Origin of the sequence: Actinomadura sp. NBRC 104412 (genome assembly GCF_030269515.1) — a bacterium.
In the GTDB taxonomy this organism is placed as follows: domain Bacteria; phylum Actinomycetota; class Actinomycetes; order Streptosporangiales; family Streptosporangiaceae; genus Spirillospora.
On sequence record NZ_BSTM01000028.1, the window covers coordinates 1 to 95,756 of the forward strand.

General features: G+C 69.6%; 82 protein-coding genes, 3 tRNA genes, 1 other RNA gene and 4 pseudogenes. 49 read left to right on the top strand and 41 right to left on the bottom strand.

All coding sequences use genetic code 11. From position 1 onward, the window contains the following. Positions 1–138: 138 nt before the first annotated feature. Positions 139–255, top strand: a pseudogene (locus tag QSK21_RS28005) (UBP-type zinc finger domain-containing protein); the annotation flags it as partial. 164 nt (positions 256–419) lie between these two features. Here QSK21_RS28005 and QSK21_RS28010 read toward each other — a convergent pair. Beyond that, on the bottom strand, positions 420–1,739 hold the full coding sequence (locus QSK21_RS28010; RefSeq protein WP_285700253.1) for a TIGR02679 family protein: 1,320 nt from the start codon (positions 1,737–1,739) through the stop codon (positions 420–422). Further along, a complete protein-coding gene (locus tag QSK21_RS28015) occupies positions 1,736–5,776 on the bottom strand; it encodes a TIGR02680 family protein (RefSeq protein WP_285700255.1) in 4,041 nt (1,346 codons plus the stop codon). Before QSK21_RS28015 ends, QSK21_RS28010 begins: the two co-directional genes overlap by 4 nt. A 212-nt stretch (positions 5,777–5,988) precedes the next feature. Here QSK21_RS28015 and QSK21_RS28020 point away from each other — a divergent pair. Further along, positions 5,989–7,176 (top strand): annotated as a pseudogene (locus tag QSK21_RS28020) (IS110 family RNA-guided transposase). A gap of 5 nt (positions 7,177–7,181) precedes the next feature. Here the strand turns inward: QSK21_RS28020 and QSK21_RS28025 are convergent. The 7 genes from QSK21_RS28025 to QSK21_RS28055 form a co-directional block, all read right to left on the bottom strand. After that, positions 7,182–8,402 carry a TIGR02678 family protein gene (locus QSK21_RS28025; protein ID WP_285700257.1) on the bottom strand — a complete coding sequence of 407 codons (1,221 nt, stop codon included), beginning with the start codon at positions 8,400–8,402 and terminating at the stop codon, positions 7,182–7,184. Positions 8,403–8,496: 94 nt separating this feature from the next. Continuing rightward, entirely contained in the window at positions 8,497–10,038 is a 1,542-nt protein-coding gene (locus tag QSK21_RS28030) for a TIGR02677 family protein (protein WP_285700259.1), read from the bottom strand. Positions 10,039–10,382: 344 nt separating this feature from the next. After that, positions 10,383–10,467, bottom strand: a tRNA-Ser gene (locus QSK21_RS28035). 10 nt (positions 10,468–10,477) lie between these two features. Then, complete coding sequence (gene tadA / locus QSK21_RS28040; RefSeq protein ID WP_285700371.1) at positions 10,478–10,915, bottom strand: tRNA adenosine(34) deaminase TadA; 438 nt, start codon at positions 10,913–10,915, stop codon at positions 10,478–10,480. Between the two features lie 67 nt (positions 10,916–10,982). Next, positions 10,983–11,420, bottom strand: coding sequence for a tRNA adenosine deaminase-associated protein (locus tag QSK21_RS28045; protein WP_285700261.1), 438 nt, complete (start codon positions 11,418–11,420; stop codon positions 10,983–10,985). A 160-nt stretch (positions 11,421–11,580) separates the two neighbouring features. Next, positions 11,581–12,066, bottom strand: coding sequence for a tRNA adenosine deaminase-associated protein (locus QSK21_RS28050; protein WP_285700264.1), 486 nt, complete (start codon positions 12,064–12,066; stop codon positions 11,581–11,583). Between the two features lie 145 nt (positions 12,067–12,211). Continuing rightward, positions 12,212–12,694: a hypothetical protein gene (locus QSK21_RS28055; RefSeq protein ID WP_285700266.1), complete on the bottom strand. Its 483-nt coding sequence runs from the start codon at positions 12,692–12,694 to the stop codon at positions 12,212–12,214. A 187-nt stretch (positions 12,695–12,881) separates the two neighbouring features. On the opposite strand from QSK21_RS28055, the gene upp reads away from it, so the two are divergent. The 7 genes from upp (at position 12,882) to QSK21_RS28090 (ending at position 19,469) form a co-directional block, all read left to right on the top strand. Continuing rightward, the gene (upp, locus tag QSK21_RS28060) at positions 12,882–13,520 is read left to right on the top strand and encodes a uracil phosphoribosyltransferase (RefSeq protein WP_285700268.1); all 639 of its coding nucleotides are present in this window, start codon (positions 12,882–12,884) and stop codon (positions 13,518–13,520) included. Between the two features lie 436 nt (positions 13,521–13,956). Next, entirely contained in the window at positions 13,957–14,217 is a 261-nt protein-coding gene (locus QSK21_RS28065; RefSeq protein WP_285700271.1) for a hypothetical protein, read from the top strand. A 242-nt stretch (positions 14,218–14,459) separates the two neighbouring features. Beyond that, positions 14,460–14,618 carry a hypothetical protein gene (locus tag QSK21_RS28070; protein ID WP_285700272.1) on the top strand — a complete coding sequence of 53 codons (159 nt, stop codon included), beginning with the start codon at positions 14,460–14,462 and terminating at the stop codon, positions 14,616–14,618. Between the two features lie 9 nt (positions 14,619–14,627). Next, positions 14,628–15,140: a PH domain-containing protein gene (locus tag QSK21_RS28075; RefSeq protein WP_285700275.1), complete on the top strand. Its 513-nt coding sequence runs from the start codon at positions 14,628–14,630 to the stop codon at positions 15,138–15,140. Between the two features lie 373 nt (positions 15,141–15,513). Then, the gene (locus QSK21_RS28080) at positions 15,514–17,136 is read left to right on the top strand and encodes a helix-turn-helix domain-containing protein (RefSeq protein ID WP_285700276.1); all 1,623 of its coding nucleotides are present in this window, start codon (positions 15,514–15,516) and stop codon (positions 17,134–17,136) included. Between the two features lie 146 nt (positions 17,137–17,282). Then, complete coding sequence (locus QSK21_RS28085; protein ID WP_285700278.1) at positions 17,283–18,008, top strand: FadR/GntR family transcriptional regulator; 726 nt, start codon at positions 17,283–17,285, stop codon at positions 18,006–18,008. Positions 18,009–18,140: 132 nt separating this feature from the next. Next, positions 18,141–19,469, top strand: coding sequence for a CynX/NimT family MFS transporter (locus tag QSK21_RS28090; RefSeq protein WP_285700279.1), 1,329 nt, complete (start codon positions 18,141–18,143; stop codon positions 19,467–19,469). Here the strand turns inward: QSK21_RS28090 and QSK21_RS28095 are convergent. The 3 genes from QSK21_RS28095 to QSK21_RS28105 form a co-directional block, all read right to left on the bottom strand. Further along, on the bottom strand, positions 19,466–19,771 hold the full coding sequence (locus QSK21_RS28095; RefSeq protein ID WP_285700280.1) for a type II toxin-antitoxin system VapB family antitoxin: 306 nt from the start codon (positions 19,769–19,771) through the stop codon (positions 19,466–19,468). The genes QSK21_RS28090 and QSK21_RS28095 overlap by 4 nt on opposite strands. A gap of 328 nt (positions 19,772–20,099) precedes the next feature. Next, the gene (locus QSK21_RS28100) at positions 20,100–20,288 is read right to left on the bottom strand and encodes a DUF397 domain-containing protein (protein ID WP_285700282.1); all 189 of its coding nucleotides are present in this window, start codon (positions 20,286–20,288) and stop codon (positions 20,100–20,102) included. Beyond that, positions 20,285–21,100 (bottom strand): DUF5753 domain-containing protein, encoded by an 816-nt coding sequence (locus tag QSK21_RS28105; RefSeq protein WP_285700283.1) that lies wholly within the window; start codon positions 21,098–21,100, stop codon positions 20,285–20,287. The genes QSK21_RS28100 and QSK21_RS28105 overlap by 4 nt, the downstream gene beginning before the upstream one ends. 402 nt (positions 21,101–21,502) lie before the next feature. Here QSK21_RS28105 and QSK21_RS28110 point away from each other — a divergent pair, with 402 nt between their 5' ends. Continuing rightward, positions 21,503–21,952: an ATP-binding protein gene (locus tag QSK21_RS28110; protein ID WP_285700284.1), complete on the top strand. Its 450-nt coding sequence runs from the start codon at positions 21,503–21,505 to the stop codon at positions 21,950–21,952. Positions 21,953–22,209: 257 nt separating this feature from the next. Here the strand turns inward: QSK21_RS28110 and QSK21_RS28115 are convergent. Both QSK21_RS28115 and QSK21_RS28120 read right to left on the bottom strand, forming a co-directional pair. Further along, positions 22,210–22,297: transfer RNA gene (locus tag QSK21_RS28115), tRNA-Ser, on the bottom strand. A 10-nt stretch (positions 22,298–22,307) separates the two neighbouring features. After that, on the bottom strand, positions 22,308–22,673 hold the full coding sequence (locus QSK21_RS28120) for a DUF952 domain-containing protein (RefSeq protein ID WP_285700285.1): 366 nt from the start codon (positions 22,671–22,673) through the stop codon (positions 22,308–22,310). Positions 22,674–22,741: 68 nt separating this feature from the next. Between QSK21_RS28120 and ffs the strand changes: the two genes are divergently transcribed. From ffs to QSK21_RS28160, 8 genes and pseudogenes are all read left to right on the top strand, one after another. After that, an RNA gene (gene ffs / locus QSK21_RS28125) (signal recognition particle sRNA small type) lies at positions 22,742–22,837 on the top strand. A gap of 36 nt (positions 22,838–22,873) precedes the next feature. Further along, positions 22,874–25,429: a DNA polymerase III subunit gamma and tau gene (locus tag QSK21_RS28130; RefSeq protein WP_285700286.1), complete on the top strand. Its 2,556-nt coding sequence runs from the start codon at positions 22,874–22,876 to the stop codon at positions 25,427–25,429. Positions 25,430–25,493: 64 nt separating this feature from the next. Then, on the top strand, positions 25,494–26,006 hold the full coding sequence (locus QSK21_RS28135; protein ID WP_285700289.1) for a hypothetical protein: 513 nt from the start codon (positions 25,494–25,496) through the stop codon (positions 26,004–26,006). A gap of 213 nt (positions 26,007–26,219) precedes the next feature. After that, positions 26,220–26,597, top strand: a pseudogene (locus QSK21_RS28140) (YbaB/EbfC family nucleoid-associated protein); the annotation flags it as partial. A gap of 421 nt (positions 26,598–27,018) precedes the next feature. Beyond that, positions 27,019–27,618, top strand: a complete 600-nt coding sequence (gene recR, locus QSK21_RS28145; RefSeq protein ID WP_285700291.1) for a recombination mediator RecR — start codon at positions 27,019–27,021, stop codon at positions 27,616–27,618. Next, entirely contained in the window at positions 27,611–28,165 is a 555-nt protein-coding gene (locus QSK21_RS28150; protein ID WP_285700293.1) for a DUF5063 domain-containing protein, read from the top strand. The genes recR and QSK21_RS28150 overlap by 8 nt, the downstream gene beginning before the upstream one ends. Before the next feature lie 717 nt (positions 28,166–28,882). Continuing rightward, entirely contained in the window at positions 28,883–30,166 is a 1,284-nt protein-coding gene (locus tag QSK21_RS28155; RefSeq protein ID WP_285700295.1) for an aspartate kinase, read from the top strand. A 176-nt stretch (positions 30,167–30,342) separates the two neighbouring features. Next, positions 30,343–31,011, top strand: coding sequence for a TetR/AcrR family transcriptional regulator (locus QSK21_RS28160; RefSeq protein ID WP_285700296.1), 669 nt, complete (start codon positions 30,343–30,345; stop codon positions 31,009–31,011). Here the strand turns inward: QSK21_RS28160 and QSK21_RS28165 are convergent. Beyond that, on the bottom strand, positions 30,989–31,249 hold the full coding sequence (locus QSK21_RS28165; protein WP_285700382.1) for a hypothetical protein: 261 nt from the start codon (positions 31,247–31,249) through the stop codon (positions 30,989–30,991). The genes QSK21_RS28160 and QSK21_RS28165 overlap by 23 nt on opposite strands. A gap of 258 nt (positions 31,250–31,507) precedes the next feature. Between QSK21_RS28165 and QSK21_RS28170 the strand changes: the two genes are divergently transcribed. After that, entirely contained in the window at positions 31,508–31,909 is a 402-nt protein-coding gene (locus QSK21_RS28170) for a PP2C family protein-serine/threonine phosphatase (protein WP_285700373.1), read from the top strand. Positions 31,910–31,915: 6 nt separating this feature from the next. Here the strand turns inward: QSK21_RS28170 and QSK21_RS28175 are convergent, their stop codons facing one another. Beyond that, positions 31,916–33,742, bottom strand: a complete 1,827-nt coding sequence (locus QSK21_RS28175; protein WP_285700298.1) for a S9 family peptidase — start codon at positions 33,740–33,742, stop codon at positions 31,916–31,918. A 168-nt stretch (positions 33,743–33,910) separates the two neighbouring features. On the opposite strand from QSK21_RS28175, the gene QSK21_RS28180 reads away from it, so the two are divergent. Next, a complete protein-coding gene (locus tag QSK21_RS28180) occupies positions 33,911–34,102 on the top strand; it encodes a hypothetical protein (RefSeq protein WP_285700299.1) in 192 nt (63 codons plus the stop codon). 36 nt (positions 34,103–34,138) lie between these two features. Here the strand turns inward: QSK21_RS28180 and QSK21_RS28185 are convergent, their stop codons facing one another. Beyond that, entirely contained in the window at positions 34,139–34,282 is a 144-nt protein-coding gene (locus QSK21_RS28185; protein ID WP_285700300.1) for a hypothetical protein, read from the bottom strand. Between the two features lie 128 nt (positions 34,283–34,410). Next, positions 34,411–34,683, bottom strand: coding sequence for a hypothetical protein (locus QSK21_RS28190; protein WP_285700301.1), 273 nt, complete (start codon positions 34,681–34,683; stop codon positions 34,411–34,413). Between the two features lie 281 nt (positions 34,684–34,964). Here QSK21_RS28190 and QSK21_RS28195 point away from each other — a divergent pair, with 281 nt between their 5' ends. Next, positions 34,965–35,495 carry a GNAT family N-acetyltransferase gene (locus QSK21_RS28195; RefSeq protein WP_285700302.1) on the top strand — a complete coding sequence of 177 codons (531 nt, stop codon included), beginning with the start codon at positions 34,965–34,967 and terminating at the stop codon, positions 35,493–35,495. Between the two features lie 17 nt (positions 35,496–35,512). Here the strand turns inward: QSK21_RS28195 and QSK21_RS28200 are convergent, their stop codons facing one another. After that, a complete protein-coding gene (locus QSK21_RS28200) occupies positions 35,513–36,595 on the bottom strand; it encodes an alpha/beta hydrolase (RefSeq protein ID WP_285700303.1) in 1,083 nt (360 codons plus the stop codon). Here QSK21_RS28200 and QSK21_RS28205 point away from each other — a divergent pair. The 3 genes from QSK21_RS28205 (at position 36,543) to QSK21_RS28215 (ending at position 42,400) form a co-directional block, all read left to right on the top strand. Further along, the gene (locus QSK21_RS28205; RefSeq protein WP_285700384.1) at positions 36,543–36,734 is read left to right on the top strand and encodes a hypothetical protein; all 192 of its coding nucleotides are present in this window, start codon (positions 36,543–36,545) and stop codon (positions 36,732–36,734) included. The two genes, QSK21_RS28200 and QSK21_RS28205, sit on opposite strands and share 53 nt — an antisense overlap. A 150-nt stretch (positions 36,735–36,884) precedes the next feature. Then, positions 36,885–38,996 (top strand): ATP-binding protein, encoded by a 2,112-nt coding sequence (locus QSK21_RS28210; protein ID WP_285700305.1) that lies wholly within the window; start codon positions 36,885–36,887, stop codon positions 38,994–38,996. 20 nt (positions 38,997–39,016) lie between these two features. After that, entirely contained in the window at positions 39,017–42,400 is a 3,384-nt protein-coding gene (locus QSK21_RS28215; RefSeq protein WP_285700306.1) for a SpoIIE family protein phosphatase, read from the top strand. 1,357 nt (positions 42,401–43,757) lie between these two features. Here the strand turns inward: QSK21_RS28215 and QSK21_RS28220 are convergent. From QSK21_RS28220 to QSK21_RS28235, 4 genes are all read right to left on the bottom strand, one after another. After that, the gene (locus QSK21_RS28220; RefSeq protein WP_285700374.1) at positions 43,758–43,952 is read right to left on the bottom strand and encodes a DUF397 domain-containing protein; all 195 of its coding nucleotides are present in this window, start codon (positions 43,950–43,952) and stop codon (positions 43,758–43,760) included. A gap of 203 nt (positions 43,953–44,155) precedes the next feature. Further along, positions 44,156–44,407 carry a DUF397 domain-containing protein gene (locus QSK21_RS28225; protein WP_352231335.1) on the bottom strand — a complete coding sequence of 84 codons (252 nt, stop codon included), beginning with the start codon at positions 44,405–44,407 and terminating at the stop codon, positions 44,156–44,158. Between the two features lie 198 nt (positions 44,408–44,605). After that, positions 44,606–44,794 carry a DUF397 domain-containing protein gene (locus QSK21_RS28230; RefSeq protein ID WP_285700307.1) on the bottom strand — a complete coding sequence of 63 codons (189 nt, stop codon included), beginning with the start codon at positions 44,792–44,794 and terminating at the stop codon, positions 44,606–44,608. Continuing rightward, the gene (locus QSK21_RS28235; RefSeq protein ID WP_285700310.1) at positions 44,785–45,597 is read right to left on the bottom strand and encodes a helix-turn-helix domain-containing protein; all 813 of its coding nucleotides are present in this window, start codon (positions 45,595–45,597) and stop codon (positions 44,785–44,787) included. Before QSK21_RS28235 ends, QSK21_RS28230 begins: the two co-directional genes overlap by 10 nt. A 135-nt stretch (positions 45,598–45,732) precedes the next feature. Between QSK21_RS28235 and QSK21_RS28240 the strand changes: the two genes are divergently transcribed. Then, positions 45,733–46,125 carry an ATP-binding protein gene (locus tag QSK21_RS28240; protein WP_285700312.1) on the top strand — a complete coding sequence of 131 codons (393 nt, stop codon included), beginning with the start codon at positions 45,733–45,735 and terminating at the stop codon, positions 46,123–46,125. Between the two features lie 215 nt (positions 46,126–46,340). Here QSK21_RS28240 and QSK21_RS28245 read toward each other — a convergent pair whose 3' ends face one another. From QSK21_RS28245 to QSK21_RS28265, 5 genes are all read right to left on the bottom strand, one after another. After that, on the bottom strand, positions 46,341–47,912 hold the full coding sequence (locus QSK21_RS28245; RefSeq protein WP_285700313.1) for a serine/threonine-protein kinase: 1,572 nt from the start codon (positions 47,910–47,912) through the stop codon (positions 46,341–46,343). Between the two features lie 112 nt (positions 47,913–48,024). Next, positions 48,025–51,180 (bottom strand): type I restriction endonuclease subunit R, encoded by a 3,156-nt coding sequence (locus tag QSK21_RS28250; protein WP_285700315.1) that lies wholly within the window; start codon positions 51,178–51,180, stop codon positions 48,025–48,027. A gap of 3 nt (positions 51,181–51,183) precedes the next feature. Then, positions 51,184–52,506 (bottom strand): restriction endonuclease subunit S, encoded by a 1,323-nt coding sequence (locus QSK21_RS28255; protein WP_285700317.1) that lies wholly within the window; start codon positions 52,504–52,506, stop codon positions 51,184–51,186. Beyond that, on the bottom strand, positions 52,503–54,506 hold the full coding sequence (locus QSK21_RS28260; RefSeq protein WP_285700318.1) for a type I restriction-modification system subunit M: 2,004 nt from the start codon (positions 54,504–54,506) through the stop codon (positions 52,503–52,505). Before QSK21_RS28260 ends, QSK21_RS28255 begins: the two co-directional genes overlap by 4 nt. Positions 54,507–54,586: 80 nt before the next feature. Then, positions 54,587–56,752 (bottom strand): N-6 DNA methylase, encoded by a 2,166-nt coding sequence (locus tag QSK21_RS28265; RefSeq protein WP_285700319.1) that lies wholly within the window; start codon positions 56,750–56,752, stop codon positions 54,587–54,589. Positions 56,753–56,882: 130 nt separating this feature from the next. Here QSK21_RS28265 and QSK21_RS28270 point away from each other — a divergent pair, with 130 nt between their 5' ends. The 4 genes from QSK21_RS28270 (at position 56,883) to QSK21_RS28285 (ending at position 61,672) form a co-directional block, all read left to right on the top strand. Next, positions 56,883–57,815: an exonuclease domain-containing protein gene (locus QSK21_RS28270; protein WP_285700320.1), complete on the top strand. Its 933-nt coding sequence runs from the start codon at positions 56,883–56,885 to the stop codon at positions 57,813–57,815. A 139-nt stretch (positions 57,816–57,954) separates the two neighbouring features. Continuing rightward, positions 57,955–58,431 (top strand): DUF4352 domain-containing protein, encoded by a 477-nt coding sequence (locus QSK21_RS28275; protein WP_285700322.1) that lies wholly within the window; start codon positions 57,955–57,957, stop codon positions 58,429–58,431. A 301-nt stretch (positions 58,432–58,732) separates the two neighbouring features. After that, positions 58,733–60,058, top strand: coding sequence for an EcsC family protein (locus tag QSK21_RS28280; protein ID WP_285700323.1), 1,326 nt, complete (start codon positions 58,733–58,735; stop codon positions 60,056–60,058). Between the two features lie 207 nt (positions 60,059–60,265). Next, entirely contained in the window at positions 60,266–61,672 is a 1,407-nt protein-coding gene (locus tag QSK21_RS28285; protein WP_285700326.1) for a HEAT repeat domain-containing protein, read from the top strand. Between the two features lie 175 nt (positions 61,673–61,847). On the opposite strand, the pseudogene QSK21_RS28290 reads toward QSK21_RS28285, so the two are convergent. Both QSK21_RS28290 and QSK21_RS28295 read right to left on the bottom strand, forming a co-directional pair. After that, a pseudogene (locus QSK21_RS28290) lies at positions 61,848–62,039 on the bottom strand (IS701 family transposase); the annotation flags it as partial. Between the two features lie 421 nt (positions 62,040–62,460). Beyond that, the gene (locus tag QSK21_RS28295; protein WP_285700327.1) at positions 62,461–62,781 is read right to left on the bottom strand and encodes a hypothetical protein; all 321 of its coding nucleotides are present in this window, start codon (positions 62,779–62,781) and stop codon (positions 62,461–62,463) included. 509 nt (positions 62,782–63,290) lie between these two features. Between QSK21_RS28295 and QSK21_RS28300 the strand changes: the two genes are divergently transcribed. Genes QSK21_RS28300 through QSK21_RS28310 form a run of 3 tightly spaced genes read left to right on the top strand, consistent with a single transcriptional unit; the run spans position 63,291 to position 64,762 of the window. Further along, a complete protein-coding gene (locus QSK21_RS28300) occupies positions 63,291–63,530 on the top strand; it encodes a hypothetical protein (protein ID WP_285700328.1) in 240 nt (79 codons plus the stop codon). Further along, positions 63,527–64,123, top strand: a complete 597-nt coding sequence (locus tag QSK21_RS28305; RefSeq protein ID WP_285700330.1) for a DUF6879 family protein — start codon at positions 63,527–63,529, stop codon at positions 64,121–64,123. The genes QSK21_RS28300 and QSK21_RS28305 overlap by 4 nt, the downstream gene beginning before the upstream one ends. Before the next feature lie 42 nt (positions 64,124–64,165). Further along, positions 64,166–64,762 carry a DUF6082 family protein gene (locus QSK21_RS28310; protein WP_285700332.1) on the top strand — a complete coding sequence of 199 codons (597 nt, stop codon included), beginning with the start codon at positions 64,166–64,168 and terminating at the stop codon, positions 64,760–64,762. A gap of 324 nt (positions 64,763–65,086) precedes the next feature. Here QSK21_RS28310 and QSK21_RS28315 read toward each other — a convergent pair. Continuing rightward, positions 65,087–65,160, bottom strand: a tRNA-Pro gene (locus QSK21_RS28315). A 79-nt stretch (positions 65,161–65,239) separates the two neighbouring features. Beyond that, complete coding sequence (locus QSK21_RS28320; protein ID WP_285700334.1) at positions 65,240–66,136, bottom strand: metallophosphoesterase; 897 nt, start codon at positions 66,134–66,136, stop codon at positions 65,240–65,242. 180 nt (positions 66,137–66,316) lie between these two features. On the opposite strand from QSK21_RS28320, the gene QSK21_RS28325 reads away from it, so the two are divergent. Further along, positions 66,317–66,781, top strand: coding sequence for a GatB/YqeY domain-containing protein (locus tag QSK21_RS28325; protein ID WP_285700336.1), 465 nt, complete (start codon positions 66,317–66,319; stop codon positions 66,779–66,781). 7 nt (positions 66,782–66,788) lie between these two features. Here the strand turns inward: QSK21_RS28325 and QSK21_RS28330 are convergent, their stop codons facing one another. Next, positions 66,789–69,122, bottom strand: a complete 2,334-nt coding sequence (locus tag QSK21_RS28330; protein ID WP_285700338.1) for a transglycosylase domain-containing protein — start codon at positions 69,120–69,122, stop codon at positions 66,789–66,791. Between the two features lie 548 nt (positions 69,123–69,670). On the opposite strand from QSK21_RS28330, the gene QSK21_RS28335 reads away from it, so the two are divergent. Continuing rightward, complete coding sequence (locus tag QSK21_RS28335; protein WP_285700339.1) at positions 69,671–69,982, top strand: WhiB family transcriptional regulator; 312 nt, start codon at positions 69,671–69,673, stop codon at positions 69,980–69,982. 418 nt (positions 69,983–70,400) lie between these two features. Here the strand turns inward: QSK21_RS28335 and bagB are convergent, their stop codons facing one another. Together bagB and bagA are read right to left on the bottom strand one after the other, a co-directional pair. Beyond that, positions 70,401–71,537, bottom strand: a complete 1,137-nt coding sequence (bagB, locus tag QSK21_RS28340; RefSeq protein WP_285700342.1) for an ATPase BagB — start codon at positions 71,535–71,537, stop codon at positions 70,401–70,403. A 144-nt stretch (positions 71,538–71,681) separates the two neighbouring features. After that, on the bottom strand, positions 71,682–72,677 hold the full coding sequence (gene bagA / locus QSK21_RS28345; RefSeq protein WP_285700344.1) for an ATPase BagA: 996 nt from the start codon (positions 72,675–72,677) through the stop codon (positions 71,682–71,684). Positions 72,678–72,998: 321 nt separating this feature from the next. On the opposite strand from bagA, the gene QSK21_RS28350 reads away from it, so the two are divergent. Then, complete coding sequence (locus QSK21_RS28350; RefSeq protein WP_285700345.1) at positions 72,999–74,117, top strand: slipin family protein; 1,119 nt, start codon at positions 72,999–73,001, stop codon at positions 74,115–74,117. An 89-nt stretch (positions 74,118–74,206) separates the two neighbouring features. Here the strand turns inward: QSK21_RS28350 and QSK21_RS28355 are convergent, their stop codons facing one another. Further along, on the bottom strand, positions 74,207–75,160 hold the full coding sequence (locus tag QSK21_RS28355; RefSeq protein WP_285700346.1) for an NADP-dependent oxidoreductase: 954 nt from the start codon (positions 75,158–75,160) through the stop codon (positions 74,207–74,209). A gap of 146 nt (positions 75,161–75,306) precedes the next feature. Between QSK21_RS28355 and QSK21_RS28360 the strand changes: the two genes are divergently transcribed. The 6 genes from QSK21_RS28360 (at position 75,307) to QSK21_RS28385 (ending at position 79,913) form a co-directional block, all read left to right on the top strand. After that, positions 75,307–75,699, top strand: coding sequence for a winged helix-turn-helix transcriptional regulator (locus QSK21_RS28360; RefSeq protein ID WP_285700347.1), 393 nt, complete (start codon positions 75,307–75,309; stop codon positions 75,697–75,699). 98 nt (positions 75,700–75,797) lie between these two features. Continuing rightward, positions 75,798–77,270, top strand: coding sequence for a tetratricopeptide repeat protein (locus QSK21_RS28365; RefSeq protein ID WP_285700349.1), 1,473 nt, complete (start codon positions 75,798–75,800; stop codon positions 77,268–77,270). A 78-nt stretch (positions 77,271–77,348) separates the two neighbouring features. Next, positions 77,349–77,507: a Sp36 family protein gene (sp36, locus tag QSK21_RS28370; RefSeq protein ID WP_285700350.1), complete on the top strand. Its 159-nt coding sequence runs from the start codon at positions 77,349–77,351 to the stop codon at positions 77,505–77,507. A 1-nt stretch (position 77,508) separates the two neighbouring features. Beyond that, a complete protein-coding gene (locus QSK21_RS28375; protein ID WP_285700352.1) occupies positions 77,509–77,970 on the top strand; it encodes a RidA family protein in 462 nt (153 codons plus the stop codon). Between the two features lie 103 nt (positions 77,971–78,073). Further along, complete coding sequence (locus QSK21_RS28380) at positions 78,074–78,922, top strand: NUDIX hydrolase (protein WP_285700377.1); 849 nt, start codon at positions 78,074–78,076, stop codon at positions 78,920–78,922. 25 nt (positions 78,923–78,947) lie between these two features. Continuing rightward, a complete protein-coding gene (locus QSK21_RS28385; protein WP_285700354.1) occupies positions 78,948–79,913 on the top strand; it encodes an MBL fold metallo-hydrolase in 966 nt (321 codons plus the stop codon). A 25-nt stretch (positions 79,914–79,938) separates the two neighbouring features. Here QSK21_RS28385 and QSK21_RS28390 read toward each other — a convergent pair whose 3' ends face one another. Further along, entirely contained in the window at positions 79,939–80,625 is a 687-nt protein-coding gene (locus tag QSK21_RS28390) for a Crp/Fnr family transcriptional regulator (protein ID WP_285700355.1), read from the bottom strand. A 114-nt stretch (positions 80,626–80,739) separates the two neighbouring features. On the opposite strand from QSK21_RS28390, the gene nth reads away from it, so the two are divergent. From nth to QSK21_RS28405, 3 genes are all read left to right on the top strand, one after another. Next, positions 80,740–81,492 carry an endonuclease III gene (nth, locus tag QSK21_RS28395; protein WP_352231336.1) on the top strand — a complete coding sequence of 251 codons (753 nt, stop codon included), beginning with the start codon at positions 80,740–80,742 and terminating at the stop codon, positions 81,490–81,492. Between the two features lie 136 nt (positions 81,493–81,628). Continuing rightward, positions 81,629–82,225, top strand: coding sequence for an NUDIX hydrolase (locus tag QSK21_RS28400; protein WP_285700379.1), 597 nt, complete (start codon positions 81,629–81,631; stop codon positions 82,223–82,225). 271 nt (positions 82,226–82,496) lie between these two features. Next, entirely contained in the window at positions 82,497–83,693 is a 1,197-nt protein-coding gene (locus tag QSK21_RS28405) for a MarP family serine protease (RefSeq protein ID WP_285700357.1), read from the top strand. A gap of 72 nt (positions 83,694–83,765) precedes the next feature. Here QSK21_RS28405 and QSK21_RS28410 read toward each other — a convergent pair whose 3' ends face one another. The 4 genes from QSK21_RS28410 to acs form a co-directional block, all read right to left on the bottom strand. After that, entirely contained in the window at positions 83,766–84,149 is a 384-nt protein-coding gene (locus QSK21_RS28410) for a DUF309 domain-containing protein (RefSeq protein ID WP_285700358.1), read from the bottom strand. Between the two features lie 142 nt (positions 84,150–84,291). Continuing rightward, positions 84,292–85,215 carry an alpha/beta fold hydrolase gene (locus tag QSK21_RS28415; RefSeq protein ID WP_285700361.1) on the bottom strand — a complete coding sequence of 308 codons (924 nt, stop codon included), beginning with the start codon at positions 85,213–85,215 and terminating at the stop codon, positions 84,292–84,294. A gap of 7 nt (positions 85,216–85,222) precedes the next feature. Further along, on the bottom strand, positions 85,223–85,654 hold the full coding sequence (locus QSK21_RS28420) for a phage holin family protein (RefSeq protein ID WP_285700362.1): 432 nt from the start codon (positions 85,652–85,654) through the stop codon (positions 85,223–85,225). Positions 85,655–86,108: 454 nt separating this feature from the next. Beyond that, positions 86,109–88,076, bottom strand: coding sequence for an acetate--CoA ligase (gene acs / locus QSK21_RS28425; protein WP_285700364.1), 1,968 nt, complete (start codon positions 88,074–88,076; stop codon positions 86,109–86,111). A 309-nt stretch (positions 88,077–88,385) separates the two neighbouring features. On the opposite strand from acs, the gene QSK21_RS28430 reads away from it, so the two are divergent. The 5 genes from QSK21_RS28430 (at position 88,386) to QSK21_RS28450 (ending at position 95,485) form a co-directional block, all read left to right on the top strand. After that, positions 88,386–89,183 (top strand): Fic family protein, encoded by a 798-nt coding sequence (locus QSK21_RS28430; protein ID WP_285700367.1) that lies wholly within the window; start codon positions 88,386–88,388, stop codon positions 89,181–89,183. Positions 89,184–90,341: 1,158 nt separating this feature from the next. Continuing rightward, a complete protein-coding gene (ssd, locus tag QSK21_RS28435) occupies positions 90,342–91,424 on the top strand; it encodes a septum site-determining protein Ssd (RefSeq protein ID WP_285700368.1) in 1,083 nt (360 codons plus the stop codon). Between the two features lie 846 nt (positions 91,425–92,270). Beyond that, a complete protein-coding gene (locus tag QSK21_RS28440; protein WP_285700369.1) occupies positions 92,271–93,455 on the top strand; it encodes a TadA family conjugal transfer-associated ATPase in 1,185 nt (394 codons plus the stop codon). A 243-nt stretch (positions 93,456–93,698) separates the two neighbouring features. Beyond that, entirely contained in the window at positions 93,699–94,622 is a 924-nt protein-coding gene (locus QSK21_RS28445; RefSeq protein ID WP_285700370.1) for a type II secretion system F family protein, read from the top strand. A gap of 350 nt (positions 94,623–94,972) precedes the next feature. Further along, on the top strand, positions 94,973–95,485 hold the full coding sequence (locus QSK21_RS28450) for a type II secretion system F family protein (protein WP_285700380.1): 513 nt from the start codon (positions 94,973–94,975) through the stop codon (positions 95,483–95,485). Positions 95,486–95,756: the final 271 nt, after the last annotated feature.

Here is a 95,756-nt window from a genome sequence, read left to right on the forward strand (position 1 = left end):
TCACTGGTCTTGGTCGACTCGAAGGATCACGAGGTGGCCGTCTCACGTCACGGGGACTCGCCCATCACGACACGAACCGGTCATAGATCACACAGACCCCATACACCACTCCAGTGGACGTGAACGGCCTGTTCCGACGGCTCACCCAACCAGCATGCCCGAGCGCACTACCAGGAGACCGACCACCCGGTGGCCGCCGGCGTGGAACCCGGATCGCGTTGGAGATGGTGCTATGTCCACCAGCGCCTCGTCTGACCAGGTCTGACCAAGCAGAGCTGGCGGACGTCCACTGCACGGCCGGCCCACGCGCTCGGGCGCATTGTCCGATGATTCGAACGGGGTCTGGACGGCCGTTCAGGAGCGTGCCGTGCTCGGCGACCCGCATGCGTGAGTGCATGATGGCGAGGTCGGCGTTCAGATCAACCGCGGTGGTCACCAGCACCAGGCTGCCCGGGGCAGGGTTCATGCCAACGGTGCGACTCGGCGCGCCGGTGACACCTCACGGGGTATTCGGCAGCTTGTTGTTCCAGATCCAGGAGTAGGAGGGGCAGCAGCCGTTCTTCCATGACGGCTCGGCCGGTCCTGCGCATGTGTGCGGCCAGGTCCTCGTCCCAGGGACTGGGGGACGGGGTGCCGCGGAGCGGTTCCGAATCACCGGTGGCCAGCGCTTCTTCGTAGTCAGGTGTCCCCATGCGCCACGGTTCAGCGGCGTAGCGGGTCATTGCTGTCGCGGTGGTGCGCAGGCCCGTCCAGTCGAAGTCGCCGCGCCACCGGATCGTCGCGCCCGCCTCGGCCAGCGCACGCAGCAGGCGATGGCACGCTGCCGAGGGAATGCCCTCCGTGCAGATGAGCGGGCTCGTGGCCGCGGTGACTGCGGCGCGCAGGATCGACGGGTTCTCGCAGACGTGCACCACGGTGGCCTGCGGCGTCACGGGCATGGTGACGAGCTGGTGCAGGGTGATCCGGAACGGAGTGTGGCGCTGTGCGGCGTCCGTCAGCCAACCGGCCAGCGGGTGGTCACCGTGCGCGGGCAGGCCCAGGACGAGGACCTGGCTGGACAGGTCGTCGACGATCACACCGGCGGATTCCCAGAGGGCGCGCTCCGCCTCGCCGTCACGGGGGCGGGCCGTTCCCGCGCGGAGCGCGAGTGCCCGCAGGATCAGGCCCGGCAAGGGCGTTCCCGACAGTGCCTTGGTGTCGCCCGTGACGCGTTCGGCGAGCACCGGCAGCGGGATGCCGGGCGCCGGGAGCAGGTCCAGGACGGCCACGGCCGCCTCCACGAGCCCGATCTCCGCGCGGCGGATGAGCCTGGTGAGCGTTCCGTCAGCGGTGAGTTCGGCGACCCAGGCGCGGTACCAGCCGGTGCCGGCGTGCCGTCCGTTGGCCAGGGTTTCCTCTGCGGTGCGGCGGGCGGCGTCCTCGGCTGCGGACAGCACGAAGCGGGGAGTGATCTGCCCGCACAGCGCCTGCACGGCGGTACCCAGGTCGGGTGCGATTCCCGCGGCCGCGAGGGCCTCGGCGAGCTGGCCGAGCGGGACGCCCGCGGAGGTGCGGCCGCCGATCCGGTTCGAGCCCAGCAGGCCGCGCAGCGCGCGCAGTTCCGCGTCGGACGGGTCCGGCAGCGTGAGCGTGCCCGTCAGCGGACGCCCCAGCTCGACCCTGCGGGCCAGCGCCGCGACCAGCCTGGACAGCGCCGGGTCGCCCAGCGTCCGGCGCAACCGGGCCTCGTCGACGGTCACCGGCGCTCGACGCGGACCGGCTCCCGGCCGTCCCACTCCCAGGTGGAGACGTGCACGGCGTCGATCCCGTCCCGGCGCACAAGGTGGTGCGCCGCCAGGCCCGGGACGGTCGGGTAGAAGCCCCACTCGCGTTCGGAGGTCATCACCACGTCCAGGTCGAAGGTGCTGAGCAGGCCGAGGCATTTGGCGCGGGCGTCATCGTCCACCCCGGCGAAAGCCTCGTCCAGCGCGACCATGCGAGGCGCGTACCGGTGCGCGGACCGGTAGTGGGCGGACGCGGCGGCGAACAGCGGCAGCGACACCGTCAGGACCCGCTCCCCGCCGGACGCGGGCCCGGTCGCGCCGCGCCACCGGCCGTCCTGGAAGCGCTCGATGACGAACCGGTGCCAGGACCGGTAGTCCAGCGCGCGGCGCAGGTGGTCCTGCCAGGTGCCGTGCTCGTCCTCGGCACGGACCCGCTCGATCTCGCGCTGCAGGAAGCCGCCCACGGCGGTGCGGTCGGCGGGCGACCACAGATCGGCGTTCTGCCGCAGCAGCCGGGACCGGGCCTCGGCCAGCCCGGCGGGGCCGTCGGGATCGGGCTCCCAGCGCAGCCGCAGCCGCATCCCGGTGGACGTGGGACGCTCCTCCAGTTCGGCGTTCATGAACCGGACCTGCTCCTCGGCACCTGCGATCAGTTCCTGCAGATGCCCGGCGACATCGCTGATCAGATGCTCTTCCAGCAGGTCCCGCTCTTTGGCGGTGAGCATCCGCTCCCGGTAGCCGATCTCCCCGTCCAGCAGTTCGGTCAGCTCGGCCGGCGGGCGCTCGCGGCCCTGGAAGGAGATCGCGACGACGAACCAGTCGTCCAGCCCGGCCACGGCATGGTGACCGTGCCGCGACAGTGCCTCCGACAGCTCGGAGTAGTGGCGGGTGATCTCGTCCTGAACGCGGCGCCATGCGTCGTCGCCGTCGTCCACGTCGTGCAACAGTTCCTCGGCGCGGCGGGCCAGCCGGACGGCGGGGTCGGCCGCCCACGGGCCCGCCGCGCCGGGGATCTCCACCTCGCAGGCCAGCGCGAGCAGTCCGGTCTCGGCGAAGCGCCACAGGTCGGTGACGGCTTCGGTTCTGCTCTCGCTGGTCGCGGTGAGCCGCTCCTTGAGCTCCTCCTCGCGCCCCTGCTCGCGGGCACGCCGCTCACCGGCGTCGCGGTGCCCGGCGTCGAGGCGGCGGATGAGGGCGTCGAGTTCGGTGACGCGTCGCCTGGTGTCCTGTAGCCGGGTACGCAGTTCCTCGACGGACGTGCCGATCGATTCGCGCAGCGCCTCCAGGCGTCCGCGTTCCTGCACGGCGCGGCTGTGCGCGTCCTGGGCGCGGGCCCGGGCGTCCCGTGCCGCTTCACCCGCGGTCGCGAGTTCGTCCGTCCAGGTGATGAGGTCGCGGAGCCGGTCGGCGTAGCGGCTCGCCGCGGCCAGCCACGCGGTGGCCTCCCGCCGGTAGTCCTCCAGGGCGGAGCGGACGGCGGCGAGGCCTCCGGTGTCCGCGGGCAGGCCGACGTCCGCGGCGGCCGTGGCGAGCTCCGTGACGGCGGCGGCGTGGTCGCGTTCGGCCCAGCCGACGTCTTCGGCGGCGCGCTCGACCCGCTCGCGGGCCTTGGCGAGGGCCCCGGCGGCGCCGGAGACGCCGCTGTGCGCGTCCCGCAGCCCCTGGTCGGACGGCTCGCGCCGCAGCTCGGCGTCGAGCGCGGCGCGGCGGCCGTCGATGTGATCGACGGTGGCGCGGGCCCGCGTGACGGACGGCCGCGCCTCGTCGATGAGGACGGCGAGCTCGGCCAGCCGACGCCGCCGCGCCTCCTCCCTGGCTCCCGCGCCGACATAGGCCGCCGCGCCCTTGGACCAGGCGCCGGTCAGCGGTCCCACCCTCCACCGGCCGGAGGCGTCCATCCAGGTGGTGCAGTCCTGCTCGCCCAGCCCGATGCCCGCGAGGACGGCGGTCACCGTCCGCGGCGACAGCGCGGCCGCCTGGGCGTCGTCCGGGTCGATCGCGACGGTCAGCGCCTCGGTCAGCGGGCGCGCGACCGGCGGGTCGGGACGCAGCAGCACATCGTGGGTTCCGGGGTCGAGCAGCACGCCCTCGGGGGTGAGCCATGCGTCCAGCAGACCGGACGCCTCCAGCGCGGCCTCCAGACCGGCCCGCCGCTCCGGCTCCAGGCCGTCGGCGAAGTCGACGACCTGCCAGAACGCCGCTCCGGGACCGGTGCGGGTGCCCGGGCCGCGGGTATGCGGGGCGTCGGGACGATCGATCACGCCCGATCGCAGCCGGCGGCGCTCGGCCTCCAGCTCGTCCAGTTCGGTCTCGGCCGCCGCCAGGCGTGCCGCGGCCTCGGCGCGAGTGGTCGCGAGCGAGGCGTGGGCGCCCGCGGCGGCGGTGCGCAGCGCGGCCACCAGCGGATGCGGGCCCTCCAGCGTCTCTGCCCAGCGCTCCAGGTCCAGGTCGGACGGGTCGGGCAGTGAGAGTTCGGTGAGCGAGCGCCCGTACTCCCGCCATGCCTCGACATGCCGCGCGGCCTGCGCGGCGAGCGCGTCCTGGGCCTCGGTGAGGGCCTCGGCCGCGCCGTCCCGGTCGGCCTCCCGTTCGCCGAGGACGCGGCGGGTACGGGCCAGCTCCTCCGCCACCCGGTCGGCGGTCTCGGCGAGACCGGTCACGTACCGGACGGCCTCGGCGCGGGCGTCGGCGAGCCGCCGCGCCTCCCGGCCCGCGCTGTCCAGGGCCGCCTCGGTGGGCGGGTCCAGGATGATCGCGGCGTGCCGCTCGGCGATCCCGGCACGTTCCGCCGCCCCGGCGACCGCCTCACCGGCCTCGGCCACGGCCCGGGCGGCGGTGTCGGCGGACTGGGCTGCCTCGTCCCGCTGCTGCTCCCGCCGCATCCGGGTCCGCTCGGCGTCCTCCGCGACCAGGCGGGCCTGAGCGGCGGCGCGATCGGCCTCTTCGGCATGGCGTTCCGCGTCCGCCAGGTTCTTCAAGCGCGGATCGGTGGCGAGCTCCTCCCGGATCGCCACCTGCTCGGCATGCTCGACCCGGGTCTCCTCCAGGCGCCGCCCGGCCTCGACCTCCTCCCTGGCGGCGCTCTCGATCCGCTCGCGCACCCCGGTCAGATCGCGCTGCACCTGCTCGTAGGCGCTGTTGGCGGTGCGCACCCGGCGGGCCTGGCGGCGCGCCGCGACCGACGCGTACCGGCGGTACCGGCTCAGGAACCGGACCACATGGCGGCGGGTGTCGCGCAGCGCGGTGAGCTCGTCGCGCTGCTGCTCCAGGTCGTGGAAGGCCGCCGCGATGTCGCTCACCACCGCCTGGTCGAGCGGCGTCAGCGCGTCCGACAGCGCCTTCGACAGCCGCGCCGCGTCCGGACGTTTGGACAACTGCGGCTGACGCAGCTGGATCAGCAGGTTGATCAGCGCGTCGTAGCGCTCCTCCCCGAGCTGGAAGAGGTGCTCGTCCAGCATCCGCCGGTACCGCTCCGAGCTCCGCACCACCTGGCCGTGCAACCCGACCGCCTCCTCCAGGCGGTCGCGGGTGAGGGCGGCGCCGGTCGGCCCGACCAGGGACAGGTCGTCCCCGATGCGCTGCGCGGTGACGAAGAACCACCGGTCGGCGATACCCCGCCCGGCGACGGCCTTCAGCCCCGCGCCGACCGTGAGGTAGGCGCGCTCGCCGTCCTCGGTGACCCGGCCGAACTCCATCCACGTGTACCCGAGCCGCTCGTCGTAGCGGCCGCCGAGCAGCAGGTTCCACTCCATCCGCTTGCCGCGGTCGCCGTCCGGCTCGACCCGGCTGGGCGTCAGGTCGCCGTCCAGCAGGAACGGCAGCGTCAGCGCCAGCACCTTCGACTTGCCGGTCCCGTTGTTCCCGCGGAACAGCACGCGGCCGTCGCGGAACCAGAACTCCTGCTGGTCGTAGTAGAAGAGGTCCACCAGCCCGGTGCGCAGCGGCTGCCAGCGAGCGGTGCCCGCCACCGGCAGCCGCCCGTCCGGTCGCGTCTCGGTGGGACCTGCGGTCATGGGGTGTCCCTAAGAATTGAGGCGGTCCCGGAGGACCGGGTGTGGCTGATGGGTTGGTTGCCGTTGGCATGGCTTCGAAGGAATGGCCGCCCGGTCCTCCAGGACGCTCCGACCGCTGATTGAGAGCTGCGGACATCGCTGGTTAGGGACCTGGTGGCGGAGTGCTCCGTGGACCACGACACTGCTGGTCACGGCGGAACGGAGCAGGACGCTTGAGCGAGCCGGGAACACGGATCTGGGTCGGTGTCGACGTCGGCGAGGGCCACCACTGGGCGGTCGCCCTCGACGACGAGGGCGCCAAGGTGCTCTCCCGCAAGGTCGTCAACGACGAGGCCGCGATCCTGGAGACGATCGCCGCCGTCGCCGAGCTGGCCGAACAGGCGGTGTGGGCGGTCGACATCTCCGGCAAGGCCGCCACGCTGCTGCTGGCGCTGCTGGTCGCCCACGGCCAGGAGGTCGTCTACGTGCCCGGCCGCACCGTCAACCGGATGGCCGGGGCCTACCGCGGCGAGGGCAAGACCGACTGTGAGGATCATGGTCGTGGCGTCCTCTTGCCGGTCTGACTCAAAGACCGATCGGCTTCGTGCCTGCTTGGCGACACGTCGACCGGTGAGGGGGCGCCGCCTGGTGCCGTCGGCCGGGTCCGCCTGATCAACCGGCTGCGCGACCTGCTGCTGGGCATCTGCCCCGCTCTGGAGCGGGCCTTCGACTACTCGGCCGCCAAGGGCCCGGTGGTCATGCTGACCGAGTACCAGACCCCGGCCGCGCTGCGCCGCATCGGCGCCCGGCGGCTGACGACCTGGCTGGAGCGCCGCAAGGTGCGCGGCGCCGACCAGGTCGCCGCCAAGGCCATCGCGGCCGCCGAGTCCCAGCACACCACCCTGCCCGGCGAGAAACGAGCCGCAGCGCTGGTGCGGGACCTGGCGCACCGGCTGCTGGAGCTGGACGCCCAGATCAAGGACGTCGACGGCCAGATCCGCGACACCTTCCGCGCCGGCCCGCGCGCCGCCATCATCGAGTCCATGCCGGGCATGGGCCCGATCTTGGGCGCCGAGTTCATCGCGATCATCGGTGACCTGTCCGGCTACGTCGGCGCCGGGCGCCCGGCCGCGCACGCCGGGCTGGCGCCGGTCCCGCGCGACTCGGGCCGCCGCACCGACAACCTGCATCGCCCGAAGAACTACAACCGCAGGCTGCGGCACATCTTCTACATGGCCGCCCAGACCGCGATGATGCGCCCCGGGCCATCGCGCGACTACTACCTGCGCAAACGCTCCGAAGGACTGAGACACACCCAGGCGATCATGGCGCTGGCCCGCCGCCGCGTCGATGTGCTGTGGGCGATGCTGCGTGACAACCGGACGTTCACCCCCGCCCAGCCGATCACGCAGGCGGCTTGACTTGATCATTGAGATTCCTTCTCTTCACCGACGATGGTGGGCGCGGCGTACCCGAACCTGGCCAGCGCAGGGAGCGCCGTGACGTGGCCGTTCTCCATCCGGACGAGGCCGAGCGAGGCCAGCCGCTCCAGGGCGTGCGCGGTCAGGGCGCGCTCGGCACCGGGGTCGCGGGCGCTCTTGCGCCAGTGCGCGGAATGCTCGGCGATCAAGGTGGCCATGTGCTGCTCGGCCGCCGTGACCGGGACCGTTCCCGTCCGGTCGCGCAGGTGCCCGGACAGGTACTCCGCCAGCAGCAGCGTGGCATGGCCCTCCGTGCCCTCCTCTGGCATCCCGAAGTCGGTGGCCTCCCGCGTCGGGTCGATCAGCGCGATGCCCTCGGCACGGACCTCCGCCAGGAACCCGGTGCCCTCCACCAGCCGCTTCAGCAGCGGCCCGCGCTGCGTGTCGAGGTACGCGCGCTGCTCGGCGGTCAGATCGGCGTAGTACAGGACAGGGTCGTCCAGCAGCCGCCGGGCGATGGCATGGCGGATCTCCCGGTTGCGGCCGTCCTGGGTGTCGGGCACCAGATCCTCGGCGACCGCGGCGAGCCGGGCGTCATGCCCGTCCGCGTCCACCAGCGAAGGCCCGCGCCGAGCCGACAGCAGCACCGCCAGGACGCGCCGGTCCACGTCGTACAGCGCGTCGCCCCTGCGGTTGACGAACGCCTGCTCGTCCCCGGCCACCTTGACCAGCACCCCCAAGGACAGCAGCAGCTGCGCGACCGCCACCAGGTCTCCGCGCTCGTCCCGGTCCTGCATGGTGAAGGCGATCCCGGCGCGGACGATCTCCTCGTCCGCGGCGAACGCGACCACCCGGTCCACCAGCCAGCCGAGCGTAACCTGGGATTCGGCGCGGTCGAGCGCGGCCATCGCCAGGCACGCCAGTACGTAGCGGCGGCGGCTGAACGGCTCCCGAGCCCGCGCCCCGCCGTCCCGGACGCGCGCGGGACGGCTCCCGTCCGACAGGTCGCCCGGCACCTTGCGCAGCCGCGCGACACCCGCGTCGGCGTGCAGGGACCAGCCGGCTTCCCGTGCGAACCACTGCGCGAGATGCGCGGCGTGCCGGCGGACCAGCGCGTACCCGGCGTCGCGCGGGGTGAGCAGCGGCCGGTGCAGCAGCGCCCGGACGGCGCGCCGCCGCTCCTCATCCCGCTGCTCCTCCAGGACGTCCCGCAGGTCACCGCTCATTGTGTGTTCCACGCTCGCTTCCGGGGCGCCTCTCGGCACCGCGTGTGAGCCCCGGCCAACCGACCCCGCAGACCGCCTCGGCCCTCCAGCTCCCTCATGCCACCCGGTCCGGTGCGGTCAGATCGACGATCGTGATCTCGTGGTCGGGGCCGCGCAGCACGCCGTCCTCGGTCGCCACCTCCGCCAGCCCGCCGACCGGTTCCAGCGTGACGGCCAGCGCGCCGTCGGACGTGCGGGTGCGGATCACGCCATCCGGGCCGGGGGGTCCGGCCGCGAGCGCGTCCCCGAGCAGCCGCAGGAACAGCGCGAACTCCTGCCGGTCCAGGACGTGCAGGTCGCTGAGCCGGGTGGGCCTCCCGGTGGCGAGCCGGGCGCGGGCCGCCTCGGTCTGCGCCCGCTCCGCGGCCACCTCCGCCTCCAGCGCCTCGCGTTCGGCCGTCCGGTCGCGGACCTTGCGCGGCGCGCCGCGCTTGGCGTAGTGGCCGGACGCGCGCAGCCGCGCCGACACCTCCACCTGCGGGGACTCCCTCCAGCTCGTCGCCGCGGGCACGTCGGCGGGTTCCGTCCCGTGGTCGGCGGTGAGGTGCCGCGCGGTGGCCAGCCCGAACGCCGCCCGCCACAGCCGGTGCGCGTCCCGCTCGGTGGGTGCCTGCGCGAACCAGCGGGCCAGCGCGCGGAAGTCGGCGGACCGGTCGCTGCGTCCCGCGCGGCGTTCCTGCAGCACGCTGATGGTGGCCAGCAGGTCGGGGATGGCCTTGCGGGCGCGGGTGCGCAGCAGGTCGGCCTGGCAGGGGTGGCCGCGGTCGCCGACGAACCACGACCACAACCCCGACCAGCGCCCCTCCCACATCGCGAGCTTCTCCGCCGTCGCGGTGTCCAGCACGTCGGCCCCGTCACCGGACGGGGGCCCGTCCGGGACCGTGTCGGCGGCCTCCCGGCGCGCGGCGGTGGCCAGCAGTTCCGCTACGCGGCCATCCGGCAGCGCCCGCAGCGTGGTCGCGATGTCGTGGTGCTTGATGACCAGCTCGGACACGAAGCGCTCGAGGTAGGCGATGAGCCGGTCCTTGTAGGCCAGGAACGCGTCCTCCTCGACGTCCTGCAGGTCGATGGTGCGCTGCAACCCGCTCATGAACGCGCTCGCGTTCGCCGCCAGGCTGTCCAGCCGGCTCACCAGCTCAAGCAGCAGGTTGTGGACGACCGCCGGATCGGGTCGGGCGGGCAGGTCCAGCAGGGCACGCAGCCGCACCCGGATGTCCTCTAGCGCCACCGACTGCAGCTCACCGCGCCGCCCGATCTCTTCCTCGTAGACCTCCAGGGCGCGTTCGGCCGCCTCGCCCGCCCGGCTGAGCTGGTAGAGGTACCGGGCCCTGTAGAAGTCCTCGACGGTGGTGACACGGCTGGTATCGGGATCGGCGCGCAGGTTCCCCCAGTCGGCCAGGCTGCTCAGCGCGTTGTCGACGGCCTCCTGCGTGAGCGCCTCGCCGCCGTCCCGGCGCAGTGCCTCGGCGACGTCCTCAGGACGCAGATGCACCACGAACCGGCGCTTGCTCGCCACGAAGACCCGCATCACCCGGCGGTACACGCCGGCCAGCGGCGCGTCGAGATGCGCGAACGGCCTCGGAGTCTGCTGCTCCATTGTCCCCCTGGGAGCATGGCAACCCACTGTGGGTGGTCACAGCGTAACGCCGGAGGAAACGTCCCGAGCCGGAAAAGGGGTAATCCCGCCCCGGAACCGTGCCTGGATCGAGGCGTCGCTACGCCGTTGGCCCGGCGCCTGAGATGAAGGCCACGCTCTACCACGGCCGCCGGAGACCGTGATCGTGTCGGGTTGCTGGCTGATCGAACATCCTGTCGATCTATTGTGGCCGATCTTCGGGCGGCCCCACGGACATGTGGGCTCTCCCAGGTGCCGGGACCCCCTGGGACGACAGAACCGCCCATGACTTTGCGTTCCAGGACGTCAGAGGCGATTTTTGTGAGCGGTGGTGGTGGGATTCGAACCCACGGAAGGTTGCCCTTCACACGCTTTCGAGGCGTGCGCCCTCGTCCACTAGGCGACACCACCGCGGGGAAGCCTACCCGACTCGGCGGCGCGCGAAGAACTCGGCGAGGAGGGAGCCGCACTCGTCCGGCAGGACTTCGGCGATGACCTCGGGACGGTGGTTGAGGCGGCGGTCGCGGACGACGTCCCAGAGGGAGCCGACGGCACCGGCCTTCGGGTCGGCGGCCCCGTACACGACGCGTTCCACGCGTGCCTGGACGGCCGCGCCCGCGCACATGGTGCACGGCTCCAGGGTGACCACCAGGGTGCAGCCGGTCAGCCGCCAGGTGCCGAGGGACGACGACGCGGCGCGCAGCGCGACGATCTCCGCGTGACCGGTCGGGTCGGCGGTTCGCTCGCGGTCGTTGTGGCCGCAGCCGATCACCGTGCCGGACGCGTCCAGGACGACGGCGCCGACCGGCACGTCCCCTGCGTCGCCGGCGCGGCGCGCCTCGGCCAGCGCCAGCCGCATCGGCGCCGCGTACTCGGCCTCGGGCCCGGGTGCCGGCGGGGCGTCCGGGCTTCCGGGCGTCCGGGGTTCAGTCACGGAGGCGGTCGAACTCCTCGCCGAACCCGGCGAGCTCGGCGACCGTGAGCAGGGCGTCCCCGGGCAGGGCGCGCTCGCCCAGCTCGGTGAGCCGCTTGGCGTCGACACCGAGGTCTTCGAGCAGCGCCGGGTCACCGCCCGGCTCGCCGTCCGGGACCTCGCCCACGAGCTGGTGGAAGAGGGAGCCCAGGCCGTCCTCGCGCACGGTGGAGATGAAGGCCAGCGGCTCGCTCTCCCCGTCCAGGCGCAGCACCGCGAACCAGTCGTCGTCCTGCTCGATCAGCAGCACGACGGGGTCGCCGTAGGACTCCACGGCCGCCTCGCGCATCAGGTTGGCGATGTCGTCGACGCCCTCGGCCTCGGTGAGCACGGCCTCGGTCCCCACCCAGCCCTGCTGGGTCTGCGCGAAGACTGCGGCGAAAGTGGACACCCACTCATTGTGGCGCACAAGAATGCGCCGGTCACACCCCTTCCACCGGCCTGTCCGCCGCCACCGCCCCGCACGGAACGGGATCAGGGCGGCACGGGGGACGAGCCGGTCGCCGGCGCGGCGCCCCCCGGACGCCGGGAGCCGGGGTGGGACGGACGGGTCAGGTGATGGCGTCCAGGGCACGCTCGAAGGCGGGGGCGAAGCCGATGCGGCCGGCGATGCTCAGGAGCATCTCGTCCGGGTAGAGCTCCAGGTCACCGGAGATCGCGCCCAGCTCCATCTCGTCCAGGCCCAGGTCGGCGAAGATCGACATGTCGCCCACCGGGAGGACCTGGTCCAGTTCCTCATCCTCAGGGATCGGGATGTCCAGGCGTTCCAGCACCTGCCCGGCCAGCGGCCAGTCCACCGAGGCGGTGACGTCGGAGAGGAAGATCATCACCTCGTCGCCGAGCAGCCTGATCGCCACGAAGAAGTCGTCGCCCACCGACACCAGCCCGATCGTCCCACCCAGGCTCGGCTGCTGCCGCAGGGCATGGATGAGCCCGTCCAGATCCTCGGTCAGCGCGACCGGAAGGACCTCGGCCTCCCAGCGTTCGTCCTCCCGGTACACCACGACCGCGAAGTCCGTCGCGTCCACATCCGTCATTTCCACCCCACCGGCGCCGTTCCTGCCAGGGCATGGTCGCAGATGCGGCACGCCCTCGTGTCCCCCACCGCCAAACTGGGAGCCCTGACCCTCCGTGAGGGGACGAGACAGCGTCGGCGGCGCCCAGCAATCTACGCGATCGTGTTCAATGCAGGCGGAACGTCCGGCGGCGCAGTGCCGCGTGGATCCGTGCGCGGCGCGAACGGTGAGGGGTCACCCGCTGCCGCAGTTCCCGTGCCTCCGCCAGTTCGCGCAAGAAGATGGCGCGGCGGCGCAGGCGGTCGCGGACCTCCTCGGGCGTCACGGCGTCCAGGCGCGTCCCGGTGTCCTGGTCGTGCCGGTCGTCCCTGTCGTTCGGAACGGCGAGGCCGTAAGGGGTGCCGGCCGGGACCTCCGGGCATCCGGCGGTCTCGGCGCCCGCGCCGGACGTGGCCTGTGCGTCCGCGGTCGCGGGACGGGGCGTCGTGGCGTCCGGGAGACCCGCCCCGCCGGGCGTCGCCTTCGACGTCCCTCTGGGCGGCGTCTTCGTCCGAGGCGCGGTGGCCTTCGCGCGCGCTCCGGTGACCTCCAGGAAGGCGTCATCGGCCGACGCGGCGCGTCTCGGCTGCTGGTCGCGATCTCGGGTCATAACGGCATCGTGCCCCGCTCGAGGTGCTCCTATCCTTCCCCCTCGACTGTACGAGGAGTAGGCAAACCCCTCACAACCGGTCATCTTCCATCACCGGGCGGAACCGAAACCGCGGCTTCCTCCCGGTCGCCCCGGACCGTGCCATGTGGGACGTCCGGCTCCCATGGCACGCAGGTACGGTGTGCGCATGCAGACCCTCGCTGTCGACCACCCGCTCGTCGCGCACAAGCTCACCACGCTGCGGGACGTGAACACCGACTCCCCCACGTTCCGCCGCCTGGCCGACGAACTGGTCACGCTGCTGGCCTACGAGGCCACCCGCGATGTCCGGGTCGCGGAGGCCACCGTCCAGACGCCGCTGTCCCCCGCCAAGGGCGTGCAACTGGCCAGCCCCAAGCCGCTCGTCGTGCCGATCCTGCGCGCCGGGCTCGGAATGCTCGACGGGATGGCCCGGCTGCTGCCCATGGCCGAGGTCGGGTTCCTCGGGATGATCAGGGACGAGGGCACGCTCCAGGCCCAGACGTACGCCACGCGGCTGCCGGAGGACCTGTCCGGGCGGCAGTGCTACGTCCTGGACCCGATGCTCGCCACCGGCGGCACCCTCGCCGCCGCGATCAGGCTGCTGTTCGAGCGCGGCGCGGACGACGTCACGGCGATCTGCCTGCTGGCCGCCCCGGAAGGGCTGACCTACCTGGAGAAGGCGTTCGAGGGCACGCGGGCGCCGATCAGGGTGGTCACGGCCGCGATCGACGATCGCCTCAACGACCAGGGCTTCATCATGCCGGGCCTCGGCGACGCGGGGGACCGCCTCTACGGCGTCGTCTGACCCGGCGGCCACCGGCTTCGCTATCTCCGGAATCCCGTGGATCGGCCGCTCCCGTGGATCTCTTCGTATCCCTCCTGTTTCCCTCCGGTATCTCCGACCTGTGACCGGCGTCGGTGTGGGCGGTACTTCTTTGACTCGGCCAAAGCTCGGTCACGGCCCGTCGCCTCCATATGCGCGCTTTGCTTTGCTCTGCGTCACTCCCGCCCTGGGATGAAAAGCCGGATCCGTTGCGCACACCAAGGGGCGGTACGCGCGTTCCCACAGAAATGCCTAGACGAGGTGCAGCCACCGTAAGGCCACCCAGAGGGCGCGATGTTCGCTGATGGGTCACCGTGGGTAATAGACAGCTACGGAACGTCAGCGATCGTTACCTCCGCCGTCCCGGCACAGGGGACCGCACGGGACCGGACGGCGTGAGCGAGCTCGAGGATGCGTGATGGCTCACCAAGGGGACAGCGAGTTGCCCGGGTACGAGGCGGTCGGCGACCGCCTCACCGAGGAATTCGCCGCGGTGCACGCCGCCGAGACCGTGGCGCGTTGCGTCGCCGCGGCACGCCACGGGGCGCAGGAGGTCACCGGGGGCGCGCCACCCGATCTGGTGGAACGGATCGCCCGCAAGCATCTGCAGGTCCTGGCGATCGTGGCGGCGGAGAAGCGGCGCCACGCGTCCCGTCCGTCCCGGGGAACCCCGCAGTAGCACGCGCGGGGGTACGGGAAGCGAGGCGGGAACGGAGCGCGGCGCGACGCGGGAGTGGCGGCGCGCCCAGGCAGGCGGGCCACAACCTCGGATAGGCAGGCGGCGCACGCCTAGGAACAGCCGGAGCACGCCTGGGGCAGGCGGCGCACGCCTTACTCGTGCACAGTCTTACTTTGCGGCCATTCGGGGCTGTGCGAAACTGATCTGGGGTCTGTGGGTCATCGTGCTCCGGGAGGCGAATCTTGCCCGCCAAGAAATACCTCACGTGGGCTGCCGCGGCCTTCGTGGCGTTCTACGTGGTCACCCAGCCCGACGGGGCGGCACGCTCGGTGCAGGGCGCGGCCGACGGGCTCGCCTCGGTCGCCGGTTCCCTCGCCACCTTCGTCAACGCGCTGGCTTGAGGTGCTGCCATGAGGCTCGTGACCCCCGGAGACTCCGCCCCCGCGTCGGTGAACAAGTACCTCCTCCCGCACGAGACCCAGGTGATCACCGTGCGGCGGCACCCGGCCGTGCTGATGATGCCGGTGGGCCTGGTGCTGGCCGGCCTGATCGTCGCCGGGGTCGTGAGCAACACCGTGACCTCCGTCACCTGGATCTGGTGGGGCTGGCTGATCCTGCTCGCCTGGTTCGTGTGGCGGGTGGCCGAGTGGTCGGTCGACTACTTCGTGATCACCAACCAGCGGATGCTGCTGACCACGGGACTGATCACCCGCAAGGTCGCGATGATGCCGCTGGCGAAGGTCACCGACATGAGCTTCCGCCGCACCATCGCGGGACGGATGCTCGGCTACGGCGACTTCGTCCTTGAGTCGGCCGGTCAGGACCAGGCCCTCGACACGGTCGACTTCCTCCCGTACCCCGAGCAGCTCTACCTCGAGGTCTGCGAGATGATCTTCCCCAACAAGAACCCGTCGGACGACTGAGCACCCGCGTGACCTCCGTACCGGAAGCCGGGCGGAGCACCCGGGGGACCGGGATGCCGGCGGGGCGGTGAGGCCCCGCCTACCGGAGTGGTGACCGGCAATGGGAGCGGAACGCCGAATCAAGGGAGAATCCGGGGCATCGCCGACCGAACGGCATATGACCGGCTACGGTAAGAACAGATCTCCCGGGCGCGTGGCGTCCCTCCGCAACGCGCGGCCCCCCGCGCGGGACGGGTCACCACCGAGCGACATGGGACGAAGCCGCCCGGTGATCTATGTTGTTCCGCTTCATTACTTGCGATGTGTGTTAACCCGCAATGTGCAATCATGTCGGCACCCCAGTCGCCTGATTACTTCCGCTAAGTGAGTCCACATGCCGGGTCCAGGCAACGTCGGCGAACGTGTCCGCAACCTGCGGCTGACCAGACGCTTGTCGCAGGCACAGCTCGCCGGCCATGACCTCTCCGACAGCTATATCTCCCTGATCGAGTCCGGGAAGCGGACGCCCACGCCGACCGTGCTGCGCATGCTGGCCGAACGGCTCGGCTGCACGCCCGAATACCTGGCCGAGGGCGTCGAACCGGAGCAGCGCGCCCATCTGGAGGTCAGGGAGCGGCACGCGCACCTGGCCCTGCTCGCCGGTGACCCGGCCGCGGCCGACAGCGGCTTCGCGGACGTCATCGCGCGCAGCGACGACCAGGAGCTGACGTCCAGGGCCCGATGGGGGCGTGCCCGCGCCCTTGAGGAGCTCGGCCGTACCGAGGCGGCCATCGCGCTGTTCGAGGAACTGCGCGAGCAGGCCGAACGTGACCCGGGACGGGCGAGCTGGCTGCCCGCGGTCATCGCGCTGGCCCGCTGCTACCACGCCGTCGGCGACCTGGGCCAGGCGGTCGCCCTGGGCGAGCGCGCGCTGGCCCGCCTGCGCCATCTCGGGCTCACCGTGGGCCAGGAGTACATCGAGGTGGGGCGGATTCTCCTCCTCGCCTATGTGGACCGCTCCGAACCCGTCCGGGCGCATGAGATCGGCAGGCGGCTGCTCGCCTCCCCGCCCTCGGAGGACTCGCCGGAGACGACCGGTGGGGTCGGCACGGAGGAGGCGCAGGAGAGCGGGGCGGTTCCTGACGACTTCGAGGAGACCGACGAGACCACGGCCGGTTACCAGAGGGCCAGCTCGAAGGCGTTGTCGGAAGGCGCGGTCGGGGACGCCCTGTATTTCGCCGAACAGGCATTGGCGGCGTATGCGGGTGTGACGGCCGCGCTTGCACGCGCGCGCCTCAACCTGGCGGGGGCCAAGGCCCTGCTGCGCGGCGTGGCGCCGTTCTCGAATGAACTGGACGTCACCAAGGCGGCGGTGCCCGATGTGCTGCCCGCGACCGCTCCAGGCATCGGGACAGGTCTGTTCGAGGGCGGCGAGGTCGGCTCTGCCGTTCCGGGACGTCCCTCCGGGCCGCCCGGGTGGCAGCAGGACGCGGCGGCACGCAGGCAGGCGGCGGAGGAAGCGCTCGAACTGTTGGAGGACACGTCCCTCCTGGAGGGCGCCGAGGCCACGGAACGCACCATCGAGAAGGCACGTGCCCTGGTGCTCATCGGCCGTCCCGAACAGGCCATCGCCATACTGGAGGACTTCCTCGACACGGGGCTCGTCCTGGCCGCGCCGTCGTTGGCCGAGGCGACCCTCCCCTCGCATACGGGTGGCGATCTCAGCCCCAGGTTGCGGAAGTCCACTCAGGCACGGATGGTTCTCGCGCGCGCCCGGCTCGTGCAGCGGGACCGTACGGCGGCCCTCGTCGTGCTGCGTACTGCCGCCGAGCAGTTGGACGGGCTGCGCGCGGGACGTCAGATCGCGCAGTTGTTCAGGGAACTCGGCGAACTGTTCGAGCTGGCGGGAGACACGAAGGGCGCCACCAGCGCGTACCGGCGCTCGCTGGAGGCGGCGGGGCTGCGCCCGGCACGCTCGCGCGCCGGGGACCGTGACCTGGGACGCGTCCACCCCTGACCCGCGGCCCTGGCCGTAGGCGGTGATCTGCCGGGGCATCGCGGTAGATGTCCTAACATGGAGACATGGGATGATTGGCTGAATCCGTCCTTGCGCGGGCGGCCGATGGTCCTTGGTCAGGGGACAGTGCCGATCGAGGGGGAATCGTGACGCTGCGCACGGCCCGGCGTTCCTCGCTGGTGGACCAGGTGATCGACCAGCTCAGGGAGGAGATCGCGACCGGGGTGTGGCCGGTCGGGGCAAAGATCCCTCCCGAGCCGGCGCTGACCCGGAGCCTGGGGGTGGGGCGGAACACCGTCCGCGAGGCGATCCGCGCGCTGACCCATGCCGGGCTGCTCGAATGCCGTCAAGGCGACGGCACGTACGTGCGGGCGACCAGCGAACTGTCCGGAGCGGTCCGGCGGCGGCTCGCGACCGCGGAACTGATCGAGATCCTTGAGGTGCGGCGCGGGCTGGAGGTCGAGGCCGCCCGGCTCGCCGCCGCCCGGCGTACCGACAACGACATCGAGGCGATCGACGCGGCGCTGAAGCGCCGGGAGGTCGCCCACGCGGCCGCGGACCACGGTGAGTACGTCGAGGCCGACCTGGCGTTCCACACCGCTGTCGTGGAGGCCACGCACAATCGGGTGCTCACCGACCTCTACCACGACTTCGGCTCGGCGCTGCGCGCGAGCATCGGAACCGCCGGGATCCTGCTCCGCCATGCCGACATCCCCCACGGGCCCATCGCCGCGGCGATCAAGGCCGGTGACGCGGAGGCCGCGGCCGAGGCCACCCATGCCTGCCTGGGCGAGATCCTGCGTTCGACCGAGGAACACGCCCTGGACCGTTCCGATGGCGCCGGGGCCGCCGAGATCTCGGCTCCCGCATGACCCGTTCCGACAACCGATCTCCCGCCTGAGAGCGTCCCGCTCCGGCATGCCCGGTGAGGCGTGCCTCTGGGCCTCCTGCCTTCTGGGCGGCCCGGTCGTCTCCGGCTTCCGTTCACAAGGTGCTCAGCGCATATGACTTCCTCCCCGACGCCCACGACGCCCACGACGGCTCCGGCGCTCTCCCGGACCGGCGCCCTCTGGATGCTGGCCGGTCTGCTGCTGCTCACGATCAACCTGCGGGCCGCCATCACCGGTGTCACACCGATGCTCGGCGATCTCCAGGAGACGTTCGGGCTCACCGGTGTGGAGGTGAGCGTCCTCACCACCCTTCCGGTGCTGTGCCTGGGCGCGTTCGCCTCGCTCGCGCCCGTGCTGGCGCGGCGGTACGCCACCGAGCCGATCGTCGCCGCCGCACTGGTGATGATCACTGTGGGGGTCGTGCTGCGGATCGTCCCGTCGCCGCCGGCGCTGTTCGGCGGCACCGTCCTGGCGGGCGCGGGCATCGCGATGGGCAACGTGCTGCTGCCCGCCGTGATCAAGCGTTTCTTCCCCCGGCGCGTCGGCTCGCTCAACGGGGCGGCGATGATGCTGATGGCGACCAGCGGCGCGGTCGCCGCCGGGCTCGCCGTCCCGCTGGACGACGCCGCCGGATGGCGGGTCGCCCTGGCCATCTGGGCGGTCCCGTCGGCGTTCGCGGCGCTGCTGTGGGGGCCGCCGGCCCTGCGCGCCATGCGTGGTGACGGCTGGGCGGCTCCCGGGCCCCGCGAGCGGGACGCGGCCGTCCACGACCACGGATCGCTGCTGCGCTCACCGCTGGCCTGGTACGTGACCGCCTTCATGGGCCTGGCCTCGCTGATGTTCTACGTGCTGATGTCCTGGCTGCCCGAGATCATGCGTGACCACGGGCAACCGCCGGCCGTCGCCGGGTCCATGGTGTCCTTCATGATGATCATCGGTATTCCGCTGGGCTACGTGGCGCCGGTCGTCGCCGCCCGCATGCGCGACCAGCGTCCCCTGGTCATCGCCATCGGTGCCGTCATGGTGGTGGGACTGACCGGCCTGCTGCTCGCCCCCGGCCCCGACTGGGTGTGGGTGACGATCCTCGGGCTGGGCACCGGCTCGGCGTTCCCCCTCGGCTTCACCCTGCTGAGCCTGCGGTCACCGAGCCCGTCGGTCGCGGCACGGCTGTCCGGGATGTCCCAGACGGGGGGTTACATCTTCGCGAGTTTCGGGCCGCTGGCCTTCGGCGTCCTGCACAGCGCCACCGGAGGCTGGGACCTCTCGCTGATCCTGCTGCTCATCCTGGTCGTCCCGGAAGTGGTGATAGGTCTCCTCGCGGCACGGCCCGGGTTCGTGCGGACGCTCCCGTCCCGTCCTGAACGGCTGCTGGAACGCGATGAGAAGGACCAGGACGCCCGCGCGGCCGTCCCCTCAGGAGGTTCACCCGCTCCGCCCCGTTAGGGGTTCAGCGCGTCCATGTCCAGGACCCGGGCATGAAGGACGAGCCGCTGGTGCAAGGCCGCACGGAGAGCCCGGTGCAGGCCGTCCTCAAGGTAGAGCTCACCCCGCCACTGCACGACGTGCGGGAACAGATCCCCGTAGAAGGTGGAGTCCTTGGACAGCAGGGAGCCCAGGTCAAGCTCCCGTTTCGTGCTCACGAGCTGGTCCAGCCGGACCTGCCGCGGCGGGATCTTGGCCCAGTCGCGAGACGACAGACCATGCTCGGGATAGGGACGCCCCTCACCCACCGCCTTAAAGATCACCCCCTGAGTCTACGGCGTCGGATGAGGGCAGAGAAGGACACGTAACAGATCGTGTCATCCAACCGCCCCTATGTAGTCAAAACCCAGACCCCGACCAAGGCCCGCGGCCGACCGGAGCGGTCGCGCGGACCCGGTCTCACGCTGTGGGTAGCCGGGAGCGAGCAATCCTCGGAAGGCCCAGATGACACCCTTTACAGCCGGGGCTGTAGACGGTGCGGTTACCGGCCTAGCGCCTCGTCCGTCCACGTCCCTCTGAGGCAAGCGGCTCATCACAGAACAGGACCCCCGTGTGTGTGCGGGGGTCCTGTTGGTCCGGCTTGGGCACCCTTTACAGATCCAGTTCTCCGGACCTGATCTGGGAGATGAGATCCGCGAAGGACGCGAGGGGTAGGGACACGTGTCCTGCGTCCGGTGCCTTGCTGTCTCGGATGCCGATGTTGCATGCAAGCTTCGCAACTTCAACGCAAGCCGTGTTGTCTGATGTAGCGCTACGGCTCGACTTCCGCCACTCCGTCATTGGTACATCTCCAGAGCTCGTTTGATCATCGCACGTGATGCTGCGGTGGTCGAGGCGACATGACCGATACGGTCGTACCTTACTTCGAAGGCTTGGACGTCCGCAGGATCGATCACGAGGCCGCCCCCTTGCGGAGCATCGGTGTATGCAAGGTCCCTGGCGTCCACCGTGAGTAGCTCAAGCATGCCGTCATACCCGACATGAACCCCGGCATCCTTCTCCACTACACGCACGTTGACGTGCGGAAGTTCTCCCATTTCCAGCAGGTAGGCCAGTTGATCGCGCATGATCTCAGGTGAGCCGACGGGTTGCTCCAAGGCGACCCAGTTGAGGATGGCGGAGACCTCCGGTGGGCGCTGTCTGTTGAACACCGCTGCCTGTCGAGCGAGGCGCGTCTCAACGCCTGCATCGAGATCGCCAACGAGTCCGACCGAGAACACGGCGCGGGCATAGGCCGGAGTTTGGAGAAGTCCGGGAACGAGACCGATCTCCCATAGTCGTAGACGTGTTGCACGTGCCTCCTGCTCTGCCAGGTCACCTAGTCGCCACTCGTCGCTTTTGCGCTCTTTCGCGAACTTAACTAGCCGAGTGAACAGGTGGTCTAGGTCCCATTCGCGGTCGATGATCTCGGCATGGTCCCGCTGCATCGGGATCGTGCCGGACTCGATGCGTGAAACAATTGAACGATCACGGTCGATGAGCCTCGCGAGCTGGGCACCCGACATCCTCCGCGCACGGCGGTGTCTGCGCAGTTGAAGCGCTATGAAGTCCCACATCGACCTGTCAGGATCCAGTGACTCTTGGCCGTTCACGCATCACGCTCCGTCCGTTGCATTTGGTGCATGAACGTAGCGAAGGTACTGCACTCAGGGCCAGTCTGTGGGATAGACAACCGACAAGGGGAGGAACTTATGACCCCAAGGAACGAGCCTTCGCGATGGGGCTACGGCCAAATAAGAATGATCACTTTGCGTCTGCTGCGGCGACCGGTGATCCGGTACCTGGATTTGGCTAGCGAAGAGGCGTACGACCGGGCCAAGACATGGCCACGTGGCCACCCCTTCGGGGAAACCTTGCGCGCTGACGCCTGCAAGTACGACGACGCGATCTCCTCGTTGGTGATCACGCCGCCGTCGCGGTGGTAAGTCCATTGGCCGCTTGCCCTCTCGCCTCGTGCGTGCTCGCGGCCCGGAACCTTGAGGGAAGAGGAGACAGTGAAGGCAACCATGGTCCCCGCACTGGATTGCACGGCGTGGCCGGTGCGCACGCTTCCCTCCTCGTGGCGCATGCTCATGGGCTCATGGCTGACGAAGACGCACGTCCCCGGCCCGGTAGTGGAGGACGTGCAGTTGGCAGCAAGCGAGTTGATCACGAACGCGTGTCAGCACGCCCCCGCCGGCACGAAGGTCAGGCTTCGGATCCGGGCCGGTGCCGGGTGGGTGGGGTTGGGGGTGTGGGACGCGTCCCCTCAAGTCCCCAAGGCAAAGCCTGACCCGCTCGTGGCACTGGCGGACGGCGACAACCTGGACGCCGTACTTGCCGTACTCTCCGCCGACGACGTGGAGCACGGACGCGGCCTTGCCATCGTCAACCAGGTGGCCCGGGACTTCACAGTCGTTCGTACGACCCCGGGCAAGTGGGTGCGCGTTCTGGTCACCTTTTGATCTCCCCACGTGGTCTGACGCGCAGCCTGGCGGCCATCGCCTGGGACGGGTTCGGTTCGCACGCCGACCGTGTCGTGCGAAGCGACGTTGAGGGCAAGGGTGCAGGAGTCCCGCCGGGGATGGCCGACCCTGGCGCTGGGTGGCGCAGGAGGGCACGGGCCTCGGAAAGGGCAACTGAGATCAAGACCGAGACCAAAGCTGTGAGGTCGGCACCCGCAGGTGGGTGCCGACCTCTACGTGTTCGGCCTGGTGAGGCGTGGCGGAGGATGCGAGATTCGAACTCGCGAGGGGTTGCCCCCAACACGCTTTCCAAGCGTGCGCCCTAGGCCACTAGGCGAATCCTCCACAGGAGAGCCTACCGGTTCGCGGGCACTGAACGGACATCAATAACGGCGTCCAGCGGGATCGGCCCGTAGATGTGCGGGAACAGCTCGCCTTCGGCGTCGGCCGCCCGTTCGTACCGTACAGGGGTGCCCAGCTTGGCGGTGTCGATGACCAGCAGGACGAGGTCGGCCGGGTCGATGCCGCCGTAGAAGCGGGACAGGACGCCCCTCACCTGGGCGAGGTCCTTCGAGCAGTGAATGAAGCCCTCTTCGTCCAGCGTCCGGCCTAAGGTTGACATGGTGTACGACACACCAAGGTCGCGAGCCGATTCCCAGCGGTGGCGTTCGGCGATGTGGAGCAAGGTCTCCTGCGGTGCCGGGGCTCGGGAGACGGTCATGGCGCCGGAGCCTAGCGGGAGGCGGTTCGTACCGTGCTAACGGGTGGGTTGGATGCCATAGACTCGGGGCAGACCCCTCGCACGGCGTCACCCTGTGAACCTCCCCAGGGCCGGAAGGCAGCAAGGATAAGCAGGCTCTGGCGGGTGTGCGGGGGGTCCTTTCGCTTGACGCTCTGCTTCTCGAGGAGGGCGGACCCCCGATGAGTCTGGCTCTGTACCGCAAGTACCGGCCAGCGACGTTCGCCGAGCTCAAGGGGCAGGAACACGTCGCCGAACCCCTGCAGCAGGCGTTGCGGAACGGCCGGATCAACCACGCCTACCTCTTCAGCGGCCCCCGCGGATGCGGGAAGACCTCCAGCGCGCGGATTCTGGCCCGTTCCCTCAACTGCGAGAAGGGTCCGACTCCCGACCCTTGCGGGGTCTGTGACTCCTGCGTCGCCCTTGGCCCCACCGGCAACGGCCACATCGACGTCATCGAGATCGACGCCGCGTCCCATGGCGGTGTGGACGACGCTCGTGACCTGCGTGAACGGGCGTTCTTCGCGCCCGTGTCGGCGCGCTTCAAGGTGTACATCATCGACGAGGCGCACATGGTCACCAGGGAGGGCTTCAACGCGCTGCTGAAGCTGGTCGAAGAACCCCCACCGCATCTGAAGTTCGTCTTCGCGACCACCGAGCCCGAGAAGGTCATCGGGACGATCCGGTCGCGTACCCACCATTACCCGTTCCGGCTGATCCCGCCGGGGACGCTGCAGGAGCTGGTCGAGGAGATCCTGCGGGCCGAGGACGTACCGTACGAGGCCGCGGCGCTGCCCCTGGCGGTGCGGGCGGGCGCCGGATCGGCCCGGGACACTCTGTCGATCCTGGACCAGTTGCTGGCCGGATCGGACGAGAAGGGGATCACCTACGCGCGTGCGGTGTCGCTGCTCGGCTATACCGACTCGACCTTGCTGGACGAGGTGATCCGGGCGTTCGCCGCACGGGACGGCGGCGCGGTGTTCGCCGCGATCGACCGGGTGATCGAGAGCGGCCAGGATCCTCGCAGGTTCACCGCCGACCTGCTCGAACGAGTCCGCGATCTGGTGATCCTGTCGAACGTTCCGGAGGCCGGGACCACGGGGCTGCTGAACGTGCCGCCGGACGAACTGGAGCACATGCGCCGGCAGGCGTCCTCCATGGGCCCCGGGGAACTGACCCGCGCCGCCGACCTGCTGCACACCGGACTGACCGAGATGCGCGGAGCCACGTCACCCCGGCTGCTGCTGGAGCTGATCTGCGCCCGCATCCTGCTGCCTGCTGCGTACGAGGACGAAGCGTCCCTGTACGCCCGCCTGGACCGTCTGGAGCGTCAGGCCGCACAGGGTGGCTTCTCGGGGTTGCCTGCTGGGCAGGCCGGATTCCAGGACGAGCCGGGGGGATTCCAGGGCCAGCGGGATGCCTTCCAGGAGCAGCGGAACGCCTTCCAGGAGCAGCGGGGCGGATTCCAAGGCGCCCAGGGGAGAGGCCCTTCCGTACAGGGGGGAGCCTCTTCGGCGCAGGGGGGAGCCGCTGGCGCGTGGGCGCGTACCGACGTGGGTCAAGCGGAGTCGCGCTCTGCCGCAGGGGAACGAGCCGCCGCAGGGGAACGAGCCGCCGCAGGGGGACAAGCTGCGACAGGAGGACAACCCGCAGCCGGGGGACAAGCTTCGGTAGGGGGACAAGCCGCAGTAGGGGACCGCGGCGCCGCGCAAGCGGCGCTAAGTGGGCAGGTCTCCAGCGGCACCTCCGCAGAGGCGGCGCAAGCCTCTGGGCGCGCCTCTACGCAGGGTGGAGCAACATCTCCTCAGACTTCTGGGGAAGCAGCGCCTGCGCCCGCTGGGGGGATGGTCGGGCGTGGCTCGCAGGGGGGCGACCCCCCGCCCGCCCAGGGGGGCGACCCCAGTTTCATTGTCAAACGCCAAGCTAGGCCCGGGGAAGCCGGATCGACGTTTGTGGATAACCCTTCAGGGCAGCCCGGCCAGCCTGGGCGGTCCGGACACGCTGGGCAGCAGGGGGCTCGGGGAGGTATGGACGTCTCGGCCGTGCAGCGGCTCTGGCCGGACATCGTCGAGGCGGTCAAGCACAAGAGCAAGGTCGCCTGGATGGCGATCATGTCGGGGGTCCAGCCGGTCTCGCTCGACCACAACCTCCTCACCCTGTCGTTCGAGGCCGAGGGCGCCCGCACCAACTTCACCAACGGCGGTCGTGACGTCGTCCTCCGTGAAGTGCTCAGGGAACGCATGGGCGTTGACTGGCGGATCGAGACCGTCCTCGGCGGTGCGGCTTCCTCCGGACGCGCCGGCAGGGGCAGGCAAGGCGGCCGTCCTGGTCCGGGAGGCGGCGGGATGTCCGGCCACTCGCCCAGCGGCGGGATGCTCGGTCACTCGCCCACCGGTCATTCGCCCGGCGGCTTCGGGAGTGCATCCACACCCGCGGGCCCGCCCCCGTCGCGTCCAGAACCGTCGGCTCCCACACCTCCGGTCCCGGGACCCCCTGCCCCCTCCCCGGAGAACAGCCCCTCCGGGTTCGGCGGTGGACGATCGCACGAGCCCGACCCCGGCCCTCCCCCACCAGACGAGCCGCCACCGCCGCCCGAACCGCCACCCGCGGACGAGAGCGACGAGGTCGACCCGGAGGGGGACGCCGACGCGGACGGTTCGGAGGTCGAGGCCAGCGGCATGGCCCTCATCGAGCGCGAGCTGGGCGGCCGGATCATCCGCGAGATCGACAACTCCTGACCCGGCGCCGCTGCCCCCAAGCCCCAAGCCCGTCCCCCTTATGGAGCCCGGAGCCCGTCCCCCCTTGTGGGTCGTGCTCCGGTTCTTATGGGTCGCGCTCTGGTTCGCCGCCGGCTTCTACGGGACGTCGGTACGCGGGCGGCGCGTGTTGCCCGACCCTGCCTGGGCACTCTGGCAGTCGGCGAGCACGCACGGACGATGTCCAGCCGTCTCAGCTCGGCCACGCCCTCGCCCGCCACCCGCCGCATCGCGTTGCGCTCGCGCACGTCCGCAGCCTTGGCGACGATGCGCCGTCGCCAACGTCGGCATCTGCCCGCTCGGCCCCACACCGCCCGGCACCTTCCTGGACGCGCTGGACGCGCTGGACGCGCTGGACGCGCTGGACGCGCTGGACGCGCTGGACGCGCTGGACGTCGACCTCGTCGGAATAAGCAACGCCGACAACGTCGCCCACCCGCACCTGCCGGACGGCGCCTCCATGATCGCCACCGGGTCGGTCGCGTGGCTGGTGCAGGGCGCCGTGAACAACCCGGCGACCGGACCAAGACCACCCACGCCGGAGTCCCCTACCACGTGAGCACGCGCGAAGGCGGGCGCAACTGCTCCTCTCCCCTCAGGACGGTGCGTACGAAGTTCAAGGGGCGTTGCGTACCGGATCGGTGGGGGAACCCGTAGTCTCGGAGGACGGATGTCCGATGCCGGGCGCAACGTCGGAGACGTGGTCCTGCTGAGGGCAAGGCCCTTCGGGGGCGGGACAGAAACGGAGCACACCGTGGAACCCGGTGGTCAGTTGAACTTCCAGGACCTGATGCGCCAGGCGCAGGAGCTTCTCACCGCTCAGCAGGAGCTCGCGGAGGCCGAGGTGACCGGCACGTCCGGCGGGGGACTCGTCACCGCGACGGTCAACGGCCAGGGCGAGGTGACGGGTCTGTCGATCGATCCAAAGGCCATCGATGCCGACGACCCGGCCGAGACCGCCGAAACGCTGGCCGACCTGGTTCTGGCCGCGATCCGCGATGCCGGACGCTCCGCCGAGGAACTTCAGCGGTCCCGGATGGGCCCGCTGGCCGCGGGGCTGGGCGGTGGGCTCCCCGGAATGCCCGGCCTCGGCGACATGCTGGGCGGAGGCGGTCCAGGTGGCGGAGGCGGCTTCCCGGGCCTTCCCGGGTTCCCCGGCCTCCAAGGAATGCCCGGAGCGCCCGCGGCCGGCGCCGGCTCAGATAAGGGCGATGAGGGCAAGTCCGACGACTCGGACGATTCCGATAACGGCGGCGGACGGGCAGGGAAGCCGGGTGGTTGAGTTCATAATGGCTTGATCGCCTCAGCGTCGACCTCGCCCTCGCGGCCCCGCACGCGGGACCCGGCTCCCACCAGGCGGCTCCCATCGGGAGACGCACGGCCACGAGACGCCGCCGGAAGACGCCGGTCGGGGACGGGTAGAGGCGGAATGGTGTTGCGGCGTGGATCTAGCCTGGTGCCGTCCCGGTGTGAACGCCGTACGGCCCGGTCCTGGCCTGAGGCACGGTGCGGGATCTAGCGTGAGACTTGGCCTCGGGCCCCGGTGTGAGAGCTCGTGAAAGGACGAACCGTTGTACGAAGGGGTCGTTCAGAACCTGATCGACGAACTGGGCAGGTTGCCCGGCGTCGGCCCCAAGAGCGCGCAGCGGATCGCCTTCCATCTCCTCGCCGCGGACCCGGCCGACGTCGAGCGTCTCGGGAAGGCGCTCAAGGAGGTCAAGGACAAGGTCCGCTTCTGCAAGACCTGCGGCAACGTCGCCGAGGAGGAGGAGTGCCGGATCTGCCGGGACGCCCGCCGCGACCCCCAGGTGATCTGTGTGGTCGAGGAGCCCAAGGACGTCGTCGCGATCGAGAAGACCCGCGAGTTCCGCGGGCGCTACCACGTGCTCGGCGGGGCGATCAGCCCCATTGAGGGCGTGGGGCCCGAGGATCTGCGCATCCGCGAGCTGATGCAGCGGCTCGCCGACGGGACGGTGACGGAGCTGATCCTCGCCACCGATCCCAATCTGGAGGGCGAGGCCACCGCGACCTATCTCGCCCGCCTCGTGAAATCCATGGGGCTCACCGTCACCCGCCTGGCCAGTGGTCTGCCGGTGGGTGGCGACCTGGAGTACGCCGACGAGGTGACGCTGGGCCGCGCATTCGAAGGACGGAGGCTGCTCGATGTCTGACTCCAACGCCAACAGCCCACAGGACTGGAACATCCTCGCCGAGCGCGTGGCCCGCCATGTGGAGAACTATCTGAGCGGACTGGAGGCGGTCGCGCGCGGCGAGGGCGGCCGGCACACCGTGCCGCTGCTGCTCCTGGAGGTGTCCCAGGTCATCTTGGCCGGGGCGCAGCTGGGCGCCAGCGCGGACGTGATCCTTCCCGACAACTGGGAGCCCGAGGTCGGCGAGGACCCCGACCTGGACGAGATCAGGCAGGGCTTGTCCGAACGGCTGGTGGCCGTGGACGAGTACACCGAGGTCTTCGACCCGTACAAGGACGGCGAGCCGACCCCGTACCGGCTTTCCGACGACCTGGTCGACGTCGCCAGCGACCTGGTGCACGGCCTGCGCCACTACCAGCACGGCCGTCCCTTGGAGGCGCTCTGGTGGTGGCAGTACTCCTACTTCAACCACTGGGGCAACCACGCGGGTGCCGCCCTCCGCGCCCTGCACGCGGTCATCGCCGGGGCACGGTTGGACGTCGCCGAGGAAGTCGCCGCCGTCCCGTAACACGATGAGGACGGGTCGTCTGGGCCTATGCCGTGGGCAGGTGGATCCAGGCGCCGGTCAGGCACGGGCGGATGGAGCGGGCCGATGACCGGGCCGATGACGCAGCCGTGGGCGTCCGTCTCCCGTCTCGGCGACCAAGCTGTCCGCCGAGTGAACGGGTCCACCTCAGCCTCCGTGGCCACTCCCAAGCCGTGCCACCCCCCAAGCCGTGCCAACCCCGAGCCCTTCCAATCCTGAGCCCTTCCAACACCGAGCCGTTCCAACCCCAAGCCGTTCCAACACCGGCACCACAGCCGACAGGATGTTGGCCCAGCCCCAGGCAGGCGTGTCCGGTCCACCTCCTGCGTACGCCTCGATCAGCAGCGTGGCTGCGGCAGCTCCACAGCGGGTTGTCGTTGCCCTACAGGGCAGTCCGCTATGCCTCCTGCGCCAGCCCACAAGTACTCGGCGGACGGCATCCCGCACACCGTGTGGAACGGCGCTCGCACGGGAGAAACCCCATCGGGCCGCGATCGCCACTAGCGGCGGCGGCCGATTCAGCCAGGTCACGGCGGCAACGAGCCCTCCGCCCGCTGCCGTAGTCCAGGCCGCCACCGTCAGGCCCTCGCCATGGACGAAGCGCACGGCGTAGGGAGTTACCTAGTCGTAACCCATACGGACCGGCTCGGTAGACTCAAGCGCGGTACGCCCGACCCCTAGTCTGAGGAGCGCCCACCCGTGGCCCTTGTCGTACAGAAGTACGGTGGCTCCTCCGTCGCCGATGCCGAGCGCATCAAGGCGGTCGCCCAGCGCATCGTCGCGAACAAGAAGGCGGGCCACGACGTGGTGGTCGTGGTCTCGGCCATGGGCGACACGACGGACGACCTGATCGATAAGGCCGAGCAGGTCAGCCCCCTTCCACCGGCCCGCGAGCTGGACATGCTGCTTACCGCCGGTGAGCGGATCTCGATGGCGCTGCTGGCCATGGCCATCGCGAACCTGGGCCACGAGGCCCGGTCGTTCACCGGCTCGCAGGCCGGAGTGATCACCGACGGGGCGCACGGCAAAGCCAAGATCATCGACGTGACGCCCGGCCGGATCCGCACCGCGCTGGACGAGGGCTCGATCTGCATCGTGGCCGGGTTCCAAGGCGTCTCCCAGGGCACCAAGGACATCACCACGCTGGGCCGCGGCGGTTCCGACACCACCGCGGTCGCGCTGGCCGCCGCGTTGGACGCCGACGTGTGCGAGATCTACACCGATGTGGACGGCGTGTTCACCGCCGACCCGCGGATCGTGCCGGCCGCGCGCCGCATCCCGCTGATCTCCTACGAGGAGATGCTGGAGATGGCGGCCAGCGGCGCCAAGATCCTGCATCTGCGCTGCGTCGAGTACGCGCGCCGCTACAACATTCCCATCCATGTGCGCTCGTCCTTCAGCCAGAAGGAGGGCACCTGGGTGGTCGACAGCAGCGACATCGAGGCCCGGAAGGACGGGGACATGGAACAGGCGATCATCTCCGGGGTCGCGCACGACCGCAGCGAGGCCAAGATCACGGTGGTCGGCGTGCCGGACAAGGTCGGCGAGGCCGCCTCGATCTTCACGGTGCTGTCCGAGGCCGAGATCAACATCGACATGATCGTCCAGAATGTCTCGGCGGCCTCGACCGGGCGCACCGACATCTCCTTCACGCTGCCCGCCAGCGACGGCCAGCGGGCGCTGACCGCGCTGAACAAGGTGAAGGACCGGGTCGGGTTCGAGTCGCTGCGCTACGACGACCGGATCGGTAAGGTCTCCCTCATCGGCGCCGGGATGCGGTCGCACCCGGGTGTCACCGCCACGTTCTTCTCGGCGATCGCCGACGCCGGTGTCAACATCGAGATGATCTCCACCTCGGAGATCCGGATCTCGGTGGTGGTGGCCCAGGACGACATCGACACCGCGGTCGCCGCGGCCCACCACGCGTTCGACCTCGACTCCGAGCAGGTCGAGGCCGTCGTCTACGGAGGCACCGGCCGCTGACCCCGCGTCCCCCGCGTCCCCCGCGTCCCCCCGTCCCTCAGGTCCCTCGCGCCCCTAACATCCCCCGCGTCCCTGGCCGACCCGGCCGACGACCGGCCACCGGCCAGGGATGCGTGGCCCCGCGGCGGCTCTGAACCGGCGCGCTTGACTCCGGCTGACCGCTTAAAGTGGCGTACGTGACCGAGACCAGGGCGGCCAAGTCGGAGCAGACGCGCGCGCTGATCGTGGAGACCGCGCTGCGGCTGTTCCGGGAGCGCGGGTACGAGGCGACGACCATGCGCGCCATCGCCAAGGAGGCAGGGGTCTCGGTCGGCAACGCCTACTACTACTTCGGCTCCAAGGAGGAGCTGATCCAGGCGTACTACGACGAGCTCCAGGAGGAGCACACCAAGGCTTGCCGGGCGGTCCTCGACTCCGAGCGCGACTTCGCGCCGCGGCTGCTCGGGGTGCTCAAAGCCCGTGTCGACACGATGGTGCCGTACCACGAGTTCGCCGGGAAGTTCTTCAAGTTCGCGGCGGAGCCGACCAGCCCGCTCAACCCGTTCAGCGCCGAGTCCGGCCCGGCCCGCGCCTCCGCCGTGGACATCTACCGGCAGGTCGTGAACGGCTCGACCCTGAAGATCGACCCGGACTTCCGCGAGGAGCTGCCCGAGCTGCTGTGGCTGTACTCGATGGGGATCGTCCTGTACTGGGTGCACGACAGCTCTCCGGGCTGCCGTAAGACCTACCTTCTGGTGGAACGCACGGTTCCGCTGGTCAACCGCATGGTGTCCATGTCCCGCCTGCCGGGCTTCAAGTCCGTCACCCGCGAACTGGTCTCCATCATCCGGGAGGTCCGCGCCTGACCATGGCGGGCGAGGCGGCGGGTTGCGTCTCGTGCGGTGGGACGGTCGCCCCGGACGGCCACTGCTGGGACTGCGGCGCGGACCAGCCCGCGTTCGGATCGCACCTGGAAGTCACCGTGGACGGCGGCGCCGCGGGCGTCACCGACTGCGGCAGGCACCGCAGGCTCAACGCCGACGCGATGGCGCTGGCCACGTCCGGCGCCTGGACGATCGGTGTCGTCTGCGACGGCGTCTCCATGTCACCCCGTGCCGAACGCGCGGCCCGGATCGCCGCCGACACCGGCGTGGCGGCACTGGCGGCGCTGCTCCGACCCGCCGCGAACGCGAACGCGAACGCAGCGAACGCGAACGCGGACGCAGACGCAGGAGCGCTCCCCGAAGCCGCGCTCAGCGCGAGGCCGCCCTCCGCGCCGGACGGGTCGTACAGGCGCTGGCCGGACCCGTTGGCCCCGCCCCCGCCTGCACCTATGTCTCCGCGATCGCCGGGCCCGAAGGCATCTGGGCCTGCTGGGTCGGCGACAGCCGCGCCTACTGGCTGCCGGACGTTCTCGACGAAGGACCCGGTTTCGCCCTCACCGACGACGACACGGGCGATCACGATGCCCTCACCGCATGGCTCGGAGCCGACGCTGACGACCCCGAACCGCACGTCCGCAGCTACCGTCCACCGTGGCCTGGACGGCTGCTGCTCTGCACGGACGGACTGTCGCGCTACCTTCCCGACGCCGGATCCCTCCAGACCGCGCTCAGCGAGGCCCGCCCGCCAGACGGCGACGACGACGCCCCCGGCCTCCTACGGGACGCCCGGACGCTGGTCGGCCGTGCCCTGGACGCGGGCGGACGGGACAACGTCACCGCGCTCCTCATCCCCGTCCGCCAAGCCGCACCCCGGCCGTGAACGGCGTCAGGCAAGGCCGAGGTGCTTGCGGGCGAAGGAGATCTCGGCCTCCATCTGCTTGATGCGTTCCTCCACGACCAGCGATCCGTGGCCGGCGTCGTACCGGTAGACGTCGTGGGGACGGCCCAGCTCGGCCAGCCGCTCCAGATAGTTGTCGATCTGCCGGATGGGGCAGCGCGGGTCGTTCTCCCCGGCCAGGATCAGCACGGGCGCCTTCACCCGTTCGACATAGGTGATCGGGGACGACTCCTTGTACCGCTCCGGCACGTCGTCGGGTGAGCCGCCGAACAGGGACCGGTCGAACGCCTGGAGCCCCTCCATCTCGTCCTCGTACGCGGCGACGTAGTCCGCGACGGGCACGGCGGCGACGGCGACCGTCCAGTCGTCGGGCTGCGTGCCGATGCCGAGCAGCGTGAGGAACCCTCCCCAGGACCCGCCTGTGAGGACCAGCCTGGCCGGGTCCGCCAGGCCGGAGGAGACGGCCCAGTCGCGGACGGCCTTGATGTCCTCCAGCTCGGTCAGCCCTACGCGTCCCTCGATCGCGTCGCGCCACTCCGAGCCGTAGCCGGTGGACCCCCGGTAGTTCACCCGGACGACGGCGAAGCCGTGGTCGACCCAGGCGGCCGTCGACGGGACGAACGAGTCCTGGTCCTGGGCGGTCGGCCCGCCGTGGATGTCGAACACCGTGGGGAACGGCGCGTCCCCCTCGGCCGGCCTGCTGATCAGCGCGTGGATACGGCCGCCCGGACCGTCCACCCAGGCGTCCTCCACCGGGACGGACGGCGGCGCGGCTGGCCCCGGCGGCGTCAGCACGACCTCGCCGGACGTGGACCGGATCACGGGCGGTTCGGCGGACGACGACCAGAAGAACTCGACCGTCCCGTCCGGGCGGGCCCCGGCCCCGCCGATCACTCCGCGGGGCGTGTCGATGCGGGACAGCTCGGCGCTGTCCAGGTCGTACCGGTAGAGCTCGTCGCGGGCCTCGTGGGAGTGCGACACCAGCAGCGCCGACCCGTCCGGGTACCAGTCGGCGCCGATCTCACCGGGCAGATCGAGCACGATCTCCTGCTCGGTGTTCTCGACCGGGTCCCAGATCAGCAGTTCCTCCTTGCCCCGGCGCTCGTGGTTGACCAGCAGCCGCGAGTCGCCGGAGACGGGTGAGAACCCGGCGCCGTACACGCCCTTGCCCGGCCCGTCCCACAGGTCGGCGACCGTCGTCCCGTCGGGACGGACGACGCGCAGGGCCATGTGGCGGCTGTCGCCGTGCTCGCTGTGCCCGATGGCGATGAGCGTCTCGTCCCGGGAGAGCGCCGCGACATGCGCGTCCTCCTCGTGCTCGTACAGCACCTCCGGCTCGGCGCCCGGACGGCACAGGTGGATGGACGTGCCGCCCTCGGTCGTGCGCCCGACGACCGCGAGCCCGCTGGAACCGACGGCCAGCCCGGACGGATAGGACGGCTCCAGCCCCGGCACCGCCGGAACGCTGCCGTCCTCGGCCGCCGCGTCCCCGTCCGAGGAGCGGCCTTCCTCGGAGTCCTCAGTGGTGGCGGGAAGGTCGAACGGGGTGCGGCGCCAGATGCCGAACTCGTCGCCGTCGGTGTCGGCGAACCACCAGATCCACTCGCCGGTCGGGTCGACGCCGCCCATCCAGGTGCCGTTCGGACGGTCGGTGACCTGCCGCCGCATGCCGGTCGTCCGGTCCCACGCGTAGATCTCCCAGGTGCCCGTGACGTTCGACCGGTACGTGCTGCGGTGCGGTGCGTCGTGGGCCCAGCCGGGCAGGCTCATCCGCGCGGCCCGGAACCGCGCCTTCCAGCGCTCGTCGTCGACCATGCCCTCAGTATGACCGGATCATGGTCACCCGGGTGCCCACATGCGATCCCCGAAACCCACGGGCACTCTTCCCGGGCGGGGATTCTGATCAGCCCCGTGGTGGGCTAATCTCAGCCGGTCGCTTCAACGCCCGCACGGGCTGGAAAGGTCGATCGTCCGATGCCCAAGATGCCGCGCCTTTTGCTGGCCGCGACCGTCCTGTTCTCCGCCGCGGGACTGACCGCGTGCTCCTCCGACCGCTGGTGCGAGCACGACGCCACCGACACCAGGGTCAGCGACAGCTACTGCGAGAGGAACACCCCCGGCTACGAGTGGGAGTCGGACGGCGGCTCGTCCAAGAAGCGCAAGAAGCGCAAGTAGCGCAGGGCGTCCAGGGGCCTCGTCCAGGGTCCTCGTCTAGGGGGACCTCCGCAAGGTCAGGGTCTTGCGTGGTCTGCGTCGGCGCGCGTTCTCCTTGGAACGTGGATCGTCCTCGGCGATCAGGTGCTTGAGCGAGCGCGGCACGATCACTTCCGGCCTGTCGGCGAAGGGGGAACGCATGTGCTGTCTCCTCTGCTGTCACATGCCCTGAATCGGATGATCCGGCGGACGGCCCGGATCGCCGGATCGCCGGACCCCTGGATCGGCGGATGGCGGGATCATCGAGGTCGCCGGGTCGCTGGAGCGGGTCAGGCGGCGGTGGCGTACTCCTGGAAGGCGCGGCTGACGGTGCGCAGCGCCCACCGCATGCGGATCGCGTACGCCTCGGGGTGGTCGCCGGCCTCCTGCGCGACGTAGGCGGCGCACCGGGTGCTGTCGCCGCCGCAGGCGCACAGGCTCTCGTCGATCGCCTTGCGGACCCGCTCGGGCGACGGCTCGTCCGACGGCTGCAACGGGGACGCGAAGAGGATCTGGGCCAGGTCGGAGGTGGTCATCGAGGTGAGGCTCAGCGTCGTCGCCATCGTGTGCCTTCTTCCATCGGAAGGGGGTCTCCCTTACCCCTGCTGCTAGTACTGACTCTGACGACCGGGCGAACTCATCGCTATCGGGGAAGTCCCCCATAATGCGCGGAGAAGCCCCCGAGTCCGGGTAGGGGTAACCCCACCTGCCCACCCCCCAACGGGCACCAGGCCCCGGCCCCGGATCCTCTGCGTACTGGCACATCCGCCTACCGCCCGACGCCATTCCCCATCGCCGCACGCGCAGGGATCATGAGTGTCAACGGCATGAGAGGCGGCCCCGAATGCCCCAGTTGATCCAGCTCACCGACTGTTCGGACGTCACCCCGGCACTACGCGACGGACTGGTCAAATGCTGGACGGAGGTGACGAACGGGAACGGCGCCAACGGCTTCGCGTTCCCTCCGGTCCACAAGAACGATGTCGCCCCCGTCCTGGACGCGCTCATCTCCCGGCTGCACCCCGACCGTGAACGCCTGCTGCTCGCCCTCTCCGGCGCCGCGCTCGTCGGTTGGGTGACCCTCAGCCGCGACCCCAACCCCCTGATCGCCCACTGGGGCAGCGTCAACCACCTCCAGACGTTGCCCTCCCATCGCAAGCGCGGTGTGGCCACGGCGTTGATGAACGACCTGCACCGCATAGCCCGGGACGAGATGCACCTGGAGCAACTTCACCTGGCGGCCCGTGGCGGGCTCGGCTTAGAGAACTTCTACAGTCGTCTGGGGTGGCGGGAGGTGGGCCGCTGGCCCAAGGCTCTCCGCCTCGCCCCAGGGGATACCGAGGACGAAGTCCTCATGGTCCTGTCTCCGCTCTGACCCCGGCATCGCCCGCCTCAGTGGGTGTTGATCCAACGGTTGATGCGGGCGAACGAGAGGTCGGCGGACGGATGCAGCGCCAGCGAGTGCCCGGTGTCGGGGACGGTGGCCCCCGTGAGGCTCGCGGCGGAGGTGTAGTAGGGCGCTTCGTTGGCGCGCACGTTCTCGTCCCGGCCGCAGTCGAGCAGCAGGCCGCACACGGCCGTGTCATGCTCGCCGACGATCGCTAGGACGTGCGCGCGGACCCTGTTGGTGTCGTTGAGCCCCGGCGGGACGGCCACCCTGGCGGCCGAGTCGCCGAGTTCGACCCCCGACAGGATGTCCTTGTGCGCCTCGTCGTAGGCGATGACGGCGGGGTCGGCGGCCGAGACGCGGTAGAACGAGGCCGACCGCGTGCCCGGACGGGTGGTCAGATAGCCGGTATCGATGGACCTGCGGCCGGCGAAGGACGGGTCGAGCATCGCGGGGTGGAACCTCGCGATGGTCAGCGGCGCGCCCGCGGCGATGGCCGGTGGGTGCAGCGCGCCGGTCAGCACGACACGGTCGACATCGCGGTGATCGGCGGCCTCCGAAATCGCGATCATTGAGCCGACGGAATGGCCGATCACCGTCGTCTGGGAGAAGTCCCGGCGGCGCAGCCATTGGACGATCTGGTGGAGGACATGGGCGTCGGCGGCCACGGTGAGCGCCGTGCTGGGCGGCCGGGAGCTGTCGCCGCTGCCCGGCCGATCATAGGCGAAGGCGGCGCGGCCCGCGCCGGTGGTCTTCCTCACGTAGGAATAGCGCCGTGGATTCTGGGGCCATTGCCAATAGGAGGAATCATATGTGCCGCCGTGAACGAGGACATCCACTCTCCGTACGCCACCGGCATAGGAGCGGGGGACGCATAGGGAGCCGGAGACGATGTGTTCCCGCGGCAGGCCCGGCCCAAGCCTCACCGGGAGCCGTACCCTCGAACACGAGCCCGCGGACGACGAGCCCCCGGACGACGAGGGGGCGGGTGTCGCGGGGGCGGGCACGGCGCAGAGGCTCAGCGAGGCCGCCGCCGTGGCCGCGATTCCGCGGGTGATCCTTTTCCCGGGAATGATCGTTTTTCGCATGGCGGCCTCCCGTCCGGAGAAAACCGGAACCCTAACACCACCGCCGATGATCTTTATGACGTCCGGCGAAGTCCGCGCACCTGCCCGGAATTCTCCTTCTCAGGCCAATCAGGTGGACCACACGTATTTTGTCGGCTGAGCCGACCCATGTGATAATCGATCATATCTTTGTCGTCATGAGCCGTTCCCGGTGCCGGCAAATCCCGATGGGCGATATCATTCGGGGGCGCCGGGGGCTGGAGAAGCGTGGCGACCGCGGCCACGCCGGGGGAAAGGGCGCGGAGGGGGCATGGCCGAAATCACCGGGCTGCGCTCGGGCGAGCACCTCGGCAACCTGCCGGCCGAAATATCCAGTTTTATCGGGCGCCGCGCAGAACTGGCGGAGATCGACAGGCTGCTGTCGGGCTCGCGGCTGGTGACCCTCACCGGTGTCGCCGGCGTCGGCAAGACCAGGACGGCGCTGCGGGCCGCGTCCGAGCTGCGGGCGGCGTTCCCGGACGGGGTGTGGCTCGCGGAACTGTCCGGCCTGGAGGACCCCGGGCTGCTCGCCTACGCGGTCGCCCACGCGCTGGGCCTGCGCGACCAGACGATGCGCCCGCCCCTCGACGTGCTGACCGGCTTCCTGTCCGGCCGGAGGGCGCTGCTGGTGCTGGACACCTGCGAGCACCTCCTCGACGCGTGCGCCCTGCTGGCCGAGGCGCTGCTGGCCGCCTGCCCGTGGCTGCGGATCCTGGCGACCAGCAGGCGGCCGCTGAACGTCGAGGGCGAGGCCCTGCTCACCATCCCTCCGCTGCCCGTGCCCGGGGCCGGCGCCGAGCCGGAGGACGACCTCGGCCAGGACTCGGTGGTCCTGTTCGTCGAACGCGCCGCCGCCGTCGACCACCGGTTCGCCCTCACGCCGTCCAACCGGGCGGCCGTCGCGCGGCTGTGCCGCCGCCTGGAGGGCATCCCGCTGGCGCTGGAGCTCGCCGCGGTCTGGGTCTCGGCGCTGCCGGTCGAGCGGATCGTGGACCGGCTGGACCGGCGGCTCCAACTCCTCGCCGCCGCCGACGGCGGCACGGCGCGGCGGCACGGCGCCCTGCGCACCGCGATCGGGTGGAGCCACGAGCTGTGCGCGCCCCTTGAACGGCTGCTCTGGGCACGGGTGTCGGTGTTCGCCGGCGCCTTCGACGAGGCCGCCGCGGCGGCGGTGTGCGCCGACGACCGGCTGCCGGCCCGTTCCGTCCCCGATCTTCTGGCCGCGCTGGCCGACAGGTCGATCCTGTCGCGCGAGGAGCGCGACACCGGGATCGCCTACCGGATGCTGGACACGCTCCGGGAGTACGGCACCGAGTGGTTGGAGTCCGCGGGCGAGCGGCGCCTCCTGCAACGCCGGCATCGCGACCACCACCTGGCGCTGGTCCGGCGGTACGAGGCCGAGTGGTGCGGGCCCCGCCAGCTTGAGTGGCACACGACGATGACGCGTGCGCACGCCGACCTGCGCGCCGCGCTGGAGTTCAGCCTGGGAGACCCGGACGAGCAGCAGGCCGGGCTCGACCTGGCGGGCGGCCTCCACCTGTTCTGGGCGTCGGGCGGCATGATTCGGGAAGGCAGGCACTATCTCGACCGGGCGCTCGCCCTGGACCTGCCTCCCGGCCCCGCGACGGCCAAGGCGCTGTGGACGTGCGCCAGGCTCGCCTGCACCCAGGGCGACCTCGCCGCCGCCGAAGAGCTCATCGAACGCTGCCGCCCGTACGCGGAACGAGGCGACCGGGTCGCCGCCGGGTACCTGGCCTACCTCACCGGCGGCATCGCCATGTTCCGCGGCGAGCACGACCGGGCGGCGGAGCTGCTGAGAGACGCCGTCGGCTTCCACCGCGACGGCGGCGACGCCGGCACCGGGCTGCTCCTCAGCCTGGCGGTGCAGGGCATGGTCCAGGTCATGCGGGGCGACTTCGACCAGGCGACCGCCCTGCTGGAGGAGAGCCGCGAGCTGTGCGACCGGTACGGGGACCGCTGGGCGCGCGCCTTCGCCGACTACATGCGCGGCCTCGCCGAGCTGGCCCGCGGCGACGTCGCCGCCGCGACCTGGTACGGGCGCGAGTCACTGCGGTTCCGGCCGCTGCTGCGCGACACCCTGGGCACCGCCCTGGCGCTGGACCTGCTCGCGTCCGCCGCCGTCGCGGACGAGCACGCCGGACCCGCACGCGCCGCCGTGCTGCTCGGTTTCGCCGATCGCGTGTGGCACACCTTCGGCCTGCCGCAGTTCGGCTCCGGAGACCTGGCCCGGCAACGGCGACGGTGCGAACGGCAGGCGCGCCTGGCCCTGGGCGACACCGGCTACGAGGCGGCCTTCCGCCAGGGACGCGCGATGGACCTGCTCGACGGGATCGCCTACGCGCTCGGGGAGGCCCCCTGTTGACCGGCGGTCCGCCCCGCACCGTGACCGGTGCAGTCCCCGTGCCCGGCTCGTCCACCGATCGGCTCGACCTCCTCCCCACACCCGCCGTTCAGCCGGAGTACGCGATGACCCGAAAGTACCTCCGTGACGTCCGGCGGCCCCCCGTGACCGGGCCGCCGGACGCGCCGGCTCCGGCGAGTCCAGGGGAGATCTTCCGGCGGTTCGCCGAGGCGGTCGTGCCCCGGCTCGCCGACTACGTCGCCGTGCACCTGTTCGACGACCCCGCCCGGGGGGCGGAAGCGTCCGAGCGGGGCGGCCGGTCGCTGTGGCGGGTCATCTCGCTGGACGCCACCGAGTCCCGGAGGTTCGGCCGCCTGCTGCCCGCTGGCCGTGGCGCAGGGGGCCGGTACGAACCGGCCGGCGGCGGCACCGTGCACATCCCCCGGGTGGACGGTCCGGCCGCCGACCGGCTCGCGGCCCAGTTCGACGCGCCCAGGCTGGCGCGTGCCCTGCTCGGACGGGCCCTGCTCGCGCTCCCGCTGGCCGCTCCTGACCGGGTGCTGGGCCACGCGCTGATCGTGTCCGAGCCGGAACGCCCGGCGTACCGCGACCGCGAGATCACGTTGCTGGAGGAGCTCGCCCACTGGGCCGCGGCGGAGGCGGACGGCGCGCTCCCGCACCGGGAAGGCGGCGGGTCGCTGGAGCACCGGCTGTGGCTGGAGTCGGGACCGGAGGTCCCGGCCCGCACGGCGGGGCTCGACCTGGCGTTCCGGTACGTCCCCGCGCAGACGCCCCCGAGCCTGCTCGGCGGCGACTGGCTCGACGTCATCCCCCTGCCCCGCGGCCGGACCGCGCTCGTGGTCGGGGACGTCGCCGGGCACGGCGTGGAGGCGGGCCTGCGGATGAGCCGGTGCAAGACCATGGTGCGCACGCTCGCGTCCCTCGACCTGTCACCGGACGACCTGCTGGGCCGTCTCGACCGGCTCGTGTGCGAGCTGGGCGAGCAGTACGACCGGGACGAGGAGTTCCTGGCCACGTGCGTGTACGCGGTCTACGATCCCGCCGCCCGCGAGTGCCGCGTCGCCAGCGCCGGCCATCCGCCGCCGGTGCTGATCAACCCGGACGGGCGGGGCGAGGCGCTCGCCGTGAGCCCGGGGCCGCCCATCGGATGCGGAGACGGCGGTTTCGTCACGTCCTCCTTCGCCACGGCCGACGGCAGCCTCCTGGTGCTCTACTCCGACGGCCTCCTGGAGAACCGGCACCGTGACTTCGACGAGGGCGTCCGTGCCCTGACCACCCGGCTCCTCGGCCCCCCTAAGGACCTGGAGCAGACGTGCGACGAGCTCATGGCCAGGTTCGCCGCCGCCGGGCACCAGGACGACGTCACCCTCTTCCTCACCCGCCTGACGGGCGTCCCGTCCGACATCCCCGCGTACACCGTGCGGCAGGCCGAGGAAGGCCCCTTCATCGGCCGTTCCGAAGAGCTGGACGAGGTCGCCGAACTGCTGGGAAGGTCCAGGCTGGTCAGCGTCACCGGAGCCCCCGGCATCGGCAAGACCCGGCTGGCCCTGCGCGCGGCGCACCTGCTGCGCGACGACTTCCCCGACGGGACGTGCCTGGTACGGCTGTCCGGCGTCCACGACCCCCGCCTGCTCGCCCGCGCCGTCGCCGAAGCGCTCGGCGTCGACGCCGAACGTGGCCGTTCCTGGGACGACACCGTTATCGCGCGCCTCTCCGGGCGGCGGATGCTCCTCATCGTCGACGGCTGCGAACACCTCGTCACGCCCTGCGCCGACCTTCTCAGGAGAGTCCTGGAAGCCGCGCCCGGCGTCCGCGTCCTGGCGACCGGCCGCCATCCGCTGCGCGTCCCAGGCGAACACCTCCTCGCACTGGCTCCGCTGGAACCGGACGAGGCCCTCGACCTGCTCCTCTCACGAAGCCCGCAGTCCGACCTCGACCGGGCCCGCGCCCTCTGCTCGCGCCTGGACCGCGTCCCCCTGGCGATCGTCCTGGCGGCCGAGCGGCTGCGCGACCTCTCCGTCGACGACCTGCTCGAACGCCTGCGCCGCCCGTTCGACGCCCTCGCCGGAGACCTGCGCGCCGCGATCGACCGGAGCCACGAGCTGTGCACGTCCACCGAACGGCTCCTGTGGGCGCGCCTGTCGGTGTTCGCCGGCGGCTTCGACCTGGCCGAAGCCGAGGAGATCTGCTCCGACGACGAGCTGCCCCGAGACGAGATCCTCAACGCCCTCGCCGGGCTGGTCCACAACTCGATCGTCATCCCGGACGGTGACTCCCGTGCCCAGCGCTTCCGCATGCTCGGCCTGCTCGCGGAGTACGGGCGCGAGCGACTCGACCGGCTTGGAGAAGGCACGTCCCTCCGCCGCCGGCATCGCGACGCGTACCGGCGGATCGTCCGGGCGGGCACGGACGGTTGGCTGGGGCCGGGCCAGGTAGAGCACTGCGCACTGCTGCGGCGCGAACACCCCAACCTCCGCGAGGCCCTGGAGTTCTCCTTCACCCACCCCGGCGAAGCGGAGGCCGGCCTGGACATCGCCACCGCCCTGTGGCCGCTGTGGATCGTCGGCGGATCCGTGACCGAGGGAAGAACCTGGCTCGGACGCGGCCTCTCCCTCGCCCCCGCCTCCAGCCCCCGACGCGCCGCGGCCCTGTGGCTGCACGCCTGGCTGGCCGCCGTCCAAGGCGACCGCGTGGCCGCACTGACCTCCGTCGAGGAATGCTGCGTCCTGTCCAGCCGAACCGGCGACACCCGCCAGATCACCACGTCCATCCAGATCTCCGCCGAAGCGGCCCTCCGCAGAGGAGACAGCGCGGTCGCCTTCCCCCTCTACCGCGAGGCCCTGGCACGCTTCCACGCCGACGCCGATTACCTCGGCGTCTGCACCAGCCTCTTCCAGTTCGCCCTCTGCCACGCCCTCCACGACACCCCCGACTACCTCCACCGAGCGGTCGACCTCTGCGACGAGGGAATCTGGACCTGCGAAGCCTTCGACGAACTCTGGTGCCGTTCGTGGTGCGAGTACACCTTGGCCCTCAGCTTCTGGAGACTGGACCAGCCCCACTCCGCCCAAGAAGCCGCCCTACGCAGCCTCGCCCTGAAACGACGACTCCAAGACCGCCCAGGCATCGCCCTGTGCCTGGAACTCCTCGCCTGGATAGCCGCCACCGAAGGCCGCCACGAACAAGCCGCCCGCTGGCTGGGCGCTGCCCACCCCATCACCCAGGAAACCGGCACCCACCTGGCCGGCTACCCCCAACTGGCCACCTTCCACGACCAAGCCAAAACCACCATCCAAACCGCCCTAGGCCCCGACCGCACAAGACACCTCATCCGAAGCCGCAACCGTCCCCCTGGACCAGCACCTGGATCCCCTACTCACCTTCCGAAAGCCCCCGCCCGGTAACCCCTCGGCCTGACCTCTACCGATGGCATCGCAAGCAGGCGTGGCAAACCCTGACGCGGCCCGCACGGCTTGGCCGGGTGAAGCTTCATGCGGCTCGGTGCGGCATCACCGTCTTGAGCGCCAGCTCGGCCCCGATCGGAAGCGCCCGCCTTGATCTGACGCCGGAGCTTCTGCCGCCCGGTGTGTCTGCTCAACGGCGGATCTGATGATCAAGGAGATGCGTTTGACGACGGAGACCGCCGACGGCACACGGCTCAAACGAACCCAGAGGTGTCGCGGGCGGGCGGAAGCGCTGACCGATGTTGCCGGGCGAGGCTTCCGGCGCAGTCGGCGTGGACGAGGAACAGCGACGGTCTTGGACGCCCGAGGGCGTGGGCGTCGGCGAGCAGGCTGGTCGGCGGCCGGTCCAAGTCGACGGCGTGCTGGTGGATGGTGATGCCGGTGCGCCGGACACGGTGGGCGGCGTGCGGGTTTTCGCGTAAATGAGGTGGCCGTCCGGGAGACGAAGGGCGGCGCGATAGGCGAGCATCTGGTACAGGTCGGCGTTCGGGGGAGCCCTCGCATCTTCCGGCTTTGTACTTGGCGTCGGCCACGGCGTGCGGCGGGCCGTCATCGGTGTAGTGGACGAGGTCGGGCACTATCCGGATCGCGTGGCCTTCGTCCAGGCGGTGGAGGCTGCGCGTAAGGCGACGGTAACGAAGTCCCCGAAGACGTTGCGCCATATCGAGCAGGAAGCCGCTGAACGGAGGTGTCTCCGGGCCCGTGCTCGACGGAGGCGCCGCGCGGGACGAGCTCGGCGAGACGCACCGCTGGCTGATACCGGACGTTCAACCGTGTAGGCCGCCACACCGGAGGCTCGCGGCCTCGTCCGATCGGGGTGACGTCGGCCAGCCGGACACGCAGCCTCAACAGGCTGCCACGCAGGTCCCGTGGCGGTCCGCAAGAGCCGGTTGTCGGCGACGTCCGTCGTGTACTCGTCGTGGACGATCTTGACGGCGGGGAATGCGCCGTGATTGCCGCCGAATCTGGTCGGCCTCTCGCAGCCGCCCGCGCATGACCAGGGACGTCTCCTTGGTGGTGCGATACCCCTGAAGAAGCCCTTGGCGGAGGAGCCGGCCCCGGTCGTGGTGCAGGTCTTCCCCGAGGATCTGATCGACCGGGACGGGGTCAGCGACGCTCCGCCCTCGACCGGAGGCGCCGCGCACTCACCCTCCAGGGCCTCGGGACGAGGACGTGGGAGCCGAAGCGCCAGGCTGTCATGGCCCCGTACGGGGCGGCGGATCGTCCGGGCGGGAACGTGACGACGCGCCGCTATCAGACGGCGGTCGGAGGTCGCCGGGTAGTTTATGCGAGGTGGTCAGCGCCTGCTGATGGCAGACTGGACGGCGGTGCGCAGGGCCGCGCGGGTCAGCAGGAGGACGGGGCCGTCTGGGTCCTTGCTGTCTCGCACGGCCACCACCGACGCACCGGCCACGTCCGCCAGCTCGACGCAGTTGCCACCGCTGGAGGTGCTGCGGCTGCTCTTATGCCACTTGGCCTGTGTCAGGTTTATTTTTCTTCGATGACCTTCTTAATCAGGTCGCGCGACATGTTCTCGGTGAGCGCCCGCGAGCGAAGTGTTATCAGGGTTCGCGTGGGGGCGTGGTGTCTTGACTGTGGGTTCGTACGGGGGGCGGTTCTTCTGGGCGCGGACGTGACGACGCGCCGCTACTCGGCGACGGTCGGAGGCCGCCGGGTTGGTTGGTGCCGGGGTGGTCAGCGCGTGTCGATGGCGGCCTGAACGGCGGTGCGCAGGGCCCCGCGGGTCAGGAGGAGGACGAAGCCGTCGGGGTTCTTGCTGTCCCGCACCGCCACCGCGCCAACCGAGTCCGCCAGCTCGACGCAGTCGCCGCCATTGGAAGTACTGCGTGCGCTCTTGCGCCACGAGAGTCCTGTCAGCTCAACGCAGTTCCCACCGTTGGGGCCGCTGTGGATGCTTTTGTGCCATTTCGCGTTCGTCAGGTCCATCTCTCCTTCATTCCCTTCCTGATCAGGTCGCGCGACATGTCTTCGGTGAGCGCCCGCGAGCCAAGTGCTATCAGGGTTCGCGTGAGGGCATGAGGTTTCGCCTGTGGGCTCGGTGGGGTGCGGCGGGTCGTCCGGGTCCGGGGACGGGACGACTTGCCGCTGATCGGTGGTCGGGGGCGGCGCGGGGGTGCCGGGTGGTCAGCGCTCGCTGATGGCCGACTGGACGGCCGTTCGCAGGGCCGCGCGGGTCAGCAGGAGAACGGGGCCGTTCGGGTGCTTGCTGTCCCGCACCGCCACCACGCCGGTCACGTCCGCTAGCTCGACGCACTCAGCACCGTTGGAACCGCTGTGGCTGCTCTTGCGCCACTTGGCGTTCGTCAGGTCCATCTTTCTTCGGCCACCTTTCTAATCAACTCGCACGACATTTCTTGCGTGAGTGCCTGTGAACGTAGCTGGAGTAGCGTCCGCGCCAGGACGGAGAGGTCGGCGGGGTCATCCGTCGTGATCGAGCGTATGGCGGTTTCGACATACGCGATCTCGTTCCGATCTTCCATGGTTGCTAGTACGAAAGCTCCCATGTTGCCGTCGTGGTCGCCGCGACTCAACACTACTTGAACCGTGACGTTGGGCATCCTGCTGATCTCGATCAGGTGCTCCAACTGCTTCCTCATCGTCTCGTGGGTTCCGACCTGGTGGTAGAGCACCTGCTCCTCGATCAAGAACAGGACGATTGCCGGACCGCGCTCGTCGTCCCTGGTCAGGATGGTTTGTCGGTTGATCCTGACGTCAGCGGTCTCCTGATTGCCGTGCACGATCGCGAGAGCGTATTCGGGAGTCTGGGCGAGACCTGGGATCACGGAGTGCTGCCAGCAGATCAGCATCACTGCGTCGGCCTCGATCTGCGGCCAGTCGAACCAGATCGGAACGGGGTGTCCGTTTTTGTTGAGGTCCTCCCAGAGGTTGATGAGCGCGCCGTCTCCCTCCAAGTGATCGTCCACGATCTCCACGAACGATCGGGTAGCGCGCTTCTTGCCGTTCTCAATCTTGCTCACCTGCGGGCCACTGACCTGCGTGATGTGAGCGATGGTCTCCTGCTTCACACCCTTGGCCTCGCGCATTCGGCGCATCTGGCGACCGAAGGCGATCAGGGCGGGGGATTCGCTGGGGCGGCGCTGGCGGCGTGGGGGCATGTCACCTGCCTCTCGTAGGCATCTGCCCGCACTGCGAATGATCTTCTTTTGTCTGCCACCTGACGGCGGCAACCACATTTTAAGCAGAAGATACCTCACTGTGTTGTGCACATCACAGAAAGTGAGGAGATCATTATGGGCGAGGCAGCCCAGAACGAAATGGTGGTGAAGCAGGACCTCACGGTCGTCTCGGAGGTGCGCCGGTTCGTGCGGCTGGTCGCCGGCCAGTGGGACATGGACGACTACGTGCCATGCCTGGTCGCGAGCGAGCTGGTCACCAACGCACTCCACTACGCCTCCGCGTCCGACGACGATGTGACGTTCCGGATCGGACGAACCGACGACGGCGCGCTGTGGATGGAGGTCCAGGACGCGACCTGCGACCTGCCCTGCATGCAGCGCGCCGACACCATCAGCGAGGCCGGACGGGGCCTGTTCATCGTCGACCGGCTCTGCCGCTGCTGGGGCGTCCGCCCGCTGGCAGGCAACAGCGGCAAAGTCGTCTTCGCGGTCCTCAACGCATCATGAAGACCACGCGGAGGGACGTCCCCCCAGTCCATCCCTCCCCTACCGACCGAGCCCCGGGCCTGTTGGATCGCTCCCTGTGCAGGCGGCTCCGGCGAGGCCTGTGAATTCCTTGACCCTTGGGTGTCGCGCAAGATGACGCCTGTGACCGCTTCTCCGCATGGAGGTCGGTGGCTCGCCGGACGTGGAAACCCGGGATCCCGTACACCTGCGATCGGCTACGGGGACGTGGGGATGCGGATGCGGGTGAGGATGTCGGCGATCTCGCGGGTGCGTTCGTCGTCGGGGCCGTTGATGACGAGGTGGTCTTGGTAGAGGGCCTCGAACATGTCTTCAGCGGCGGCCTTGTCGCCGGTGGACAGCAGGAGCATGCCAATGCTGTGCCGGATGTCGAGGGCGAGTTCACTGGCGTGGCTGTCGGCGGCGGCGACGTCGTCGAGGAGGCGGCGGAACTGGTCGAGCGCGACGGTGTTCTGGCCGAGGTTGGCCCGGCAGTGGGCGGCGTAGCGGCGGGATTCCAGGGCGCGTCCGCTCGACGGCCCGGCGGTACGGGCATAGGCGTCGGCCAAGGCGTCGAACTCCGGGAGTGCCGTGCGCGAGTCTCCACCGACGAAGAGGATCAGCGCGCGATGGAAGCGGAGTTTGAGCAGGTCCGGGCTTTCGGAACCCAGCATCCTGGCGGCCGGGCCGATGACCGCTTCGACGACGTCGGCGGCTTGAGCGAACCGGTCGGAGGCGAGGAGTTCGGTGGAGCGCCTGAGGGCGTCGTCGATGGCGTTCCGGAGTTGGGTCGGCGGCGTGGTCGGTGCGTGCGGCACGGTCGACGGCGCCTGGGCGGGAGAAGGGCGGCGCGTACGGCGGAGAGGGGCGTTCGGCTGCCGGTACAGGAGCGTCGGGTCGGGCATCTCGCCGAGCCGTCGGCTCGTGGCGGGCGCCGGCGAGCCGGGGGACGGCAGGAACGGGAGCAGGCGCTCGTAGACGGCGTAGGCGTCGGCCGGTCGCTGCTCGGGCTGCTTGGCCAGCAGGTCCAGGACCAGCTCTTCCAGCTCTGGCGGTACGTCCGGACGCAGCCCGCGTAGCGGCTCGGGATCGGCGTTGAGATGCTGCCTCCACAGCTCGTACTGGCTGTCGCCGTTGAAGACGGGTGTGCCCGACAGCAGTTCGTGCAGGACGCAGCCCAGCGCGTACAGGTCGCTCTGCGGGGTCACCTGGGCGGCGTTGACCTGCTCGGGGGACATGTACCGGCTGGTGCCCAGCGGGCTGCCCGTGGCCGTGATCTTGGTGATGTCGCGGCGGAGGATCGCGGCGATGCCGAAGTCGAGGACCTTGACGGTGCCGTCATCGGTCACCAGGACGTTGTCGGGTTTCAGGTCCCGGTGGACGACCGGGATCGCGTGCGCGTGGGACAGGACGGTGGCGATCTGCGCACCGACCGCGGCGGCCCAGGCGATCGGCAACCGGTCGGCCGGGTCGATGTAGGAGCGCAGGTTCCTGCCCTTGATGTACTGCATGACCAGGTAGAGGCGATCCGCGGAGTCGGCGTCCAGGACCGCGTCATACACCTGCGGGACGCCATGGTGCTGGATGCGGGCGGTGATGCGCGCCTCCCGGCGGAACCGTTCTGCCAGGTCGGCGATGTGCTCCGGAGACAGCAGCATGTCGGGCCGGATGGCCTTGACGGCGATCTCGCGGTCCAGGACCGAGTCATAGCCGCGCCAGATCGTGCCCATGCCGCCGGAACCGATCTCCTCGATCAGCTCATAGCGGTCGGCAATGGTCCTGACCGGCATCCTTGCTCCGCGTGCGATCGCTATTGTCCGATGTGGCCAGTGTTGCGGCGGCGGAGATCGGCTGTCCAGCCGCCCGCCGATTCGCTCGGCGAACGGCCGGACGGGCGAGCGATCAGGCGACGCCGGCCTGTTCCCGCAGCAGTTGCCATGCCGCGCGGCGGGCCCGGCTGTTGAGGGACGACTTGAATTCGGGGTCCGAGCCGAAGTACTTCTCACCGAGGGTGGCGATGGTGTCGACGTGGTCCATCATCTTCTCCTCGAAGACCTTGTCGAAGACGATCCCGAAGTTCTCCTGGTCGTTGTTGGCGACCGCGGCCTGCTTCACCCTCGGCTCGGCCATCGCCTCCTCGAACGGGCGGATGATGTCCTCTTCGGTGAAGTCCGTGCCGAACTTGGCGTTGAACTTCTCGATCAGCTCCGTCAGCGGCGACTTCTCCGGCTCCTGGGCTCCGCCGGCACCGTCCCCGAAGCCCTTCACCACGGCGGCGCCCTCAGGGGCGAGGCTGAGGTCGTGCTCGCCGGTCTTCTCCACCCGCATATGGCTGAGGTCGACCTCGCCGATGTCGACACCGCCGTCGGCGCGCCTGGGGAGCCGGTTGAGCAGGTGCCGCCCGTACAGGTGGAGGCGTTCGAGCTCGGCGTCGCGGTACGGGACGATCTGCGAGAGGAACCCGTACTTGCGCACGTAGTCGTTGAGGTCCGCGCGGAAGTCCTCGGCGGTCTCGCGGTCGTCCTCGTCCTCGCTGTCGATCAGCGCGGTGAAGCGCGCGACGGCCGGGCCGAGCAGCCGGTACAGCTCGGCGTGCAGCTTCTCCCAGCGCGCGGTCGAGCCGCCGGCCTTCTCCTCGGCTTCGAGGTAGGCGCGGGCGAACTCGTCCATTTCCGCGTTGACGAGGATCTGCGCCGACATGACGCGGCTCTGCGCGGTGTAGAGGAGGTTCGGATCCGAGGGGAGGGTCATCGCCTCCTCGTAATAGGGACGGAACGCGTCCTGGATGTCCTCGGCGTCGTTGACGAAGTCCACGATCGCCAGATCGGTCTGGCTCTTGCGTTCGGCGGTGCGGTTGAGCCGGGACAGCGTCTGAACGGCCGAGATCCCCGACAGCTTCTTGTTGACGTACATCGTCGTCAGCAACGGCTGGTCGAAACCGGTCTGGTATTTCTCGGCGACGACGAGGATCCGGTACTCGGGCTTTCCGTGTCCGCCCGACTGCGTGGTCAGGTCGTCGGCCCGCGTGTACGCGAACGCCTTGGGCAAGGCGCTCTCGGGCAGACCGCCGTTCTCCTTGGACTCGGTGACCTCCTCCTTCTCATAGGTGAGCGAGCCGGAGAACGCCACCAGCACGCCGATGCCGTATCCCATGTCGTCGATGTGCTGCTTGATAGCGCGCGACATCTGCACCGCGCTCTTGCGCGAGGCGGTCACCACCATGGCTTTGGCGCGTCCGCCAAGCCGCCCCTGCGTGTGCGCCCGGAAGTGCTCCACGATGATCTTCGCGTGCTGCGCGACGGTCGAGGGATGCGTCACCGCGTACCGCGCCAGCAGCGTGTTCGCCTTGGACCGGTCGACCTCGCGCTCATCGGGGTTCTTGTTGACGAGCTTCCAGTACGTGTCGTAGGTGACGTAAGTGCGCAGCGGGTCGAGGATGAAGCCCTCCTCGATCGCCTGCCGCATCGAGTAGGTGTGGAACGGCCGGTACGTCGGCTTGCCGTCCACGGTGTCCAGCGTCCCGAACAGCTCCAGCGTCTTGCTCTTGGGCGTGGCCGTGAACGCGAAGTAGGACAGGTTGGACGCCTGCGAGCGCTGCGCCGCCCTGTGCTCCAGCTTGGCCTCGACCGTCGTGGCGCCCTCGTCCTCGTCATCGGCGTCCAGTCCCAGATCGCGCAGCGCGGCCTTGACCGCAGTGGCCGCGTCCCCGGACTGGGACGAGTGCGCCTCGTCCACGATGATCGCGAACCGGTGACCGGCGATCTCGGTCGGGTTGCGCCGCAGGAAGTCGATCAGCGCCGGGAACGTCTGCAACGTCACCGTGATGATCTTCCCGGACTGCTGCGACAGCGCCTTGGCGAGCTGCTCGGACTTGGCGCCGATCCTCTCGTCGATCTTCACCACGAGCCCGGCCGTCTGCTCGAACGCGCCGATGGTCTCGCGCAACTGGGCGTCCAGGTTCCGCCGGTCGGTGATGACAATGACCTTGTCGAAGACCGGCGTCCCCGGCTCGACACCGTTCGCCACAGCCTCAGGCGCCAGGTCCGCCGCTTTCACGGACGTGTGGAGTGACGACAGCCGGTGCGCCAGCCACGCGATGGTGTTCGACTTGCCCGAGCCGGCGGACGCCATCACCAGGTAGTTGTGACCGGCCCCGTGACGGGCGGCGTGCGCGGTGAGCTTCTTCACCACGTCCCACTGGTGGAAGCGCGGGAAGATCAGCGTTTTGCTCGTGCGGCCACCGGCGCTCTTGGTCTTCTGCTCGTGAACGAACCGCTGGAGCATGTCCAGCCAGGTGTCCGGCTCCCAGATCCGCGTCCATAGATACGAGGTGGCGTACGTCCCCGGCTCGACCGGTGCCGGGTTCCCCGCGCCGCCGGGCTGGCCCGGCCCTTCGGACCCGGTGTTGAACGGCAAGAACCGCGTCTTCTGACCCCGCAACTGCGTCGCGACGAACACAAGATCGGGATCGACGCAGAAGTTCGCCACGACCCGCTGCCGGAAGATCAGCTCGCTTGGATCGCGCTCGCTGCGGTACTGCTGCTTTGCCTGCTCCACGCCTTGCCCGGTGAGGGGATTCTTCAGCTCGGCCGTCGCGACCGGAATCCCATTGACGAACAGCGCCAGGTCAAGTCGGTTCCCCTTGTCGGCCTGCTTGGTCGCATACTCCAGCTCGCGCACGACCGTCAGCCGGTTGGCCCGGTACTCGTTTAGTACGGAGTCGTCCAGCACAAGGTTCGGCTTGAAGTACGCGAGACGGATCAGGACACCCCGATCCTTCACGCCCTTACGCAGGACGGTGAGCACCCCGTCCTCGGCGATCGCCTTGTCGAGCCGCTTGGCGAAACCGAGCTGCGCGGCCTCGGTGCTGTTTCCGTAGAACATGACGAGGCGTTCCCACTCGTCGCCCTGGGTGTCCCCAATGAAGGTGAAGAGCTGCCGCGTGTCCAGCCCGAGTTCGGGCCGGTAGTCGCGCGGATCGCCTTCCCGCCAGCCGCCCTTGAGCATCGCCGCGACGATCGCGTCCCCGAACGCCCTCTCGTCATGCACCGGACTCATGTTCTACTCCATAACCCCACGACCGGATGCCGTGGAAACGTCGAACTGCCCCGTAACCGCCGCTGTAATCAACGCCTGCCGCCGCTCCGCCAGCAGAACCTGAGCCTGGTTCAAAGCCGCCCGAACCTCGGCCATGGCTTTAATTGTCCGCCCAGTTTTCTGCAGTAGTGATTCACCGTTACGAGGAATTGGAATCCGACACTGACGTAGCCGCTCGCCTGTGAGGTGGGGAATCGTTGCGATATTCCCATCCGCTTCGAATACCCCACAATACTTTGCCAGTCGCAACCAATACATCAGCCACTCCACTGCCACTTCGCCGGCCTGGCGGACACGATGCAAAGACTTTTGGAAGTAGCACTCTTCGATCCTTCCGTCCCAGACGGCTGCCTCCGCCACGCCAGCACCGCCCTCGCACACAAGAAGATCTCCGGAGCGCACTGAGTAGCGCTTGCGCTCATCCGCCGTAAAATTCATGGTGGCAACATCGCTCGTATCGATCTCATACCAATGAATATTGGCGTTTCGCAGATAAGGGCGCTGATGATCACCCTCTGACCGTTCGGAATTCAGCATCTTTCCAAGATCTGTGTAAAAGTATGCAGATACTGGGCCGATAGACCAGTCCGACGGAATGTATGGGAGCCATGGCCAATCAGTGGGGTATCCATTATCGCTGGTAGCACCTCCAGAAAGCATGTCGGAAATGACAGCCAACTCTCTTTCTTCCAGGGCGTTGATTTGCTTCCTTCGCGATGCGGTTAGCTTTTCGATGCGGGCGGTCTCGGCGTCGAGGAAGTCGGCGATGCGCCGCTGCTCGTCTAGTGGAGGAAGCGGAATGCGAACAGACTCGAGATCTGGCATGTAGATTGTAAGGTGAGTTGATCCATACGCCAGTTTCTCCCACTCCTGTTTCATTGCACGTAGAACGAGCAGTAGGTAGCGGGCATCAAGCTCAGGCCCTGGTTTCCAGGTAACGAAGGCTTGGGTAGTCGCCATAGGGCGTCCGATTCGGACACTGTATCCGACTGATGCCGTACGGGAAAGCATTACTGTGTCGGCCGGATGGAGTACAGCCGCACTGTTCCTCATCCCCAGTTCGCTGATGTGCTGCTCGGTCTCCATCAGGGGCGTCAGACTGTCTCCCCTGCGTGTTACGTCTGGTGTAGTTACCCAGGGGATTGTGCAGTTATTCCAATACTCTGGAATCGATCGATCTGGAGTGTGTCCGGTTCCCATAGTTGCGTAAAAATTCAGCGGAACCACACGCCAGTGAGCCGGGACGGAAGGCGCCCAACCGAGAGTTGTTGGCTGCAAATCGCTCATTCGGTCACCTCGCTGAGGAGGGTTTGGATTTCGGCTTCGAGGACCTTGAGTTCTGCGTCGATCTCCGAGAGGGGGCGTGGGGGTTTGTAGACGTAGAAGTGGCGGGTGAACGGGATCTCGTAGCCGATCTTGGTTTTGGTGTGGTCGATCCAGGCGTCGGGGACGTGCGGGAGGACTTCGCGCTTGAGGTAGTCCTCGACGTCCTCGTCCAGTGGCACGTTCTCGTAGTCGCGGAGGTCGGTGTCGGGTTCGATGACGCCCTTGCGCGCGTACTGGACCTCGCCTTCGGGGTCGCGGACGCCGATGGCGTCGCGGACGGCCTTGGCGAAGGGGGCGCCGGGCGGCCACTGGAGACCGGCGTCCACGACGGCGCCCATGAGAGCGTTCAGCATCTCCGCCTTGGTCGGCCAGGTGGTGCCGAGGAGCGGGCGCACCGCGTCGACAAAAGCTTCCGCGTAGCCGAGCTTCTGGACCTGCTTGGTCGCCTCAAGTGCCGCCAGGGTTTCGTCGGTCAGCTCGAAGCGGAGCTTCAAAGGGCGTTCGACGGTGATGCGGCGGTAGCCGAAGTCCTGGTTGCGGAACACCTTGACCTTGCCGTGCAGCGGGTGTTCGGGGTCGTTGGCGACGTCCAGGGCTTCGCTGTAGAGCTGGGTGATCTCGGCGATGTGGTCGGGGCGGCCGTCCTGGCCGTCACCGATCTCTTTGCGCTTGTCGCCGAGGGACTTGCGCATCTTCTGCCAGTAGTCCCGGGCGTCCAGCAGGACGACCTTGCCCTCGTGGTCGGGGTCCTTGCGGTTGGTGACGATCCAGAAGTACGTCGAGATGCCGGTGTTGTAGAAGAGCTGGTCGGGCAGGGCGACGATCGCCTCCAGCCAGTCGTTCTCGATGATCCACTGGCGGATGCGGGACTCGCCGGACTCGGCGGCGCCGGTGAACAGCGGGGAGCCGTTGAAGACGATCGCGATGCGGCTGCCGCCGGCCTCCCGCGGCTTCATCTTCGAGATCATGTGCTGGAGGAACAGGAACGATCCGTCGTTGATGCGCGGCAGCCCGGCCCCGAAGCGCCCGGATTCGCCGAGCGTTTCGTACTCGTGCTCGATCTCCTCCTTGACCTTCTTCCACTCGACGCCGAACGGCGGGTTGGCCAGCAGGTAGTCGAACTTGGCGCCCCGGTGGCCGTCATCGCTGAAGGAGTTGCCGAACGCGATGTGGTCCGGGTCCTGACCCTTGATCATCAGGTCGGATCGGCAGATGGCCCAGGACTCGGGGTTGAGCTCCTGCCCGTACACCTCGACGGTCGCGTCCGGGTTGAGGGAGGTGATGTAGTCATAAGTCGTGCTGAGCATCCCGCCGGTGCCGCACGCCGGATCCAGCACCTTGCGGACGACGCCGGGGACGCTGAGCGCGTCGGAGTCCGGCGCCACCAGCAGGTTGACCATCAGTTTGATGACCTCGCGCGGGGTGAAGTGCTCACCGGCCGTCTCGTTGGACAGTTCGGAGAAGCGCCGGATGAGGTCCTCGAAGAAGTAGCCCATGGCGTGGTTGGACACGACCTCGGGGCGGACGTCCAGGTCGGCGAAGCGTCCGACGACCTTGTAGAGCAGGTTCGCGCCGTCCAGGCGCCTGATCTGCTGGGCGAACTCGTACTTTTCCAGCACCTCGCGCGCGTTCGGGGAGAAGCCCGCGATGTACTGGGCGAGGTTCGTCGCCGCGTGCTCCGGATCGTTGGCGATCTTCGCGAGGGTGTAGCCGGTGACGTTGTAGAACGACTGGCCCGACGCGCGGCGGAGAAACCGGTCGGTGTCCATGTCCTTGCCCCTGAACCGCTCGACGGTCTCCTGGACGGCCGCCCGGGTCGGCTCCAGGACGGTCTCCAGCCTGCGCAGCACGGTGAACGGCAGGATGACCTTGCCGTACTCGGACTGCTTGAAGTCTCCGCGCAGGAGGTCTGCGACCGACCAGGCGTGATTCACCAGTTCGGTGTGCTTGCTCGGGTTCAAGGGGTTCCCTTCCTGGTGTTGCTGTCCGCGGGGCAAGGGCTAATCAAGTCTGGTCCACCGGAGCCGCGTGGCGCTGGTCCTCATGGCGACTCGGCTTCATGGGGAAGCAGTGCTCCGCCGCTGAGGGCGGTGGCTATGAAGTCGGCCATCTCGTTGGCGCACGTCGCCGCGTTCCGCGCGCTGGTCCTGAGGTCGTGCACTTTCCGGAACGCCTGGCCGTAAGCGGTCTGCTCGTCCAGCGGGAGCAAGGGGACGCGCAACCGGGACGCGACGAGTTGCTGCGTCGAGGTGCCGGTCGTGGCTTGGCTGACGTTGTCGGGCGCGCTGACGAAACCGGCGAGGAACCACGGGTCGAGCCGTCCGGGATCGGGCCGGAGCAGGACAACGCCGTTCCCGAGCAGGCATCCGGCGTCGTCCTCCTCGGCCACGCGGGTCGCGACTCCCTGAGGGCCGACGACCTGCGTGAGGAGCACGTCCCCCGTTTTGATGGTGACCGGGTCGGCCAAGGGCACGTCGCGTGCGTCGCCGCCGGCGGGCACCCCTCCGATCAGGTCGCGTGCTCGAAGGACGGGACGGTCCGCCAGATCGGCTGGCGGGGCATCGGCCAGAGAAGCCCGAACGCCGCGATGGACGGCGAGCGCCCCGCCGCGGGCCAGGTCGGCGACGGTGGCGCTGCGCCAGGTGCGACCGGCCTCGCCGGCCGATGTCCACGGCCCGATCCTGCTCGCCTCGGCAATGGCCGCCACCTGCGCCCCGAGACGCTCGGTGAGTTCGGTGACGTGACGGAGGGCCGCGTCAGGACTGATCACCGGTGCGGAGCGGACGTGCCGTGCCGGTGACAGGTCGACGAGTTCGTCCAGTAGATCGATCGCGGGCACGGCGCGGGCCGTGCCCGGGATGTCGGCGAAGTCGGCCGGGGCGTTGAACGCCTCCCACGTGTCGCGGATCGTCTCGGGGAGCGTGTCCTGGTTCGCGGCCTTGCCTTGGCGGGTTCGGTCCTGGGGGGCCGACCTTCCAGGGGTCGGCCCGACCGCCCTTCGGGCACTCGGGCGGTCGGGCGCCGGGGCCGCGGTGGTGGCGGACCGGTCGGCCATGTCCATCAGCAGGACCAGGCCGCGGCTGGGGCGGTCGGCCTCTGGACGTCGGAGTATCCACAGGTGAAGGCCGATGTGGTGAGGCGCGGCCAGACCTGCCGGGAGCGCGATGATCGCGCACAGCGCTCCCTGCCGGAGCAGCTCCGCGCGGATCCGGCGGCCGGACGGCCGTGACGCGGTGGCCGGCGGGAGCAGCAGGACCGCCTGCCCTCCGTCGTTCAGATGCGCCAGCGCGTGCTGCACCCAGGCCAGCTCGGGCTCCGAACGCGGCGGTACGCCGTACGCCCAGCGCGTGTCGAACGCCAGCTCGTCGTGTCCCCACTCGCGGTCTCCGTAGGGCGGGTTGCACACCACGGCGTCCACGCGGAGTTCGGGGAAGGCGTCGTCGCGCAGGCTGTCTCCGGTCCGGACGTCCACGAATGTCTTGGGCGACTCTTCGGTGACGCGCGTCCTGGCTTGGGCGGCGGTGACGGCGCGGTACTCCTGGCCGTGCACGCGTGCGCCCGGCTCAAGCCTGGCCGCCACCGCGCCGAGGAGACGTCCGCCCCCGCACGCCGGGTCCAGAACGCTGCGCACCCGATGGCCTCCCGTCGTCGCCAGGTCGGCCATCAGGTCGGCGATCGGCTGCGGGGTCGGGTGCAGGCCGCGGATGCCGATCGGTGCTTCGGAATGCTCGTCGAGCACGTCGAAGACGGCGAGGGGTCCTTCGTTCAGCGTCACGTTCGCCGCCGACCGCAGGAGTGCCGCCGGTACGTCGGCAAGGCTTGGCTTCACCGGGCCGGAAGACGACGAGACCGCGCCCGCGTGCACCTCGATCAATCGGGCGTCGTCGAGCGTCGCGATCCTGCCTCGTCCGTCCTGGTCCAGCCGGGCCAGGTGTGCGGTGAACAGCGCCACGGCCTCGACGTCGCGCGGCGTGCGTCCGCGCAGGTGGGCTCTGAGGTCGTCTCTGGCCGAACGTGCGGGGAGGCGACCGCGCGCGTCGAGCCATGCCTCGACCTGCCGCCTGTCGTAGCTGGGGCTGGCTTCCGTACCCCCGATGGGCTGCGGAAAGTCGGGGTGACGCCGACGCCAGTTGCTCACGGTCGCCCGCGTCACGCCGGCGAGCCGAGAGATCTCGGCGGCGGTGAGCCGCTCACTCTGCGATGCCATCCGTACATCCTTGTCAGCTTTCGGGAGCGTTGCCACTGTACACCATCCAACCGAGTGAAGTGATTTGACAGTGCTTTCATTCGATGTTTCCATGGTCGTGCTTTCAACGGCTCGGCGTGAGGAGCGACTGATGACGAGTTGGGTGGCGATCGACTTCGAGACGGCGAACTCCCTGCGGGGTAGCCCGTGCTCGGTCGGACTGGTCAAGGTGAAGGAAGGGCAGATCGTCGAGGAGTGGTCATCGCTGATCAGGCCCCCGGACGGACACGACCACTTCGACGCGTTCAACGTCGGTATGCACGGCATCACGGCGGACGACGTCAGAGACGCCCCCCGCTGGCCGGAGACGCTGGAGCGCATCGTCGAGTACGCCGGTGAGATGCCCTTCGTGGCGCACAACGCGGCCTTCGACATCGGGGTTCTCGCCGACGCGTGCAGGGCGAGCGGCCTCCCCATTCCGGACCTCCGGTTCGCCTGCACGCTCGTGGTCGCGAGGCGTACCTGGACCGGCCTGCTCTCCTACAAGCTGCCGGTGCTCTCCGACGCGCTTGGCCTCGAAGTGCGCCGCCACCATGACGCCCTTGACGACGCGCGGGCCGCGGCCGAGGTGATGCTGGCCGCGCTGAGACGGCAGGGAACGGCCACCCTTGCTCACCTTCTCGCCGTCCACAGCATCCGGATGGGCTCCTACCGCGGCGGTGTCCGCCAGGGGTGCAGGTATCTGGGAGCCACACGCCGCGAGCCGTTCCCGGACACCGATCCCAACGCGGACCCGGACAACCCGTTCTACGGCCTCACCGTCTGCTTCACCGGATCACTGCCGACCATGACGAAGGCGGCGGCCGCCGGACGGATCGCGGCCCTCGGAGCCTGGACGTCCCAGACCGTCACCAAGTCCGTCGACCTGCTGGTGGTCGGGGGCGTCCAGCCGCACCAGCTCGCCCCCGGAGCGCAGAAGACAGGGAAGCTCGCCAAGGCGGAGCGGCTCCGCGACTCCGGCCACGACATCACGGTCATCGATCACGAGGAGTTCTACGAGCTCCTCGCCGAGGCCGAGAACTGACCAGCCCCGGCGGAGGCCCGCCGACCTCCGCTCGATACGCACCGCCGTCCGTCCGACCAGCCCAGCACCAGCGGGCGGCGGTGCCCCCCATCTGGCGGCGCGCCCTACGGGGACGCGCCCGGACACAAAGGAGCACCCCATGCGCAAGATCATCATCGGCCTCTGCGCCGTCGCCGTCCTCGCCACCGGCTGCGCCATCGAGCAGGACCCGGTCGCCGTCCAGCCGGCCGAGTCCGGCAAGCCGGCGGGCAAGAGCAGCGGCGCGGCCAAGGGCAGGACGTTCCCGATCAAGCTCACCGCCAAGCGGGCACGCGCGAAGAAGAGCGTCCTGAGCGACGGCGACGCCCTGTCCTGCGTCAAGGTGACCGTCACCAACCGGACCAAGAAGCAGCTCGAGGTCAACCCGCTCTACTTCTCGATCACCGACACCAGGAACACCAAGCACGACAGCAGCTCCGCCCTCGGCGAGTACGAGGGCCAGATCGCCACCATGGAGCTCGCCCCGGGCGAGAAGACCACCGGCCTCGTATGCGCGAAGGGCGATTTCCGGCCCAAGACCGTCTCGATGACCAACCCTCTGTTCGACGAGGCGGCACGCGCCCAGGTCGCTTCATGAACACGCGGATTCGGAAAGGTGGCCCGTCTCAGCGGAGGCAGCCACGCCCTGGTTCCAGGTCATCGCCTTCGGCATGTGATCGCACGGCCGTCAAGGACGCGGCACCACGTCTACCAGCCGCCTAAGTAGCGCGCATGGCGTTCGACTCGAGGTTCTCAACATTTACTTCTATCCGAGTTCAACCGATCTCAGGCCGTCACAAGCCGGCAACCCTCAGAAGATGGATGGCACGTCGTGTCATAGTCTTCGCCAGTGGACGCCGGCGTTGTCTGCCCGTCCGTCCTCCCGCGAAGGAGAACACATGCAGGACCCTTCGGATTCAATGGATATCAGCAAAACCACCGACCCACCTGTTCTGGACGATCCCACATCTGACGCGGACAGCAACCTGGCAACGGCATCGGCGGCGCTGCGAATGTCCCCGTACGAAGCGCGCATCTGGGCGGCGCTTGAGACCCACTGGCAGCGCAAGGCCGACCGGCGACGGTTGATGCCGGCGAAGGCCCGGGCGGCCGTCGAGGCCGCCGGAGTGAAGACAAAAGATGTCTTGGGACGCGCGGGGACCGCGGTCGTGGAAGCCACCCCCGAGCCCGTCAAGGCCATCGGCGAACGTGCAGCCGACACCGTGCTCGCTCCGGCCGTAGAAAGTGCTGTCCGACTGGTCGATCTGGCCAACGACTGGGCGGTGGATCTCACGAATCCGCAGAAGGTCATCGACTTCCATCGGAGCCGTGGTCGCGATGTGTCGTCACTGGAAGACCTTCGTGGACTGGACCTCGCCGAACTCGATGAGGTCGTCCGGAACCTGGTACTGAAATGGCGTTCCCTTGGAGCCGCCGAGGGGGCGGCGCTCGGCGCCCTCGCCCTCGTCCCGGTCGCCGGTGGGGCGGTGGCGATCTCTGCTGACATTCTCGTCATGCAGGTGCTGGCGACGGCGATCGCGACTCACGTTTGCTATGCCTACGGTTTCGATCCGACCGACCCGGAACTTCAGCACGTCGTGCGACGGATGGTGACGCGATCCTTTGGCGCACAGGTTCCAAAGGCGTCCACAAGCCGCAACGCGAACCTCGCCGCCGCCGCCATCAAGGGCCGCAAGAAGTGGAGCAAGAAACTTCGTGACGATCATAGGCTCATCGCGGCTCTTGAGAAGCTGATGAAGCAGTGGACCAACGGTTCTCACATTCCCGTCGGCAAAGTGGCCAAGGGGATCCCTGTCGTCTCGATCGTGACATCGGCGGGAACCAATGCCTGGGTCATCGGAGATGTCGCGAAGCAAGCTCGTCTCTACGCTCAGACGCTCTTCCTCGCTGAGAAGTACGACCTCCCGCTGCCCGCCCGACTGGCAACATCGCCAGCGAAGCGGATGCCGAATGCCTGGCAGAGGATGCCGAAACGAAGTAGGAGCCCGATGAGCGGCGAACGGGACGTGCCCGCCGTGGCGCCACGGGGACCACTCCCCGGAGAGCATGGCGGTGAGAGCCGGGCCGTCCTGCCCGCATGCCCTGTCCGCCCCGGGAAGTCGCGTCCGACCGGGCTGCTCGTCCAAGTGCGGCAGGAACCCGGGGCGGCGCCCATAGTGGTGCCGGCGCACGAGGACGGGTTCGTCGACGGCGACCGGTCGTGACCGATGGGGAACCGGGCGATCCTGTGGTCGGTCGCGGTCGCATTGCCGGTGATCGCGGCGGTCATCTCCGATCGTGCAAGCCGCCGCTAGGAGTTCGCCGTACGGCTCACGCAACTGCGCCAGAAGCACCACAGCGAAGCGGGCCTCATCGCCCGCTTCGGCTGCGCCCTCCTCCTCGCGGAGCGACATGACCCAATCTTCGCTCTGGTGAACGGCGGCGCGGCTGGCACGCGAATCGGTCTCTACTCCACCCGGCCCGACGTGGCCTCCGGGCGCACGCACCTCCGCGATCTGGCAGCCATCTCTGGAAAAGGGATTGGCTTGCCGCCGGCCCCCTGGTTCGCTGCCGTCAAGCGTCGGTACCGGCTGGCACAATCGCCCGCCATGAGCGTCAGAAAAGACGACCCGCTTGCGGGGTTGGACGAGGTTCACTGGGCGAGCCTGGAGCACGCTTACGGCCCGGCCGAGGACGTGCCCGATCTGCTTCGGGCGCTCGCCTCGGAGTCGGCCGACGAGCGCGACAAGGCCGGGCACGAGCTGTACAGCAATATCTTCCACCAGGGCAGCCGGTACGAGGCGACCGCGCATGCCGTGCCGTTCCTGGCCGCGTTGGCCGCTGCCCCCCAGATCCAGGACCGTGCCGACATAGTGCACCTCCTTTCCGCGATCGCCATCGGCTACGACGAGGCGTACCTGCCGAACGGCGTCGACATCGAAGGATGGCGCGCGGGCATCGAGCAGATGCGTACCGCCGACCCCGAAGAAGAGCTGCGCCGATTCGACCAGTGGGTCGCGGAGGCCGCCGACGAGGGCGAACGCAGAGTCCGTGCGATGCGCCGCGCCATGTACGACCACGACGAGTATCTGCGCAGCGCCGAAGCCGAACTCGGTGCGTACGATGCCGTCCGCGCCACCGTTCCCACACTGCGCGACCTGCTGGGCGATCCTGACCCGCAGATCCAGGCGGCTGCGGCTTACACACTGGGCTGGTTCCCGGAGGAGGCAACCGGCACTCTCCCCGCGCTGAGGCAGTTGCTGGAGCCGGGTGTCGTTTCCGGAGTGGCGGCGAACGCGATCATCTCAGCGGGCCTGCTGTCCGGCCATGCCCTCGTACCGCGATTCCGCGCATTCCTAGCTGGAGAAGACCCGCTCCTCCGCTACGCCTCCGCGATCGCACTGGCCCGCCTGGACGTCACCGACACCGACGTCCTCGACGTGCTTGAGACGGCCGCCGTCCAGCCTCCCGAGGACTCCGAACCCCGGATCCGTCATCTACACGGCAACCTGCGCGGATTCGCGACGATCACCCTCGCCGCGATCGAGGAGCGGACGCATCCGAGGCTTCTCGGCGCCATGCTCGATGGGCTTGCGCTCAGCTCCGGCCCCGACGCCTTCCCCACGGCCGAGGCGGTGCTGCAACATGTGTTCGGGCAACCGCGAAGCGGACCGCTGCCACCGTTTGCCGAACTGACCGAACCGCAGCAGCGCGCTGTCCGAACACTGGCCGAGATGGGCGACGACACTTGGCGCTGGGGCAACTTCATGCTCTTGCTAAGCGCTTGGGGCCTTCCGTCCCAGCAGGCCGAATGTCGCACGTATGCAGGACTCGACTAGTACTGCAACGGCATATAGGTGAGTGGGTAGCCGCGTCGCCGGTAGTGGCTGAGGCGGGCTTGGTGCTGGCGTCTGCGGCGCCGGGTCGACCAGTGCCAGACGTGTTCGGCGGTGTGAACGCCTCGCAGGACCAGCTTGATCAACAAGCGGTGGATCTCCGGTAGCGTGAAGGCGATCATGTTCGGTTCGCCGGAGCCGGTTTCCCCTTCATGGCCGGGGATCGGGAGACCACCAGCCAGGCGTGCGCGAGCATCGACACGGTGATGTGGGCGTACCAGGCTTCCCGGCTGCGGACCTGGTAGTGGTCCAGGCCAGCCTCGTTCTTGGCCTGTTGGAAACGTTTTCGATCCGTCAGCGTGCTCCGGCGATCCAGACCAGGTCGGCGAAGTACTGTCTACCTGCCGGGCAGGTGGGTCAGCGCCGCCGGACACGGAGGTGACCTCAAATTAAGTCTTGCTCAGATAGGGCGCAAAGGAAAGCCCTGCGCGATCCAGAGTGTAGCTGAAGTTCGGTAGTGGCACAGCGGAAAACTACAAGGAAGTGCATTCGTCGCATGCCGATGCAACTCGCGGACGCCTGATGCAGTAGAGGTCCAGCTGCTCGGTCTGCTCGCCCTGCATCGTTGCGCTGACCTGTCAGCGCGTCACCTTGGCTGAGTGTGTGGGCGACTGGTCAGCCGCGGACCGATTTCCAGAGAGCAGCCGTTGCGGCATCGGGGCTGTAGAGCGTCGTGCCACCGCTCAACTTGACGACGTGCATCGGCCATGTGTCGCTGTCGTAGTGCGTGTTCAGGTGGCGGGTGATGCCGCCAGGTTCCCGCGCAGGCTGTGGTAGTTCATCGACAGGGCCTTCACCAGGTCTTGCATGTCGTACTGCTTGCCGAGCTCCTGGCAGAGGACGTCGAGAATGCGGGTGACCGTCTTGGTGGTGTTCAGTTCAGTGCCGGCCAGTTTGTCGGCGTCCCATGCCACCGGGACGTCGTTCGTTCCCGCGGGCTTGGCGTGGGCGTCGGGCTCCTGCTCAAGCTCGGCGAGCAGCCGGTAAATGGCCATGACGTGTTGAGCGGGTACAGCCACCCGGATGGACTCCTGCTGGGCTTTCTGGCTCATCGTTCACCTCCTCGGCCACCTCGATCCGGGGGCGGATGGAGCGGGTCTTCAGCCCGCTGCTGCTGACGGAGACCACGGTGTTCGCGCGCCACCAGGCAATGGGTGCGCTCACCGCTGTTGTGCCCGCAGGGCGATCCGTTCCGCGAACCGCGCCTTGCCACCGTGGCCGTCCCTACCAGGACGCCCCCGGCGAATGGTTCAAGCTGCTCGACTTATAGATCAGCAACCTGCACCGTGCAGCCTGACACCGCCCTGCTCATTAATGCGCTCTCGATTCGCAAGGCTCAAGGGGCTTGTAGTGCACGTCGATGAGGCGCACATCGGGGTCTCTGTGGGGACCCGGCCGTGAATTCGGATGATCGGCTGTGCGGTTATGGTCTTCCGCAATTTGAGTCGATTTTCTGTTGTGGCAAGCATCGGCTGTCCCGATGCGGTCATGAGCGTGAACCGGCGTTTCCCTGGCAGTTAACGGGGTAGGATCGACCGCGCGGTCTATCCAGGAGGTTCTCATGAAGGTGATCGGCCGGCTCGGCAAAGCTCCCGCTGAGCGCGGTGACACGACTTCGACGACCGGTTCCCCTGACATCCTCACACTTAATGACGGTGCATTCGCGGTCATCGGTGTCGACATTACCGAGGAACTCGGTAAAAATCCATGGAAAGACGCCCGGTGCGCACCTAATGAACGGATCGTTCGAATCACACGTAACACCCTCATCGCCGCGAAGAACGATATCCCGGACGAATGATGCATCGACCGCCTGCGTGGGCACTGGACGGTAGCGAGCGGCTGCCCTTGGAGGGCTTCCTGGAGTCTTTCGGCGCGGCCTGGGCGCGCACCGAGCGGCGCTTCCTCAAGCTGGAGTGCTGGCAGTCCTACCGCGAGGCCGACGGGGTCCGGTCGCAGGAGGCGTTCCAGGCGGGCGACACCGCGCTGGCCCGCCGCCTCCTGGAAGAGGAGGCGATGGGAGACCAGCCTCTTCGCGACGACGTGCGCGCGAGGAATCTGGAGTTCACCCGGATACGGCTGCTCTCCTACCCGCTCACCGACTACCTGCGCTACGAGATGATCAATTACGAGGTGCGCAGCCGGCTGGGTGAGAACATCGAGTTCCTCGTGCCGCCCTCTCCTGTTGAGGGCTACTTCGACTTCCTGCTGTTCGACGCCCACACCGCCCTCATCCACGACTACGGGCCCGGCCCCGTCGGGTATCAATCGGGCGGCTGGGTCACCCATCACCCGAAGACGCTGTACAGACTGTTCGACATCGCCACCGATCTACGCGCCCGCGGTGAGCGGGTACATCCCCTCAACGACACTTCGCACAAATCTCGCATTTGACACGGCGGTGTCATGACAGGCCGATTGCGACGGGTCCTGCCCATGAGTCTCGCGATCATCGCGGGGCTCGTCATCGTGCTTCTCTGCGTCCTCGTCCCGGTTCTCCTGCTGCTCCGGATGGACGATGACGAGCTGGCGCGCTGGTCGGACATCGGCCAGGCGGTCAGCCCGGTCGCGGTCTTCTTCTCCGGTGCGGCCTTCCTGGGAATCACGGCCACGCTCCTGATGCAGGGCCGCGAGCTGCGGAACCAACGTGAAGAGCTGAGGATCGCGCAGGAGGAACAGGCACGCGGCAGCGAACTCGCCATGCGCGAGCTGCACACCGACCTGATCAAGATGGCCATCGAGGACAGCGAGCTCCGCTCGGTCTGGCCCGCCCCTGCACCCGGGGAGCAGACGACCCGCAAGGACCACTACTGCAACCTGATCCTCAACCTCCAGAAGGTCGCCTACGAGACCCACACGATCGAGCTTCCCGAACTCCGCAGCGCCCTACGGTTCCTCATGACCAGCCCGGACATGCGTGCCTTCTGGTCCCGAAGCCGCCCGTCCCGTGTCTCCATCACCGAAGGCGACGACGCCGAGGACACCTTCACGGCCGAGGTGGACGCGGCGTACACGGACACCATCACCCCGTAGGGTGCCGACACGCGCACCGCCCGGGGGCACATGGAACCGGTGATCCATGAGCGGCGACGTCGGGCGACGGCCCGGCAGGAACCGGCGCAGCATGTGGCTGCTGTGCCGGTAGGCGTCCTGTTCCGTGAGTTGCGCCCTGCTCGCCCTGACCGTCCCCGAAAGGGACCACTTCGGCGACTGGATCGTGCAGCTTCCTCCCTGGTTACAGATGTGCACCGCCCGGCCTTGGCTCGCCCAGGCGGACGGGGAAGCGGAGGAAGGCTAGTCGCTCACTTAGACACTCAGAGCCCTAGCCCGATCATCGGGCTAGGGCTCTGACCTGGGTCGGGGTGGCGGGATTTGAACCCACGACCTCTTCGTCCCGAACGAAGCGCGCTGCCAAGCTGCGCTACACCCCGGTGGTGGCTGCCCGGGAGACGTACGTTCTCCCGGCGCCTGGTCCACTTTAGCGGATGTCGCAGGGTGCTGCGTCATCAATTATCGGGGGACGAGGGTGAGCAGGGACGCCTCGGGTGGGCAGCAGAAGCGCATGGGGGCCATGGGGGACGTGCCCAGGCCGGCGGAGATGTGGAGCCAGGCGCCGCGGTGGCGGTGGAGGCCCTTGACGCGGGGGCGGTCGATGCCGCAGTTGGTGGCGAGGGCGCCGTAGAAGGGGAGGCAGACCTGGCCGCCGTGGGTGTGGCCGGCGAGGAGGAGGTCGTAGCCGTCGATCACGAAGCGGTCGAGGTTGCGGGGCTCGGGGGAGTGCATGACGCCCAGGTGGACGTCGGCCTGGGGGTCGACCGGTCCGGCGATCTGGTCGTAGCGGTCGCGGTCGATGTGGGAGTCGTCGATGCCGCCGAACTCGATGTCGAGCTCGCCCACCTTGAGGCGGCCGATCCGGTTGTTGAGGTCGAGCCAGCCCGCGGCCTGGAGGGAGGAGCCCAGTTCGCGGTACGGGAGGTCGGGTTCGCGGCGGCGCCGGTCGTAGTCGGACTTGCTGGTACGCCAGACGTACCGGGTGGGGTTCTTGAAGATCGGCGAGTAGAGGTCGTTGGAGCCGTACACGAACACGCCGGGACGGTCGAGGAGGGGGCCGAGGGCTTCGAGGAACGGGCCGATCGCGTCGCGGTGGGCGAGGGCGTCGCCGGTGCTGACGACCAGGTCGGGCTCCAGGGCGTCCAGTGAACGGACCCAGCGGATCAGCCTGGCGCGTCCGGGGGTGAGGTGCGCGTCGGAGAGGTGCAGGATCTTGACCGAGGGCCGGCCGGGGGCCAGCACGGGAACGTCGTAGCGGCGCAGCCGGAACCAGTTGCGCTCCAGCAGCGACGCGTACGCGAACGTGGCCGCGCCCGCGCCCGTCAGCCCCAGGGGTATGGCGTAGGTCTTTCGCACGGTTCTCCCTCCAAGGCCGGACCCTGGTCGTCATTCTCGTCCGTCCCGCCGCGGCGGGCTCCGGCCACCGGCGGCCGGTGGACGAGAACGACACACTCATATGCTCCCAGAGTCGGGCAGTGCCGCGTACGCCGGTAATCCTGGTGAGACCTGCGGGGCCTGGCGGGCATGATTGTGCGCATGAGTGCCCTGAAGGAGAAGCTGGAGACCGATCTCGTCGCGGCGATCAAATCGCGCGACCCGGTGCGCACCCGTACCCTGCGCATCGCGCTCACCGCGATCCGGAACGAGGAGGTCGCCGGCGAGCGGCCCCGGGAGCTGTCCGACGACGAGGTCGTCACGGTGCTCACCCGCGAGGCCAAGAAGCGCCGGGAGGCCGCGGCGGCGTTCGAGGGCGCCGGCCGGGACGCTCAGGCGGAGGCCGAACGGAGCGAGGGCGCGGTGCTGGAGGAGTACCTGCCCGCGCAGCTCACCGACGAGGAGCTCGGTGCCCTGGTCGCCGAAACGATCGCCGAGACGGGCGCCACGGGTCCGCGGGCCATCGGCCAGGTCATGAAGGCCGTCAACCCGAAGGTCGCGGGCCGCGCCGAAGGCGGACGGGTCGCCGCCGAGGTGAAGCGGCAGCTCGCCGCGTCGGGCGGCTGAGCCCGCGTCAGTCTTCCCAGGGCCACTGGAAGCCGGGCCGGCCGCCTGGGCGGCCCGGCCCGTTGCCTCCGCCGCGGCCGTTGCTGGTGTAGATGACCACGGTGGTGCCGGGGCCGACCTCGGTCTGCGCGTCCGGTGAGGTCGCGGCGACGGTGCCGCGCCGCTCGTCCGACTCGACGGGACGCGGCGCGATCCGTACCTGAAGGTCGGCGGCCCGCAGGCGGGCGGTGGCCGCGGCGACCGACATGCCCCTCACGTCCGGGACGCGGATGGTGTCGCCGAAGTCGCGGGTGGGACGGGCGAAGCCGGGGGCGGGCTCACCGGCCAGGGCGGCGCGCATGCTCTGCTGCCAGATCGCGCCGGGGGTGTCAGCGCCGTACACGCCGTACACCGGGTACTCCCAGGGGCTGCGGGGGTCCCAGTACGCGGTGGCGGCGGCGAGGTTCGGGGTGTGCCCGGCGAACACCGCGCAGGTGTGCATCTCACAGGTGCCGGTCTTGGCGGCGGCGGGACGTCCGATGCCGCGGCCCGTCGCGGTGCCCTTCGTCAGCACTCCTTGCAGGATCTCGTTGACCTTGTCGGCCACCGCCTCGTCCACGACCTGGCGGCAGGTCGACTTGGGCGCCTTGAGCTTCTTGCCCTCGGAGTCCACGATCTCGATGACGGAGACCGGGGTGCAGTACTTGCCGCGGGCGGCGAAGCCCGCGTAGGCGGCGGCCAGGTGCACCATGTCGATGTCGTTGGTGCCCAGCACCTGGGCGGGCACGGGCAGGAGCGGATTGCCGTTGGCGCGCTTCATGCCGAACTTCTCGGCCATCTTCACCGCGCTGCACACCCCGACCCGCTTCTCCAACTGGGCGTAGAAGGTGTTGACCGAATGCCAGGTGCCGGTCTTGAGGTCGAAGACGCCGGCCTCGCTGTCGCCCGCGTTGGACACCCGCCACTGACCGCCGCCCAGTGTGGCGTTCTTGACCTCCTTGCCGTTGTACTCGCCGGTGTACTTGCACGGCTGGAAGCCGCTGACGGTGGTCGTCTCCGGCGAGTTGAAGGACGTGTTGACCGGGATGCCCTCGTCGAGCGCCGCCGCGAGCGTGAACACCTTGAACGTGGACCCGGCGGACACGCCGTTGCCGCCCCCGTGCGCCCAGTCGGCGGGCAGGTTGAGGGTGGTGCGTCCCTTGCCCGCGCCGAACCGCTTGCTCAGGCCGATGGCCTTCACCTGTCCCGTGCCGGGCTCCACCATCGCCTCCGCGCCGACCCGGTTGCCGGACGGTGCCACGTTGCTGCGCAGCGCGCGGTCGACGGCGTTCTGGGCCTTCATGTCGAGCGTCGTGCGGATGGAGTAGCCGCCGCGGTTGAGCTGGTTGACGATGTCCTGCCGCTGCTTGGGCGTCATCTGCCAGTACTTGCCGCCGGACAGGATCTGCAGCACGTCGTACTTCACGTACTCGCAGAAGTACGGGGCCTTGCTCGTCTCGCATCCGCCCACCGGCTTGGTCTCGTTGAGCTCGATGGGCTTGGCGGCGGCGGCGTCGGCCTGCTGCTTGGTGATGTGCTTGAGCTGCACCATCCGGTACAGGACGGTGTCGCGCCGTTGCCGGGCCGCGGCCGGGTTGCGGATGGGGTCGTACGCGGTGGGGTTCTGGGTGATGCCGGCGAGCAACGCGGCCTGTTCGAGGTTCAGGTCGGAGGCGGGCTTGCTGAAGTACCGCTTGGACGCGGCCTGCACGCCATACGCGCCCGCGCCGAAGTACGCGACGTTGAGGTAGCCCTCAAGGATCTGGTTCTTGGTCATGCGCTGTTCGAGGTCCAGCGCGTAACGCAGCTCGCGTAGCTTGCGCCCGACGGTGGGTGCGGTGGCGTCGCGGTACTCCGCCTCGGTCTTGGCGTTGTCGACTAGGAGGTTCTTCACGTACTGCTGGGTGAGCGTCGATCCGCCCTGCGTCTGCTCGGAGTTGGCGTTGGACGCCAGCGCGCGGATCGTTCCCTTGAGGTCGAGCGCGCCGTGCTGGTAGAAGCGCGAGTCCTCGATGTCGATGATGGCCTGCCGCATGATCGGGTTGACCCGGTTGAGAGAGACCGACTCGCGGTACTTGTCGAAGAACCGGGCGATCTCCTTGCCGTTCGCGTCGTACAGCACCGTCTTCTCCGACGGCGGCGACGTCTTCAGCTCCCCGTCCATGTTCTCGAAGTTGTTGGCGGCGTCCCGCGCGGTGAGCCCCGCGCTGCCGACGCCGGGAAGCGCGATGAGCGCGACGAGCACCCCCGCGGCGACGCACGCTCCCAGCAGCCGCATCAGCGTCGACGCGGCCCGCAGCCGATCCTCGTTAGCACCCAGCACGGGCACTAGCGTACGCGGGGACGACCAGTGCATACGGTGCATGTTCGGCGGTACCGCACATCACCCTGCGTCACATCGCATCGTGACGGATCGGGCGGAGTTCGAGAACGCCCTGTATAACGCTCCAAGTTCGCGTCTCATAACGAAGCTGCTTGAACCGGGCGGTGGCGGCGCCGTCGTCCAGGCCGGATTGCTCGTTTGCCGGGCGGTGGCGCTCCCGTTGCGGGACGATGAGAGCCGTCACCGTTGCGGCGGAGTCACCGTGACGTGGCGATGTCGACCGGTTCGACTGGTTCGACGGGTTCGTCCGAGCCGTCCTTGGTCTGGTGTCAACCACGGAGACGGCTCGAGCGTCAACGAGAAGTAACTAGTCCGTTCCGGCGGTATGGCCCTGGAGGGCTATATCGAGAATGGGCCCATCGGGGACTGTTGAATCCCCCCTCGCTTCCGTAAGTTCTTCCCCACGGCTTTCGTTTGGCGGCCTGACGTCCGCGCCCGTCCGGCCAAGGAGCGCAAATCGACACAGACCCTAGGGGAGTGGGGCCAAGATGTGGATCACGGATTGGACCGCCCGCGCCGCCTGCCGTAACGCGGATCCAGATGCCCTGTTCGTGCAGGGGGCGGCGCAGAATCGAGCCAAGCTCATCTGCCGTGGCTGCCCGGTACGTACCGAGTGCCTCGCCGATGCCCTCGACAACCGGATCGAGTTCGGCGTCTGGGGAGGCATGACGGAGAGGGAGCGGCGTGCCCTGCTCCGGCGGCGCCCGGACGTGCGCTCGTGGCGCGACCTGCTGGAAACCGCCAAGGACGAGTACGAGCGGTCGGTCGACCCGGACGAGAGCGAGCTCGTCGCCAGCTGATCGGCGACGACCCGGCGCGGTTCAGGGTCTTGCATCGATGACGGCCGCGGGGCCCGCACCCCTGATGACGACGGGTGCGGGCCTTCGGCTGTCCTCCCATCGCGGTCTCGCCCGTCCTTCCACCGCGCCTCGGCCCGCCCCCCGGGGTCGTGCATCGGCCGGCGTCCCGGTTGCGCGAAGACTCATCACGCCCTCTTCACGCCCTCACCGGCCCACCGCACCACGCGACCCGACCCGATATCGGGCCGCCCGGATCCAGGCGTGGGACTGTCCTTAATGCGGGTTGGCCACATCCGGCCACGGTGTCAGGGGTTTAGCGGGAGGCAGGCGTTCTGATCCACTTTGTCCGGTTTAGGCGCCTCGTCCTGAGGCCGCCCCGAGCGTCCCGTTCTGAACGGGTGGGCGAGCAGAGGTCCGGTCAGGCGGCGGACAGGTCGGTGCCGACGCGGCGGAGGCCGTCCAGGTCGTGGATGTCCTCGGCCTGGGCAGGGACGATCGTCATCGGGACCGTGGGGTGCGCCGAGGCGAAGTGCTCGCGAAGGCGTTCCTCGCGGGCGGCGAGTTGCATGCGCTCGCTGTGCAGGCGGAGCAGGGCGGCGGTCAGGGTGTGCTCCCCCCGTTCCTCCAGCGTCTCGGCGGCGGCCAGGCTGCGCGCGGCGGACAGGCCGTGCGCGGTGGACCGGTGGACGCGGTTCACGACCAGGCCCGCCAGGGGCATGCGCTCCTCGGCCAGCCGCTCGACGAAGTAGGACGCCTCGCGCAGCGCGTCCGGCTCCGGGGCCGCGACCACCAGGAACGCGGTGCCGGGGGTCTGGAGCAGCTTGAAGGTCTTCTCCGCGCGCTCGCGGAAGCCGCCGAACATCGTGTCGAAGGCGGCGACGAACGTCTGCACGTCCCGCAGGAGCTGGACGCCGATGACCTTGTTGATGACCCCGGTGAACACGCCGAAGCCCGCGCTGATCACCTTGACGCCGAAGCGGCCGCCGGTCTTGGCGGGCGCGGCGAGCAGCCGCATGAACCTGCCGTCCAGGAACCGGCCCATGCGTTCGGGGGCGTCCAGGAAGTCCAGGGCGTTCCGGGACGGCGGCGTGTCCACGATGATCAGGTCCCAGGCGCCGGAGCGGTGCAACTGGCCGAGCTTCTCCATCGCCATGTACTCCTGCGTCCCGGACAGGCTGGACGACAGCGACTGGTAGAAGGGGTTGGCCAGGATCTGCTTGGCCCTGTCGGGATCGGCGTGCGCCTCGACGATCTCGTCGAAGGTGCGCTTCATGTCGAGCATCATCGCGTGCAGCTCGCCGTCGCCCTCGACGTCGATCCGGCGCGGGTTGTTGTCCAGCTCGGTCAGGCCCATCGACTGGGCGAGCCGCCGGGCCGGGTCGACGGTGAGCACCACGACGTCCCGGCCGCGCTCGGCGGCGCGGACGCCCAGCGCCGCGGCGGTGGTGGTCTTGCCCACGCCACCCGACCCGCAGCACACGATGATCTTCGTGCGCGGGTCGTCGATCAGCGCGTCCATGTCCAGGGCGGGCGGGGACTTCACGGTCGGGCTCATCTCAGGCGGCGTCTTTCCTGTCCTCGTCGAGCGCTGTCCTCGTCGGTCCTGTCCTTGTCTGTGCCGTCCTTGTCGGTGCCGTCCTCGTCTGTGCCGTCTCGTTCAGGCCCCATCGGGCTCCGCCGGCGGCCCGGCCCGGCGGGTTCATGCCGCGCCCTGGGCGCGAAGGGCCTCGGCGAGGTCGTACAGACCGGCCAGGTCCATGCCGTCGGAGAGGAAGGGCAGGGTGTAGCGGGGGCGGTCGATCGACTCCAGCCGTTCCTTCTCCCTGCGCTGAAGGGCGGTGCGGCGGGCGTGGTCGGTGGCCTCCGCGGCCAGCGCGGCGGCGATCGACTCGGCGTCGTGTTCCAGCCCGGCGGCCTTCACCCCGCGCACGATCTCCTCCATGTCGAGCTCACCGGCGGCGGCCGCGGCCAGGGAGGACGCGTCCAGCATCGGCGGCTGCTCCATGTTGACGATGACGCCGCCGACCGGAAGGCCCGCCTCGGTGAGGTCGCGGATGCCGTCCATGGTCTCCTGGACGGGCATCTCCTCCAGCAGCGTGACGAAGTGAACGGCGGTCTCGGGGCTGCGCACCACCTTCATCACGGTGTCGGCGTGGTTGCGGACGGGCCCCACCTTGGCCAGTCCGGAGACCTCCTCGTTGACGTTGAGGAACTTGGTGATCCGGCCGGTGGGCGGCGCGTCCATGACCACCGCGTCGTACAGGAACGAGCCGTCCTTCTCGCGCCGCCGCACGGCCTCGCTGGTCTTGCCGGTGAGGATCACGTCCCGCAGGCCGGGCGCGATGGTGGTGACGAAGTCGACCACGCCCAGCCTGGTCATCGCCTTGCCGGCCCGCTTGAGGTTGTAGAACATCTCGAGGTACTCGAGCAGGGCCTCTTCGGTGTCGATCGCGAGCGCGTAGACGTCCCCACCGCCGGGCGCGACCGCGACCTTGCGTTCCCCGTACGGGAGGGGCGGGCGGTCGAAGAGCTGCGCGATGCCCTGCCGTCCCTCCACCTCGACCAGGAGCACCTTCCGTCCGCCCGCGGCCAGCGCGAGGGCGAGGGCCGCGGCGACGGTGGTCTTGCCGGTCCCGCCCTTGCCCGTGACCACGTGGAGGCGTACGCCGTCCCAGTCGGTGTCTCTCGCGCTCACCCGATCGACCATATCGCCCGCTTGGTACCTCCTTGAGGGGGCGCCCCCGGCTCATGCAAGTGATTCCTGACACGGTCGGCCGGACGGGCGCTCGCATGGTGATCGGGGACCCGGCTTTCCGTCGTTCCGGGCGTCCCATGTCGTTGTTTGAGCCGTGCCCGCGCGGTTAGCTGGAAAACATGGGGCCGGTCACCGGGTCCGGCCTGCCGGACGCCCTTCACGCGCTTGGACGCTTGCCGGACCGGAGACCCGGGACCGCTCGAACGACGGCCCCCCTGGGCCCGCGAGGACTCAGGTCCGCCTCGCGTGAAAGGTGTCGTGATGGAAGCGGTGGCAATCGTCCTGCTCGTTCTCGTGGTCCTCGGCCTGATCGGCGCGTCCGCCTCGGTACGGGTGGTGCAGCAGTACGAGCACGGCATCGTGTTCCGGTTCGGGCGGGTGCAGGCAGCCGGGCGGCTGCGTCCCGGCGCGGTACGCCCCCCGGGGCTGACCTTCATCATCCCGATCATGGAGCGGATGCAGAAGGTCAACCAGCAGACGGTCACGCTGGGGGTGCCGGGGCAGGAGGGCATCACCCAGGACAACGTGAGCGTGCGGGTGGACGCCGTCGTGTACTTCCGGGTGATCGACCCGGTGAAGGCGATCGTGAACGTCCAGAACTACGGCTACGCGGTGTCCCAGGTGGCGCAGACCTCGCTGCGGTCGGTCATCGGCCAGGCCGACATGCAGGAGCTCTTGGGCGAACGGGAGAAGATCAACCGCAAGCTGCGCGGGCATCTGGACGAGATCACCCAGGAGCCCTGGGGCATCCTGATCGAGCGCGTGGAGATCAAGGACGTGTCGCTGCCGGAGGGCATGAAGCGGTCGATGGCCCGGCAGGCCGAGGCCGAACGGGAGCGGCGCGCCCGGATCATCACGGCGGACGGCGAGTTCCAGGCGTCCAAGAGGCTTGCCGCCGCCGCGGAGATCATGTCGCAGGACCCGGCGGCGTTGCAGCTACGCCTGCTCCAGACGGTGGTCGAGGTGGCGGCGGAGAAGAACAGCACGCTGGTCATGCCGCTGCCGGTGGAGGTCCTGCGGTTCTTCGACCGGATGGCGGGCGGGGGCCCGTCCGGCGAGGGCGAGGAGGTCGCCAAGCCCGGCCTCGCCGAACGCCTCACGCGCGCCGAACAGGACTTGGCCATCGCGGCCGAGCAGACCGACACCCTCGCCTCCGCCAAGGACGTGCCTCCGGTGCTCGGCCTGGACGAGCCGAAGGCGTCGTCCAAGGCGAAGGATGAGGAGGCTCCGGACAAGGACGTGCAGAACAAGGACGTGCAGAACAAGGATGCGCCGGGCTTGGAGCCTCAGGGCGGGGAGCCGACGCGGGAGATCGCCGCCGGGCTGGAGTCCCCGGATCCCCAAGCCCAACCCAGGCCGGAACAGGAGCGCCGGAAGTAGCCGGGCCGGCCGCTACCCGCGCCTTCCGGTCGGGCTCTGCGCCGGGCCTTCCGGTCGGGCTTCCGGCGGGCCGTCGTCACGGGCCGTCGTCACGGGATGAGGACCAGTCGTCCGCGCAGCCCGCCCTCCTCGAAGCGTTCGTGCGCCTTGGCGGCGTCGGCCAGGGGCAGGGTGTCCGCGACACGCGTCGTCAGGCGTCCCGCGTCCACGAGCGCTGAGAGGAGGCCGAGCTGGGTGGCGTCCGCGCGCACCAGCACGTTGGAAACCCTGATGCCGCGCAGCGGCAGTGGGACCACATCACTCCGGACGCTCACGTACGCGCCGCCGCGCCGCACGGCCTGCTGCGCGCTGATCCCGAGCACGGCGGCGTCGAGCGCGCCGTCGGCACCACCGGGTACGAGCGCCTGGACGGCGTCGCCCAAGTGCTCCCCCTTGGGGACGAAGTGGTCGGCGCCGAATTCGCGTACAAGGGCCTCGTCCGCGGCGCCGGCCGTGGCCACCACCCGCAACCCGCGTTGTACGGCGAGTTCGACGGCGTACCCGCCGACCGCGCCCGCCGCACCCGTCACCAGCAGGGTGTCCCCTGGGGCCAGGTCGAGCGCATCGAGCGCTTGAAGGGCGGTCGTGCCGTTCAACGGGAGGGTGGACGCGTGCACCAGATCCACAGCGCGTGGTGCCTGTGACACGGCGGCCGCGTCCAGGACGATCGCGTCCGCATAGGCGCCGGACGGGATGTCCAGACGATCGTTCAGGCCGATCACGGTGTCGCCGGGAGCGAGGCCACGGACGTCCGCTCCCACGGCGTCGACCGTCCCGGCCACGTCCCAGCCGAGGCCGACCGCCTGCCGCGCCCCGGGCGACCCGAAGGCGGGCATGAGACCGAGATCGGCCATGATGCCCGCGCGTGTGGCGACATCGACCGGGTTGACGGCCGCGGCGGCGACCCTGATCCGCACCTGGCCCGGGCCTGGGACGGGTTCCGGAACGTCCCGCACCTCGAGAACTTGCGTACCTCCAGGCGTCGCGACCGTGACTGCGCGCATGGTTGAACTCCCACATTGACGATGAGGCTGGCGGAGCCGGGCTTTTCCGGCCCCGCCGCCAACCTTCGCCGGAAGTTCACGGCGGCCGTAAGACGTTACCTGGAAGTGCGTTCGGTACCCGGAGGTGAAAGCCCAGCATGGCGACGATGACCGCGGAACAGCGCCGCTCGGCCGCCAAGGCCGCGCACGAGGAGTACATGGCCACCTGCCCGACCCATCAGCTGCTGGACATCATGAGCGCCAAATGGGCCTCGCTGATCCTGATCGAGCTGGCGGGCGGGACGCGGCGCTTCGCCGACATCGGCCGTGCCCTGCCGTCGGCGAGCGCGAAGATGCTCACGCAGACGCTGCGCTCCCTGGAACGGGACGGGTTCCTGACGCGCAGCGTGACGCCGGCCGTCCCGGTGCAGGTGGAGTACACGCTCACCCCGATGGGAGCGAGCCTGATCCCGCTACTGGCCGCCGCGAAGGACTGGGCCGACGCCAACATCGGTGCAATCCATTCGGCGCGCGCCCGCTACGACGCCGACAACGCCTGACCGAAGGCTCACCGCTTGCGGCGGGAGCCATCCAGGTGCCTGAGCCTTCCAGGTGAATGCGCACGTAGGCAGAGATGACGTGTATATGCTGCCGGGCCATGACCTCTCCCTCTCCCTCCCCCGTGGACATGGCGTTCGCCTTGCTGCGCGAGGGCCGAGCCGTGGACGCGCAGGAAGTGATGGTGAGGGAGGTGCGTGCGGTCGAGGCGCGGCATGGCAGGGGCAGCCCCGAATGGGCCGCCGTGCAGTGCGACTACGGGCACGTCCTGCTGAACTCGGACCAGATGGACCAAGCCGTCGAGTGCTACCGCGAGGCGTGCTCCGGACCGCCGCCCGCCGACCCGGAGGGCTACAAGGATCGCCTGACCTACCGGATGAACCTCGGGATGGCGCTACAGCTTGCCGGACGGCTCGACGAGGCGGAGGCCGAACTGCGCCACAACCTCCGGGAACGCCAGGGCTTCTACGGACGCGAGCACCCGGGTTATGCCTTCGCCCTGGAGGTGCTGGCGGACGTCCTGATGCGCGGTGGCAAGACGCACGAGGCCCGCGAGGCCATCGAAGAGACGGTCGGCAACTTCTGGCGCAACGGCCATGAAAAGGTCGCCGGTGCGCTGGCGGTCCGCGCCGAGATCATGAAGACCGCGGGGATGGACGGAACGCCGTTCACCGGCCTGGAGCAGCTACCCGACGAGATCATCGCCGTGATGGCCGAAGCCGTTCTGAACCGGATCGACCGGGCGGACCCGAGGGTCGGCATGGCCCTCCTCAGGGATCTCGTGGCGGCGCTGGAGGCGCGGCTCGGCCCGGACCACCAGGCCACTCTCAACACCCTGTCCGTCTTGGCCAACCTCGGAAGGAACAGCGGCGACCAGACCGGACGCGTCGACGCGCTCCGCCGGGTTGTGGCCGCGTACGACCGCCAGGGAAGGGTCGAGGACAGCGTCAGCGCGTTGATGGGACTGGCGCTGGCACTGACCGACAGCGGTGATCGGGAGGGCGGGCTGGGGGCGTACCAGGACGCGCGGGCACGGGCGGACCGGCTCGGTAGCCCGGAGCTGACCTCCCAGGTGCTGTGCAACTGGGGTCTGGTGCTGGCCGAGGCGGAGCGGTTCGCCGAGGCCGAGCAGCGCATGCGCGAGGCGGTGGCGTACGCGCAACGCGGTGCCGACCATGAGATGCTCGGCCGCGCCCAGATCGCTCTGGGCCTGTTCCTGCAGCATCGCGGGCGCCTGGACGAGGCACGGCAGATCGTCGAGGCGGGCCTGGCCGTCATGGACCCGGCCCACCCCGACGCGATCATCGGGCGCAGCCACCTGGGGGCGATCCACCAGGGCGAGTCGTGCGGCTGCGGCGCGCTCGGAGACACGCTCAGCGCCGCGTTCCGCGACTTCGTCCTCGCCAGGCTGCCCGCGGACCTGCTCAGCGGCCTGGACGTGAACATCGTGGACGGCGAGTTCAAGGTCGAGGTCCAGCTCAACCGGGAACCCGCACCCGACGAACTGGACCACCTCAACCGCGTGATGAACGCGGCGACCGCCGAGTTCCGCCGCCGCGTCCTCGCGTCCTGACACGGCCCCCCGGCGTTCGCGGCCGGGGGCGGATGACGCGCACGTCCGGCGGGCAGGGGGATCGCTAGGCTGAGCGCCATGAAGAAGTGGGAGTACGCGACCGTTCCGCTGCTGGTCCACGCGACCAAGCAGATCCTTGACAACTGGGGCCAGGACGGATGGGAGCTCGTCACCGTCCTGCCCGGGCCGAACCCGGAGAACCTGGTGGCCTACTTCAAGCGCGAACTGGAGAAGTGACGTGGCGACCCCGGAGGAGCGCATCCGCGAGCTCGGCCTGGAGCTGCCCGAACCGGTCGCCCCGGCGGGCTCGTACGTTCCCACGGTCAGGACGGGTTCGCTGGTCTACACCGCGGGACAGGTCCCGTTCGTGAAGGGTGAGCTGCGCGTCCTGGGCAAGGTCGGCGCCGAGGTCGATCCGGAGGTGGCGGCCGAGCAGGCCCGGATCTGCGCGCTCAACTGCGTCGCGGCGCTCAAGGCCGAGGTCGGCGAGCTGTCGAGGATCGCCAGGATCGTCAAGGTCGTCGGTTTCGTGGCCAGCGCGCCGGACTTCTTCGGCCAGCCCAAGGTGATCAACGGGGCCAGCGACCTGCTGAAGGAGATCTTCGGCCCGGCGGGGGCCCACGCCCGCAGCGCGGTCGGCGTCGCCGTCCTGCCCAACAACGTCCCGGTCGAGGTGGAGCTGATCGCCGAGATCGCCTGACGGGAGGGCGTGAGCCCGGGCCGGCGTTCGCCCGCGCTCTTGACGGAATGGCGTTCGGTATGTGCGAATGGGCCGCCATGAGGATCACACGTTGGGGCGGCCCATGCTGAACGGGCTCAAACTCTCGGGCGCGCTCAAGGCGCGGTTCGAGGACATCCATTCCGGCAGGACACAGCCGGTGCCGGCTCGGGACGCCGCGACGGTGGTCGTCCTGCGCGACCACGCCGAGCGCGGTCTGGAGGCGTTCATGCTGCGGCGGGTCGCCTCCATGGCCTTCGCTCCGGGCGCCTACGTGTTCCCCGGCGGTTCCGTCGACCCGCGGGACGGGGAGGCGGATCTCGCGTGGTCGGGCCCGTCCCCGGCGGAGTGGGGCGCGGCGTTCGCGGCCGGTGAGACGCTGGCGCGCGAGCTGGTGTGCGCGGCGGTCCGGGAGACGTTCGAGGAGACGCTGGTCCTGCTGGCCGGTCCCACCGAGTCGACGGTCGTGGACGACACCCGGGGCGAGGGCTGGGAGGCCGACCGGCAGGCCCTCCTCGACCGCTCCCTGTCCTTCGGCGAATTCCTGGACCGGCGTGACCTGGTGCTGCGCTCGGACCTGCTGCGTCCCTGGGCGCACTGGATCACCCCGGTGATCGAGCCCAGGCGGTACGACACCCGGTTCTTCGTCGCGGGGATGCCGGACGGCCAGCGGGCCCGGGACGTCAGCACCGAGGCCGACCGGGTGGCCTGGGTCCGTCCCGCGGAGGCGGTGGAACGGGCGCGGGCGGGCGAGTGGTTCCTGCTGCCCCCGACCCTGGCGACCATGGTGGAGCTGTCGGCGTACGAGACGGTCGCCGACGTCCTGGCCGCGCCCCGCCGGATCGTGACGTACGAGCCGGTGGCCGAGATCGTGGACGGCGAGGCGTGGCTGAGACTGCCGGAGGGCGTCGCCGAGCACTATCCGCAGGGATGAGGGGCGCTTCGCGGAGGAGGCGGTGATGCCCGGACGGCGGAGCCGGAACGTGCCGCTGTCGCGGGCCTTCCTGTGGCGGCTGGCGGGAACGCCCGCCTTGCGGTACCTGGAGCGCCTGGGCTGGAACCCGGCGCGGCATCCCGATCTCCGGTCGGGCAGGATGGGTCGGATGAGCGAGATCGACGGGATGGGCACGGATCGGGCGACCTGCTGGCTCGCGCCGAATCCGTCCGCGATGACCCTGGACGGCACCAACACCTGGGTCATCGGGGAGCCCGGTGCCGAGGAGGTCGTGGTCGTAGACCCGGGGCCCAAGGACGACGTCCACCTCAAGCGGGTCGTGGACGGGATCGCGGCGCAGGGCCGCCGGGTGGGTCTGGTGCTCCTCACCCACGGCCATCCGGACCATTCGGCGGGCGCCAAACGGTTCTCGGAACTGGCCTCCTCCGCCGCCTCCGCGGCTTCGACGGCGCGGCGGCCGGTGGCCGTCCGAGCGCTCGATCCGCGGCACCGGCTGGGGGACGAGGGCCTCGCCGAAGGCGACGTGGTCACGACGGGAGGTCTGGAACTGCGCGTCATGGAGACGCCCGGCCATTCGAACGACTCGCTGACCTTCTGGCTCCCCGCCGACCGCGCCGTCCTCACCGGGGACACGGTCCTGGGGTACGGGACGACCGTCGTGGAGGGCAGGCTCGGCGACTACCTGAGCTCGCTCGACCGGCTCCGCGCGTTCTCCGAGGACGTGGAGGCCGCCACGATCCTGCCGGGGCACGGGCCCAAGCTCGACGACCCGATCGGAGCGCTCGACCACTACATCAGCCATCGCCGGGAGCGACTGGCCCAGGTGGAGGAGGCCGTCGCCGCCGGTGCGCGTACGGCCAAGGAGGTCGTCGCACGGGTCTACGCGGACGTGGACAAGTCACTGTGGCCGGCGGCCGAGTGGTCGGTCCAGGCCCAGCTCGACTACCTGAAGGAACGCGGCGGGGCGTGACCGGCCCGTCAGGGGGCCGCTTCGGCTACTTCGACCGCTTGCGGAGCCGTTCGATGTCGAGGATGACGACGGCGCGCGCCTCGATCCGCAGCCAGTTGCGCTGGGCGAAGTCGGCCAGGGCCTTGTTCACCGTCTCCCGGGACGCGCCGACGAGCTGCGCCAGCTCCTCCTGGGTGAGGTCGTGGTGAACGTGCAGCCCCGTCTCGGTGGGCTGCCCGAAGCGCTCGGCGAGGTCCAGGAGCTGCTTGGCGACACGTCCCGGCACGTCGGTGAAGACCAGGTCGGCCATCACGTCGTTGGTGCGCCGCAGCCGCTGCGCCAGGGCGCGCAGGAGTTGAACGGCCACCTCCGGGTGCCCGGTGAGCCAGGGACGCAGATCGTCGTGCCCGAGCCCGGCCAGCCTGCACTCGGTGACCGCGATCGCGCTGGCCGTGCGCGGACGCGGGTCGAACAGCGACAGCTCGCCGAACATCTCGCTGGGGCCGAGCACGCTGAGCAGGTTCTCGCGGCCGTCCGGGGCCGCCCTGGTCAGCTTGATCTTCCCGTCCAGCACGACGTAGAGGCGGTCGCCCGTCTCGCCCTCGTTGAACAGCGTCTGGCCGCGTGCCAGCCGCACCTCGGTCACGTTGGCGCGCAGCGCCTTGGCGCCCTGCTCGTCGAGTGCCTCGAACAGCGGGGCCCTGCTCAGAACGTCCACGTCGCGGTCGGTCACGCTTCTCCTCCTCGAACACCTGCATACATAGTGTGACGTACGTCCCACCGCGTACGTGAAGGTAGGGTCCGCGGCTCGCCTGATATGGCGGGCCGAGGACGTACCCTTGCCCACGTGCCTCGCAACGGTAGCCCCGCCTCCGTGACGGCGGCCCGCAGACCCCGGCCTCGGGAGGAGACGCGCCTCGCGCTGGTCCGCCGTGCCCGGCGGATCAACCGCGAGCTGGCCGCGCTCTACCCCGACGCCCACTGCGAGCTGGACTTCACCAACCCGCTCGAGCTGCTGGTCGCCACGATCCTGTCCGCCCAGTCTACGGATCGCCGGGTGAACATGGTCACACCGGCGCTCTTCGCCCGGTATCGGACGGCCGAGGACTATGCCGCCGCGGATCGTGCGGAGCTGGAGGGCCTGGTCCAGTCGACCGGCTTCTTCCGGGCCAAGTCCAATAATATTATGAAACTGGGGCATGAGCTGTGCGAACGTTTCGACGGTCAGGTACCGGACAACCTCGATGATCTGGTAAGTCTGCCCGGTGTCGGGCGCAAGACGGCCAACGTGGTCCTGGGCAACGCCTTCGGCGTTCCGGGCATCACCGTCGACACCCATTTCGGCCGGCTGGCCCGCCGTTTCGGCTGGACCACCGAGACCGACCCGGTGAAGGTCGAGCGGATCGTCGGCGAGCTGATCCCCCGCAAGGACTGGACGATGCTCTCGCACCGGCTGATCTGGCACGGCCGCCGCATCTGCCATGCCCGCCGTCCCGCCTGCGGCGCCTGCCCCCTGGCCCGGCTGTGCCCGTCCTACGGGGAAGGCCCGACGGACGAGGCCACCGCGCGCAAGCTGGTCAAGGAGGGGCCGTTCTCATGACGTCCGGCCGGCGAGCAGGGACGTGGCGCTCCCGTCACTCCCGTCCAGCGGGCGGGGACGCGGCGTGACCGGCCACCCCGACCACCCCAAGACCTCTCCCGCGTGGCTCGACCGCTTCCTCGCGGCCGCTCCGGGCATGAGGATTCCCGACCGTCCCAGGCCGCGTCCCGGATCGCGTCCGGCGGCGGTCCTGATCCTGTTCGGCGAGGGCCCGGAAGGGCCGGACATCCTCCTCACGGAACGGGCCGCGACGCTCAACAAGCACGCCGGGCAACCCGCGTTCCCCGGCGGGCGCATCGACCCCGAGGACGACGGCCCGGTGGGTGCGGCCCTCCGGGAGGCGTGGGAGGAGGCCGGGGTCGAGCCTTCGGGCGTGGAGGTCCTGACCACGCTCCCCGAGCTGTACCTGCCGCATAGCGACCACCGCGTGACGCCCGTCGCCGCCTGGTGGCGCGAGCCGTCCGAGATCGCCCCGGGACACCCGGGGGAGGTCGCCACCGTGGCGCGGGTGCCGATCGCCGAACTGGTGGATCCGGCGAACCGGCTGACCGTCCGGCACCCGTCGGGGATCCGCGTCGGACCCGCCTTCCGCGTACGGGGCATGCTCGTGTGGGGCTTCACCGCACTCCTACTCACCCACGTCCTGGACGCGGGCGGGTGGAGCCGTCCCTGGGACTCCGGCCGCGTCGAGGACCTTCCACAGGAGGTCATCGACCTGTCCTCGCGCGGCTGAACCCACCGCCTCCCCGCCGTTGCGCCTTGCTCCGCATGCGTCGTCGGCGTGTCGCGAGAGAAAATTCAGAACCTCTGATGGCGGTCCCCTGACGTCCCCCGCGAGTCCATGGGCGGACGCTGGTGGCCCGATGACCGGCCGATCTCTCGCCATCCTCTTCCCATGCGCGGACGGTGACCGCATCGCATCGCCCTCCGCGGCTACACGAGTGCACATAATCTGGTACATCGAGGGGACGTGCAACGGCCCCCTGGCGCTATACGGTGATGCGGTGCTGGGCGACCACCTTCTAGACCTGATACTGCTCGTGCTCGTCGTGCTCTTCGCGGTATCGGGCTACCGCCAGGGCTTCATCGTGAGCCTGCTGAGCTTCGGGGGATTCGTCGGCGGTGGCGTCGTGGGCGTGCTCATCGCCCCGCCGATCGCCGAGGCGACCGTGGACGGCGCCGCGCAGCAGGCGCTGCTGGCCATCGTCATCGCGTTCCTGTCGGCCACCTTCGGACAGCTCCTCGCGTCCTCGCTCGGCGCCGTCCTGCGCAACCGGGTGACCGGCATCAACGCGCGCGCGGTGGACGCGGCCGGCGGCGCCGTGGTGAGCTCGCTGTCGCTGCTGATCGTCGCCTGGTTCTTCGGGACGCTGGTCGCCAACTCCGAGTTCCGCCCGGTGCGCACCCAGGTCAAGGCGTCCACGATCATCAACGGCATCGACGACATGATGCCGTCGCAGGCCCAGAGCTGGTTCGCCTCGTTCCAGGGGTTCGTGAAGAGCAGCGAGTTCCCGCAGGTCTTCAACGGGCTGGGCGGCGAGTCGGTGGTGGAGGTGCCGCCGCCGAACGACGCGATCCTCGACACCGAGGCGCTGCGCGCCGCCAAGCGCAGCATCGTGAAGGTGGTCAGCACCGCGCCGCAGTGCCAGCGCAAGATCGAGGGCACCGGCTTCGTGTACGCCCCGGAGCGCGTGATGACCAATGCGCACGTGGTGGCGGGGGCGCGCGGCCAGTCCACGATCGCCTCGCTGAGCGGCGCCCGCGACCGCGGCCGGGTCGTGCTGTACGACCCCAGGCGCGACATCGCGATCCTGCACGTGCCTGGGCTGGAGGCGCCGCCGCTGAAGTTCGCGGGACCCGCGCGGGTCCGGGACGACGCCATCATCGCCGGTTTCCCGAAGAACCACCCGTTCACCGCCAGCGCCGCGCGGATCCGCGCACGCCAGACCGCCAGGGGCCCGGACATCTACCACTCCGGCCAGGTCAGCCGTGAGATCTACGCCATCCGCGGCACGGTCGAGCCGGGGAACTCCGGCGGCCCCCTGCTCGCCCGCGACGGCACGGTCTACGGCGTCATCTTCGCCGCGGCCTTGGACGCGCCGTCCACCGGCTACGCGCTCACCGCCAAGGAGGTCGCGGCGGACGCCCGCGCCGGCGCCCTGTCCACCACGCCTGTCTCCACCCAGAGCTGCTCCGACTGACCTGGGGCAGAAAGTGGGTGGGCGGTGGGTTGACCTGGGTCACGGAGCGGATGGGCGGTGGGTTGACCTGGGTCACGGAGTAGATGGGCGGTGGGTGAGCTGGATCCGCACCGGCATGTCAGGGTCGATCCCTTCGGCGGCATTGTCCGCAACGCGGCGGGCCTCGGCGGCAATGCCGGTGATGTCGATGCTGTAGGGGGCGTCGTGGGCGTAGGGCTCGATCCGGTCCGCCGCGCGTTCCAGGAGGGCTCGCGCGCCACGTGCGTTGCCGCGACGGACGTGTGTGACGCCCACGGCGACCTGTGCGAGGCCACGCCATAGCTCGCGTTCGGCCTCGGGCGCTTCCTTCCAGGCGGCTTCGAGCACTTCGTGTGCGTGGAACGGCCTGTCCGCGTCCAGAAGCCGCTGAGCGTGCTCCAGCGCCTCGACGGGCGTCACGGAGAGGTCGTCGGGCATCGTGGGCACACCGGTGGCTCCGTGCGGCAGAGGGCGGCCGTACGCGTCGCGCGGCCGAGCGTTCCGGGGCCGGCCCGACTCGTCCCGATCTCGCATGTCCCCCATTGTCGCGCGTCCCCGTTCTGGTCCGCGGGGGACGGGCTCAGCGTTCGGGTTCGGGGTCCTGGAGCCAGTTGAGGAGCTGCGTGTCGAAGGCGCGGGGCCGCTCCTCATGCGGGAAGTGACCCGCCCCTTCGATGAGCTTCCAGCGGTACGGGGCCGACACGTACCGTCCGGAGCCCTGAGCGCTGATCGGGAGGACGCAGGGGTCCAGCGAACCGTGCAGTTGGAGCGTCGGCACCTGGATGGGGGTGCGCATGCGGTGCGCGTAGCGGATGCCGTCCGGACGCGGCTGCGAACGGACGAACCACCGGTGGCACTCCAACGCACAATGCGCGGCGCCGGGGATCTGGATGGCCTGCCGTACGAGACGTTCCGTGCGCTCATCGGGCCACCCCGGGCCGGACCACGCGTGCAGGAGCTTCCCTATGAGAGCCGCGTCGTCCCGTATGAGACGCCGTTCTGGCCACACCGGCAGTTGGTAGCCGAAGAGATGGCGTGCCGCCCATGCCTGCCCGCGCGGGTCGCTGCGTATGGCCTGACGCAGCCGCAACGGGTGGGGCGCGGACACGACGCCCAGGCGCTGGACGACCTTGGGGTGGTACACGGCCATCGTCCAGGCGAGCAGCCCACCCCAGTCGTGGCCGACGACGATGGCGTTCGCCTCCCCCAGCGCGCGGACGAGTCCCGCCGCGTCCCCCGCCAGGGTCACCAGGTCGTACCCACGGGGAGGCTTGTCGCTGGCCCCGTGCCCGCGCAGGTCCACGGCGGCGGCGCGGAAACCGGCGGCGGGCATGGACACGAGCTGGTTGTGCCAGGACCACCAGAACTCGGGGAAGCCGTGCAGGAACAGGACGAGGGGGCCGTCACCGGCCTCCACGACGTGAAAGCGCGTGCCCCCGGCGCTGACCGCCCGGTGGACCCATGGCCCGTCGACCTCGACGACGGACGAGCTGTGCCCGGGCATGGGCCGGTCAGCCCTTCAGCGCGGGGGTGTCCGAGTCGCCGCGGCGGCGCAGCATGGTCATGTCGTCCTTGAGGGATTTGCGGCTGCGCTTGGCCCCCTCGATCCGCTTGATGCGCAGCCAGCCGATCAGGAGCAGCAGCAGCGCCAGCAGCAGGTAGGCGGCCGCCACGATGAGGAACGCGGCCCAATGCCAGATGCCCGCGGCGACCAGGCCGTACGCGGCGGCGATCGACAGCAGGATCACGATCAGCCCGGCGATCAGCCCGGCGACGCTGAACATGATCCCGCCCCAGGCGGCCTTCTTGGCATCGCTCTTGAGCTCCAGCTTCGCCAGCTCGATCTCGGCTCTGACCAGGTCGGAGACGTTGCTCGTTGCCAGCGCGACCAGCTCACCGAGTGACTTGTCCTCGATGCGCTCGCCCGGCAGTGCCTCGGACATTTCCTCACTCCCTTCCAGGCCCCGGCCATCAGGACGGGCCTCACAGCCTGTCAGCCGGGCGATCGGTCGGGCCACCCGGTCACACGATCAGCGATCCGGATGTGACCCCGCGCGCATGCCCCCGTACCGGACACGGCCACCGAGGTGAGCGGGCTCTCGGTCGGAACCGCTGTCGTCACTCTCTCCAATTGTGCCGGGTCGGTATAGGCCAAACCGCCGATGAGCAGCGAAACAGAAACCCCGTCGCGGCATGGCAAGGCGATCCCGTACCGAATTTCCTGCGGACTGTCACGAACCTATCGACCATCCGCCTCTCGATCACACCGGGGGCACCATGCGTGGACGGGCGTGGACGGGCGTGGACGGCTGCTCATAACAAGGCGCCCCGAACCCTGTCCCTCGCCTGCGTCGGACGGGGGTGGGTCCGGGGCGCCTCAGCAGACGCCTGGGCGCGTCAGTCCTCTGGCTTGGCGCTGGGCAGCTTCTCAGAGATGAGGTCCATCACCGTGCTGTCCGCGAGCGTCGTGACGTCCCCGATGCTGCGGTTCTCGGCGACGTCCCGCAGCAGCCGGCGCATGATCTTGCCGGACCGGGTCTTGGGCAGCTCCGGAACGATCATGATCTGCCGCGGCTTGGCGATCGGGCCGAGCGTCTTGGCGACATGGTCGCGCAGCTCCTTGAGGAACTCCTCGCCCTCGACCTCGCCGCCCGCGCTGCCACGCGGGATCACGAACGCCACGATGGCCTGGCCGGTCACCGGGTCGGTCGCCCCGACCACCGCCGACTCGGCCACCTTCGGATGCGACACCAGCGCCGACTCCACCTCGGTCGTCGAGATGTTGTGACCCGAGACGAGCATGACGTCGTCCACCCGGCCGAGCAGCCAGAAGTCGCCGTCCTCGTCCTTCTTGGCGCCGTCGCCCGCGAAGTACAGCCCCTCGAACCGCGACCAGTAGGTCTTCACGTACCGCTCGTCGTCGCCCCAGATGGTGCGCAGCATCGACGGCCACGGCTCCCTCAGCACCAGGAACCCGCCGCCGCCGTTGGGCACCGACTGCCCCTGGTCGTCCACCACGTCCGCCACGATGCCGGGCAACGGCGTCATCGCCGCGCCCGGCTTACCGGACGTCACACCCGGCAGCGGGCTGATCATGATGGCGCCGGTCTCGGTCTGCCACCAGGTGTCCACCACGGGGGTACGGTCGCCGCCGATGTGCTTGCGGTACCACACGTACGCCTCGGGGTTGATGGGCTCGCCCACGGTGCCCAGCACGCGCAGCGACGACATGTCGAATCCCGCGGGGATCTCGTCGCCCCATTTCATGCACGTACGGATCGCGGTGGGCGCGGTGTAGAAGATGGTCACCTTGTACTTCTGGATGACCTCCCACCAACGGCCCTTGTGCGGGGTGTCGGGCGTGCCCTCGTAGATGACGCTGGTCGCGCCATTGGCGAGCGGCCCGTACACGATGTAGGAGTGCCCGGTCACCCAGCCGATGTCGGCCGAGCACCAGTACACGTCCTCGTCCGGCTTGAGGTCGAACACCGCGTAATGGGTGTACGCCACCTGGGTGAGGTAGCCGCCCGTGGTGTGCAGGATCCCCTTGGGCTTACCCGTCGTGCCGGACGTGTAGAGGATGTACAGCGGGTGCTCGGAGTCGTGCGGCTCCGCGGTGTGCTGGTCGCTCTGCCGCTCCACGAGGTCGTGCCACCACACGTCCCGGTCATGGACGGCGACGTCCTCCTTGGTGCGCCGCACGACCAGCACGCGCTCGACCGTCGGCGCGCCCTCCACGGCCTCGTCCACGATCGCCTTGAGCGCGGACGGCTTGCCGCGCCGGAACCCGCCGTCCGCCGTCACGACCACCTTGGCCTGCGCGTCCTCGATCCGGGTCCGCAGGGCGTCGGCGGAGAAACCGCCGAACACCACCGAGTGGGTGGCGCCGATGCGCGCGCACGCCAGCATCGAGATCGGCAGCTCGGGGATCATCGGCAGGTAGATGGCGACCCGGTCGCCCTTCCGCACGCCCAGCTCCAGCAGCGCGTTGGCCGCCTTGTTCACCTCCCGCTGGAGGTCGGCGTAGGTGATGGTACGGCTGTCACCGGGCTCGCCCTCCCAGTAGAAGGCCACCTTGTCGCCTCTGCCCGCCTCTACATGGCGGTCCACGCAGTTGTAGGCGACGTTCAGCTCACCACCGACGAACCACTTGGCGAACGGGGGGTTGCTCCAGTCCAGTACCTCGTCCCAGCGCTTGGACCACGTCAGCCGCTCCGCCTGCCGCGCCCAGAAGCCCAGCCGGTCGGCGGACGCCTCCTTGTACGCGTCGGCCTTGACGTTCGCGGATTCGGCCAGCTCGGGAGGAGGGGGGAAGCGCCGCGTCTCCTGCAGCAGGTTGGAAAGTGTCTCTTGACTCTGACTCAACGCGTACTCCTTGCGTACGAGAGGAAGGCGCCCGGTGTGCCCACTTCACCAGGGAAGGTGCCGCCCCACAAGTCTTCTGCTGTACACGTCCGTCGCTCTCTCGGACGCGTCCCGGGTTGTGCCCAGCGCCTCTGGCTCTGGAAGCGATGCTAGTGATGCCTCACACTCGGACCGTTCCCACCTCTCCGGTACTGGAACCGGTATAGGCGAAGCCGTCCCCATGCAAACACGTCCATGCCGGCGCGCACTCCTCCGGCTCGCGCCGGGGGCGAACCGTCCCCTCCGTGGCAACCCCCATAGGGTCGTCCCGTGACCGAATCCGATGCCCTCGCCCAGGTGGCGAATCTGCCTGGAGTACCTGACGCGGTGAATGACGCGCGTACCGCCGTGGACCGACTCCTGGGACACCGCATCCTGCGTCGGCGCAGCGCCGAGGTCTCCACCGAGGCCGCGCTCCGCGGGGCGCGCGCATCCGCGGCCTTGGAAGGGTCCCCGGTCACCCTGGAAGAGCTACGCGACATGGAGAGCCCCGCCGATCCAGTCGTTCACGGAGCGCTGAGGGTGTCCGCGGAGCTGGGCACTTTGGCCGAAACCTGGCGCAAGGCACCCCGCCAGGTGCTTGCCCGCCTGCACGTCCTGGCCGCGGCCGATGCAGTGGACGGTGCCGAGCTGGGACGCCCGCGTACGTCCGACAAACCGGTCCAAGACGCTCTGGACCTGGGAGAACCGCCTTCCCCTGCGGAGGCCGCCCGCCGTCTGGAACTGCTCAGCACTCTCCTGACGGCCCCCACTCAGGCGCCCGCGCTCGTGGTGGCGGCCATCGTGCACGGGGAACTGCTGTCGCTTCGTCCCTTCGGCTGGGGGGACGGCATCGTCGCCCGCGCCGCGGAACGACTCACGCTGGTCGCACGAGGACTCGACCCCAAGTCCCTGGTCGCCCCTGAAGTCGGCCACGCCGCACACGCTGACGCCTACGCCGACGCACTGCGAAGCTACATCTCCGGCACTCCCGCAGGCGTAACCACCTGGATCCGCCACTGCGCCAACGCGACCGCCGACGCCGCCAGAGACTCACAAGCCATTTGCGAGGCGTTCCAGCGCGGCTAAGGGATGAGCGCACCCCCATAGCGAACGGCGCCCCACACAATGGGGACGCCGTCGCCAGTCACGTCACACCGGGTTACCAAGCGTGCACCTCATATCCGTCGGAGCGGGACAAGCCCGTCACGACGCGCCTCCCGCGGCTGGTCGCGCGTGGGTACACCGGCTGCCGTGCTCGGACACCTGGTCCGTGGTTCCCTGTCTACGCCTCATGTGCCCTGTTGACAAGCCCCCATTCGGGGTGAAGGACGGGGCCAAGTCCTAGGCTGCATCTGACGCGGACCTGCGGCGTCCCTGCCTGGCGTAGACCCGCTCCGGGCGACGCTTCATTGGGATGTATCGGTGCTTCTCCGGCACAACGTCGAATCGATCACGCAGTGTGATCGATTCTTTATGTCGGCGATCGTGTCCCGTGCCGGAAGGATCTTTAGATCTCCTGTACGCTCCCAAGCTCAACCAGGGCTTTCTCACCGGATCCCGCCCAGGGACCACCGGAGGTCCGACGTGCACCCCGCTCCGCCGGAGTGGGACCGTGCCAACCCAGAGGAGAAAACGTGACTCGTCGGGCGACATTGCCGCTCGACGGGAGTTGAGGCGATCGGGCAGCATATGTTGTAACTGCCTAGACTGGAGGCAGGGACTTTGCCCGTCTCATAGACCAAACCGGCCTCCGGCTTAGTCTGATCGACCCGAGACTTTCTTGGGAAACGGGCCCGGCTCTACCCCCCCGGAGCCGGACCGTACGGCGACCCCCGCTCTCCCCCCGGCGGGGGTCGCCCTGTCTTGAGAACGGCCGGGGCGGCCCCAGCCGCCCCGGCCGTCCACACACTGTTTTCGCGCACCACCGGTCCCTTAACGCCCGAACCGCAACATACCTCCCATACGGTGCGCACGTGATCATCTCGGTTCCACCGGCCGCATTTTCGCACCACCTCCCGCCGTCGGCGTGGACATCCATGATCGAACCAGTACATCCGCGTCAACAACCGGACCGGTCCGACCACCAATGACGCGAAGCCCCCCGCATTCCACCAAAACGCCCACAGTTGTGCTTCGCCGCAGGTGAGAAGGTCATCAGCCCAGTTATCCACAGTTTGTGGAAGGGGTTACCCCGCCCCCTCGGAGCGCCGCAAGGTGGTGGCCTCGGAACGGCAAGGAGGCGCCATGACCATCGCGGCGATGATCGCGAGTAATGATCCTTCGATCATCGATGACCTGCTGCGGCTGGCCGCCGCGGCGGACGTCGAGACCGAACTCGTCCGGGACGCGGACACGGCACGGCAGAGCTGGCACTGGCCGTCCCTCATCCTCGTCGGCAACGACCTCGCCGAAGCGGTGACGACCAAGGCCCCTCCCCGCCGTCCCGGTGTCGTCATGGTCGCCCGAACGGACGACACCGAAGACCTCTACCGCAGGGCGATCAAGGTCGGCGCACAAGATGTCGCACGGCTCCCGGACGACGAGACCTGGCTCATCGACGCGCTGGCGTCCGCCGCCGAGCCGGCCGACGGGTGGGGCGGCACGGTCTGCGTCATGGGAGCCAGGGGCGGCGCCGGAGCCAGCGTCCTGTCCGCCGCGCTCGGCCTCACCGCCGCCCGTACCGGCCTCCGCACGCTCCTCATCGATGGAGATCCCATCGGCGGCGGCCTCGACATCGTCCTGGGGCTGGAAGACCAGCCGGGAGCCCGCTGGCCCCATTTCGCCGACCGTCGCGGCCGCCTCAGCGCGGCGAACCTCTACGAGGCGCTGCCCCGGCTGGGTGACCTGTCGGTCCTCTCATGGGTTCGCGAAACCCCCACCCCCGTCACCAGAGAGGCCGTCCAGTCCCTCCTCGACGCCGCCGCTCGCGCCTTCGACCTGGTGCTCGTGGACGTGCCGCGCCACCAGGGCGAGATCGGCCGCTCCGCCTTGCACGTGGCCGATGCGATCCTGCTGCTCGTCCCGGCCGAGGTCCGCGCCACCATGGCCGCCGACGGGCTCGTGGCGGCTCTGCGCAACGACGTCACCGACATGCGCCTGGTGGTCTCCGGCCACAGTCCGGTCGGCGGCATCACCCCGGAAGTCATGGCACAGGCGCTGGACCTCCCCCTGGCCGGAGTCGTGGACCACGAACGCAAGATCGCCGCCTCTCTGGATGAAGGCGGCATAGCGCGCGCCCTCCGCCGCGGACACCTGGCCGACCTGTGCGAACGCCTCCTCCCCACCTTCAACCTCCAGCCGCACACACAAGAAGCCCAGGCCGCATAACCACCCGACACCGAGCTCGCAGCAACCCCTCGAACGCCAAGGAGGCACCCATGCCCGCCCCAGCCAAAATGCCACCGAACACACCGGCCCACGTACAAGTCGAGCCCGAACTCGAACCCGCCCCGACACCACTCAACAGGAGACCCAATCCATACCTGCGCCCGAAGACGGCCGACCGTCTCGCGGGACCTAGGTCCTGTTTCGGAGTGAGATGAGCCGTGGCGTGTCATGCGCCGAAGCAGCGAGGTCTCCGGTAGAGCGTTCATCGGCCAAGACGACCCCCACGCCATCAAGTGCCACATCAACCGGCTCGAACGTCACCTGGGCACCCGCCACCACGTCCGCCAAGCTCGACGTCCGTCACCAGGCCACCGTCCACATCGCCGCCATCGACGAAGGACTCCGACCAACTGTGAAACAGCCCGAGCACGCCAGGCCATGTCCGCTGTCGAGCCGAGACGACGGCAACCTCGCACCTCAGCCACGGATACCGCAAGGACTCAGCCGGGCCGGCGCGCCTGAACCGGCGAAACCCATCCCGGAATCGCGACAGCCACAAGCCCACCAAGCGCGAACGCCCAGGGCACCGCCGACGGGAGGCAGAGGTGCCCGAACGGCAAAGCCATCCCAGGGCACCGCTGGGCCGACGCTCATCCACAGCCAAGGCGCACTCCAGCCGCGATGCCACCAAGCCGAATCGCGAGGGCCGCATTACAAGGGTCAGCCCGAGACTGGCCGGCACCACCCACCCCCAAAGCCCCAAAGGAACCAGGAAAGCGGAACCTCACTCCCCAAGGAGCAGAAGATGCCGCAGCACCAGAACCCCACCCCGGCGAGGTCACGGCGATGAACCGCCTTTCGGACGCAGTGAGAGGCCGCTTGGCGAGCGCTGGCGGACAACCGACCACAGGACGCGTCGCCGCCGCCGTACGGGCCGAGCGGCGTCTCCTGGGCGACCGCGAGGTGCTGGCCCTGGCCGACGAACTTCGAGCGGAGTTCGTCGGAGCAGGTCCTCTGGAGCCGCTGCTGCGCTCACCGGAAGTCACCGACGTCCTGGTGAATGGTCCGGGCGAGGTGTGGATCGACGTGGGCGCCGGTTTGGTCCGTACAGGCACACGCTTCCCGGACGAGACGACACTGCGGCGCCTGGCGCAGCGCCTCACCGCCGCCGCAGGCCGCCGACTGGACGACGCGGCCCCCTACGCAGATGCCCGCCTGCCGGGCGGCATCCGGCTGCACGCGGTGCTTCCGCCGATCGCCCCGAACGGCACCTGCCTGTCACTCCGGCTGCCCAGGCGCCGCGCGTTCACGCTCCAAGAACTCGTCGTGGCCGAGGCGATACCGCCCTCCGGCACCGACCTGCTGGCGGCCATGGTCGCGGCCCGCGTCGCCTTCCTCATCACCGGCGGTACCGGAACGGGCAAGACCACCCTGCTGAGCTGCCTGCTGACACTCGCCGACCCTCGCGAACGCATCGTCCTCGTCGAGGACTCGGCCGAGTTGAGCCCCGACCATCCGCACGTGGTACGCCTCGAAGCACGCCCACCCAATGTGGAGGGTGCGGGCGGAGTCACCCTGCACGATCTTGTCCGGCAGGCCCTGCGCATGCGTCCCGACCGGCTCGTCGTCGGGGAGGTCCGAGGCGCCGAGGTCGTCGTCCTGCTGAACGCCCTCAACACCGGCCATGAGGGCGGCTGCGGGACCCTTCACGCCAACGCCCCTGGCGACGTGCCGGCCCGGCTCGAAGCCCTGGCATGCGCCGCCGGCCTCACCCGCGAGGCCGTCCACAGCCAGATCGCCGCCGCTCTCGACGTCGTCGTACATCTGGTCCGCGAGCCCGAGAGCGGCAAGAGACGCGTTGCAGAAATCTGCCTTCTGCGTCGCGGCACCGATGGCCTGGTCGGCGTGATCCCCGCGGTCTCGTTCTCCCCGACCGGCGAACTCATCCCAGCACCGGGCGCCAACGCCTTAGCCGCTTGCCTAGACCACCGCTGGACCCCACCACCCGAGCACACAGTCACCAACAGCTAACAGCCGCACCCCCCAGCCTCGACCAACACCCACCCATATCGGCCGGCCATGCCCGCCCCTACGGGACGCACCCGCAGGGCAAGGCGAAGGAGAACCGCAGGAGAAGGGATGTACTCCATAGGCATCGCAAGCTCTTGCGCAGCCGTCCTCGCGTGGTTGTTGTTCGAACCCGCTTACGCGCAGCGTCGGCTACATCGGCTACTGACACCCAGCCCCGAGCACGATCAGGCCCTTCGAGAGTGGGTGCTCAAGCCCGTGCTCACCGCTCTGGAGGCTTTGCGTGAGCGGCGTCGGATGCCCCGCCGCTGGCGCCAGGCGGTCATCGAGCTGTGCGACGGGATGTCCTCCGAGCTGGCCGCAGGCAGAACACCGGACGAGGCATTCACCCTGACAGCCGCGCACCTCGATCCCCCGATCGCCGCCCAACTGCTGAACGCGTCCGCCCCTGCACCCGGACCACGCAGCAAGGCCACGGCACTCACCTCTCCGGAGAACACAAAGCACAACCCATCACCAAAGACTCCACCACACCTTGCGGAGGGCAATGTCACCCGTACGACGGTCCATGCGTTGCCGCGCCACCTGCGGCCCACCACCACGGGCGTGGGCCGGCCTCGCGCACACCGAGCTCCACGGACGCATCCCACCGCACCTAGTCAGCCACAGAGGGCGCTCGGGGTCGGCGAACTGGACGCGGCCCTAGCGGCACGACAACGAGCAGCACCGCCGACGCCCTCTGGCGCGGAGGCGAGCGCAGCCATCGACTCGCCAGAGCTTCGACCGCGCCCCATAGACCGCCTGGAGAAACTGGCCCTGCAACCGGGTGCTGAAGGGCTTCGCCTTCTTGCCGCATGTTGGCGGATCGCCGCGGAACAGGGCGGCACGCTGGCCGCCGTTCTGGACGACCTGGCCACGGCGCTCCGCGACGAAGAATCGAACCGGCAGGAGATCGCCACTCAACTCGCCGGTCCACGTGCGACCGCGCGGCTGCTGTCGGTACTGCCGCTCCTCGGGCTGGCCATGGCCGCCGCGCTCGACGCCGACCCCATGGCGTTCCTGTTGGGCACTCTGCCTGGGCTCGGGTGCCTCGTCCTCGGCGTAGGGCTCAACCTGACCGGTCTCTGGTGGACCCACCGCCTGGCCAGAAGCGCAGAGGAAATCCCATGAACCCATACAGCCCCTGGATGCTGCCCATGATGGCTGCCCTCTGCGCGGCGGTGTGCGGCTTCCTCGTCGTCCCTGACGAACGTCCCGCCGTAAGACGTCTCAAGCGCCATCTCGCTGCACCCAGACAAGCATCCCAACAAAGATCCCTTGATCCAAGCACCGCAGCCCCATCGGACCCCCAGCAAGATCACGCACCTGTGCAGGGTGGCAAACGCTCATCCATCCACAGACCCGATGAACACTCCTCCAAGCACCTGAACGACAAGCTCCTCCGCCGATCCACCGCCGTCCTGGTGGGCCTGGTCTGCGCACTCCTCCTGGGAGGCGTGCTCGGCGCGTTCGCCGGCGTCATGGCCGCCGCAGCGGTATCGCGTTCGTTCACCCGCCTGGGCCAGGCAGAGCGAAAGCGTCGAGACGCCCGGAGAATCGCGGATCTCCCCATCGCGGTGGACTTGCTCGCCGCCTGCTTGCGAGGTGGTACGCCCTGGAGCGAAGCCGTGGAGGCCGTCGCCGAAGCGGTCGGCGGACCGCTCGGTGAGGAACTGCAAGAAGTCGCGGTTCAGATCCGCCTTGGTGCCGATCCCGTGACGGCCTGGCTGGCGCTCGCCGAGGAACCCACGCTCGCACCACTCGCCCGTACCGCTGTTCGCGCAGTCCAAAGCGGAGCCCCACCGGCCGTCCCCTTGTCCAGACTCGCGCGAGACCAGCGCCGTACCGCCCGATCGGCCGCCGCCGCCCGAGCCAGAACCGCAGGCATCAAGGCCCTGCTTCCCCTCGGCGCCTGCTTCTTGCCGGCCTTCGTCCTACTGGGCATCGTGCCCGCCATAGCCGGAATCGCCAGGTCCCTACTCATCCCCTGGTAAGCACCCTGACCAACACCACAGCGAAAGCCCCCACCACAAGACCCAGCCGCTCACCCCAACGCCCGCCACCACCTGCAACGCTGCCCACACTCCCTGGTGAACGCCGCTAAGAAGGTGACCCATCGTCTGTGCTCAGGGCCCTTTCGTTCACGTCCACTGGAGTGGTGTATGGGGTCTGTGTGATCTATGACCGGTTCGTGTCGTGATGGGCGAGTCCCCGTGACGTGAGACGGCCACCTCGTGATCCTTCGAGTCGACCAAGACCAGTGAA

Excerpts from the sequence above, each read along its gene's own strand:
- QSK21_RS28250 (WP_285700315.1), bottom strand. The coding sequence starts at position 51,180 with ATGAGTCCGGTGCATGACGAGAGGGCGTTCGGGGACGCGATCGTCGCG.
- QSK21_RS28440 (WP_285700369.1), top strand. The coding sequence starts at position 92,271 with ATGAACCGCCTTTCGGACGCAGTGAGAGGCCGCTTGGCGAGCGCTGGC.
- QSK21_RS28310 (WP_285700332.1), top strand. The coding sequence starts at position 64,166 with ATGAGTCTCGCGATCATCGCGGGGCTCGTCATCGTGCTTCTCTGCGTC.
- QSK21_RS28210 (WP_285700305.1), top strand. The coding sequence starts at position 36,885 with ATGGCCGAAATCACCGGGCTGCGCTCGGGCGAGCACCTCGGCAACCTG.
- QSK21_RS28300 (WP_285700328.1), top strand. The coding sequence starts at position 63,291 with ATGAAGGTGATCGGCCGGCTCGGCAAAGCTCCCGCTGAGCGCGGTGAC.
- QSK21_RS28080 (WP_285700276.1), top strand. The coding sequence starts at position 15,514 with ATGCCGGGTCCAGGCAACGTCGGCGAACGTGTCCGCAACCTGCGGCTG.
- QSK21_RS28230 (WP_285700307.1), bottom strand. The coding sequence starts at position 44,794 with ATGGACCTGACGAACGCCAAGTGGCGCAAGAGCAGCCACAGCGGTTCC.
- QSK21_RS28255 (WP_285700317.1), bottom strand. The coding sequence starts at position 52,506 with ATGAGCGATTTGCAGCCAACAACTCTCGGTTGGGCGCCTTCCGTCCCG.
- QSK21_RS28175 (WP_285700298.1), bottom strand. The coding sequence starts at position 33,742 with ATGGTCGACGACGAGCGCTGGAAGGCGCGGTTCCGGGCCGCGCGGATG.
- QSK21_RS28190 (WP_285700301.1), bottom strand. The coding sequence starts at position 34,683 with ATGGCGACGACGCTGAGCCTCACCTCGATGACCACCTCCGACCTGGCC.
- QSK21_RS28050 (WP_285700264.1), bottom strand. The coding sequence starts at position 12,066 with ATGACGGATGTGGACGCGACGGACTTCGCGGTCGTGGTGTACCGGGAG.
- QSK21_RS28355 (WP_285700346.1), bottom strand. The coding sequence starts at position 75,160 with ATGCGCGCAGTCACGGTCGCGACGCCTGGAGGTACGCAAGTTCTCGAG.
- QSK21_RS28015 (WP_285700255.1), bottom strand. The coding sequence starts at position 5,776 with ATGACCGCAGGTCCCACCGAGACGCGACCGGACGGGCGGCTGCCGGTG.
- QSK21_RS28295 (WP_285700327.1), bottom strand. The coding sequence starts at position 62,781 with ATGAGCCAGAAAGCCCAGCAGGAGTCCATCCGGGTGGCTGTACCCGCT.
- QSK21_RS28150 (WP_285700293.1), top strand. The coding sequence starts at position 27,611 with ATGTCTGACTCCAACGCCAACAGCCCACAGGACTGGAACATCCTCGCC.
- QSK21_RS28225 (WP_352231335.1), bottom strand. The coding sequence starts at position 44,407 with ATGGACCTGACGAACGCGAAATGGCACAAAAGCATCCACAGCGGCCCC.
- QSK21_RS28270 (WP_285700320.1), top strand. The coding sequence starts at position 56,883 with ATGACGAGTTGGGTGGCGATCGACTTCGAGACGGCGAACTCCCTGCGG.
- QSK21_RS28025 (WP_285700257.1), bottom strand. The coding sequence starts at position 8,402 with ATGAGCGGTGACCTGCGGGACGTCCTGGAGGAGCAGCGGGATGAGGAG.
- QSK21_RS28335 (WP_285700339.1), top strand. The coding sequence starts at position 69,671 with ATGTGGATCACGGATTGGACCGCCCGCGCCGCCTGCCGTAACGCGGAT.
- QSK21_RS28055 (WP_285700266.1), bottom strand. The coding sequence starts at position 12,694 with ATGACCCGAGATCGCGACCAGCAGCCGAGACGCGCCGCGTCGGCCGAT.
- QSK21_RS28385 (WP_285700354.1), top strand. The coding sequence starts at position 78,948 with ATGCCCGGACGGCGGAGCCGGAACGTGCCGCTGTCGCGGGCCTTCCTG.
- QSK21_RS28090 (WP_285700279.1), top strand. The coding sequence starts at position 18,141 with ATGACTTCCTCCCCGACGCCCACGACGCCCACGACGGCTCCGGCGCTC.
- QSK21_RS28240 (WP_285700312.1), top strand. The coding sequence starts at position 45,733 with ATGGGCGAGGCAGCCCAGAACGAAATGGTGGTGAAGCAGGACCTCACG.
- QSK21_RS28365 (WP_285700349.1), top strand. The coding sequence starts at position 75,798 with ATGACCTCTCCCTCTCCCTCCCCCGTGGACATGGCGTTCGCCTTGCTG.
- QSK21_RS28130 (WP_285700286.1), top strand. The coding sequence starts at position 22,874 with ATGAGTCTGGCTCTGTACCGCAAGTACCGGCCAGCGACGTTCGCCGAG.
- QSK21_RS28380 (WP_285700377.1), top strand. The coding sequence starts at position 78,074 with ATGCTGAACGGGCTCAAACTCTCGGGCGCGCTCAAGGCGCGGTTCGAG.
- QSK21_RS28450 (WP_285700380.1), top strand. The coding sequence starts at position 94,973 with ATGGCCGCCGCAGCGGTATCGCGTTCGTTCACCCGCCTGGGCCAGGCA.
- QSK21_RS28120 (WP_285700285.1), bottom strand. The coding sequence starts at position 22,673 with ATGACCGTCTCCCGAGCCCCGGCACCGCAGGAGACCTTGCTCCACATC.
- QSK21_RS28165 (WP_285700382.1), bottom strand. The coding sequence starts at position 31,249 with ATGGAGACGCCGTCGCAGACGACACCGATCGTCCAGGCGCCGGACGTG.
- ssd (WP_285700368.1), top strand. The coding sequence starts at position 90,342 with ATGACCATCGCGGCGATGATCGCGAGTAATGATCCTTCGATCATCGAT.
- QSK21_RS28350 (WP_285700345.1), top strand. The coding sequence starts at position 72,999 with ATGGAAGCGGTGGCAATCGTCCTGCTCGTTCTCGTGGTCCTCGGCCTG.
- QSK21_RS28400 (WP_285700379.1), top strand. The coding sequence starts at position 81,629 with ATGAGGATTCCCGACCGTCCCAGGCCGCGTCCCGGATCGCGTCCGGCG.
- QSK21_RS28420 (WP_285700362.1), bottom strand. The coding sequence starts at position 85,654 with ATGTCCGAGGCACTGCCGGGCGAGCGCATCGAGGACAAGTCACTCGGT.
- QSK21_RS28275 (WP_285700322.1), top strand. The coding sequence starts at position 57,955 with ATGCGCAAGATCATCATCGGCCTCTGCGCCGTCGCCGTCCTCGCCACC.
- QSK21_RS28415 (WP_285700361.1), bottom strand. The coding sequence starts at position 85,215 with ATGCCCGGGCACAGCTCGTCCGTCGTCGAGGTCGACGGGCCATGGGTC.
- QSK21_RS28280 (WP_285700323.1), top strand. The coding sequence starts at position 58,733 with ATGCAGGACCCTTCGGATTCAATGGATATCAGCAAAACCACCGACCCA.
- QSK21_RS28235 (WP_285700310.1), bottom strand. The coding sequence starts at position 45,597 with ATGCCCCCACGCCGCCAGCGCCGCCCCAGCGAATCCCCCGCCCTGATC.
- QSK21_RS28065 (WP_285700271.1), top strand. The coding sequence starts at position 13,957 with ATGGCTCACCAAGGGGACAGCGAGTTGCCCGGGTACGAGGCGGTCGGC.
- QSK21_RS28185 (WP_285700300.1), bottom strand. The coding sequence starts at position 34,282 with ATGCGTTCCCCCTTCGCCGACAGGCCGGAAGTGATCGTGCCGCGCTCG.
- QSK21_RS28410 (WP_285700358.1), bottom strand. The coding sequence starts at position 84,149 with ATGCCCGACGACCTCTCCGTGACGCCCGTCGAGGCGCTGGAGCACGCT.
- QSK21_RS28075 (WP_285700275.1), top strand. The coding sequence starts at position 14,628 with ATGAGGCTCGTGACCCCCGGAGACTCCGCCCCCGCGTCGGTGAACAAG.
- QSK21_RS28305 (WP_285700330.1), top strand. The coding sequence starts at position 63,527 with ATGATGCATCGACCGCCTGCGTGGGCACTGGACGGTAGCGAGCGGCTG.
- QSK21_RS28245 (WP_285700313.1), bottom strand. The coding sequence starts at position 47,912 with ATGCCGGTCAGGACCATTGCCGACCGCTATGAGCTGATCGAGGAGATC.
- QSK21_RS28195 (WP_285700302.1), top strand. The coding sequence starts at position 34,965 with ATGCCCCAGTTGATCCAGCTCACCGACTGTTCGGACGTCACCCCGGCA.
- tadA (WP_285700371.1), bottom strand. The coding sequence starts at position 10,915 with ATGCGGCTGGCGCTGGCCGAGGCGCGCCGCGCCGGCGACGCAGGGGAC.
- QSK21_RS28200 (WP_285700303.1), bottom strand. The coding sequence starts at position 36,595 with ATGCGAAAAACGATCATTCCCGGGAAAAGGATCACCCGCGGAATCGCG.
- QSK21_RS28180 (WP_285700299.1), top strand. The coding sequence starts at position 33,911 with ATGCCGCGCCTTTTGCTGGCCGCGACCGTCCTGTTCTCCGCCGCGGGA.
- QSK21_RS28030 (WP_285700259.1), bottom strand. The coding sequence starts at position 10,038 with ATGGAGCAGCAGACTCCGAGGCCGTTCGCGCATCTCGACGCGCCGCTG.
- QSK21_RS28100 (WP_285700282.1), bottom strand. The coding sequence starts at position 20,288 with ATGACGGAGTGGCGGAAGTCGAGCCGTAGCGCTACATCAGACAACACG.
- sp36 (WP_285700350.1), top strand. The coding sequence starts at position 77,349 with ATGAAGAAGTGGGAGTACGCGACCGTTCCGCTGCTGGTCCACGCGACC.
- upp (WP_285700268.1), top strand. The coding sequence starts at position 12,882 with ATGCAGACCCTCGCTGTCGACCACCCGCTCGTCGCGCACAAGCTCACC.
- QSK21_RS28325 (WP_285700336.1), top strand. The coding sequence starts at position 66,317 with ATGAGTGCCCTGAAGGAGAAGCTGGAGACCGATCTCGTCGCGGCGATC.
- QSK21_RS28265 (WP_285700319.1), bottom strand. The coding sequence starts at position 56,752 with ATGGCATCGCAGAGTGAGCGGCTCACCGCCGCCGAGATCTCTCGGCTC.
- QSK21_RS28360 (WP_285700347.1), top strand. The coding sequence starts at position 75,307 with ATGACCGCGGAACAGCGCCGCTCGGCCGCCAAGGCCGCGCACGAGGAG.
- bagB (WP_285700342.1), bottom strand. The coding sequence starts at position 71,537 with ATGAGCCCGACCGTGAAGTCCCCGCCCGCCCTGGACATGGACGCGCTG.